The following is a 112,529-nucleotide window of genomic DNA, read 5'->3' as shown; positions in this document are numbered from 1 at the left end:
GCGAGGTCGCGGCGCTGTCGGCCGACGGGATGAGCCTGCCCGCCATCGCCCGGATCATCGAGCTCGAGGACCAGGTGCGGCGGCTGCGCCGCGAGGTCGCCGACCTCGAACAGCGCCTGCGCGACGAGGTCGACCAGCGTCGCGGCGCCCGGGTCTTCGCCGCGGGCGCGAGCGGCAGCGTCGTGACCCTGCGCCACGGCACGCGCGTGCGCCGCGCGACCGAGGTCGTGCTCTGGCAGCCCCGCGCCCCCCGCGACTGAGGCCACTGACCGGCGCGCCGCCGAGCCGAACGGCGGAGATCGCGTGCGATCCGCCGCGGCGGGTGGCATCCGGGGCCGTGTGGGCGATGATCTCCGCCGTTGCGTCCTGTGGCCGAGCCGACCGGGGTAGCGTCGGACGCAGACGAGGAGGTCGACATGCAGATCATCGGTGCAGTCCTGGAGACGTCGGGCGCGGACGCGCCCTTCGCGCGATCGCGGCCGTTCCGCGTCGGGCCGCTCGAGCTCGATGCACCGGAAGCCGGCGAGCTGCTCGTCCGGATAGAGGCCGCCGGCGTCTGCCACTCCGACCTCAGCGTCGTCGACGGCAACCGGCGTCGCCCCACACCGATGCTCCTCGGTCATGAGGCCGCCGGAATCGTCGAGCGCACGGGGCCGGGCGTCACCGACGTCGCCGTGGGCGACCGGGTCGTCATGACTTTCCTGCCGCGATGCGGGGAGTGCGCCGGCTGCCGCACCGACGGGCGACTGCCCTGCGAGGTGGGCACCGCAGCCAACAATGCCGGCACACTCGTGGGCGGCGGCATCCGCCTGCACCGCGGAGCGGAGGCCGTGCACCACCATCTCGGCGTCAGCGGGTTCGCGACCCACGCCGTCGTCAGCCGCACCTCGGTCGTACCGGTCCCGGCCGATGTGCCGGGCGAGATCGCGGCACTGCTCGGCTGCGCGGTCCTCACCGGAGGCGGCGCGGTGATGAACGCGGCCCGTCCGGCTCCCGGCTCCACGATCGCCATCGTCGGGCTCGGGGGCGTCGGGATGGCCGCGCTGCTGGTCGCCGTCGCGCTCGGGGTCGAGGTGATCGGCATCGATGCCGTTCCCGCCAAGCTCGATCTCGCCCGCGAGCTCGGCGCCGCGGAGGCACTGTGCCCGGCCGATGCGATCGACCTCGGCCTCCGCGTCCCCGCCGTCGTCGAGGCCGCCGGCAACGCCCGGGCCTTCGAGACCGCCGTCGCCGTGACCGCCCCCGGCGGCACGACCGTCACGGTCGGACTCCCGGCCCCGGACGCGCGGGCAGCGGTGTCGCCGCTGCTGCTGACCGCCGAAGCCCGGACGATCATCGGCAGCTACCTCGGCTCGGCGGTACCGAGCCGCGACATCCCGCAGTATGTCGACCTCTGGCGCGCCGGAAAGCTGCCCCTGGAGAAGCTCGTCTCCAGCCGCATAGGACTCGACGACATCGACGCGGCCATGGACCGGCTCGCGGCCGGCGGAGAGCTGCGTCAGCTCATCGCATTGTGATCAGCTCGGGTCGAGTCGCAGCACGTCGGGAGACTCGCCGACGGGCAGGTCGTCCACGAGCCGCAGTGAGCGGGCCACCTCGTCGACGGCGCCGAGTGCCGTCCCGAACCGCTCCCGGTCGGCGCTGACGGCCGTCAGCGTCACGAGGTGGGTGCCGGTGTCCCACGTGTACGTCGCGAACGGGGGCGTGCGCGGGTCGGGCGGCAGATCCATCACGAGCTTCTCGCCGACCCCCAGGTAGGTGCCGCGGAACGACTCCGTGTCGTCGTACTCGATCGGCATCATCGCCCGCGCGGCGCGCACCTGCGGCGTCGCCTGCTGCACCTGCGCGAGCGCGACGAGGAGCTCGGGATCGTCCTTCCACACCCACGCGAGCACCCGCCCGTCGGCGCGGCGCATGAGCAGCGGCGCCGCCTGGCTCATCGCCCACGCCGCGACCCGGCTGCCGGGCCGCTCCGCACGCCCGACCGCAGCGTTCGCCTGCGCCAGCAGCATCCCGATCGCGCGCTTGCGCGCGCGCCGGCCGCGGAGGCCCAGCGATCCGGTGACGGGCACCCAGCGGCGGGGGTCGGCGTCTGCCTGCAGTCGAGCCATGACACCCAGCGTACGGTCGGGACCGTCGATGCAGGCCGCCGAGAGGCCGCCGAGATGCCGCCGAGATGCGCCGCGCGCGGCACGGCTCCGGGCTCGGCGGGACCGCCCGACTAGACTCGGATCCGGCGCAGACGCGAACCGCGGCGCGCGCCAGCCGCACAGATTGGCCCGTACCCCGTGACCGACTCCGCGACACCTCTCAGCGAACCCGTCGCTGACCGACGTCCGCTGACCATCGTGATGGCCGCCGACACCTTCGGCCCCGACGTCAACGGCGCCGCCCGTTTCGCCGAGCGTCTGTCCGCCGGCCTCGCCGCCCGTGGTCACGACGTCCATGTCGTGACGCCCAGCGTCACGCACGCCCGGCACGGCACGTTCACCGAGGTTTTCGAAGAGCAGTCCATCACGGTGCACCGGCTGCCGGGATGGCGCTGGTACCCGCACGACTGGCTGCGCTTCGTGCTGCCCTGGATGGCGAAGCACTACGCGCGCCGCATCCTCGACGACGTCAAGCCCGACGTCGTGCACAGCCAGTCGCACATCGTCATCGGTCGCGGCATGACGCGCATCGCGCGCCAGCGCGGCATCCCGGTCATCGCGACGAACCACGTGATGGCCGAGAACATCATCGACTTCACGACGCTCCCGCCGGTCCTCGACAAGGTCGTGATCAAGCTCGCGTGGGACGACGCGAAGCGCACCTTCGGCATGTCGCGGGCGGTCACGACGCCCACGCGCCGGGCCGCCGAGTTCCTCGAGCGGACCATCGACATCGACGGTGTCATCGCGATCAGCTGCGGCATCGACAAGGGCAACTACACGCCCGATCTCACGCCGCGACCGCACCGCCGGGTGCTGTTCGTCGGACGCCTCACGACCGAGAAGCACGTCGAGGTGACACTCGAGGCCATCGCGAAGCTCGTGCCCGAACTCGACGTCGTCTTCGACATCGTCGGCGGCGGGGACCAGCGGCGGAACCTCGAGCAGACGGCGCACCGTCTGGGCATCGACGACCGCGTCGTCTTCTACGGCCGCACCTCGGAGGAGGACCTCCGGGCCGCGTACACGCGGGCCGACGTGTTCGCGATCGCCTCGATCGCCGAGCTGCAGTCGATCGCGACGATGGAGGCCATGGCATCCGGCCTCCCGATCGTCGCCGCCGATGCCGTCGCCCTGCCGCACCTCGTGCACGACGGCGAGAACGGCTACCTCTTCGAACCGGGCAACTCCGACGACCTCGCCGACAAGCTGCGCCGCGTCCTGACGGCATCCCCGGAGGAGTACCTGCGGATGCAGCAGGCATCGCTCACGGCGGTCGAGGCGCACGACATCAACAAGACGCTGGACACGTTCGAGAAGCTGTACCGCGGGGAACCGCTCTGACGATGCGGCTGTTCTTCGACGCCCGGTACATCCGCACGGATTTCCACGACGGCATCAGCCGCTACTCGGCCGAGCTCGCCGCCGCCGTCGCGGACGCCGCCGCGGAGCGCGGCGTCGAGGTCACCTACCTGATCGCCGACGAGGGGCAGCGCGCTTATCTCCCGGCCGGCGCCACGACGCGCCGCATCCACCCCCCCACGTCGTGGCGGGAGCCGTTCACGGCGCTGCGGCTGAACCGTGACCGACCCGACGTCGTGTTCTCGCCGATGCAGACGATGGGCTCACTCGGCCGGCGCTTCCGCCTCATCCTCACGCTGCACGACACCATCTACTACCGCCACCGCACGCCGCCGCGCGACCTGCCCGCCCCGATCCGCGTCGGGTGGCGCCTGTTCCACCTCAGCTACGTGCCGCAGCGGCTCACCCTCAACGCCGCCGACGTCGTCGCGACGGTGAGCGAGACGAGCAGGCGGCAGTTCGCCGCGGCGCGGCTCACGAAGCGTCCCGTCGTCGTGATCCCCAACGCGCCGCAGAAGCTGGCCGGGATGCTGCCGCCGGGCGTCGTCGTGACACCGGGCACGCGGAACCTCATCTACATGGGCTCGTTCATGCCCTACAAGAACGTCGAGACGCTCGTGCGCGCGATGGCGTCGCTTCCGGGGCGCACGCTGCACCTGCTCTCGCGCATCACGCCCGCCCGGCGGGCCGAGCTCGAAGCGCTCGCGCCCGAGGGTGCGGCGGTCGTGTTCCACGGCGGCGTCACCGACGCGGAGTATGCGGCTCTGCTGGCCGACCAGGCCGTGCTGGTGAGCGCGAGCCTCGACGAGGGGTACGGACTCCCGCTCGCCGAGGCTCTCGCGCTCGGAGTCCCGGCCGTCGTGACCGACATGCCGATCTTCCGCGAGGTCGCCGGCGACGGCGCCCGCTACGCCGCCGGAACGGATCCGGCAGCGTTCGGCGCCGCCGTCCGCGCTCTCGACGACCCCGCCGAGCACGCCCGCACGGTCGCGGCGGGCACGGCGCACATCGCGCGGTTCTCGTGGATGCGGTCGGCCGGCGTCCTGCTCGACACGGTGGTCGACCTGGCGCGCTGAGCCGGCAGAAGAGACGCGACGGGCGACGGGGTGGCGTCGCGCCGCGCGTGTGAGCCTCAGGGGAGGCGAGACGGGTCGGTGGGCACGGCGCGGTAGCCGTCGGTGGCGAGGGCTCGCACTGTGCCGACCAGACCGACGGTGGCAACGGCCACCAGGAGGATCGTGATCATCATGGCTGAAAAGCTACGCGGGAACAGATACTGCCACTAGTGGCAGAGCAGCCGCTGTTGGTAGGATTCCTGCCATGAAGACCGTCGCGTGCGTCGTGCAGCCTGGGTTCGCCCCGTTCGAGTTCGGCCTCGCGTGCGAGGCGTTCGGACTGGACCGCAGCGACGACGGCATCCCGAACTTCGACTTCCGCATCGTCACGCCCGACCCGGGCGCCGTGCCGGCCAACATCGGGTTCTCCCTCAACGTCGACGCCGACCTGGCCTTCGCCGACGAAGCCGATCTCGTCGTCATCACCCCCATCCCGCGCGACGCGTGGGATCACGTCGACGAGCGCGTCACCGCGGTCGTCCGCCGCGCCGTCGAGCGGGGCGCCTGGGTGCTGACGGTCTGCAGCGGCGCCTTCGTCGTCGCGGCCGCCGGCGTGCTCGACGGGCGGCGTGCGACGACGCACTGGCGCTACGCCGACACGATGAAGCGCATGTACCCGGCCATCGACGTCGACCCGCACGTCCTCTATGTGCAGGACGGGCGCATCATCACGAGCGCCGGCACGGCGGCGGGCCTCGACGCGTGCCTGCACCTGCTGCGCATCGAGCTCGGCGCCGAGATGACCAACAAGATCGCCCGCCGCATGGTCGTCCCGCCGCAGCGGGACGGCGGACAGGCGCAGTTCATCGACCGTCCGCTGCCGGTGTCGACGTCGCTCTCCCTCACGCCGGTCACCGACTGGATGCTGGAGAACCTCCGCCTCGACCTGTCCGTCGACCAGCTCGCGTCGCGCGCGCACATGTCGCCGCGCACCTTCGCGCGCCGGTTCAAGGCCGACTACGGCACGACCCCGGCGGCGTGGCTCGCCCGGCAGCGCATCATCCAGGCGCAGCGCCTGCTCGAGCAGACCGACCTGGGCCTCGACAAGATCGCCTGGGAGTGCGGGTTCGGGTCGGCGGCCGTGCTGCGGCAGAACTTCGCCCGGACGCTCGGCACGACGCCCACGGCGTACCGGGCGCGCTTCACGTGCACGGAGTCGATGGCCTCCTGACCCAGCGAGCGGGAGCCTCTCGTGATAAACTTGAGTCCATAAGGCTCAAGTTTGGGATGCGAGGGGAAACATGAACGCACAGCCGACACCCGGCCAGGAAGACCAGCAGAGCGCCCTGGAGCAGTTCGGCATCAACCTCACCGAGCGCGCGCGGCAGGGCAAGCTCGACCCGGTCATCGGCCGGGACAGCGAGATCCGGCGCGTCAGCCAGGTGCTCACCCGGCGCACGAAGAACAACCCCGTCCTGATCGGCGAGCCCGGCGTCGGCAAGACCGCCGTCGTGGAGGGTCTCGCCCAGCGCATCGTCGCGGGCGACGTCGCCGAGTCGCTGAAGAACAAGGAGCTCATCACCCTCGACATCTCCGCGCTCGTCGCCGGAGCGATGTACCGCGGGCAGTTCGAGGAGCGTCTGAAGAGCGTCCTCAAGGAGATCACCGAGTCCGAGGGCCGTGTCATCACCTTCATCGACGAGCTGCACGTCCTGATGGGCGCGGGCGGTGGCGAGGGATCGGTCGCGGCATCCAACATGCTCAAGCCGATGCTCGCGCGGGGAGAGCTGCGGCTCATCGGGGCGACGACGCTCAACGAGTACCGCGAGTTCATCGAGAAGGATGCCGCACTGGAGCGCCGCTTCCAGCAGGTCTACGTCGGCGAGCCGAGCGTCGAGGACACCGTCGCGATCCTCCGCGGGCTCAAGGGACGCTACGAGGCCCACCACGGTGTCACGATCAGCGACGGCGCCCTCGTCGCCGCGGCGGCGCTCAGCAACCGGTACATCCCGTCGCGCCAGCTGCCGGACAAGGCGATCGACCTCATCGACGAGGCCATGAGCCGGCTGAAGATGGAGATCGACTCGAGCCCCGTCGAGATCGACGAGCTGCGCCGCCAGGTGGACCGCATGCGCCTGGAGGAGCTCGCCCTCAAGCGCGAGAAGGACGACGCGTCGAAGGAGCGCCTCGCGAAGCTCCGCGAGCAGATGGGTCAGGCGGAGGCGCAGCTGACGGCGCTCGAGGCCCGGTGGGAGCGGGAACGCGCCGGCCTGAACCGCGTCGGCGAGCTCAAGAAGCAGTACGACGAGGCCGTCACGGCGCGCGACCGTGCGCTGCGGGAGGCCGACTACGCGCGCGCCTCGAAGCTCGAGTACGAGACCATCAAGCGCCTCCAGCAGGAGATCGCCGACGCCGAGCGCGCCGATGCGAATCCCACCGAGGAGCGCATGGTCAACGAGCAGGTGACCGACGAGGACATCGCCGCCGTCATCGCCGCGTGGACCGGAATCCCGGTCGGCCGCCTGCTGCAGGGCGAGTCCGAGCGGCTCGTGCACCTGGAGAACGAGCTCGGCAAGCGGCTCATCGGGCAGAAGCAGGCCGTCAAGGCGGTCGCCGACGCCGTGCGTCGCTCCCGGGCGGGCATCAGCGACCCGAACCGGCCCACCGGCTCGTTCCTCTTCCTCGGCCCGACCGGTGTCGGCAAGACCGAGCTCGCCAAGGCGCTCGCCGACTTCCTCTTCGACGACGAGCACGCCATGGTCCGCATCGACATGAGCGAGTACGGCGAGAAGCACTCCGTCGCCCGGCTCGTCGGCGCCCCTCCGGGATACATCGGCTTCGAGCAGGGCGGTCAGCTGACCGAGGCCGTGCGGCGTCGGCCGTACTCCGTCATCCTGCTCGACGAGGTCGAGAAGGCGCACCCCGAGGTCTTCGACATCCTGCTGCAGGTTCTCGACGACGGACGCCTCACCGACGGGCAGGGGCGCACGGTCGACTTCACGAACACGATCCTGATCCTCACCTCGAACCTCGGCTCGCCGATCCTCATCGACCCGACGCTCGCCATCGAGGTCAAGCGCGACCAGGTCATGGCGCTCGTCCGGCAGGCGTTCCGCCCGGAGTTCCTGAACCGGCTCGATGACATCGTGATGTTCCAGGCCCTCAGCGAGGACGACCTCGCGCAGATCGTCGAGCTGTCCGTCGACGCGCTGCAGCGGCGCCTCAAGGACCGTCGCCTGACGCTCGCCGTGACGCCGGATGCCCGCGCCTGGCTGGCCGAACGCGGCTACGACCCGCTCTTCGGCGCGCGGCCGCTGCGCCGGCTGATCCAGTCCGAGATCCAGGACCGACTCGCCATGGCGCTGCTGTCCGGCGGCGTCCGGGACGGCGAGGTCGTGCGCGTCGACGTCGCGGCGGACGGGTCGCAGCTCGTCCTCACGAGCGACGGCACCCCGCCGCCGGTCGAGGACGACGAGGTGATCGAGGCGGAGCTGCTCGACGACTGAGTCCGGTGGTCACGGCGCGCGTGAGAGCATCGAGCCGTGACCACGCTCCGCGCCCTGTGGGGCTCCACCCACCCCGGGCCCTCCGTCGTCGTGACGGTGCTCGCGGTGGCCCTCGGGATCGCGTCGGGGGTCGAGCCGTGGCGCGTGGCGCTGCTCGGCGTCGCCGTCCTGTGCGGGCAGCTCTCCGTCGGCATCTCCAACGACGTCATCGACCGCGACCGCGACACGGCGGTGGGGCGCACGGACAAGCCGCTCGTGCGGGGCGACGTCTCGGCGCGGACCGCGTCGATCGCGGCCGTCGGCGCGCTCGTCCTGTCGCTCCTCCTGTCCGCCGCGATCGGGTGGGGGATGCTGGCGGCGCACGCCGTCGCGCTCGCCGCGGCCTGGTCCTACAACGCGGCCCTCAAGTCCACGGCCCTCTCGATCGCGCCGTTCCTCGTGAGCTTCGGGATCTTCCCGTCCCTCGCGACCCTCTCCGCGGTGCCGTCGCAGCTCGCGCCTCCGTGGGCGTGGATCGCGGGCGCCGCACTCGGCGCCGCCGTGCACCTCACGAACGTGCTGCCCGATCTCGACGACGACGACCGCACGGGTGTGCGCGGGCTGCCGCACCGGCTCGGCCCCCGCGTCTCCGTCGTGATCGCCGCCGCGGCGATCACGGCCGGCGCCGTCGCCGTGCTGTCGGGGGCCGCTGCCGCCGGGGCACTCGGAGCCGTGTCGTGGGTCCTGTTCGCGGGCGTGGTGGCACTCGCGGCCGCGACCGTCGTCCGCGTGCTCGTCCGGCGGCCCGAACGGGTCGTCTTCCGCCTCGTCATGGCGTCGGCGCTGGTGCTGGCGGCGCTGCTCGTCGCCTCACCCGGCGCACTGCGCTGATCCTGGGTGCGACGCCGCGGTCAGCGGGCCGCGGCGTCGAAGCCCATCGCGTACCCGCGCGCCGCGATCGGGCCGGCCGCACCGAGTGCGACACGCAGGGCCGCCTCGCGCACGACGTGCCCGACGGGCCCCTTCGCTCGACCGAGCCCCGTGTTGAGCGCGGCCAGGCGCGCGGCCCACGCGGCCGAGCGCACCCGTTCCCGCTCCCAGGCGGCCAGTTCGGCCTCCGGTTCCCGCCCCGTCCGCAGCCACCGGGCGAGGAGCGGCGCGAGGCTTGCGGCATCCAGAAGGCCGAGGTTCATCCCCTGCCCGCCGATGGGGCTCACCTCGTGGGCCGCGTCGCCGATCACGAGGATGCGGGCCCGCCGCAGCCGCGGCGCGACGACGCGGCGGACGCCGAACGAGGTCGCGGACCCCACGGCGTCGGCGGCTCCCGGCTCCCCGCGATCGGTGAGGGCCGTGCGCAGCCGCGCGAGCCGGGCGGCGTCGTCGTCCGCGCCCCCGCCGTCCCATGCGACGAACCGGCGCCGACCGCCGGGCAGCGGGAACGACTCGAGCACCCCGGACGGTGCCAGGTGCACCACCGCGACCTCCGCATCCGGCCGCCCCGGCACGTCGGCATCCGTCATGAGGTAGCGGTCGGGGTACGCGGTCTGCCGGAGCGCGCCCGGCCGGTAGACGAGCCCGCGTGCGGCGGCGCCTCCCGCGACGACGACGAGGGGCGCCGACAGCTCGGTCTCGCCGGTGCCGGCGGCGGTCACCCGGACCAGGTCCCCGTCGGCGCGGATGGCGGTCACGACGACGCCCCGCCGCGGGGCGGGCGCGCCGACGGCCAGCGCGGCCTCGGTCTCGGCCTGCGGCAGCGTCGCGACGAACGGATGCCGCGCGCTCAGCCGATCGAACCGCACGACGCCGAGCAGCCGCCCGCCGCTGCGCGCTTCGCCGCGGCGCACGCGGACGGCCCGCTCCAGGATGCGGTCGGTCGCGCCCCCGTCCTCGAGCGCCGCGAGGACCGGCGCATGCAGCCCGATCGCGCGCGTCCCCGTGCCGGCCTCGGTGCGCCGCTCGAGCAGGACCACCTCGACGCCGCGGCGGGTGAGCTCGGCCGCGAGCAGCGTGCCGACCGGGCCGGCTCCGATGACGACGACGTCAGGCATGGCCGACGCTCCGCGCCAGGAGGCGGAACGGCGCCGGGCGATCGATCCGCCACGGACTCGGGGCATCCGCGGGGTCTCTGACCTCGCCCGCCGCGATCGCCGCCGCGAGCTCCTCGGCCCGGAAGCTGCGCCGGATCGAGCGCAGGCCGTCGGTGCGGAGGAACGTGCCCCCCGCGAACGGTGTGATCCCGACCGTGTACAGCGCGTACGCGAGCCGGCCGCGCTCGATGTCGGAGTGCAGCACCGGTCCCGTCGACAGCGCCCGGGAGGCGGCGGCGAAGGCCGGCAGTTCGGCGCCCAGGTGGTGCAGGACATGGTTGGAGACGACCGCGTCGAACCGCTCGCCCTCCGCGACGAGGACCGCGGCGTCCACCGCGCGGAAGCGGATGCCGGGGGCCGCCCACCGTGCCGCGACCTCGTGCGCCCGCGGGTCGGGGTCGACGCCGGTCCACTCGACGTCCAGGCCGTCCGCGCGCGCCAGCCCCGCGAGCCGGGCGACGAGGTCGCCGCCGCCGCAGCCGAGATCGAGGACGCGCGCCGGGCGGCCGAGCCCGACCAGGTGCGGCCGGAGCGCCGAGCGGTAGACGCGGCCCCAGCCGGAGACGAGACGGTTCACGACGGCGAACCGGTGCAGCGTCGCGGCGAGCCGCTCGGGATCGCAGTCCGGGTCGTCCATGAGCTCGCGGAGCTCCTCGTCCCGCGTGGCGAGGCTCACCCGCGCTCCGCCGTACGCCGTGTGAGGAGGGCCGACTCGACGGTGAGACCGGGGCCGAAGGCGAGCGCCGCGATCCGCTGATCCGGCGCAGCCCCCGCGTCCCCGTCCCCGCCGGCGGCCCCCTCGAGGAGACGGCGGAGGATGAAGAGGATCGTGGCGCTGGACATGTTGCCGTAGTCGCGGAGCACCTCCCGGGAGAGGGTGAGGGCGTCCGGCGCGAGCGCGAGGCCGGTCTCCACGCGGTCCAGGACGCTGCGCCCGCCCGGATGGACGGCCCACGCGTCGACCGTCTCGTCGCCGAGGAACCGGTCGACCGCGCCCCGGATCTCCCGGCCCACGATGCGGGGGACCTCGGCGGAGAGGACCATCTCGAACCCGGCGTCGCCGACCGTCCACACCATGTCCGTCTCGCCCTCGTCGGTGAGGGCGGTGCCGAACCGCTCCAGCTCCAGCCAGTGCGCGCCGCGCAGCGAGGTGTCGGCGGTCACGACGGCGGCGGCGGCGCCGTCGGCGAAGACGGAGGACGCGACGATCTGCTGCGGGTCCGCGGAGGAGCGGAAGTGCAGCGTGCACAGTTCGGCGCACACCACGAGGACGACGGCGTCCGGCTGGGCGGCGCAGATGCGCGCGGCCGTGCGGAGCGCGGGGATGCCCGCCGCGCAGCCGACGAAGCCGAGGTGATAGCGCTCCACGGTCGTCGGCAGGCCGAGGTCGCGGACGAGCCGGTAGTCGGGACCGGGCGCCACGAGGCCCGTGCAGGACACCGTGACGACGTGCGTGACCTGCGCCGGGTCTACGGTGGCGGAGCCCAGCGCCGATCGCGCCGCACCCGCGAACAGGTCCGGAGAGTGCCGGATGAACTCGGTGTTGCGAGCCCCCGTGCTCGGTCGCAGCAGCGCCCCCGCGGCATCCACGACGGCCATCGCCGTGTCGTCATCGGGTGCCTCGCCGTAGAGGCCGGCCAGCACGGTGTGGCGGTGCTCGATCGCCGCCGCATCGAAGGCGGCATGGATGAGCCGTTGCGTGCGGCGGTCGAGGCCGGGCTGCGCGGCGAAGAGGTCGCGCACCTGCCTCTGCGTCAGCCGCGTGGAGGGGACCGCGGTGCCGATGGACAGGACGCTCGTGGTCATGGTCCACCCTAACCAGCTCCGGGTGCCGCAGGGCCGGGGGTGGTGCCCCGGTTCCCCGCCGTCTACAGTGCAGTGCCGGGCCGTCAGTCGCCCGGCGTCGGCAGCTCCCGCATCCGCCAGAACGGGCCGGTGACGACGAAGAGCGCGGATGCCAGGGCGCCCGCCGCGGCGATCCACATCGTCGTGGGGACGCCGAGCCACGTGCCCAGCGCGCCGGCGAGGAGCGCCGCGATCGGCATGACGCCCCACACGCAGAACCGGATCGACGCGTTCATCCGGCCGAGCAGCCGGGGCGGCGTGATCCGCTGGCGGAAGGTGACCTGCGTGATGTTGTAGAGCAGGACGCTGAAGGTTCCGAGGAAGCTCTGCACGAGCAGCAGCGGGAAGGCGATCGCGGGGACGGCGACGGCGGCCGGGAGCAGCAGGGCGATGAGCGAGAAGACGATGGCGCTGGCCGGGATGGTGCGCGCCTCCCCGAGGCGGCGGAGGATGCGGGGCGTGACGAGGGCGCCGACGAAGCCGCCGACCGCGCCCACGGCGAAGATGACCCCCATCTGGGCCGGCGAGAGGCCGAGCGTGCGCAGCAGGAAGATCGGCAGCAGCGTGAAGGTGATCGTGCTGAAGAAGTTCGACACCCCGGTCGTTCCGACGATGCGCCGCAGGTGCACGTTGCCGAACACCCAGCGCAGGCCCTCGCGGATCGAGGCGACGAGCGGATCGTGGTCGTGCCGCGCGGCGACCAGCTCGGAGTCGCGGGTGCGCAGCAGCGCACCGGCGGACAGCAGGTAGGTGACGGCGGTGACGAGCACCGCGAAGGGGGCCGTGATCACGCCGATGAGCCACCCGCCGGCGGCGGGACCGGCGATGCCGGCCAGCTGGGCGGTGGACTCGAGCTTGCCGTTCGCTTCGGCGATGTGGTCCGCGGGGACGAGTGAGGGCACGACGCTCTGGTAGGAGACGTCGAAGAAGACGGTCGCGACGCCCATCACGAGGGCGACGAGGACCATGTGCCAGATCTGCAGCAGACCCGCCCACCACAGCAGGGGCAGCGCCGCGAGGGCGACGGCGCGGATGACGTCGGCGACGATCATGACGTGGCGCTTGCGGAGCCGGTCGATCCACGCTCCGGCGGGCAGTCCGACGAGCAGGAACGCGGCCGTTCCGGCGGCCCCCAGCAGGCCGACGTCGAACTCCGTGGCCTGGAGCAGCAGCACGGCGAGGACGGGGAGGGCGAGTTCGGTGATCTGCGCCCCGAACTGGCTCAGCGCCTGACCGCTCCACATCGTGAGGAAATTGCCGTCGCGCCACAGCGAGCGGTGCGGCGTCAGCGCCGCCTCCAACTCGACTGGTTGGGACATGTCGATCAGTCTGCGCCGACCTGTTGGGTTCTGTCAATCACCCCGCTACGCTCGCTGCATGACCCACGAGGCGAACGGCTCCGACAAGGCGGCGGTCGCGCTCGCGCGGGCCCTGAGCTCGCCGCTGCGGCTGCGCGTGCTGCGCCTGTGCGCGTTCGACGCCCGCACCAACAAGGAGCTCGCGGAACTGCTCGAGGTCAACCCCGGCACGATGCTCCACCACGTCCGCACCCTCGTCGACACCGGGCTGCTGGCCGCCGAGCCGGCGCGCACCGGCACCCGCGGCGCGCGCGAGGTGCCGTACCGGGCGACGGGGCGGTCGTGGCATGCCCCGCAGGGGCCGAACTTCTCCGTCATCCTGCTGGAGACGATGCGGCAGCAGCTGCAGGAGGTCGACCCGCAGCTCGTCGAGACGAGCTGGCTCGGGCTCCGGCTGAACGCCGAGCACCTCGACGAACTGCAGCAGCGGCTCTACGGCCTGCTGCAGGAGTTCAAAGAACGGGGCCCGGATGCCGGCGGCGACTCGTACTCGCTCGTGATCGTCCTGCACCCGGACCGCAACCCGCCGGCCGAGCGGCCGGCAGGCTGAGCGGCGCTCACGCCCCGACGAGCGAGTCCTTGACGCTGCGGCGCGTGCGCGGGGCGAGCTCGCGCTCGCGCAGCGGCTCGGGGGCAGCCGATACGTCGCCGAGGGTGCCGACGGCCATGACGGTCAGCGGCGTGACGCCTGCATCGAGAGCGAACGTCGCGGCGACGGCGGCGCGGTCGAAGCCGCCCATCTGGTGGGTGTGGAGGCCGGAGGCGTGCGCCTGCACCGTGAAGTGCGCGGCGGCCTGGCCGGTGTCGTAGGTCGCGAAGTGCTGCGGCTCGCCGTCGATCTCGGTCGTCGCGGCGAAGACGACGAGCGCGGCGGCGTCCGCGGCCCACGCCTGGTTGAAGCCCGTGAGGGCGGCGACGACGGCGGCGTGCGCCTCGGTGCCGCGCCGGGCGACGATGAAGCGCCACGGCTGCGTGTTGTTCGCGGACGGGGCCCAGCGGGCCGCCTCGAGCGCGCTCGCGAGGGCGGCCTCGTCCAGCGGTGCGGCCGGGTCGAAGATGCGGGTGCTCCAGCGCTCCGCGAGGACATCGAGGATGGGGGCGTCGGTGGCGGCCGTGCGGTCGAGCGTGAGGCTCATGTCGTCTCCTGGTGGTGCGGGGGAGGGACATCGTCGGCCCGTGATCACTTCGATTCAATTGTATGCAATACGGCTTTGTTCCCGCTGTGAGCGCCGGGGGCAATAGCGTGGGCGCATGACGATCGCGACGGCCGACCTCTTCGACGAGCGCGGTGAGGCGCTCGACTCGCTCGCCCTGCAGCTGCACGACCTCGGCGGGCAGGTGGCGTTCGACGGCGCCATCCGCACGGTCCGCTGCCATCGCGACAACGCGCTGGTCAAGGAGATCCTGGCGACGCCGGGCGACGGGGCGGTGCTCGTCGTCGACGGCGGCGGTTCGCTGGAGTCCGCACTCGTCGGCGACCTCATCGCAGCATCCGCTGTCCGCAACGGCTGGGCCGGGATCATCGTGCACGGCGCCGTCCGCGACCGCGCCGCTCTCGCGACCCTGCCGCTCGGCGTCAAGGCGCTCGGCTCGAACCCGCGGAAGAGCGCGAAGGACGGCCGCGGCGAGGTCGACGTCACGGTGGTGATCGCCGGGGTGTCCTTCCGGCCGGGGGCGCACGTGTGGGCCGACGCCGACGGCATCCTCGTCGAGCGCTGAGGGCCTTCCCTCGCAGCGCCGGGCGGTCGATACTGTCCTCGACACCGCCCTGGATGAGCCCGAGGAGCATCATGATCCGTTCCGCCGCGTCGTTCGCCGGATTCTCGGTGGACGACATCCCCGCCGCCGAGGCGTTCTACCGTGACGTGCTGGGCCTGCAGGTCGAGACCAATGGCATGGGGATCCTCGAGATCACGATGCCGGGGGGATGGCGCGCGATCGCCTATCCGAAGGCCGACCATGTGCCGGCGAGCTTCACCATCCTGAATCTGCTCGTCGACGACATCGACGCCGCCGTCGATCAGCTGAACGCGCAGGGCGTCGCGACGAAGATCTACGACGACCCCGACTTCGGCACCGACGAGCGCGGCATCGCCCGCGGCAACGGCGGACCCGACATCGCCTGGTTCCGCGATCCCGCCGGGAACGTCCTCTCCGTGCTCGTGGGTGCCGGGTAGGCCGATCAGGCCTTGAGGGCGTCGGCGAGCGAGACGCGGGCGCCCATCCGCAGCAGCGAGTTCTCGTAGATCTTCGCGCCCACGAGGATCGCCGCGACGCACGTGGCCAGCAGCACCGCCAGCGAGAGCAGCGGCTCCCACCACAGCGCCTCGCCGAGGAAGACCCGCACCGGCATGCCGACGGGGGCCGAGAACGGCACGTACGACATGACCGTCAGGACGACCGGGTTGTCGTTGAAGAACACCACGAGGAAGTACGGCGCCATCACAAGGAAGGTCAGGGGCGTCGTCGTCGACCCGATGTCCTCCTGGCGCGACACCATCGCCGCGGCGGCCGCGAACAGCGACGCCAACAGGATGAAGCCGAACAGGAAGAACACCGCGAACCACACCAGCGGCGCGCCGAGGCCGCCGAGCAGGGCGCTCTGCCCCGTGACGGTGAGGCCCACGACCGTGATGGCTGCGAGGCCGATCACCTGCCCCATCGCGAGGATCGTGTTGCCGATGACCTTTCCGGCCAGGAGCGCGCGGGTCGGGATGGCCGAGATGAGCAGTTCGACGACGCGGGTCTGCTTCTCCTCCACGACGCTCTGCGCGATCGTCGAGCCGAAGGTGAGGGCGGCCATGAAGAAGATCAGACCGAACCCGAGCGAGACGAAGTAGCGGAGGATCTCATCCGTGCCGCCGGTCGTCAGCAGTTCGATCTCGGGGGACACGCTGAGCAGCGACGTGAGGGCGGATGGCGCCGACTCGTCGGCCACGATCGTGTACCCGAACGGCTCGGCGCCGCCCGGGACGAGGGCCGCGTCGACGTCGCCGGAGCGCACCAGGTCGCGCGCCTCGTCGGCCGAGCCGACCTCGGTGACCTCGACGGCATCCTTCGCGCCGTCCAGTGCCGACGCGGTCTCCGAGGTCACCGCGACGGGGATGCGGTTCTCCGCCTGCGCGGCGAACCCGCCCCAGAGGACGCCCGCGAGGGCGATGGCGAAGAGGATGGCGGTCGAGATGACGAACGCCTTGCTGCGCAGCTTGGAGCCGACCTCGCGCTCGGTGACGAGCCACACGCTCTGTGCGAACGAGGGGGCGACGGCGGGGGTGGTCACTGGATGACCTCCTTGAAGATCTGGGCGAGGGAGGGATGCCGGGGGGAGAAGCTCGCGACGTCGCCGGACTCCACCGCGCGGCGGAGGACCCGCTGCGCCGTCTCGTCGCTGTCCGCGTCGAACAGGGCGTAGCCGCCGTCGAACTCGAGCACATCGACCCCGGGCTCGGACCGCAGCCATCCGGCGTCGCCGCCGGAGATCAGCTCGAACCGCCGCATCGCGTGCTGCGCGCGGAGCTCGCTGCGGCTGCCGGCGGCGCGGATCGTGCCCCCGGCGATGATCACGAGGTCGTCGCACAGGCGCTCGACGACGTCGAGCTGGTGCGAGGAGAACAGCACGGCGGCGCCCGCCGCGGCGCGGGCCTGGAGCACGGCGGCGACGACGTCGACGGCGAGGGGGTCCAGCCCGGAGAACGGCTCGTCGAGGATCAGCACCTGCGGGTCGTGCACGAGCGCCGCGGCGATCTGCGCGCGCTGCTGGTTGCCGAGCGAGAGGGTCTCGACGTTGTCGCCGAGGCGCTCGCCGAGCCCCAGCTCCTCGAGGAGGGCCGTGGCACGCGTCGTGGCATCCGCCTTGCTGAAGCCGTGGAGCCGGGCGAGGTAGACGACGTGCTCCAGCACCCGCATCTTGGGGTACAGGCCGCGCTCTTCCGGCATGTAGCCGAACCGGCGCCGGTCGGCGGCCGTCACGGGGCTGCCGCCGAGGGTCACGGTGCCGGCATCGCGGGAGAGGACGCCCAGGATGATGCGCATCGTCGTGGTCTTTCCCGCTCCGTTACCGCCGACGAAGCCCGTCAGGCGGCCCTCGGTCACGGTGAACCCGACGTCGTCGAGCACCCGGCGCGCGCCGTAGGTCTTGGTGATCCCGCTCAGTTCGAGCATCGTGCCTCCTCGGTCATCGTGCCTCCGACGCTACGGAGCCGCGGGGCGCGCCGCCTCCCCCCTGCGGGGGATTCGGCCGCGGTACTTCATGCGCTGGAATAGATATTCGCGGCGGACGGTTGGACCAGGGGTCACGGCGCGGCTCGCCGCGCACCCCGTCTCCCTTGGAGGAATCACACTCATGACCGACCGGACCATCGGCTACATCGTCGGCAGCCTCTCGTCGACCTCGATCAACCGCCGCCTCGCGAAGGCGCTGGAACGCCTCGCCCCCGCCGGGACGACGCTCGTGGAGATCCCGATCGCCGGCCTCCCGTTCTACTCGATGGACCTCGAGGCGGACTTCCCGCAGGCCGCGCGCGACTTCAAGGACGCGATCGCCGGCGTCGACGGCGTCATCATCGTGACCCCCGAGTACAGCCGCTCGATTCCCGGCGTCCTGAAGAACGCGCTGGACTGGTCTGCGCGCCCGTACGGCCAGGCGTCCTTCGACGGCAAGCCGACCGCCGTCATCGGCACCTCGGGCGGCGGCATCGCGACGGCGGCCGCGCAGCAGCACCTCAAGGCGATCCTCAGCCACCTCAACGCACCGACGCTCGGCCAGCCCGAGGGCTACGTCCAGTCCCTCCCCGGCCTGTTCACCGAGGACGGCGAGGTCACGAACGATGAGACCGCCGCGTTCCTCGTCGCGTACCTCGACGCGTTCGGCGCCCTGATCGAGCGCTACGCGCGGGTCTCCGTCGCGGCCTGAGGCAGACGCTCGGCTGGGTGTCCCAGCCGAGCGTTCTGCGTGGGTGGCGCCGCGGCGATCTGCAGGATGCCGTGTGGCTCATGGGGCGCGTGAGCCCCATGCGCCCCATCCGTCACGCCCGGTCCTGCAGTTCGCTGCGCGGGCCGGGCCGCGCGGGCCGCGGTGTCGGTGATCGTGGCCGGGAGAGACGCTCTGGTCCAGCCGGAGGTCAGGCGAGGCCGTGCCGGTGCGCCCAGACGACCGCGGCGACGCGGTCGCGGACCCCGAGCTTCTGCAGCACGTTCGACACGTGCGTCTTCACCGTCGCCTCGCCGATGAACAGGCGCTCGCCGATCTCGGCGTTGCTGAGCGCCTGCGCGACGAGGCGCAGCACCTCCCGCTCGCGCTCGGTCAGGTCGACGGGCAGCGCGGCCGGCGCGACCGGGACCTCCGCCGGCCGGTGCGCGAAGCGCTCGATGACCCGGCGGGTCACGGCCGGTGCGAGCAGGGCATCGCCGGCGGCTGCGACCCGGACCGCGGCGGTGAGCTCCTCGGGCCCCGCGTTCTTCAGCAGGAAGCCGCTCGCCCCGGCATCCAATGCCTGGAAGAGGTAGTCGTCGCGGTCGAACGTCGTGACGACGACGACCGCCGCCCGGTTGCCGAGGTCGGCAACGATCCGCCGGGTCGCCTCGAGGCCGTCCATGCCGGGCATCTGCACGTCCATGCAGACGACGTCCGGTTGCAGGGCGGATGCCGCAGCCACGGCGGCCGCGCCGTCTGCCGCCTCACCCACGATCTCGATGTCGCCCGCCGCCTCGAGGATCATCCGGAACCCCGCGCGCATGACGGCGTGGTCGTCGACCAGCAGCACGCGGATCACGCGGGCACCGCCGCGACCGCGGGGACGCGCGCGCGCACGACGAAGCCGCCGCGGGCACGCGGCCCCGCCTCGAACGTGCCGCCGGACGCGGCGGCGCGCTCGCGCATCCCGACGAGACCGAGACCCGGCCGCGTGCCCGGCGTGACGCGGCCGCTGTTGGCGATCTCGAGCTCGATGGCGCCGTCGTCGTAGCGGAGCCGCACATCTGCGACGGCATCCGGGCCGCCGTGCCGGCGCGCATTCGTCAGGGCCTCCTGGGCGATGCGGTAGAGGTTCACCTGGACGAGTTCGGACGCCTCGACGGGTTCGCCCACGACGGTCAGCGTCGTCGGCAGGCCGTTTCCGCGCGCGTGGTCGACGAGGTCGCCGAGCGCGTCCAGCCGCAGCGTCGATGCGCCGGGGCCGTCGGCGTCGGGGGTGCGCAGCGTCTCGAGCAGCTGGCGCAGTTCGTCCAGGGCATCCCGGGCCGATGACTCGATGGCGCTCAGCGCGCCGCGCGCGGCGGCCGGGTCGCGGTCGAGCACGGCCCGCGCCGCGCCCGCCTGCACCCCCATCGCCGATACGTGATGCGCCACGACGTCGTGCAGCTCGCGCGCGATGCGCACACGATCCAGCGCCACCGCCTGCGCCGCGGTGAGCTCCCGCTCGCGCTCCAGGTCGGCCGTCCGCTCCTCCAGGGCTGCGCGCGCCTGCCGCTGCGCGTACGCGCGCTCGCCGAAGAAGAAGGCGCCGCCGAAGAACGCCGCGTTGACGAGGAACTGCATGAGGATGAACGCGGCGAACGGGGAGAAGAGCCCCGCGCGCGACAGCCCGTCCTCGGCGTCCCCGACCGCGGACTGGAATGTCGTGACGATGAGCCAGACGAACATCCCCACGATGACGAGGATGCGCACCGTCGTCGCGCGACGACGATCCTCCGCCCACGCGCCGACGGTGTACATCGCGATGAACAGGGCGATGTTGCCGACGTAGATCTCCGGAACGCGGAACGAGACGCCGACGAAGAACACGACCGCGATCGCGACGAGGACGAGGTCGGGATGCCGGCGGCGCACCGCGAGCGGAGCCGTCAGGCCCAGCGCATACACGACGCCCCAGCCGAGCGGCGGCCCGTCGTCGCCGTAGACGCCGGCGACCTGGCCGAGGCCCGTGCTCAGGATGCCGGCGACGAGCATGAGCCCGGCGAGCCAGAGGTCGCCGGGGATCAGGCGGGAGCGGGGCGAGGGCGGAGCCGTCATCCCTCCAACGTAGGGCGGAGGCCGCGTCGTGGGATCCGCCGAGCGGGGGAGATCGCACGATTCACTTGCTCTTGACAAGCGAGCTTGTTATTTGCAAGTATCGCCTCAGCCCCGTCACCGACGCCGGGGCCCATCCTCTGGAGGACGCGATGACCGACATCTTCGTCAACCTGCCGACCGCCGACCTCGAGCGCAGCAAGGCGTTCTACACGGCCCTCGGCTGCGAACTGAACCCGCTCTTCACCGACGAGAACGCCGCGTGTGTCGTGTGGGACGAGAACATCTACTTCATGGTGCTGACGCGCGAGTTCTTCGCGACGTTCACCGACAAGGAGGTGGCCGACCCGCGGACGACCGCGCAGGCGCTCACCGCGCTGAGCCGACCGTCGCGCGACGAGGTCGACGCCGTGCTGGCCGCCGGCATCGCGGCGGGCGGCGTGGAGCCGCGTCCCGCGCAGGACTACGGCTTCATGTACTCCCGCGACCTGGAGGACCCGGACGGCAACGTCCTGGAGTTCCTCTACATGGATCCGCAGGCCGCCACGCAGGGGCCCGAGGCGTACCTGGCGGAGCAGGCACAGCAGTAGTGGCGCCCCGGAGCTATGGCCAGTACTGCGGCGTCACGACGGCCGTCGAGCTGATCGGGGAGCGTTGGGCGCTGCTCATCGTCCGCGATCTGCTCGTCGGGCCGCGCCGCTACACCGATCTCAAGCAGGGGCTGCCGCGCATTCCCACGAACATCCTCTCCACGCGGCTCAAGGAGCTGCAGGAGGGCGGGGTCGTGCGCCGCGTGCCGCTCATGAACTGCGGCCTCGTCTACGAGCTGACCGACTACGGGCGCGAGCTCGAGCCGATCGTGATGGCGCTCGGACGGTGGGGGTTCCAGGCGATGGGCGACCCCGGCCCGGGCGACGTCGTGACGGCGGATTCGCTGACGATGGCCCTTCGGACCGCGTTTCGGCCGGACGTCGCCGTCGCCATGCCCGCCACGGCATACGAGGTGCAGGTCGGCGATGTCGCGCTGCGCGCCGACGTGGCGCCGGAGGGGCTGCGCGTCGCGCAGCTCGCGCCCCCCTCGCCCCCGATCGGCGGTCGTCTGCCCGCCGACGATCCGGACGTCGTCTTCGCCGCGGGTCCCGGCATCCGCCACGTCATCTCGGGAGCGCTCACGCCGGCCGCGGCCCTCGACGACGGGGTGGTGCGCGTCGTCTCGGGCGACGAGACTCTGCTCGAGCGCTTCGCGGCGACCTTCCACCTCGGGAGCACACCATGACCGGACGCATCGTCATCGACATCTTCATGACGCTCGACGGGGTCGCCCAGGCGCCGGGCGGGCCGGATGAGGACCCGAGCGGCGGGTTCCCCTTCGGCGGCTGGCAGGCGCCGTTCGCGGACCGGGCGAGCGGTGAGCAGATCGTGGAGAACATCACCCGCATCGACGCTCTCCTCCTCGGCCGCCGCACGTACGACATCTTCGCGGGCTACTGGCCGGCCCATGCGGGCCGGGGGTCGGTCATCGCCGACGTCCTCAACGGGGTGCCCAAGTACGTCGCATCACGCGGCGAGCCGACCCTGGCGTGGGCGGGCTCGACGCTCCTCGGCGCCGATCTGGAGGCCGAGATCCAGGCGCTGCGGGCGCGCCACGCCGAGACGCACGTCATCGGCAGCATCGACTTCGCGCACAGCCTCCTCGACGCCGGCCTCTTCGACGAGCTCAACCTCTGGGTGTACCCGCTCGTGCTGGGCCGCGGCAAGAAGGTCTTCCCGGACGGCGCCGTGCCGGCCACCCTGCGCCTGCTCGACCCGCCGTTCGGGTCGGAGACGGGGGCCGTGCGGCTGCGCTACGCACCGGCCGGACCGGTCGCCACCGGCGCCATGGGGCCCGACGGCACCGACGCCTGAGCGGTCGCCGCCGACGAGGTCAGCCGAAGATCATCGGCACGTCGTCGTCGGCGGGACCGGTGAGATCGAGGTCGACGACGACGGGCACGTGGTCGCTCGGGGCGTCGCCCTTGCGCTCGTTGCGGTGGATCGCGGCGCCGGCCACGGCGTTCGCGAAGGCGTGCGAGCCGAGGATGAAGTCGATCCGCAGGCCCTGGTTGCGGGGGAACCGGAGCTGCTTGTAGTCCCAGTACGTGTAGCCCTCCGGCACGAGCGGGCGGACGGTGTCGGTGAGGCCCGCGTCCAGGAGCGCCTGGAACGCGGCCCGCTCGGGCGGTGACACGTGGGTCGTGACGCCCTCGACGACCGTCGGGTCGCCGTTGTCGGCGTCGGTCGGAGCGATGTTGAAGTCGCCGGTGAGGGCCAGGGCCAGGTCGGGCTGGGCGGCGAGGGTCTCCTGCGTGTAGCCGCGCAGCGCCTCGAGCCAGTCCAGCTTGTAGAGGTAGTGCGGGTCATCGAGCGAGCGTCCGTTCGGGACGTACAGGCTCCACACGCGCACGCCGCCCACGGTCGCGCCCATGGCGCGCGCCTCTTGTGCGGCGCCGGGGCCGTTATGGCCCTTCTCGAATCCCGGCATCCCGGGGAACGCGGTCACGACGTCTTCGAGCGGCTCCCGGCTGGCGATCGCGACGCCGTTCCACTGGCTGAGGCCGTGCGCCTCGACGGTGTACCCGGCAGCCTCGAACTCGGCGTACGGGAACTGCTCGGGCTTGCACTTGATCTCCTGCATCGCGAGCACGTCGACGTCCTCGCGGACGGCGAAGTCGACGATCCGTCCGACACGGGCGCGGATCGAGTTGACGTTCCAGGTGGCAAGCCGCATGACATCCAGCCTATTCACCGCCGGCGACCTCGACGCAGACTGCCCCCTTGATCCCATCCCGTTCCGGTGCGATGCTCAGCGCACCTGCGAAGAAGGAGGAGAAATGCGCACACCCGCGTTCGGAGTGGCGGTCGCCGCCGCTCTGCTGCTCATCTCGGTGGCCTCGCCCGCACAGGCGATCACCGATGGCATGCCCGACGGTGACGACCATCCACAGGTCGGGCTCATGGTCGCGTTCGACGAGGAGGGCCCCGCGTGGCGCTGCAGCGGCACGCTCATCTCCCCGACGGTCTATCTCACGGCCGGCCACTGCACCTATGGGGCCACCCGCGTCGAGATCTGGTTCGATGACGACCTCCGTGACGCCGCCGCCGTCGGCTACCCGAACGAGGGCGATGTGAGCGGCACCCCGTACACGCATCCGCAGTACGACGACGCCGCGTTCTACCTGTACGACGTCGGGGTGGTCGTCCTCGACGAGCCCGTCATCCTGCCCGAGTACGGCACGCTCCCGACACTCGACCAGCTCGACCCTCTCGCGGCGAAGAGCGGCAAGAAGGACGTCACGTTCACGTCGGTCGGCTACGGGCTCCAGAAGTCCTTCCCCGACGCGGCCTCGTGGAAGAACCAGGCCGAGCGCCTGCGCATGGTCTCGCACCCCAAGCTCATCCAGATCAACACGGGCTTCACGGGCGACGCCTCGCTCCTGCTGTCGAACAACGCCCACACCGGCGGCACGTGCTACGGCGACTCCGGGGGGCCGAACTTCCTCGGTGACTCGCTCGTGGTCGCCGGGGTCACCTCGTTCGGGCTGAACAGCGCGTGCGGCGGCACGGGCGGGGTGTACCGCATCGACCGGGCGGACGACCTGGCCTTCATCGGCTCGTTCCTGGACTGAGCCGCACCCGCGGCGACACCGGCCGCCGGACCGAGGGAGCGGGTCAGAGGACGCGGAGGATGTCCTCGACCCGCTCCTTCGCGTCGCCGAACAGCATCTGCGTGTTCTCGCGCCAGAACAGGGGGTTCGCGACGCCGGCGTAGCCGGATGCCATCGACCGCTTGAAGACGATGACGTGCTCGGCCTCCCACACGCGCAGCACCGGCATCCCGGCGATGGGGCTGCCCGGGTCCTCCGCCGCGGCGGGGTTGACGGTGTCGTTCGCGCCGATGACGAGCACGACCGACGTGCGGGCGAAGTCGTCGTTCACCTCGTCCATCTCGAGCACGACGTCGTACGGCACACGGGCTTCGGCCAGCAGCACGTTCATGTGCCCGGGGAGGCGGCCGGCGACCGGGTGGATGCCGAATCGCACGTCGACGCCACGGTCGCGCAGACGCTGCGTGAGCTCGGCGACCGGGTACTGCGCCTGTGCGACGGCCATCCCGTAGCCGGGGGTGATGATGACCGACGCGGCGGATGCCAGCAGCTCGGCGGCGCTCTCCGCGTCGATCTCGCGGTGCTCGCCCGTCTCGGCGTCGCCGCTCTGCGGAGCTTCGATCCCGAAGCCGCCCGCGATGACGGAGAGGAACGAGCGGTTCATCGCCTTGCACATGATGTACGAAAGGTACGCACCGGAGGAGCCCACCAGCGCGCCGGTGACGATCAGCAGGTCGTTGTCCAGGAGGAATCCGGCCGCGGCCGCAGCCCACCCGGAGTAGCTGTTGAGCATCGAGACGACGACCGGCATGTCGCCGCCGCCGATGGATGCCACCAGGTGCCAGCCGAGGGCGAGGGCGATCAGCGTCACCGCGATGAGCAGCCCCAGCGACGGCGTCACGACATACCAGACGGTGAGAGCAACGAAGATGACGAGGGCGCCGACGTTGAGCGCGTTCTTGCCCGGCAGCACGAGCGGCTTCGCGCTGATCCGTCCAGAGAGCTTGAGGAATGCCACGATCGACCCGGTGAAGGTCACCGCGCCGATGAAGACACCGATGAAGACCTCGGCGTGGTGGATGTCGCGCAGCGCGCCCGTGAGCCCGTGGTCGTACAGGTGGCCGTTCCAGCCGACGAGCACGGCGGCGAGGCCGACGAAGGAGTGCAGCAGGGCGATGAGCTCGGGCATCCCGGTCATCTCCACCACCCGGGCACGCCACAGGCCCACCGCACCGCCGACCAGCACGGCGACACCCAGCAGCGTCAAGCCGAGCATCGCCTGGGGCTGACCCCAGGCATCGGCGGCGGTGAGACATACCGTCGCGGCCAGGGCGATGGTCATGCCGGCAACGCCGTAGGCCACCCCGCGCCGGCTGGTGTCGTGCCTGCTGAGCCCGGCCAGGCTCAGGATGAACAGAAGCGCGGCGACGACATATGCGGCAGTGGCTATGGCGCCGGCGACGGATGCGGCCGCGCTCACGTGCGGTCCCCCTTCGAGAACATGGCGAGCATTCGCCGGGTCACAGCGAACCCGCCGAAGACGTTGATGGAGGCGACCAGCACCGCGACGGCCGCCAGGATCTGCACGACCAGGACGTCCGCGGTGATCTGGACCATCGCTCCGACGACGATGATGCCGCTGATCGCGTTGGTCACGCTCATGAGCGGGGTGTGCAGCGCGTGGGCGACCTTGCCGATGACGTAGAAGCCGACCACGACCGACAGGGTCAGGACGAGGAAGTGCTGCGGCAGCGGCGCCGGGGCGAACGCGCACACGGCGAACAGCGCGGCCACGCCGGCGGCGATCAACCCGGTCTTCGCGGCAGGGGGCAGGGTGTGCCGGGGTGTGACCACCGCGGCGGGGGCGGATGCCGCCGCCGGCGGGGCGGCGGAGACCTGCACGGGCGGCGGCGGCCAGGTCACCTCGCCGCCGCGGACGACGGTCACCGAGCGCTGCACGATGTCGTCGAAGTCGAGGACGAGCGCGCCGTCCTTGCCGGGAGTGAGCAGTTTCAGCAGGTTCAGGACGTTCGTGCCGTAGAGCTGAGACGCCTGTTGCGGGAGCCGTCCAGCCAGATCGGTGTACCCGAGGATCGTGACACCGTTCTCGGTGACCACGCGCTGTCCCGCCGCGGAGCCTTCGACGTTCCCGCCGAACCCTGCGGCCATGTCGACGATGACGCTGCCCGGCTTCATGCTCGCGACATCCGTGGCGGTGATCAGGCGCGGGGCGGGTCGACCCGGGATCAGGGCGGTCGTGATGATGATGTCCACGTCGGCGGCCTGCTCGGAATACAGCTCGGCGGCGCGCCGGTCGTACGCCTGGCTGGTCGCCTTCGCGTAGCCGTCGGCTGAGATCTCCTTCTGCTCGTCCGGGACGATGACCTCCAGGTACTCGCCGCCGATCGAACGCACCTGGTCGGCGACCTCGGGCCGCGGATCGGTCGCCCGGACGATGGCGCCCAGGCTCGAGGCCGCCCCGATGGCAGCTAGGCCCGCCACACCCGCACCCGCGACGAGCACCTTGGCGGGCGGCACCTTGCCCGCGGCGGTGACCTGCCCGGTGAAGAAGCGGCCGAACTCGCCGGCCGCCTCCACGACCGCGCGGTATCCGGAGATGTTGGCCATGGAGCTCAGCACATCCATCGACTGCGCGCGGGATATGCGGGGAACGGCATCCATCGCGAGCGCCGTCACGCCGCGTTCCGACAGTTGCTGGAGCAACTCGGGGCGCAATGCCGGCGAGAGCACGCCGATCACGGTGGCTCCCGGGCTGAGCAGCGAGATCTCCTCCGGCATCGGAGCCGTGACCTTCAGCACCACATCCGCCGCCCAGGCCTCCGCGCGCGAGACGATCGTGGCACCCGCGGCGGCGTATGCCGAGTCGGGGAAGGACGAATGGGCCCCGGCATCCGTCTGGACGAGGACGTCGTAGCCGAGGCCACGGAGGTGCTGGGCGGTGGCCGGGGACGCCGCGACCCGATTCTCTCCGGCGGGTTCTGCGACGATGCCGATGCGACTCATGGAACTCCTCGAGATGCGGCCGGTCCGCGTGAGGGACCTGCCCCCCGACTATAGGGTGTGGCTCCGCCCGCAGATCGGCTCCCGCCCGGAGATAATCCCCCGGCGTAGAATCGGGCCATGTCCGTCGCCTCCACACCAGAGCTCGAAGCCGACCGCCAGTACCTCATCGCGCTCATCGAGGACGAGGCGGTGTTCCACGGGGACTTCACGCTGTCCAGCGGGCAGCAGGCGTCCTACTACGTCGACATGCGCAAGCTGACCCTCGACCATCGGGCAGCGCCCGCGATCGGGCGGATCATGCTGGACCTGATCCGCGACGTCGAGGATGTCGTCGCGGTCGGCGGGCTCACCCTCGGCGCGGATCCGATCGCCAACGCGATCATGCACGAGTCGGCGCGCACGCACCGGCCGCTGGACGCGTTCGTGGTGCGCAAGGAGGCCAAGGACCACGGCCGCGGCCGTCAGGTCGAGGGCGCGGATGTCGCCGGACAGCGCGTGGTCGTGGTCGAGGACACCTCGACCACCGGGCAGTCCGCACTCAAGGCGGTCGACGCGCTGCGCAGGGAGGGTGCCGAACCGATCGCGGTGGCCGTCATCGTCGACCGCGGGACCGGCGCGCAGGCGGCGGTGGAAGCCGAGGGACTGCGATGGCTCGCCGCGGTCGACCTCGACGACCTGGGACTCGACCCGCAGTGACCCGGCTGCGGTATCGCGCAGGCGATCTGCGGGAGGTGGCGCGCGCGGTCATCGAGGCTTTCGGGAGCAGCGCCGACGAAGCGGCCGTGGTCGCCGATCACATGGTCGGAGCGAACCTCAAGGGCCATGACTCGCACGGTGTCGGCCTGCTCGCCTCCTACGACGCCGATCTGGCCGCCGGTTCCCTCGTCCCGAACGCGCGCCCGCAGACGCTGCTCGACGCGGGGCCCCTGCTGCAGATCGACGCGCGGTTCGGCTTCGGTCAGCGGGTGGGACGCGAGGCGGTGGACGCGGCGATCTCGCGCGCCCGCGCGCACGGGGTGGCCCTGCTGACCCTTCGTCACGCGCACCACCTCGGGCGCATCGGGACGTACGGCGAGCAGGCCGCCGCGGCCGGCCTCGTCTCCGTCCACTTCGTGAACGTGCTGGGCGTCACGCCCCTGGTGGCGCCCTTCGGCGGTGCGCAGGCCCGGTTCGGCACCGATCCGGTGTGCATCGCGCTGCCCGGCGAACACGGCACCGCCCCGGTCGTGATGGACTGGGCGACCAGCATGGTCGCCTACGGCAAGGCGCGGGTCGCGTACCACGACGGCAGCGTGTTCCCCGAGCCGGTGCTGGTCTCCGCCGACGGCGTGCCGACCGCCGACCCGTCGGTCATGTTCACCGACCCGCCCGGCGCCCTCCTCCCGTTCGGCTCCCATAAGGGCGGTGGGATGCTGTTCGTCACGGAGCTGCTGGCCGGCATCCTCTCCGGTGGCGGCACCCTCGCCGACGACGACGTTCCGCGCGGTCTGGTGAACAACATGGTCTCGATCGTGATCGATCCGCGCACCCTCGGGGACGCGGGGTGGCAGAGCGCGCAGCTGCGCGACATGATCGCGTATGCCACGTCGGCGCGGCCCGCTGTCGCCGGCCGGCCGATCCTCGTCCCCGGGGAGATCGAGCGGCAGCGCGAGTCGGATCGGCTCGCCCGCGGAATCGAGATCGGCGACGAGGAGTGGGCGGGCATCCGCGACGCGGGACGTGCGCACGGCGTGCCGGAGAGCGTGTTCGACGTCGCCGGGGAGCACGCCACGGCCTGACCGCGCTCCGCGCGCCGTGTCAGCGGAAGGCGGGCAGCTGCGAGGCCAGCGCGAGCACGAGCCCGACGAAGGTCATCAGCATGAGTGCGCGGCCGTTGGGCAGGGGAGTGCCTTGCGGGGCGTCCCTCCGCGCGCGCAGGAAGAGGACGAGGGTCACCACCAGCACCGCGAGCGCCGACAGCGCGAGGAACAGCGCCATTAGCGGTCGTCACCGCGGTCGCGCAGGAACCGCACGACGAACACGACCAGGGTCCCCAGCAGCACGACGCCGGTCGAGGCGAACAGAAGCGTCTGCTCGACCGCGTTCACAGCCCCTCCGGCAGCTCGGACTCGACCGGCTCGGCGCTGACGAGGTCGGCGACCGAGTCGAGGATCTCGTCGGGCCGGAACGGGTAGCGTCCGATCTCGGCGTCGTCGGCGATGCCGGTGCGCACCAGCACGGTGTGCAGGCCCGCCTCGATCCCGGCGACGACGTCCGTGTCCATGCGGTCGCCGATCATGCCCGTGTTCTCCGAGTGCGCGCCGATCCGGTTCATGGCCGAACGGAACATCATCGGGTTCGGCTTGCCGACCACATACGGCGCCCGTCCGGTCGCGTGGGTGATGAGGGCGGCGAACGAGCCGGTGGCGGGAACCACGCCGGAGGGGGTGGGGCCGGTGGCATCCGGGTTGGTGATGATGAACCGCGCCCCTGCGTTGATGAAGCGGATGGCCTTGGTGATCGCCTCGAACGAGTACTGGCGGGTCTCGCCCACCACGACGTAGTCCGGCTGGGTCTCGGTCATGATGTACCCGACCTCGTACAGGGCGGTCGTCAGGCCCGCCTCGCCGATCACGAAGGCGGTGCCCCCGGGAAGCTGCGAGCGGAGGAACTGCGCAGTGGCCAGGGCGGAGGTCCAGATGCGGTCCTCCGGCACGTCCAGTCCCGAACGGCGCAGTCTCGCGCTGAGGTCACGGGGCGTGAAGATCGGGTTGTTCGTCAGCACCAGGAAGGGCGTGCCCGCATCGCGCCACTGCGCGAGGAGCTCCGCCGCGCCGGGGATCGGCTTGTTCTCGTGGACGAGCACGCCGTCCATGTCCGTCAGCCAGCACTCGATATCGGCGCGTGTCCGCATGTGGCCAAGCCTAGTCGGCGCCGCAGCCGTAGTCTCGATGCGTGGCGCGAGACGAGTGGGACCCCGAGCACCTCCCGGCTCTGACCGGCAGGCGCTATCTCGTGACCGGTTCGACGGCCGGGCTCGGCTTCTTCTCCTGCCTGCAGCTGGCCGGGGCGGGCGCGCACGTGGTGATGACCGGGCGCAACCCCAACCGCCTGGCCACGGCGCGCGAGGCGGTGCGACGGCAGCACCCGGATGCCGAAGTCGAGACGCTGCTGCTGGATACCAGCAACCTCGGCTCGGTACGGGCCGCGGCGGCCACCGCGCGCGGTCGCACGGGCCTGGACGGACTGCTGCTGAACGCCGGCATCGTGCATCCGCCCGAGCGGCGGGAGACGACGCCCGACAACCACGAGCTCGTCTTCGCCACCAACGTGCTCGGTCACTTCGCGCTCGCCGGCGAGCTCCTGCCTGCGCTGGCATCCGCGCGCGGCCGGATGGTGTGGGTGGGGTCGATGTCGACCTCGATGTGGCAGTACGACCCGATCGACCCGGAGCTGGAGAACGGCTACACCCCGTGGCGCGCGTATGTGCAGTCCAAGGTCGCGACCACCGCGCTGGGCTTCGAGGCCGACCGGCGGCTGCGCGACGAGAGCGTGCCGGTGCTGAGCGTCGTGGCGCACCCCGGCTACTCGACCAGCGGACGGACCCGCGGCATCCTCGGGATCAACGAACCCAGCAAGACGTCCCGTTTCGTCGACAACCTCCAGGCCGCCGTCACCCAGTCCAAGGAGCACGGCGCGTGGCCGCTGGTGCGCGCGCTGACCGACCCGGCCGTCGAAGGCGGGCAGTTCTGGGGGCCCTCCCGCACGTTCGCCGGGGCGCCGCGGGTGAAGGCCGCGTCGCGGATCACCCGCGACCCCGAGATCGCCGCCCGCCTGTGGAACTACTGCGCCCATGCCACGCGCGCGCCGTGGCCCTACGAGCGGGCGCGCAAAGCGCGACGGCGGTGACCCTCGGCGACCCACCTCGCGACCCGCCACGATTCATGCGAGCCGCCACGATCCGGGCCGCACGAATCGTGGCGGCTCGACCGGAGCTTGGCGGCTCGGCGGACGAGGGGGAGGGGGAGAAGGGGAGGGGGAGGGGGAGGGGGTCAGACGGCGGCAGCGGCGGCGGGGGGAAGCTCGACGGTGGTGCCGCCATCGACACGCACCGTCTCGCGGCCGGTGACCGTCACGGTGTGGCCGACGTCGATGCCTCTGGACTCCAGCGCCCGCAGCAGGCCGGGGTCGCGGTCGGAGACGCGCAGCACCCGTCCGGTGTGATCCACGCGCGCGTCGCCCAGCAGCACGAACGGCTCCCGATGCACGTGCCCGTCGGCGTCCGGGATCGCGTCGCCGTGCGGGTCGTAACGGGGATGCCCGAGCCGCTCGTCGATGCCCGCCAGCAGGCGGTCGCTGATGGTGTGCTCGAGCACCTCGGCCTCGTCGTGCACCTCATCCCACGCGTAGCCGAACTCGCGGACCAGCCACGTCTCGATGAGGCGGTGGCGCCGGATGATCTCCGCCGCGCGCTTCTCCCCGGCTGGAGTGAGCGATACCGGACCGTAGGGCCGGTGCGACACGAGCCCCTGCGCGGCGAGCTTCTGGACCATCTCGGTGACCGTCGACGGGGCCAGCGCGAGTTCCGCGGCCAACTGCGACGAGGTCATCGCGACGGGCTGCCACTCGGTGTGGTGGTAGATGGTCTTGAGATAGTCGTCGACCGCTGCGGAAGGCACACCTCAGGCTACCGAGACGGTATCGCGGGTGCGACGACGCCGGGTGCGCCACCGGCGGAGCACCCCCTGCTTCGGGGCGAACAGGTAGACCACGGCGAACACGGCACCCTGGACGACGACGACGAGCCCGCCCGAGGACGCGTCGAGCCAGTAGCTCAGGTAGATCCCGACGATCGAAGCCGCGGCCGACAGCGCCGGGGCGATCACCAGCATCCGCGAGAAGCGATCGGTGAGCAGGTACGCGGTGGCGCCGGGGATGATCAGCATCGCCACCACCAGGATCACCCCGACCACCTGCAGGGCCACCACCGCGGTGAGGGCGAGGACGCCCAGCAGCAGAGCTCCCAGCAGCCGCGGGGACAGGCCGATGGCGAATGCGTGGGTGGGATCGAACGCGTAGAGGGTGAGGTCACGCCGCTTGACGACCAGCACCGCGAAGGCGACCGCCGCCAGCACCCCGATCTGGATCAGGTCGGCGGTGGATACCCCGAGGATGTTCCCGAACACGATGTGATTGAGGTCGGTCTGGCTCGGGGTCACCGAGATCAGCACGAGACCGACGGCGAACAACGTCGTGAAGACGATGCCGATCGCGGCGTCCTCCTTGATCCGGCTGGTGTCACGGATGATCCCGATGAGGGCGACGGCGAGGAACCCGAACACGAGCGCCCCGATCGCGAAGGGCGCGCCCAGGGTGTATGCGATCACGACGCCGGGAAGAACGGCGTGCGACACCGCGTCGCCCATCAGCGACCAGCCGATCAGCACGAGCCAGCACGAGAGCACCGCGCACACGATGGCGGCCACCACCGTGGTTGCCAGGGCCCGGATCATGAAGTCGTATCCGAGCGGTTCGAGGAGCAGGTCGTTGAGGTTCATGCGGCGTCCGTCCGGCGTTCCGGGCCATCCGGACGCGGCTCGCCCGAATCCAGACCGAACGCGCGCGCGAGGTTCTCGGGGCGCAGCGCCTCGTCGACCGCGCCCTGGAAGAGCACCCGCCGCATCAGCAGCACCGCGTCGTCGGCCAGCTCGGGAAGCGCGTGCAGGTCGTGCGTGGACACCAGGATCGTCCGCCCCGCGGCCGCCAGCTCACGCAGCAGCCGTACGATCGTGGCCTCGGATCGCTTGTCGACCCCGGCGAAGGGCTCGTCCAGCAGCAGGATGCCGGCCTGCTGCGCGATCCCGCGCGCGACGAACGCGCGTTTGCGCTGGCCGCCGGACAGACGCCCGATCTGACGGTCGGCGAACCCTTCCAGCTCCACCCGGGCGATGGCCTTCTCGACAGCGGCCCGGTCACGGGGGCTCGCCCGGCGCAGCGTGCCCTGGTGACCGTACCGGCCCATCATGACGACATCGCGCACCGAGACGGGGAAGGTCCAGTCGACGTCCTCGCTCTGCGGCACGTACCCCACGGCGCCCCGGCGGCGGGCGGCCGCCGGGGACACCCCGTCCAGAAGCACGGAGCCGTGCTGCGGGCGGATGAGCCCGACCATCGCCTTGAACAGCGTCGACTTCCCCGACCCGTTCATCCCGATCAATCCGGTAACCCGGCCCGCGGGGACGGACAGGGTCACATCGTCGAGCGCGCGCACGTCGCCGTAGTGGACGGTGACGTGCTGCACCTCGATGGCGGCGGTCATGCGTCCCGTCCGGCCAGCGCGTCGATGATCGTGCGCGCGTCGTAGCGGATGAGGTCGAGATAGGTGGGCACGGGACCATCCTGCTCCGACAGCGAATCGACGTACAGGACGCCGCCGAACGCGGCGCCGGTGGCGGCGACGACCTGCTGCATGGGCCTGTCCGACACGGTCGATTCGCAGAACACCGCGGGCACCTGGTTCTGCTCGACGAACTGGATCGCGCCGGCGATCTGCTGGGGCGTGGCCTGCTGCTCGGCGTTGACCGGCCAGATGTACCGCTCGGTGAGGCCCGCGTCGCGGGCGAGGTAGGAGAACGCGCCCTCGCAGGTCACGAGCGCCCGCTCGTTCTCGGGCAGCGCCGCCAGATCGTCGACCAGGTCGTTCTGGACCTCCTGCAGCTCGGCGGTGTACGCCGCCCCGTTCGCTGCGAAGTCCGCGGCATGCTCCGGATCGAGATCGCTGAAGGCCTCGACCATGTTCCCGACGTAGATCTGGACGTTCAGCGGGCTCATCCACGCGTGCGGGTTGGGCTTTCCGGCATACGCGTCCTCGGTGATGTCGATGGGATCCACGCCGTCGGAGACGACCACGTGCGGGACGTCGGCGGACTCGACGAACTGCGCGAACCAGACCTCGAGATTCAGGCCGTTGTCGAGGATCAGGTCGGCATCGGATGCTTTCCGGATATCGCCGGGCGTCGGTTCGTATCCGTGGATCTCGGCCCCGACCTTCGTGATCGACTCGACCCTCAGATGGTCGCCGGCGACGTTCCGGGCGATATCGGCGAGCACGGTGAAAGTGGTCAGCACGGTGGGGCGGTCGTCGAGAGGCCCCGCTCCGCCGTTGGCGTCGGAAGCGCATCCGGCGACGACCAGCGCGAGCGCTGCGGCGGCGGCGGCGAGCGGGAGTGAACGACGGAATTTCGGCATACCGAAAACCCTACCGGAGATCTTTCGGCCAGCCGAAACCGCGCGGCTCCGGGTGCGCGGCAAGAGCGCTAGCCTGGCCGAGTGACCGAGACGCCGCCCGAACCCGAGCTTTCCGTGGGCGTGGGGCCCTGGCCCACGGGCGCCTCCGACTGGCCGGACGATCCGCGCTACGACCGGGAGCTGCTCGCACACGGCGATCGCCGCAATGTCCTCGATCACTATCGGTACTGGACCGTGGCGGCCATCGTCGCGGACCTCGACGAGCATCGCCACCGCTTCCACGTCGCCATCGAGAACTGGCAGCACGACATGAACATCGGCTCGATCGTGCGCTCCGCCAACGCCTTCGGCGCCGCCGAGGTGCACATCATCGGCAAGCGCCGCTGGAACCGGCGAGGAGCGATGGTCACCGACCGCTATCAGCACGTCCGCCACCACCCTGACGTCGCCTCGTTCGCCGACTGGGCCGCCGCCGCGGCCATCCCGATCCTCGCCATCGACAACGTGCCCGGATCGGTGCCGGTGGACCGCGCCGAGCTGCCCGAGCGGTGCGTGCTGCTGTTCGGTCAGGAGGGGCCGGGCCTGTCGGCCGAGGCGCTCGCCGCGGCCAGCGGGGTGGCCGAGATCACCCAGTACGGATCCACCCGCTCCATCAACGCGAGCGCTGCCGCGGCGGTGGTCATGTACGAGTGGTGCCGCCGCTGGGCGTGATCGCCGTCGCTGAGCGTCAGCTCCCTGCGGTGAGCCACGCGGGCTGCCGGACGCGCCAGCCGAGGGTCCCGAGCCGAGCGAGCATGTAGACCCCGAAGAAGCACGCGGACAGCCATGCGAGGCCGGCGGCGCCCACCGGCCGCACGAGCCAGAGCACGACGAGGGAGGGGACGTACGGCACGAGGTTCAGCCCCCCGGCGATGGCGAGGTACCGCACATCCCCGGCGCCCATGAGGACGCCGTCGAGGACGAACACGATCCCGCACACGGGCTGCGCCACCGCCAGCACCAGCAGCGTCGGCTGGATGAGCGCGGCCAGCGCCGGATCCCCGGTGAACAGCAGCCCGATCACGCCCGATCCCGCCGCGATCCCCGCACCCACGATCACGCCGAACCAAGCCCCCCACGCGACCGTGCGGCCGAGGACCCGCCGTACGAAGGGCTGATCTCCGGCGCCCAGGCCCCTCCCGATCAACGCCTGCGCCGCGATCGCCAGAGCGTCCAGCGCGAACGCCGCGGTGGAGAAGATCGTGAAGGCCACCTGCCACCCGGCCAGTTCGGGTGTTCCGAGGGAGGTGGCCACCACCACCGTGGCCAGGAACGCCAGCCGCAGCGAGACGGTGCGCAGGAACAGCCAGCCTCCGGATCGCGCCGAGCCGCGCACTCCCTCACGGCGGAAGCCGATGGATGCCGCGTGGGTGCGCGCCAGGCGGGCGATCACCCACGCGTACGCACCGACCATCGCCCATTGCGCGACGACGGTTCCTGCCGCCGATCCGGCGATACCCCACCCGAACCCGTAGATGAACAGCCAGTTCAGCAGGGCGTTCAGCGCGAAACCGATTCCGGCGATCCACAACGGCGTGACGGTGTCCTGCATCCCGCGCAGCAGACCCGTGGCCGCGAAGACGATGAGCATCGCCGGAAGGCCCCACATCGACAGGCGCAGATAGGTCTCCGCCTGCTCGGCCACCACCGACTCGGCGCCGAACAGTGCGACCAGCGGCTCGGTCAGCAGCGAACCCGCGATCGCCAGCACAGCGCCCAGGCCCAGCGCGAGCCACAGGCCGTCGATGCCGGCGCTCACCGCGCTCGAGGAGTCGCCCGCGCCGAAGCGGCGCGCGACGGCCGGGGTGGTGGAGTAGGCGAGGAACACCATCAGGCCGACGATGGTCTGCAGCACCGCGGCGGCGATTCCCAGGCCGGCCAGTGGCGCGACCCCCAGGTGGCCGACGAGCGCGGCATCGACGATGAGGAACAGCGGCTCGGCGATGAGCGCGCCCAGGGCCGGAACGGCCAGTCGCAGGATGTCCCGGTTGAGGGTCTGGGCGGCCATGGCCACGAGCCTACTGAGCCGCGCGAGGCCGGCCGGACACAGCGGGAAAGCAGGAGTGGCCGGCGGGGAGAACCCCGCCGGCCACCGTGTGTGGTGCCTGTTACTTCAGCAGGTCCAGTCGCGACGGGTCGTTCGCGAAGACCTCCTTGACGTTGGCCTTGGTGACCACGACCGGGTCGAGCAGGTAGACGTCGACGTCCTTGCGACCGTTGTCGGCCGTCTCGTCGGCCGCCGGCAGTCCGTCACCGGACTGCAGGGACTTGATCAGCTCGACGGTCTTGGCGACCAGCTGGTCGGTCGGCTTGGCGACCGTGGCGTACTGCTTGCCCTCCCAGATCGAGACGACCGACTCGTTCTCGGCGTCGAGACCGGAGACGACCGGCAGCTCCTGGCCGGCCTGCTCCGACGCGGTCAGGATCGCGCGGGCGATGCCGTCGTTCGGCGAGAGCACACCGTCGATCTGCTTGTCGCTGTAGAACCCGGACAGCAGCGAGTCCATGCGGGACTGCGCCTTGGCGTTGTCCCAGTCCTGGGTCGCGACCTGCGTGAACTCGGTCTGACCCGAGACCACGGTCAGCGTGCCGTCGTCGATCTTGGGCTGCAGGATCGACATCGCGCCCTCGAAGAAGGCGGGCGCGTTCGGGTCGGCAGGGCCGCCACCGAACAGCTCGATGTTGTAGGGACCGTCGCCCTTACGCTCGGCGAGACCGTCCAGCAGGGACTGGCCCTGCAGCTCGCCGGTGCGGAAGCTGCCGAACTGGACGACCGCGTCCACGGCATCCGTGTTCTCGATGAGACGGTCGTAGCCGATGATGGTGACGCCGGCGTCGTGTGCGGTCTCAAGCACGGTGCCGAGCTGAGTGCCGTCGACCGGGCCGACGACGATGACCTTCGCGCCCTGCTCGATCATGGCCTCGATCTGCTGCTGCTGCTGCGGCACCTTGTTGTCGGCGGCCTGCACGAGCGGGGTGAACCCGGCCGAGCTGAGCTCCTCGGTGAAGAACTCCTCCGCCTCCTTCCAGTTCTGCGTGCCGAGCCAGGGCAGGGACACGCCGATGGTCGCATCCGCGGCGAAGCCGGCTTCGGCTGCGCCGGTGGCGTCGGTGTCGCCGGCTCCGCCGCGGCCGCCGCCGCTGCACGCGGTCAGCGCGAGCGCGCCGGCCGCGAGCACCGCGGCGAAACCGAGAGTCGTTCTTTTCAGCTTCATGGTGATCTTCCTTACTTGATGGTGGTCGTGCGGGTGTTCGTGCGCGCGCTCGACCGCGCCCCCGGTGCGAGGGCTCGGGACGGCGGGCGGACGGCTGGGGTCAGGAGCGGGGGCCGACGCCCTCCGGCTCCTTCTTGTCGGTGGGAGCTTGGTCGCGCAGACCCGCCGAGACCGCGACGGGCGTCTCGGGCGCTGATGCACCGCCGACGCTGCCGGGCTGCTTGCTCGCGAACAGGCGGCCGGTGATCGAGGGCCGTCCCTGCTGCTTGTTGTAGACGTCGAAGGCCACGGCGGCCAGGAGCACGAGGCCCTTGATGATCTGGGTCTTGTCGGCGCCGACGCCCATGAGCATGAGGCCCGAGTTGAGCACCGCCATCACGAGGCCACCGACCATGGAGCCGATCACAGTGCCGATGCCGCCGGAGACGGCCGCGCCGCCGATGAACACCGCGGCGATCGCGTCGAGCTCCCACATCGTGCCGTCGGAGGGCCCGGCCGAGGTCGAGCGGCCGACGAACAGGAGGCCGGCCAGGGCGGCGAGGAAGGACATGTTCATCATCACGAGGAAGTAGGTGCGCTTCGTGTTGACACCCGACAGCGCGGCGGCGGACTTGTTGCCGCCCACGGCGTAGATGTGGCGACCGAACACGGTGCGCTGGGTGATGATGTGGTAGATGATGATCAGCACGACCAGGATCAGCCCCGGCACCGGGAACGACGTGCCCGGCCGTCCGGATCCGAAGATCCAGGTGAGGTAGCCCAGCACCAGCGCGATGAGCGCGAAGCGGGTCGCGCTCACCCAGAGCGCCGGGACCTCCGCCCCGGCCCGTGACAGGGCGCGGCGGCGGCGCAGCTCCGACCACGCGAAGAAGGCGATGGCGAGGATGCCGAGCAGGAGCGTCGAGTTGTTCATGCCGGTGAACGTCGGACCCCACTCGGGCAGGTAGCCGGCGCCGAAGTAGCGGAACTCGTCCGGGACGGGGACGCTGATGGAGTCGCTCATCCAGATCACGGCGCCGCGGAAGATCATCATGCCGGCCAGGGTCGTGATGAAACCCGGGATGCCGAGCTTGGAGAGCCAGAAGCCCTGCCATGCGCCGATCGCGGCGCCGATGAGGAGGCCGAACAGCAGTGCCATCCACCAGGTGAAGCCGAGGTCCCGCGCGGACAGGGCGGCACTCATGCCGACCACGCCGGCCACGGAGCCGACGGACAGGTCGATCTGGCCGATCACGATCACCATGACCATGCCGATCGCGAGGATCAGCACGTAGGCGTTTCCGGAGAGCAGGTTCTGGAAGTTGGAGGACGTGAGCATGCGCCCCCCCGACCAGACGTTGAACGCGAGCAGCAGCGCGATCAACGCAAAGACCATCGTGTACTGGCGGAGGTCGCCGCCCAGCACCTGCTTGATTGACTTCATCGTCCTTGTCCTTCGTTCTTCTTCGGGAGCCGGTTGTTGGTGGCGGGCCGCGCTACGCGGCATCCGCCGAGGTTGTCGTCATGAGGCGCATCAGGCGTTCCTGATCGGCGTCCTCGCGCGCGAGTTCGCCGGTGATCCGACCCTCGCAGATCGTGTAGATGCGATCGCTCATCCCGAGCAGTTCGGGAAGCTCGGACGAGATGACGATCACGGCCTTGCCCTGATCGGCGAGCTGCTGGATGAGCTTGTAGATCTCGTACTTCGCGCCCACGTCGATACCGCGCGTGGGCTCGTCCAGGATGAGCACATCCGGGTCGGGGTACATCCACTTCGCCAGCACGACCTTCTGCTGGTTCCCGCCGGACAGCGTGGACACGCCCACGTTCACCGACGGCGACTTGATGCGCAGCGAGGTGCGGTATCCGCTGGCGACCTGGAACTCCTCGTCGGGGTCGATCAGGCCGCCGTGGACGATCGCACCGAGGTTCGCGGAGACGATGGTGGACTTGATCGTGTCGAGCAGGTTGAGGCCGAGGGTCTTGCGGTCCTCGGGCACATAGGCAAGACCCGCGCGGATCGCCTGGCGCACGCTGGTGGCGTGGACCTCCTTGCCGGCGAGGAACATCTTCCCCGATCGGTACAGGCCGTACGTGCGTCCGAACAGCGAGCGGGCGAGTTCGGTGCGCCCGGCGCCCATGAGCCCGGCGAACCCGACGATCTCGCCGCGGCGGACGGTGAAGCTGGAGTTCTTGCAGATGTACCTGCCGGGAACCTGGGGGTGCTCGACCAGCCAGTCCCGCACCTCGAAGAGCACCTCGCCGATGTTCGGGGTGTGGTCGGGGTAGCGGTGGTCCAGGGAGCGGCCGACCATCGCGCGGATGATGCGGTCCTCGTCGACATGACCTGCCTCGACGTCATAGGTCTCGACGGTTCGTCCGTCGCGGATCACGGTGACCGAGTCGGAGACGACGGCGATCTCGTTGAGTTTGTGCGAGATCATGATCTGCGCGATCCCGCGTGCGCGCAGGCCCTTCATGAGGTCCAGCAGGTTCGCGGAGTCCTCCTCATTGAGCGCCGAGGTGGGCTCGTCGAGGATGAGCAGACGCACGTTCTTCGACAGCGCGCGCGCGATCTCCACGAGCTGCTGCTGGCCGACGCCCAGGTTCTTCACCGGGGTGTTCGGATCGGTCTCCAGGCCCACGCGAGCCATCAGCTCCAAGGCCTGCAGGCGGGCGCCGTCCCAGTCGATGATCCCACCCCGGACGATCTCGTTGCCGAGGAAGATGTTCTCGGTGACCGAGAGCTCGGGAATGAGGGCCAGCTCCTGGTGGATGATGACGATGCCGGCGCGCTCGGAGGACTTGATGTCCTTGAACTCGACCTCCTCGCCGTCCAGGAGGATCTCTCCCTCGTAGGTGCCGTGCGGGTAGACGCCAGAGAGGACCTTCATGAGGGTCGACTTACCCGCGCCGTTCTCGCCGCAGATCGAGTGGATCTCGCCCCTGCGTACATGCATGGTTACGTCGTCCAGCGCCCGCACACCGGGGAACTCCTTCACGATGTGGCGCATCTCGAGGATGATCGAATTGTCCGTCATGAGATTCTCTACGTCCTTGTGGATCTTCGGGGTGTCGCTGTCGACATCCCTGACGGTAGGGTCCCACCGTGGCCGGCGCAATCGAGTTTCGTAGGCGATACCAAAATGTTATCTTCGAGACTCGATGCCAACGGATGCCCAACGAGGGCTCCAGTCCCGGAATCTTGCCGAACGGCTCTACCCGACCCGGCTTCGACGGCACAAGTTGCCGGATCTGACCCACGCGGATCGGGCGATGTCTTCGAGAGGCGAACCTATTGACGCGGACCGGTTTCGATAACCGACCCCAGAGCATCGGGGCCCGGCTACGATGCCGACTGTGAGGACGTCGACGCCCCAATTCGGATCTCAGTCGGCGCTGCGAGAGGCCAACAGCCAGCGCATCGTCGACGCGATCCGTCGCCACGGCGCCCTCACCCAAGTCGAGATCGCGGCCACCACCGGACTGTCGCAGGCCACCGTGTCCACGATCGTCAAGCAGCTGCTGAGCCAGGGTCTGGTCGACACCCGCACGACCGTGCGCACGGGCAGGCGCGCACAACTGGTCACCCTCGCCCAGCGCACCGGGCTGGGGGTCGGCATCCACGTCGGACAGCGTGCGCTGCGCGTGCTCATCGGCGACAGCGGTCACGACGAACTCTCCGAGCGGCTGCTGCCGCTGCCGGCCGACCATCGCGCGGACACGACGCTGGATCGTGCCGCGCTGCTGGTCGTCGACCTCGTCGAGGCGCTGGGCGCCGAGCTGTCCGAGGTCGTCGCCGCGGGGGTGGCGCTCCCCGGAGCCGTGGATCCCGGCACCGGGACCATCGGCGGCCGCGGAGTCCTCGAGGGCTGGGAGGACGTCGATGTCGGGGAGGTACTCGGGCGGCGTCTGGGCATCCCCATCGTCGTGGAGAAGGACGCCACGGCCGCGGTCATCGGCGAGACCCGCTTCGGAGCGGGCCGCGGCTGCGCCGACGTCGCCTTCATCCGCGCCTCCTACCTCGTGGGCGCCGGTCTCGTGGTCGATGGACAGGTCCACCGCGGCCGCCGCGGCATCGCCGGCGAGATCGGCCACGTCGAGGTCGACCCCTCCGGGGCGATCTGTCCGTGCGGCAGCCGCGGCTGCCTGAACACCGTCGTCGGGGCGGAGGCCCTGACGGACCTCCTGCGCATGTCGCGGAGCGGCATCACCCTTCGCGCCCTCATCGGCCTGGCCGTAGAGGGAGATCCCGGCTGCCGCCAGGTGATCGCCGACGCCGGCGGCGCCATCGGGTCGGTCGTGGCGGGACTCGCTCTGGCCTTCGATCCGCAGCGCATCGTCGTCGGAGGCGAGCTCGCCGAGACCGGCGAGCTGCTCCTCGGCCCGCTGCGCGACGCGGTCGGGCGACGCGTGCCGCTGACCGGGGACCACGGCGTCGAGGTGGTTCGGGGTGAACTCGGGCCGCGCGCGGAGGTGCGGGGGCTGGTCGCCCTCGCGTTCGACCAGGCAGGATCGGCTGCCACGACGTCGGGAACGGAGGAATCGGCATGAGCCGAGACGACACGCCGGTGCTCGAACTGCGCGGGCTGACCAAGCGATTCCAGGCGGTGGAGGCGCTGGTCGACGCGGATCTCGTCGTCCATCGTCGGGAGGTGGTCGCCCTGGTGGGAGACAACGCCGCGGGCAAGTCGACGCTGGCGCGGATCGTCTCGGGCGTGTACACGCCCGATGCGGGCACCATCCGCCTGGATGGCAGCGTCACGGAGCTGCCGAGCCCCGGCAGCGCCTTCCGGCAGGGAGTGGCCGCGGTCTTCCAGGAGCTCGCCCTCGCCGAGAACCTCGACGTCGTGGCGAACATCTTCCTCGGCCACGAAGTGGTCAGCCGGGGAATCATGGACAACGACGAGATGGATCGGCTGGCCCGCACCTATCTCGATCAGCTCGGCGGGGGAGTTCCGCTGCTGCACGCGCCGGTCGCGGATCTGTCCGCGGGGCAGCGTCAGTGCGTGGCCATCGCCCGCACTTTGGTCGGTTCGCCGCGGCTGGTGGTGCTCGACGAGCCGACGGCGTCGCTGTCGATCGCGCAGACCGCACAGGTGCTCAACTACATCGAGCATCTGCGCGAACTGGGCGTCGGGGTCATCCTCATCAGCCACAGCCTCTCGGACGTTCGCGCCGTTGCGGACCGCATCGAGGTGCTCCGCCACGGCCGCAACAACGGCTCCTTCGACGCGAACTCCTCTCGCTACGAGGACGTGATCGCCGCCATCACCGGCGCCCGGCGCGTGGACCGCGCGCCGGGACAGGTGCAGCCGTGACTGCTCCGGCGGCGGTGCTGTGGGACATGGACGGCACCCTCACCGACACCGAACCGTTCTGGCTGGATGCCGAGCAAAAGCTCGCCGGAGTCTACGGCGCACGATGGGAGCACGAGGACGCTCTGGCCGTGGTCGGTACGCCGCTGCTGAACACGGCCCGGATCATGCACGAGCGCGGCGTGGCCCTCCCGCCCGAGCAGATCGTGCGCACGATGGCGCGCGATGTGGCCGCGCGCTTCGCCGCCGCCGCAGCCGCCGGCGCCGCGCCCTGGCATCGCGGGGCGATCGAGCTGGCCGCCGCGGTGGCTGCGGCCGGCATCCCGCAGGCGCTGGTCACCTCGTCCCCGACCGAGGTCGCCTCGGCGGCCGCACGGGCGGCGGGCGTGTTCTCGGTGGTCGTCTCGGGCGACGATGTCGACCTGCCCAAACCCGATCCGGCGCCCTACCTCCAGGCCGCGGCGGCGCTCGGAGTCGACCTGCGGAATGCCGTCGTGATCGAGGACTCGCCGTCCGGGATCGCGGCGGGAGTCGCCGCCGGTGCCCGGGTGATCGCCGTGGAGACCGCGCTGCCGGTGCGGCGCGAACCCGGCCTGACGGTGGTCGGCTCGCTGAGCGAACTGGGCCTGACCGATCTGGAGCTCGTGCCCTGATCGGCAGCCGGCGGCGCCGCGACGTATTGTTGAGCCATGACCGAGACCGTCCCCCGCTCGGGTATCGAGCTGACCGAGCTGAGCGCCGCCATCCGTCCCCAGGACGACCTGTTCCGCCACGTCAACGGCGCCTGGATCGACCGCACCGAGATCCCGGACGACAAGGCCCGGTGGGGCTCGTTCCACCTCATCGCCGAGCAGGCCGAGAGCGACGTGCGCACGATCATCGAGGAGTCCACGTCGGCGGAGGCGGGCTCCGAGACGCGCAAGATCGGCGACCTGTTCACCAGCTTCATGGACACGGCGCGCATCGAGGCGCTGGGCGCATCCCCCGTCGCGGCACAGCTGGAGCGCGTCGAGGCGATCGGATCGATCCCGGCCTTCCTGCGCACCGTCGGCGAGCTGGAGCGCGAGGGGGTCGCCGGCATCGTGTCGACCTACATCGAACCGGACCCGGGCAATCCTCAGCGCTACGTCGTCTTCTTCGTGCAGGGCGGTCTCTCGCTTCCGGACGAGAGCTACTACCGCCTGGAGAACTTCGACAAGACGCGGGTCGCGTTCCGTGAGTACGCCCGGACGATGCTCTCCCACGCCGGTGTGGTCGATGCCGACGAGCAGGCCGATCGCATCCTGGCGCTGGAGACCGAGCTGGCCGGTCACCACTGGGACAACGTGCGCAGCCGCGACGCGGTGGCCACGTACAACCTCATGACGTGGGATGCCGTCAACGAACTGGTCGGTGCCGACCTCGACCCGTGGCTGGACGGTGTCGCGCCGGGCCACCGCGAGGGGTTCGCCGAGATCAACGTCAACCAGCCCAGCGCCCTGGAGGGTCTGGGGTCGCTGCTGACCGAGGACCGCCTCGATGACTGGAAGGCATGGCTGCGACTGCACGTGGTCCGCTCGTCCGCGCCGTTCCTCTCATCGGACTTCGTGGACGCGAACTTCGCCTTCTACGGCACCGAGCTGACCGGCGTGCCCGTCAACCGCGAACGCTGGAAGCGCGGGGTCAGCTTCGTCGAGGCGGCGATGGGGGAGGCGGTCGGCAAGGTCTACGTCGAGCGCCTCTTCCCCCCGCGCGCGAAGGAGGAGATGGACGAGCTGGTCGGCAACCTCATCGAGGCGTACCGCGAGTCGATCTCGCAGCTGGAGTGGATGACCCCCGCGACCCGCGACCGGGCGCTCGAGAAGCTCGCCGCGTTCACGCCGAAGGTCGGTTTCCCGGTGACGTGGAAGGACTACTCCGCGCTCGAGGTCGACGTCGCCGATCTGATCGGCAACGTCCGCCGCACGAACGCGTGGGAGCACGATCGCCAGCTCGCCAAGCTGGGCGGTCCCATCGACCGGGACGAGTGGTACATGACGCCGCAGACGGTCAATGCGTACTACAACCCGCTGATGAACGAGATCGTCTTTCCCGCCGCCATCCTGCAGTACCCGTTCTTCGACATGGACCGCGATGCCGCCGCGAACTACGGCGGGATCGGCGCGGTGATCGGTCACGAGGTCGGCCACGGCTTCGACGATCAGGGCAGCGCCTTCGACGGAACCGGCGCACTGAATGACTGGTGGACCGACGAGGATCGCGCCGCGTTCCAGGAGCGCACCGGCGCGCTGATCGCCCAGTACGACGCGCTCGTCCCGCAGGGGCTGGCACCCGAGCACCACGTCAACGGTGCGCTCACGATCGGTGAGAACATCGGGGACCTCGGCGGTCTCGGCATCGCCATCAAGGCGTACCGTCTCCACCTGGCCGCGATCGGATCGGAAGAGGCCGACGGCCCGGTCATCGACGGACTCACCGGAATCCAGCGCCTGCTGCTGAGCTGGGCGCAGATCTGGCAGCAGAAGGGACGGGATGCCGAGACCATCCGCCTGCTGACCATCGACCCGCACTCGCCCAACGAGTTCCGCTGCAACCAGATCGTCCGCAACGTGGATGAGTTCTACGCGGCATTCGGGGTGAGCGCCGACGACGCGCTGTGGCTGGATGCCGATCGGCGGGTCACCATCTGGTGACCGCACTGTCCTGAATCGCCCGGGACCCCGTTGGAAGGATGAGCGTGAGCACGGCCGAGCCGTCACGAGACACGGCGTCGCTGCGGGGAACGCGGCGCTCGGGTCGGAGACTGCCGCGTCGCGCGGCGGCCTCGCGCCGGTCGTTCGCGGCGACGATGGCGGCGCTGGATGCGGCAGCGACCGCCGGTGCGCAGGTGTCCGTCCATGTCACCGATCTGGATCGGGGGACCACGGTGGTCACCGGGGACGCCCATCTGACGCTTCCGGTCGCCGGCATCGGCGTCGTGCCGCTGCTGATCGACGTGGCGGCACAGGTGGATGCCGGCACGCTCGACCCGTTCGAGCTGATCGAACGGACCCGCGTGGCGCCGGTCACCGTCGGCGGGCTGTGGCACCGGCTCGCGGCGCCGGCGCTGCCGGTCTGCGACCTCGCGGTCCTCGCCGCCGCGGCGGGTGACGCGGCGGCGGCCAACGCGCTGCTGGCCCGAGTGGGCGTCGAGGCGGTGCGTGCGCGCATCGAGCAGGTGGGGCTCGAGCGCACCGCGCTCATGGACGGATTCCGCGATCGCCGCGGGCCCGATCACGCGCCGCATGTCGCGGTGGCCACGGCCGAGGAGCTCGCCGCGCTGTTCGGCGACCTCGTCAACTCGCGGGTCGTCTCTCCCGCCGTCAGCGCGCAGGTCGCCGAGTGGCTGAGTCTGAACCACGATCTCGCTCTGACGGCAGCGGCAACCGGGCTGGATCCGTTCGCGCACGACGACGACCGGCACGGGCTCCTGTTCCTGAACAAGACGGGTCGCTCGGACGGCGTCCGCGCCGAAGCCGGGGTGATCGCCGGCCCCCGCGCCGGCGTGTCGTACGCCATGATCGTGTGCTTCGACGACCTGTCGATCGCTCATCGCCTGCGCGCCCACGACGCCTTCCGAGTGTTCGGACTGGACCTCATGGAATACGTCTACTGAGGACCTTGACCTTCACACGGTGTCAGGGCGTGGAGTGGGAGCACCATGTTGAGTATCGGAGAGTTCGCCCGGCTGACCGGAGTGTCGGCACGGATGCTGCGTCACTACGACCGGCTCGGTCTGCTGCGCCCGCAGCGCACCGACGAGCGCACCGGGTACCGGTCGTACAGCGCCGCACAGCTGCGCCGCGCCAATCAGCTGATCGCCCTGAAGGACCTCGGGTTCACGCTCGAGCAGGTGGCACGCTCTTGGACGGCGGGCTGAGCCCGGACGGGGTGGCGGAGCTGCTGATCGGGCGTCGCGACCAGCTGCGCGAGCAGCTCGACGCGGATGCACGCCGGCTGCGGTCCGTCGAGGCGAGACTCCGGACGATCGAGAAGGAGAATCCCGTGAACACGTTCACCGAAACCCCCCTGCCCCAGCTGCGTCTGGTCCAGCTGTCGGCGCGCATCGAGGAGATGTCGGAGATCGAAGAGGAGATCGGCGGCATGTTCGGCCGCGTGAACGCCCTCATCGACGCCGCCGGCGTCGATCGCGTCGGACCCGGCATCGCAACCTACACGACCGACGGTGACGGGATGGTCGCCGCCGCGGCGGAGCAGATCGGCGCGGCGCCGGTGCCGGCGGGGCTCGACGCCGCGGTGGTCCCGCCGCAGCAGCGGGCGCTGACGACCCGGTACGTCGGCGACGACCTGTCCGGCATCCAGCAGGCGTGGCAGGCGCTGGTCGCCGAGGTCGAGGCGCGGGGGCTGGTCCCGCAGGGGACCTGCCGGGAGGTCTACGAGCGCACGCCGTTCGACGGGCCCGCCGGCGGATGGGTCGTCGACCTCCAGCAGCCGGTCGCCTGACGAACCGCTCGCGCCCCGGGCAGGGCGGCGGGTCGTCGCCCGACACCCCGCGCCCGCGGCGTCCCGAGCGGCGTGTCGTGGATCGGGTCCGCCGCCTGGCCGGCGCTGAGCCGGTGCGTCAGAACACGATGGTGTGGTTGCCGTGTCGGATGACCCGGTCCTGTGCGTGCCAGAGCACGGCGCGGGAGAGGACCTGGCGCTCCACGTCTGCGCCGCGCCGGGCGAGTTCGTGCACGGTGTCGCCGTGGGTGACGCGGATGGTGTCCTGCTCGATGATCGGGCCCTCGTCGAGGTCGGTGGTGACGTAATGGCTCGTCGCGCCGATGAGCTTGACGCCCCGGTCCTTCGCCTTCTTGTACGGCTCCGCGCCGATGAAGGCGGGCAGGAAGGAGTGGTGGATGTTGATCACCGGCACCCCGAGTTCGGTGAGGAAGTCTTCCGACAGGATCTGCATATAGCGGGCGAGGACCACGAAATCGACGTTTCCGACCAGGAGCCTGAGGATCTCCGCCTCGGATGCGGACTTGTCCGGCCCGGACGCCGAGGGCACGTGGAAGAACGGCACGCCGAACGAGCGCACGTCCTCGGCGGTGGTCGTGTGGTTCGAGATCACCATCGGGATGTTCACCGGCAGGTCGCCGCGGCGGTGGCGCCAGAGCAGGTCGAGCAGGCAGTGGTCCTGCTTGCTGGCCAGGATCGCCATGCGCTGGGGGGTGGACTGGTCGGTCAGCTTCCACTCCAGCTCGAAGTCGGCGAGGGTCTCGGCGACCTCGGCCTCGATCAGCGGCCGGTCGGCGGCGAAGTCGGGGCGGTGGAAGACCACCCGCTGGAAGTACGCGCCGCCGGTCGGGTCATCCGAGTACTGGTCGAACGCGACGATGTTCCCCCCGATGCGGGTGATCATCGCCGAGACGGCCGCGACGATCCCGGGCTGGTCCTTGCCGTGCACGATGAGGCAGGCGTGGGCGGGTGTCAGCGGCGGCACGGACGGAGTCATCCTTCGATTCTGCCGTGCCGCGCGGTCCGTCGCTGACACAGCGCCGACGGTCTCAGGCCACCCGGAAGGCTCGCTGGATCTCGTCCAGCCACCCGCTCACGCTGACGCGCGCCCGGGCGGTGTCCGGGTAGCGGCATCGCAGATGCAGCCCCGACGTGGTGACGATGAACCAGATCATCACGCCGTCGGTGGGGACGACGGCGGACACGTACTGCAGCTCGAGGTCGGGATCCAGCTGCACCGGCAGGCGCCGCGCGTCCAGCCAGGACAGCGCGAACATGCCGGGGGATGCCGGCATCCCGCCGTAGGGCGCGAGGATCGGGCCCAGGGGATGCGAGCCCAGCTCGATCGCCTGACGCACCGCGGCGGCGCAGGCGGCCGGGTCGGTGTCCCCGCACTCCAGGACGGTGTTGGTGATGAACCAGCCGACCGCGTCGTGCCAGCGCGGTTCGGTGCGGCTGTGCACGGGGAACACCGCCCGCAGCGGCGCCGAGGCCGTGCGCGCCATCACGGCGGTGAGGATCGACATCGCCCGGACGATCAGCCGGATGCCGGCGCGAGATGCCTCCTCCTCGATGCGAGCGAGTTCGCCCGCGTCGAGCACGTCGCGGACATCGACGACCTCGTTGCGCACCGAGGAGAGATCGCCCAGCGGGAGCGGGAATCGCGGCATGACGCCGCCGGCGGCATCGAGGATCTCCGCCCAGCGGAGGTGCACCTCGTCCGGCGAGGGCGGCAGGCTCTCGAGCAGGGCGGTGTGCTCGGCGAACGGCGCCGCCGTGCTCAGCGGCGCTGAGCGCCCCGTCCTCTGGTCGGGCAGGGCGGCGAGCAGGTCGCGCACGAGGACCTTCAGCGACCACATGTCGAGGTGGGAGTGGTCGCCGCCGACCACGACGACCGGCCGCCGGTCCGTGACGGTGTCGTCGGGCTCGACGACGCACAGGCGGTGCGACGGTCGCGCGAACGGCCGGCAGGTGCGGTCGAAGACCACACGCACGATCTCGCGCGTCAGCTGGCCGTCCGCGGCCGGATGGTGCCTCCACACGCCCGGTCCGAGCTCGACCGTCTCGAGCGTCATCATGCCGTCGACATGCCGGAACGCCGTCCGCAGGGTCCCGTGCCGGGCGACGACCGCCTTCCAGGCGCGGGCGAGGTCCTCACGCGTGGTGCCCGCCGGGATCCGGGCAGCGATCGCCATCCACGAGCCGGCGCGGTCGCCCTCCCCGACGTGGCGTCGCTGGTCGAAGGAGATCGGCAGCGGTTTGCCGGGCACGCGATCCACGGCAGGGAGCTCGAGGCTGTACACCCTCCCCGCGGGCAACGCCATCTGGGTCACATTCGTCAAGCGCATCGCGCCGTAGTCTAGGTGGCGGAGATTGCGTCGAATGCACGCGGGAGGGTCATGCCGAGGTTTCGGGTCGACGACGCCGCGATCGACTACCGGATCGCCGGCCAGACCGGTCCCCTGGTCGTGCAGCTGCACGGCCTGACTTCCAGTCGTGCGCGCGACGCCGAGATGGGCCTCGACCTGGTGCGCGCCCTGCGCGGTCACCGCGTGCTGAAGTACGACGCGCGCGGCCATGGCAGCTCGACCGGAACCCGCGAACAGGCGTCGTACCGCTGGGATCGGCTCGCGGTAGACCTGCTCGCGCTGCTGGATCACGTCGCCCCCGGCGAGTCGGTGCACGCCATCGGGCCGTCGATGGGCACGGGGACGCTCCTGCACGCGGCGGCCCGCGATCCCGATCGCTTCGCCAGCTTCACCTTCGCCCTCCCGCCGACGGCCTGGGGAACCCGGGAAGCGCAGGCGGAGGGCTACCGGGCCAGCGCCGACCTCATCGAGGAGCACGGGATCGAGGCGTTCATCGAGCAGGGGGGAACCGCCCCCGTCCCTCCCGCCCTCGCCGACGCGCCGATCACCTATCCGGAGGTGTCCGAAGCGTTGCTGCCGACGATCATGCGCGCAGCGGCGGCGTCCGACTTCCCGGATCCCGCCGCGGTCGCCGCCATCCGCATCCCGACGCTGATCCTGGCCTGGACGGGGGATCCGTCCCATCCGCTGCGCACCGCGACTCGGCTGCACGAGCTCATCGGCGGCAGTCGCCTGGTCGTGGCACGCACGCCCTACGGCGTGATGGCGTGGCCCGGCCTGTTCGCCGAGCACGTGATCACCGCGGCCACCTAGGGCGGACGGATCCACATCCGACGCGAAAGACGCCTCCCGGGCGCGATATCCGCGCCCGGGAGGCGTCCCTCATGCGGTCCGAGGCCGCACGGGTGTCAGAACGGCCGGGTATCCGGGGCCGGATCGATCGGATGCACCGTGTTCGCGGGGATGTCTGCGTACTGCCCGAGCCCGTCCGTGCCGTAGGTGCGGTCGACCGTCACCTCGGCGCCGTCGATGTCCACCCGCACCGTCGGGGCGAGGGTCCCGCCGCGGCGGAAGTCGTCCGTGGTCCCGACCGTGTCGATGAACGACTGCACGAGGCCGTCGGGCATGACGTAGTGCGAGTACGCCTGGAACTGACCCGGATGCTGGTCGGGATGCGGAGCGAAAGGCTGACCCGCGGGGAAGTTCAGGTTCGACGGGCTCCCCAGCGCCAGACCGGACCCGCGGTTGACGGGCTCGAAGTCGCTGCGGATCCCGTTGCCCACGAAACCGTAGACGCCCTCGGGTCCATCGATGCCGGCCGCGAACGTGCCGCGGTGCGTGATGGTGAACAGGTAGTACTTCCCGTCCTTGATGTATATCTGAGGCCGCTCGGTCTGATCGTTGACGCAGTTGGCCGACAGGATCGGGGGCAGGAACGTCCAGTGCCGCAGCGCCTTGTCCGTCGCAACCGCCAGACCCACATTGGCCATCTGGAAGTGCGCCCCGGCGTCCATGGCCTCATCGGCCGTCTCGGCGTAGGGATCGCCCTCGCGGTAGCCCATGTCCGCCTCCGTGCAGGCGCGCTCACCTCGATCGACGGCCGTGTTCCCTTCGAACACCATGAAGGTCTTGCCCGGGTGGGCGGGGTCTTCGAAGGTGAACGGGTCGCGGAAGTTGAAGAACTCGTTCTGCTCACCGGTCTGGTAGTACGTTCCGTCGGCCTGCAGCAGTTCGTGCTGGTCGCGGAACCCGGTCAGCCACACGCCGTTCTCGTCCGCGAAGATCCGGCCTTCGCTCTGGACGAGGCGCGGATCGTACGGCTTGCGGTTGCTGCCGTCCGCGTTCCGGTAGAACGCGACATCCGTGTAGAAGATGCGCAGCTTGTTGCCATCGAAGATCCGGGTCGAACCGGACCACTCGGTCTGATGGCTGAAGGACTGGTCCTCGAAGATCGCGCCGGAGGCTCCGTCCGGGAAGACGAGCCCGCCGTAGGTCCATCCGCCGTCGACGGGGCGCTCGGATGCCGGTATGTCGGCCTTCCGGAAGAAGTAGCCCAGGCGCGCGTAGGTGTGCCGATCATCGAAGCCGAGCGTGCGGTCGGCCACGAGGGAGAAGATGACCTCCCAGCCCTTGAAGCTCGGCTGATCGGATCTCCCATCGGTGAGCGTCCAGGTGTCCCACACCCACACCTGCCCGTCGGACATGTCCGGGAAGTCCTGCGGGACGGTGGGCATGGTGTACTCCTCGGGCATGGAGTTCGCCTGCGAGGGCGCGTCCGGGTCGGACATCGCCTTCAGCTGACGCGCGTCGGCGCGGGTCCACCTCGCGGTGAAGTCGGCCTCCGGCGCGTACGCCTCCTGCGTGTGCTCCGTCGGGTCGGGAAAGCCTGGAACGGCCGACCAGGCCGGCGGCGCGACGGCGACGGACGCGATCAGACCTCCCAGGACGATGGCCGTGATCCCTGGAAGTCGGCGTCTGCGTGTGCTGTGGGTGTTGTTCACGATCTCTGCTTTCGTCGGTGGCGACGATTCGCGAGACGTGGCGTGCTCTCTGGGCGCAAACGCTACGCGGCGGCCGTGCAAGGGTCAAGGGCGGATCGAGCGCGGATGAGAAAACTCTCATGTGCGGGGGGTGCCGGCGGTGGACGACCGCGCTACCGTGTGCGGAGATTCGTCTCGTGGTCCGGCTCTCTCCTCAATCTGCGACGAACACCGCACGGTGCCCCGATCGGGTGCGCTCCGGTGACACGCACGAACCACAGGAGAATCATGGACAACCGCTCGCACCGGTCCACACGGATCGCGGTGATCGCACTGGGAACGAGCGCGGCCGCGCTGCTCTTCTCGGCGGTCCCCGCCTACGCCGCCGGCAGCACCCTCTCGCTGCGCGGTGCCGCGATCGCCGATCTGGCCGCCGGGATCGTCGGCGATCACGTCGCCCTGCAGTCCGCATCCGCCGTCGGAGACGACGTCCAGATCGCGTCGTTCGACGGAGTCGACTTCGGCACGGGACCGGAGTCCGGACTGGCTGTGAGCAGCGGCTCGCTCGTGGCGGCCGACCCGGACTCGGAGGAGGACCTCGACTTCAGCATCTCCGCGCTGCTGGGCCCGAACACATCCTTGACGACCACCGGAGATTTCGGCGGTCCGGGTGACGCGGCGCTCACGGATCTGTTCGACACGACGACATACGACGCCGCCGTGGTCACCCTCGAGGTGGTCCCCGAGGCGTCGCCGCTGTCGCTCACGTATCGGCTGGGCAGCGAGGAGTACGCCGGCTGGGCCGCGCGCGAGTACACCGACGCCGTAGCCATCTGGGTGGACGGCGAGCTCTGCTCGGTTCTTCCCGGCGGTGCGCCGGTGGGCGTGGCCACGGTGAACGCGCAGGCCAGTGCGGACCTGTTCCGCGCCAACTTCGACGGTCTGAACCCCACCCAGACCTACGACACCGAGTTCAACGGCTTCACTGTGCCACTGACGTGCACGGCCGAGGTCACGCCCGGCGAGGCGGCAACGGTGACCATCGCCGTGGCGGACACCCTCGACGGTCAGCTGGACACGACGCTGGTCGTCGCCACGGACTCGCTCGTCGCGCCCGCCGGCCCGACCCCCACCCCGACTCCCACCCCCACCCCGACCCCCACGGCAACGCCGACCGACACTCCGACGGCGACACCCACCGCCACGGTGCCGGGACGCCCGGCGGGCGGTGGCGGCCGGCCGCTGCCGTCCACGGGTGGTCAGTTCGATCCCACGGTCGCCCTGGTCGCCGGCGCGCTGGTTGCCGCCGGAGCCGGTGCGGTCGGCGCGGCGGCGTGGCGTCGCCACCGGCTGAACCGCAAGGACGCCGCAGGGCACATGCCAGGATCGGAGTCGTGAGGGCCGGGCGGACGAAGGAAGGTCACCCGCGCAGGACGCTGCTGTGGGTGATCGCGGCGGCGATAGCCCTGATCGCCGCGGTGGTCATCATCGTGACCGTGCAGCGTTCACCCACCGAATCCGCTCCCACGCCCTCCGCGACGGCGACGCCGAGCCCGCCCGCATCCGACCCGTACCGCCCGGCGCTGCACATCACCCCGGAACGGCATTGGATGAACGACCCGCAGCGACCCGTGTTCGCCGACGGACTCTGGCACGCCTACTACCTGTACAACGCCGACTATCCGGAGGGCAACGGCACCGCGTGGTACCACGTGAGCTCGCCCGACCTGGTGGAGTGGACCGACCACGGCATCGCCATCGAGAAGTACCGCAACGGGCTGGGAGACATCCAGAGCGGCAGCGTCGTGGTCGATGAGCGCGACACCGCCGGGTTCGGCGCGGGCGCCTTGGTCGCGCTGGTGACCCAGCAGGATGCCGGAGTCCAGCGGCAGTCGCTCTTCTTCTCCACCGACGGCGGCTTCACCTTCACCCCGTACGACGGCAACCCCGTCCTGGACAATCCGGGGGTCGACGACTTCCGGGATCCGAAGGTGGTGTGGGACGGCCGGCAGTGGGTGATGGCGCTCGCCGAGGGGGACAAGGTGGGCTTCTACGTGTCGCCCGACCTGATCTCGTGGACCTACACCTCCGGCTTCATCCGGGACGATCTCGGCCTGCTCGAATGCCCTGACCTGTTCTCGATGGCGGTCGAATCCGACCCGGACCGTTCGACGTGGGTACTGGGAGTCAGTGCGAACGGCGCTGCCTACGACCGCACCACCGGCTACGCCTACTGGACGGGCCAGTGGGACGGAACCCAGTTCGTTCCCGCGCAGGACGAGCCGCGCTGGCTCGATGACGGATCGGATTTCTACGCCGCGGTCACCTGGCCGGCGACCGATGAGGAAGCCGCCGCGACGACCAGATACGCGCTCGGCTGGGTGAACAACTGGGGCTATGCCCGCGAGCTGCCCACCGAGGCCTGGCAGGGCGGGGCGCAGTCGCTGGTACGTGGGCTCACCCTGGTCGATGACGACGGCGGACTGCGCCTGCGCGCGGTGCCCATCGCCGCCGTCGACGATCACCTCGCGGTTCAGAGCGAGGAGCGCGACCTCACCCTGACCAGCGGCACGGCGGTGCCGCTGGCGGACGCCGCCCGCACCCACCGCGTGCGGCTCGACCTCGAGCGCCACCGGATGGCCGAGGCCGCGATCACGCTGACCATCGGCGGGAACGGCGGTGAGGTGGACGTGCGGATAGACGGCCGCGAGGGCACGGTCACGGTGGACCGGTCGCGCGATGCGGCCGCCGCCGCGCTGCCCGACCCCTACCGGGACCCGCGGTCGACCCCGATCCCCTGGCAGGACGATACGGCGACGGTCGAGGTGATCGTCGATGGACTCACCCTCGAGCTCTTCGTGGGTGACGGAGCCTCCTCGCTCACGTCCCTCGTGTTCGTGCCGGAGGCGGGACTCTCCCTGACGTCAGACGCCGACTCCTCGCTCGCTCGCGTGCAGCTGTCTCGCGTCGGCTGATCGGACGCGGGCCGGGCCGGAGCGCCGAGATCGCCGATCCGGCGGAAACGGACACGGTAGCGTGGCCTCATGAGCGCGCTCGGCGACCTCGCGGACGAGATCCGGATCCTCCCCCTGGCCACGGTCGAGCAGGCTGCAGCGGCTTCGCAGGTGCTGTCCGACGTCTGGGGCGGCGACGACGGCGGAATGCCCGCGAACCTGCTTCGCGCTCTGGCCCACTCCGGCAACTACGTCGTCGGCCTCTACGACGGGGAGCGCATGATCGGCGCATCAGCGGCGTTCTTCGCTCCACCGGCCGAGCGTTCGATGCACTCCCATATCACCGGCGTCCTGCCCGAGTACCAGGGGAGGGGCCTGGGACGCGTGCTGAAGCAGCACCAGCGCGAGTGGGCGTTCGCCCGTTCCGTCGGCCGCATCACGTGGACCTTCGATCCGCTGGTCGCGCGCAACGCGCACTTCAATCTGGCGCTGCTGGGCGCGCGGGTCATCGAGTATCTCGTCGACCACTACGGCGACATGGACGACGCGGTCAACCGCGGGGACGAATCGGACCGCCTCTTCGTGTCCTGGGCCCTGGCCGCTCCGGCCTCGGCGCCGCACGAGGAGGACATCGTCACGACCGTGGAGGTTCCCGCCGACATCGAGAGGATGCGGCGCGAGGCGCCCGCGGACGCCGCCGATTGGCGATACCGCGTGCGCGATGCGTTCCTGGGACTGTTCGCCGACGGGTTCGCCGTCGGCGGATTCGATGGGCGCGGTTACCTCTTCGTGCGTGGATAGCGTGCTCGAGCATCCCGCCCGCCGCCGGGCCCGCGCAGGCCGGAGCCTTCGCCCAAAGGTCTGCCCGTGACGATCCCTGAGCCGGGGATCGAGCACCGCCGAGACGACGGCGAGCTGGTCGGCTGGATCCGTCCGGAGGGCGACCGATGGACCGCTGTGGACATCCTCGGCCGGGTCGTCGCGACGTCGGTCGGCTGGCTCGAGGCGGAGGAGGCGCTCGAGGAACGGGGGCTGGCGTTCCTCGCCGACCCGTGGATGCTGGACGACGGGCCGGACCGGCCGTTGCGCGTTCGGATCGTCGAGGTCACCCCGGCCCGCATCCGCGTCAAGCTCGAGGACTTCGGGGATGCGGGAGCCCCGCTGCAGCTGCTCGAGCTGCCGTGGCCCATCCCCGGCCGGCTGCGCGCAGCGCGCCCGGGTGACCCCGATCCGTACACGCTGTGAGCGCGGGTTCCGCGTCCTCGGAGCCCGCGTAACCTGGGCCCATGCCCATCGCCCGTCCGGTCGCCCCCGTCGCACTCGAAGGATTCGAGCTGCGGGTCCTGCACCTGCCGCTCGTCTCCCCGTTCACCACCTCGTTCGGCACCGAGACCGTCCGCGAGGTGATCGTGGTGCGAGCCCTGACCGCCGAGGGCGAGGGCTGGGGTGAGATCGTCACGCAGCAGTCACCGCTGTACTCGAGCGAGTACACCTACGGCGCATGGGATGTCGCCCAGCGCTTCCTGATCCCCGCGTTGCTGGATCGGCAGACCGTCGCCGCGGAGGACGTCGCCGCAACGCTGGAACCCTTCGTCGGTCACCGCATGGTCAAAGCAGGGCTCGAGCTGGCGGTGCTGGATGCTGCGCTGCGCGCGGAGGGCCGGCCGCTCGGCGAATATCTGGGAGCGGTGCGCGACCGCATCCCGTCGGGTGTGAGCGTGGGCATCCAGCGCGATCCGGCAGCGCTGGTCGACGCGGTGGGCGGCTACCTCGACGAGGGTTACGTGCGCATCAAGATCAAGATCAAACCCGGCCGCGACATCGGCGACACCGCCGCGGTGCGCGACGCGTTCGGGGACATCACCCTCCAGGTCGACGCGAACTCGGCGTACACCCTGGCCGATGCCGACACCCTCGCCGAACTCGATCGCTTCGATCTGCTGCTGATCGAGCAGCCCCTGCAAGAGGATGATCTCGTCGACCATGCGGCGTTGGCAGCCCACCTGCGCACTCCGGTCTGCCTCGACGAATCGATCACGTCGCGCAAGACCGCCGCCGACGCGCTGGCGCTGGGGGCGGCATCGGTCATCAACATCAAGGCCGGCCGGGTGGGCGGCTACCTCGAGGCGGTGGCGATCCACGACCTGTGCCACGGCGCCGGCATCCCGGTGTGGTGCGGCGGCATGCTCGAGACCGGAATCGGTCGCGCCGCCAACGCGGCGCTGGCAGCACTCCCCGGCTTCACGCTGCCCGGAGACGTCTCGGCGTCGAGCCGGTTCTTCACGCGGGACATCGTGACCGAGCCGATCACGCTGGAGGAGGGTCACGTCCGGGTGCCGGATGGAGCGGGCCTGGGCGTCCAGATCGACCCGGTCGCCCTCGACGACGTCACCGTCGAACGGGTCGAACTGCGTCGGTGACCCGGGTCGGAGCGATGAGAGCGTGGCGCGCGGCAGCGGCGGCAGCGGCCGTGCTCGTGCTGGCCGGATGCGCAGCCCCGACCGAACCTGACCCCGACGCTTTGCCCGCAGGCGTCACCGTGTCCCTGACCCAGCAGCGCTCGGATGTCGCTGAGCGCCAGGCTCAGGTGCGCGTGAGCAACGGTTCCGACGCCGTCGTCACGGTCGGTGCGGTATCGGTCTCCGACCCGCGCTGGACGGGTCCTGCCACGCGCGTGGTGCAGCGGCGCTCCACTCTCGCGCCCGGCGCCGAGGTCAATGTGCGGGTCCAGTTGGCGCCGGTCCAGTGCGCGGCAGGGGGCGAGGCCACGGCGGTCGTGTCGCTGGAGTACGAGATGGATGGGCGGGCGGGCACCGCGGTCGCTCCCGTCGAAGAGGTCTTCCCCTTCCTGGCGGCCCTGCACGAGCGAGAGTGCGTCGAGCAGCGAGCCCGCCAGACGGCAGCCATCGGGTTCGCAGGGTTCACCCCGTCGGAGGCCGGTGCCCCCGCGAGCCTCGAACTCGCGATCAGCCCCGTGTCGGAGGCGCACGACCTGGTCGTCGTGGGCATTCGCGAGACGAACCTGCTGACCTTCGAGGGTTACGACCCGGCCGCCGGCTCCTATCCGCTGGGCATCGATCTGACCGGCATGGGGCGATCCGGCGCCGCTGCGTCGCTGCCGCTCATCCCCGCGCGCTGCGACTCGCACGCCGTCCAGGAGGACAAGCGCGGAACCGTGTTCGGTCTTCTGGTCGAGGTGGACGGAGTGGCCGGCCGGTTCGACCTCGTCGCGGATCCCGAGCTGCGCGGGCGCATCCTCAGCTGGGTCGCCCACTGGTGCGGCTACGGCTCGCGCTGAGGCGCCCGGTCCCGCCGGGACGGCCGGCGGGACCGGGCGCGTGGTCTCGCGGCACGCGCCCGGGTCAGACGGACGCGTCCTCGGCGTGGGCGTCGGCGTCGGCCGGAGCCGGACCGCCGGCCGCCCCGCGCTGACGCAGCCCCTCGGCGACGCCGCGTCCGGTGACCTGGCCCTGGATGACGGCGCGAAGGTCGATGCCGGTGGCCGCTTCGACCGCGTCGAAGGTGGCGCGCATGCCCGACGCCGATTCGGCGGCGATGTGCGACGAGGCACCCTGGCCGCCGAGGACCGTGATGGAGCCGACCTTGTCGAAGCCGCGGGCGAACTCGGTCATCATCGGCACGAGCGCCTCCAGCGCGCGCTGGGCCAGTAGGGCCTCCTGGTTCTTGGAGAGCGCCTCCGCCTCGGCCGTGATGGCCTCCGCACGCGCCTCACCGCCGAGGCGGACGGCGTCGGCCTCGGCCTGAGCGCGCAGGCGCGTGGCCTCCGCCTCCTGGGCCGCGATCTGAGCGCGCGCCTCGGCCGCCTTCACCTCGGCGTACGCCTCGGCGTCGGCCCCGCGCTGACGCTGGTACAGGTCGGCGTCGGCCACCTTCTTGATGTCGGCATCCAGCTGCGCCTGCTTGTTCTCGGCCTGCTGCAGAAGCACCGCCTGCTCGCGCTCGGCGCGGGCGAGGGCTTCGGCCTGCTCGGCCTCGGCGCGCGCCCTGCCGACCTCCGCGGAGGCGGCCGCGGAGTTCTTGTCGAACGCGGTCTGCTCGATGAGGTTCGCCTCGTCGGTCGCGATCTGGCGCGCCCGCACCTCGCGCGCCGCGTTGATGCGGGCCACGTCGGCCTCGCGGCGCACGCGCTCGACCTCGGTGGCACCCAGCGCGTCGATGTAGCCGTTCTTGTCGGTGATCCCCTGGATCTGGAACGAGTCGAGAATGAGGCCCTGAGCGAGCAGGTCGCCCTTGATGCCCTCGGCGATCTGGTCCGACAGCTTCTGCCGGTCCTTCATGAGCTGCTCCACGGTCAGCGTCGCCACGACGCCGCGCAGCGCACCCTCGAGCTGCTCGGTGGTGAACTGCTCGATCGCGCCGTCCTGGGAGAGGAACCGCTCGGCGGCTCGGCGCACGAACTCGGGGTCCGAGCCGATCTTCACCAGCGCGACACCGCTGACGTTGACGGTGACACCGTTGGATGCCTGCGCGGTCGGCTCCATCTTGATCTGCCGGGCACGCAGCGAGATCATCTCGGCGCGCTGGGTGAGGGGGTTCACGAGCGCCCCGCCCCCGGTGATGATCGAGATCCGGGACGATTCCCCGCCGATGCCCTTCTGCGTCTTTCCGACGACCACGAGGGCCTGGTCGGCCTTGGCGACCTTGTACCAGGCGCGCACCATGATCAGCGTGAAGATGAGCAGGACCACCACCACGATGGCGGCGATGGCGACGATGACGATGGCGCCTCCGGCGGCGAGGATATCCACGGCACTCCTTTGTCGGTAGGTTGTCGGCGAGGTTGTCGGCGACGGCCGTCGGTCTTCGGGCAGAGAGCCGAGACGGACGTGCCTGGTTCGATCCTATGGCGGGTTCCCTGGCGTCCAGCCGGAGTCGTGCCCGCGCCGGTCTCGGCGGCCCCGTCGGTACGCTCCGGAGGAGGTTTCGGGATATCCCTCTGCGGGCGCGCGTAGGCGGGTCCTAGGCTGGAATCGTGACCATTCCTCCCTCGAACCAGCCTCCCGTCCGGCCGCCGACCCCCTACGCCGCACCGCAGCCGCTGAATCCGTCCGACGAGAAGATGTGGGCGACCCTCGTCCACGTCGGCGGGATCTTCTTCGGCTTCCTGCCCGCGCTGATCGGGTACCTGGTCCTCAAGGACCGCGGACCGTTCGTGCGCGCCCACACCGCCACCGCCCTGAACTTCCAACTGACCCTGCTGATCGCCGAAGTGGTCGGATGGCTCACCTCGTGGCTGATCATCGGCTTCGTCATCGTGCTGGCCGTGTACGTCGTCAAGATCGTGTTCTCGATCATCGCGGCCGTCAAAGCCAACCAGGGACAGTGGTACACCTACCCGCTGGCGATCAGGTTCCTCAGCTGAGGCGAGACTAGAATCGACGGATGCCGCGGCTGGCGGCATCCGTTTCTTCTCGCGTTCGCGACCACGACCATTTGGAGCCACCTGTGGCCGAGCAGTCCCTTCTCGACAAAGTCATCGCCCTCGCCCGTCACCGCGGGTTCGTGTTCCAGGCCGGTGAGATCTACGGCGGATCACGGTCGGCGTGGGACTACGGACCCCTGGGCACCGAGCTGAAGGAGAACATCCGCCGCCAGTGGTGGCAGACGTTCGTCCGCGGGCGCGGGGACATGGTGGGCCTGGACTCCTCCGTCATCCTCCCCAAGCGCGTGTGGGAGGCTTCCGGCCACGTCGCGACCTTCACCGACCCGCTCGTGGAGTGCCTGCAGTGTCACAAGCGGTTCCGCGCCGACAACCTCATCGAGGACTTCGAGGCACGCAAGGGCCGCGCTGCCGAGAACGGGCTCGCCGACATCCCCTGTCCCAACTGCGGCACCAAGGGGCAGTACACCGAGCCGAAGGCCTTCTCGGGCCTCGTGAAGACCTACCTGGGCGTCGTCGATGACGAGTCGGGCCTGTACTACCTGCGCCCCGAGACCGCGCAGGGGATCTTCGTGAACTTCTCGAACGTGCTGACCGCATCGCGCAAGAAGCCGCCGTTCGGCATCGGCCAGGTCGGCAAGGCGTTCCGCAACGAGATCACCCCGGGCAACTTCATCTTCCGCACGCGTGAGTTCGAGCAGATGGAGATCGAGTACTTCACCCCGCCGGCCGAGGCGCAGGAGTGGTTCGAGCACTGGGTCAAGGCGTGCTGGGACTGGTTCCTCGACCTGGGCCTGGACCCGGAGAACATGCGTCAGTTCGACGTGCCCGAGGACGAGCGTGCGCACTACTCGGCCGGCACGATCGACTTCGAGTACCGCTTCGGCTTCCCGGGCAAGGAGTGGGGCGAGCTGATGGGCGTCGCGAACCGCACCGACTTCGACCTGACGAGCCACATCGAGGCGTCCGGTCACAAGCTCAGCTACTTCGACCAGGCCTCCGGGGAGACGTACGTGCCGTACGTCATCGAGCCCTCGTTCGGTCTGACCCGCTCCATGATGGCGTTCCTCGTCGACGCGTACCGCGAGGAGGAGGTGCCCAACGCCAAGGGCGGCACCGACACCCGCACGGTGCTCAAGCTCGACCCGCGTCTCGCACCGGTGAAGGTCGCCGTGCTGCCGCTGAGCCGCAACGAGAAGCTGTCGCCGCTCGCTCGCGAGGTGGCCGACACGCTGCGCACGCAGGGCTGGAACGTCGACTTCGACGACGCCGGGGCGATCGGTCGCCGGTACCGCCGTCAGGACGAGATCGGCACGCCGCTGTGCGTCACGATCGACTTCGATTCGCTCGAGGATGACGCTGTCACGGTCCGCGACCGCGACACGATGGCGCAGGAGCGGGTGCCGCTGGACGCCCTCACCGCCTACCTGGGCGAGCGGCTCCGCGGCGCCTGAGCCTCAGTCGAGGGGTGTGATCTCGATGCCCTCGGAGCCGCCGGCGGCCGCCCACGCGTACGACTCGGCCACGAGTTCGCGCAGGACGTCGAGGTCGACGGCGCTGAGGTCCTTCAGGTAGAGACAGCTGACGCTCGTCGTGTGCGGGCCCAGGCGCGCGAGGGTGTCGGCGTGCTCGGCGAACCCCTCCATGAGGTAGACCGTCATCGACGCCTTGCGCGGGGCGAACGCGGCGAGCGGCATATCCCCCTCGGTGCCGGTGGGATAGCGGTAGTGGCAGGCGCCGAACCCCACGATCCCCGAGGACCACATCTCCGGGCGACGCCCGGTGACCTCGCTGAACAGCTCGACGAGCGTCTCGGCGTCGCGGCGACGGACCGCGGGAGTCACCGCGCTGAGGTGCGCGCCGACGTCGACGCCGGTCCGCTCCACGGCTCAGCCCGCCTTGGCCGCCGCCTTGGCGGCGCGTTTGTGCTCGCGCACCTTCGTCAGGCTCTCCGGCGAGACGATGTCGGCGACGGAGCGGAACGAGCCCTCCTCGCCGTACGCCCCGGCTGCCTCCCGCCATCCGGCGCCCGTGAAGCCGTACTGCTTGCCGAGGAGGGCCAGGAAGATCTTCGCCTTCTGCTCACCGAAGCCGGGCAGGGCCTTCAGCCGTTTCAGGACGGTCGGGCCGTCCGGCGTGCCTTCGGTCCAGATGGCGGCCGCGTCACCGCCCCACTCCGCCACAACGGCCTGGCTGACCGCTTGCACGCGTCCCGCCATCGAACCCGGGAACCGATGCACGGCCGGGGTCTGGGCGAAGACCGCGACAAGCGCCTCCGGGTCGTACGCGGCCAGCGTGGCGGCATCCAGGCCCCCCACGCGCTGCGCGATCTTCAAGGGACCGGCGAACGCCGTCTCCATCGCGACCTGCTGATCCAGAAGCATCCCGATCAGCAGAGCCAGCGGATCGTCGGTCAGCAGCGCGTCGGCCTCGGGGTCGCCGGTGATGTGCAGGCTCATGTTCTCCATGCTCTCACCGTCGGCGCCACGTATGTGAGGATCGACGCGGGAGGCGATGTGACGTCAGCTGGTCTCGCGTGGGCGCGCGCCCGTGCCCGATCCGGTCTGCTCATCGCGCTCGCGGCCACCGTCGCCGTCATCGCCCTCGCCCTCGCCGTCGTGCTCGGCTCACTCGGCACCGCGATGCGTGAAGTCGTGGTCGCCGCCGTCGCCGCCGCGCCCGAGGAGGATCGCGCCGCGGTGCTGAGGGCGCCGACGTCGGCGGACCCCGCCGGACAGCAGGCTGCGGCGGCCGCCTTCCTCCGGGCGCTTCGGCGCGACCCTGCGCGTGGACGCGCAGCAGAACACCGGCGGGGGCAGCAGCCGCTGGGAACTGACGATCGACCCCGACCGGCTCGACCCATGGCAGGTGCCCGCCGTCGCAGACGACCTGGCCTACCTTCAGCGCGATGTGCGCGACGTCGACGGGCTGGCGCCGGAAGGAGCATCGGTCGAGGGCGGCCTTGCCGACACCCTCCAGGGCGCCGCGACGACCATCCGCGCGGTGCTCGCCATCGCGCCTGTGCCGCTCGCGCTCGTCGTCGTCGCGGGCGTCATCGCGGCCCTCCAGCTGGCTCGCCTGCTCGGCGGCTCGCGCGTCGTCGAGTCGGTGCTGCTGCGGGCGCGCGGGCTCTCGCCCCGTGCCGCGCGGCGAGCGGCCATCACCGAGCTCACTCTCACCGCCGCGGTCGGCGCGTTCATCGGGTGGGCGCTCGGCGCGCTCGCCGTCGCGGCGACCACCGCCGCCCTCACGGGCTCGGCGGACGGACTCGTCGCTGCGGCGTCGGCGTCGCTGCGGGCGACGTGGATCATCCCCGTCGCCGCGGCGGCCATCCTGGGCCCCGCGGCGGGCGTCGCCGCGCACCGCGCGTCCGAGGCAGGAGATCCATCGCAAGCGGTGGCGACCCGGGGCTTCGCGACGGCCGTCTCCACAGGTCTCCTTACGCTCGCCGCGGCCCTCTTCGTCTGGCAGCTGCGGGGGCTCGAGGAGGGGACGGGCGGAGCCTGGACGCTCGTCGTCACCGCGGTCGCCCCGGCACTCGCGCTCGGGGCCGCCGCGCTGATCGTCCTGACCGTGTTCCCGCATGTCGCCGCCGCGCTCGCCGCGCTCGCCGCCGCCCGGCCCCGCCTGCTGCCCTCCCTCCCGGCGCGGACGATCGCCCGCAATGCGGGCGCGTTCGGGGCCGTCGTCGCATTGGTCGCACTCGCCGCAGGGGGAGCAGCGCTGGCCGGAGCCTCCACCGCGAGCTGGGCGCAGGCCGGTGACGCGTCGGCGGCGCTGTCCGCGGGCGCAGACGCGCGAGCCGACCTCGGTGCGCCGCGCGTGACGGCCGCCCAGGTCGACGGGGTCGCGCGTTCCGACGGCGTCCGCTCGGCCGCGGCCGGGTTCGCGGTGGACGCGACCGCGGGCGACGCCGGGCTCCAGCTGCAGGCGCTCCCCGCCGCCGCGATCGCGGAAGTCATCGCGCCCGGCGTCGCGGACACGCGAGCACTCGCCGCCGCACTCGAGTCGGGCCCCGTGGGGGTGCCGCTCGCCGCATCCGCCACCACACTCGAGGCCACCTACGACATCGCGGCGACCGGAGACGGCGATGTCTTCCAGGGCTGGGGGCCGGATGGCATGCAGCCCATCTACGGCCCCCCGCCACCGCCCGAGGTCGGGGCTCTCACCGCGCAGGCGTGGCTCCTCGACGCCCGCGGCACGCCGTCCGGCGTCGACCTCCAGCTCACCTCGGACCGGACCGGACCGCGGACCGCGCGACTCACCGCCCGCGGCGAGCTGCCGACGGGCGCAGCGCCCTGGACCCTCCTCGGGGTGAGTGTCGGCTTCGCCGACAGCCCCGGCTCGCAGCCGTACTCGGCCACGCCCATCGCGCTCGCGGCAGACGAGCCGATCGCCTGGCCGTCCACCGACCCCATCGCCCTCTCCGCCGCCGAACCGACGGCCGTGAGCGCCTTCGCTCCCGTGCCATCCGAGCTGCCGGCCGTCGTGACGGCGCCGTTCGCACACCTTCTCGGCCTCGAAGACGGCGACGTCCTGACGGCACGGCTGGCGGGCTCGAGTCGCACGGTCACACTCGCCGTGGCCGGTGTCCTCCCGTCGGTGCCCGGCACGGCGGCAGCGCACGCCGTCCTCGTGGCGCTGGACCCCCTGTCCCTCGCTCTTTTCGCGGAGGGCGTGCCGCTGGCGGCCGACCAGGTGTGGGCGAACGGCCCGGATGCGGTCGCCGCGCTGCGCGCAGCCGTCCCCGGCGCCTCCATCGTGACAGCGGATGCCGCCGTCGAGGCCCGCGTCGCGCTCGGTGCCGTGTGGTGGGTGGCGGCGGGGGCGGGCGCCGTCCTTGCGGCAGTCGCGACCATCGCGGCGGCGATCGCGTCGACCCGCAGCCGTGCCACCGAGGTCTTCGTGCTCCGGGCGCTCGGCGTGACCCCGGCCGCGCAGGCGCGGACCCGGGCGGCCGAGCTGATCGTCGTCACGCTGACGGCGATCGGTGCGGGGCTCGCGCTCGGCACCGTCGTCGCATGGCTGACCGTCCCGGCGCTGACCCGGGCGGCCGTGCCGGGCGTCGCGGCGATGTTCGCCGATGGGATCACCCTCGGCGCGGGTCCGGCGCTCGTGCTCCTCGCGGTCCTGGGCGTCGCCGTGGCGGCCGCATCCGTCATCGTCTCCCGGATCATGGCGGGTCAGGCGCGGGCCGGTCGCGTGCGGGAGGCCCTGTGACCGTCACCGGCCGACGCCGCCTCACGGCGCGACTGCTCCGCACGCATCCGGGCCCGTCCGCGCTGCTCGCCGCGCTGTCGTTCCTGCTCAGCGCCGTCGCGGTGAGCGTGCCGATCGTGCTGAGCGCCCTCGTCGACGCGACGGCCCGCGAGGCGGTCGCCGCGCTTGCGCCGGGTGCCAGGGATCTGGAGGCCGCCGCCCTCGGCCTTCCGTCCGTGGGTGCCGGCGCCGCGGACCTGGAGGGCGACCTGGACGCCGTGTGGGGTCGATGGCAGAGCCGGCTCGCCGACATCCGCGACGGTCTCGACGAGCCGCTGGCCTCGCTCGTGGGGGAGCCTTCCTCCGTCTCACGCATCTCGATGCGCGCCGACGGCGCCGGGGTGGCGCTTTCCGGCGGCGATGGGCGCAACTCCGTCGTGCTCGCCCTGGACCCCCGGTACACCGAGAACGCGGTCCTCGTCGGGGGCGCCTGGCCCGAGCCCACGGCGACCGATGATGCGGCCGACGCGGACGCGCCCCCCATGCAGGTCGCCCTGTCCGAGGAGACGGCCCGTGCTCTGGAGTGGGACATCGGCGAGGTGCAGAGCGACCCGGTGGCCGCCGTCTCGCTCGTGCTCACGGGGACCTTCGAGGCCCGTGCCGGCTCGGAGGAGCACTGGTACCACGTGCCCTCCGTTCTGGTCCCGCAGGTGGAGTACGCCGCCGGCAGCGGCGACCGGATCGTCACGGGCACCGGGTTCCTGGCGCCGGAGATGCTCGCGTCGTGGGCCGGGTCGACCGGGCGGACGCAGGTGTGGTTCCCGTTGCATGCCTCCGCCATGGATGCGGCGGACGCCGGCGCCGTGCTGCAACAGCTGCGGCAGCTGACCGCCCACGCCCACCGCGTCGGCACGCAGGAAGAGGGCATCGGCAGCGTGCTGACTCTCAGCTTCCGCACCACGGCCATCGACGCCATCGAGGGTGCGGTCGCATCCGCCGGCGCGATGAGCGCCGTCATCGCCCTCACGCTGTCCGCGCCCGCCGGGGTGGCGGTAGCAGTCGTGGCCCTCGCCTGCCGGGTCGTCGCACGTACACGGCGCGCGTCACTCGGCCTGCTCGCGACGCGGGGTGCCTCTCCCCTCCTCCTCCGGGGGATGCTCGCCGCGCACGGAGTCGTCCTCGGTCTCCTGCCGGCGCTCCTGGCCGCCGCGACGATCGTCGCCATCGCAGCTGTGGCTCGCCTGCCCGTGCCGACCCCGACGTGGATCGGCGCGGGCGTCGTGGCCGTCCTGCCTGCCATCATCCTCGGGCTCACACCCCTTCCTCCGCCGGGGCTCCGCGACCTCGAGCGCGCGCCGTCCCGCGCCCGGGCGACCCTCCGCGTCGCCGCGGAGGGGGTGGTGGTCGCGCTGGCGGTCATCGCGACGGCGGCCCTGCTCAGCTCGTCCTCGGCCGATGCGGCGGTGGGCTCGTCGGCATCCGAGACCGGCGGCGAGGCAGTCCTCCCCGCGATCGTCCCGCTGCTCTGGGGCCTCGCGGGATGCGTTCTGGCGTTGCGGCTCGTGCCGCTTCCCGTGCGGATGCTGTTCGCGCGCGCCCGCCGTGGTCGCGGCCTCGTCGGCTTCGTCGGTGGGGCGCGTGCGCTGCGGGAGCCGGCGGCGGGCATCGCGCCCGTCCTCGCGCTCGTGATCGGGATGTCATCGGCGGTCGGATCCGGCGTCCTGTACGGATCCCTGCAGCATGAGATCGAGAGCACGGCCAGGCTGACCGTCGGCGCAGATCTCCAGGTCACGCGGGCCGACCTGTCCACCGAGACGCTGGCGGAGCTGCGCGCGGTGCCGGGGATCGAGGCACTCGCGCCCATCGCCGTCATGCCGGCATCCAGCCTGCGCGCCGGGGCGGGAGCATCCGTCGATGTCGCCGTCGTCACGGTGCTCTTCGCCGACCCGGCAGACCTCGCGGCCGCCCAGGATGCCGATTTCGCGCTGCTTCCCGCGGGCGCCGACCTCGAGAGCCCCGGCGACGAGGTGCCGGTCGTGCTGTCCGCCCGTGCATCCGCCGCGATCGACGGCGAGGAGGAGGTGCGCCTCGAAGGCGCCCAGGCCGTCGTCGTCGATGTCTCCCGGGCCGGGGGGCTGGAGAGCGTGTCGGCGAACTGGGCGCTGGCCGCGGCGGCCGATGTGGAGCAGATCGCGGGGCTTCGGGTCCCGGCGAGCTCTGCAGCCCTCTTCCGCCTGAGCCCGGGTGCCGACGTCGCGGCCGTCGCGGCAGCGGTTGCGGAGATCGTCGGGCCCGACGCGGTCGTCACGACGCCTGGGGAGCGGATCGCCGCGCTGTCCGGGCAGACGGGCACCGCAGCGATCCGCGTGGGCCTGCTCGCGGCGACCGTCGGGGTCGCGCTCCTCGGTGCGCTGACGGTCGTCCTGACCCTCGCGCTGGGCTCCCGCGGGCGCGACCGCACACTCGCTCTGCTTCGCGTCCTCGGGGCACCGCCCCGGGTGTCGCGCGGCCTCATCGCGTGGGAACTGTGGCCGGGTGCCGCGTCGGCCGTCGTCATCGGCGTCGGGGTCGGGCTCGCGCTGCCCGCACTGATCCTCGGTGCGGTCGACCTGCGAGCCTTCACGGGGGCGCCATCGAATCCCGCCTATCACCTCGACCCGCTGCTGCTGGGCGGAGCGGTCGTCGGATTCGCCGTCGTCACCGCCGCATTCACCCTCATCGCCCTGGCGGTGTCCCGGCGCGTGCGCGCCACGACGCTGCTGCGCGGAGGACAGGAAGGATGAACCCATGACGCGATCAGAGACGGTGCCGGTGGGTGCCGGTTCGGCGCTTCCGTCGACCGAGCCGGCCATCCTGTGCGCCGACCTCGTCCGCATCTTCACGGCCAAGGGCATCGAGGTGCAGGCGCTGCAGGGACTCAACCTGCGGGTGGAACAGGGCGAGCTCGTGGCCGTTGTGGGGGCCTCCGGGTCCGGCAAGTCGACCCTGCTGTCCATCCTGTCCACCCTCGATGTGCCCACGGCCGGCACCGCTCACGTCGCCGGTCATGACCTGCTCGCGATGACCGATCGCGACCGCGTCGCCTTCCGGCGTCGTGTGGTCGGCTTCGTCTGGCAGCAGACCGCCCGCAACCTGCTGCCGTATCTCACGGCCGCGGAGAACGTCGGTGCCGCGCTCGCCGTCGCCGACGTCGTGCCCAAGGCGCAGCGCAGCACCCGGACGGCGGAGCTGCTTGAGCTGCTCGAGATCGGCCACGGGGCGGCCCGTCGGCCGAGCCAGCTGTCCGGCGGCGAGCAGCAGCGCGTGGCGATCGCGATCGCCCTCGCGAACGGGCCGCAGGTCCTGCTGGCGGATGAGCCGACCGGCGAACTCGACGACGAGACGAGTGCGCACGTCCTGGAGGCGATGCGGTCGGCGAACCGGGAGCTCGGCGTCACGACGCTCATCGTGACGCACGACGCGTCGGTGTCGGAGCACGTCGGCCGCACGGTCCAGATCCGCGACGGCAGGACATCCACCGAGGTCCTGCGCTCCATGGAGATCGACGCGGAGGGGGCCGAGCGTCATGTCGCGGCCGAGTACGCCGTCCTGGACCGTGTCGGCAGACTGCAGCTGCCGGAGGAGTTCGTGACGGCGCTCGAGCTGCGGGACCGCGTCCGACTCGACCTCGAGAACGACTTCGTCGCGGTGCGACCCGGGCAGCCGGCGAGCGGCCCGCCCCGGCATCCCGTGGCGGAGCCTGTGGAGGAGGCCTTTGATGACCGGTGACATCCTGCTGCGCGCCGAACGGCTGTCCCGCACGTTCCTCGGGCCCGCTGGCGAGGTGCACGCGTGCGTCGACGTCGATCTGACGCTGCGGGCCGGGGAGCTCCTCGTGGTCCGCGGTGCCTCGGGCGCAGGGAAGACGACGCTGCTCAATCTCCTCGGAGGCCTCGACACCCCGACGGCGGGGCGGGTCGAGCTGGCCGGTCACGACCTCGCCGACCTCGGGGAGACCGCCCTCGCGGAGCTGCGGCACCGGGAGCTCGGCATCGTCTTCCAATCGTTCGGGCTCCTCCCCGTGCTGACCGCGGCCGAGAACGTGGAGGTGCCACTCCGCATCGCCGGGACCGACCCGCGGGAGCGCGCCGAGCGCGTCGCGGCGGCGCTCGCGGACGTCGGTCTCGCCGACCACGCGGGGCAGCGCCCCGATGAGCTCTCCGGCGGACAGCAGCAGCGCGTCGGAGTCGCGCGGGCGATCGTGTCGGGGCCGCGCGTCCTTATCGCCGACGAGCCGACGGGCCAGCTGGACAGCCGGACGGCGGCATCCGTCATGGATCTCCTCGTCGGCCTCGTGCACGCCCGCGGCCTCGCCGCCGTCGTCGCGACGCATGATCCCCTGCTCGTCGCGCGCGCCGATCGCGTCATCGAGCTGCACGACGGACGCGTGACCACGGCAGACCAGCCCGGCGGGGGCTCCCCGGCACCCGCCGGGGCGCCGGGCGATGGCCCCTCGACGCGCGCCGAGGCCCGCCTGCGACGCCGCGCGGCCGCCGGCTGAGTCGATCACCGAGTGCGAGGATGGACGCCATGACCGACTCTGCCTCCGGCCTCGTGGGGCGCGCCCGTGACGCCCGCATCGTCGTGATCGGCGGCGGCCTCGCCGGCCTCGTGGCCGCGCTCGAGTGCGCCAAAGTCGGGATCGGTGTGACGCTCGTGGATGCCGCAGAGCGCCTGGGCGGCGGGATCGTCGCCGCGGACCTCGGCGGGACCGCCGTCGACGTCGGTGCGGAGGCGTTCGCCCCGCCGGAGGGGGCGTTCGCCGCGCTGCTGGACGACCTCGGCCTGAGCGGAGACATCGTCGAGTCGGCGGCCGGCGCCGTGTGGGTGGCGGGCCTGCCGGGCGGGCTGGCAGCCCTCCCGGAGCAGAGCATCCTCGGCATCCCCGCCAACCCGTTCGCCGACGACGTCCGCCGGCTCATCGGGTGGCGGGGCGCGTGGCGCGCCTACCTCGACCGCCTCCGGCCGCCGCTCACCATCGGCCGCGCGCGCAGCCTCGGCGACCTCGTGCGCACGCGCATGGGCGACCGCGTCGCCGATCGCATGGTCGCGCCGGCCGTCCGCGCACGGTTCGGGGTCGACCCCGACCGGCTCGACGTCGACGCGGCCGTCCCGGGACTCAACGGCGCTCTGACGCGTGCCGGCTCGCTGAGCGGAGCGGTCGCGGAACTGCTCGCGGCGACGCCGGAGCACGTGGCGCGGGCCCGGCGCGCGACGCTCCGCGGCGGCCTGACCCGCCTGACGGAGAGCCTCGAGGAGCGGCTCGCCCTCCTCGAGGTGACGATCCAGCGCGGCGCGCGCGTGCAGACCCTCGCTCGCACCGACACCGGCTGGCTCCTCACCTGCGACCCCGCGGAAAACGGAGCCCCGCTGGAGGTCGCTGCCGACGCGGTGATCGTGGCGACCGGGGAGGCCGAGGCCCGCAGGCTCGTCCACCCGTTCGCGGCCCTGCCCGACCTCCAGGCTTCCACGCCGCCGCGCGAGATCGTCACGCTGCTCGTCCACGCCCCGGCGCTGGCGGACGCGCCGCGCCGCGTCGCCGTGGCCGCGACCGACGGGACGGTCCTCCGCCACGCGACCGCCGAATGGCCCGGGCTGGCCGATGCCCTCGACCGCGGATCCCCCCTCCTGCGAGTGGCGTCCGCGCCCCGCGCCGACGCCGGCGACGATGACGCCGCCATCGACCGCGCCCTCGACGCCGCCGCGGCCCTCACCGGTGTGCCCCTGACCCGCTCCGAGCTGCGCGGCGCGCACGTGTGCCGCGAGGTCTCCGTGACGCCTGCCGAGGTCAGCGGCCACGCCGAGGCGACGGCCGCGATCCGCGGCGCCGCGCACGACGCCGGGCTCGCCCTCACGGGCGGCTGGCTCGTCGGCGGTGACCCCGCGCGGGTCGCCGCGGATGCCGTGGCAGAGGCCGATCTCGTCCGTGGACACGCGCTCTGGGGAACGCCGATGGGGCACATTACGCACTGACGCCGCCCTTGGCAACCCCCGGATGCCGGAACAGGCATACAGGACTACCCTGGTGTCACCAGCACCATCGGCAACGAGCGTGAGGAGAACCCCATGAGGGGCAAGATCGGGATCGTCATCGGATTTGCGGCGGGCTACGTGCTCGGGTCGCGTGCCGGGCGTGAGCGCTACGAGCAGATCAAGGACGGCGTGCAGAAGGTGTGGGACACCCCGCAGGTCCAGAAGCAGGTCGACAAGGCCAAGGAGCTCGGAAAGACCGCGGCCATGGCGCTGCCCAGCGCCCTGTGGGACGGCGCGGTGAAGGTGGGCAAGGCCGCCAGCAAGAACGGGAGCGCCGGCGACCGGCTCGACGCCGCCATCCGTGCCGGCAAGAAGTCCGCCGATGACGTCGTCCGCGCGGGCGAGATGACCGCCGAAGAGGCCAAGGAGGCCGCCGCGAAGGTGGCGAAGGCCGCGGACAGCTGAGATGAGCACCCCCCGCGGATTCCGCGACCGCTCCGACGACAGCCTCTTCACCCTGCTGGGTGAGGTGCCGGAGCTGGTCCGCAACCTCATCGCCGCGGAGATCGACTCCGCGAAGAAATGGCTCAAGAGCGTCGGCAAGGATGCCGGGATGGGCGGCGTCTGGTTCGTCATCGCCCTGTTCTTCCTCTTCTGGGCGATCCCGACGCTCGGGGCGTTCACGATCATCGGACTCGCGTCCTGGATACCGGCATGGCTCGCGGCGCTCATCGTGCTCGTCCTCCTGCTGGTGATCGCGATCGTGTTCGCGCTCCTCGGCATCCTGCGCATCAAGAAGCTGACCCGCACCGACAGCCCCGCGAAGTCGATCAAGGCCGACGCGCGGATCGTGAAGGACGTGACCGATGAGTTCTGAGATCGTTCCCCGCACCGCCGTGGCTCTCGGCATCGCCGACCCCGTGGAGCGCGCCCGCGCCGAGCTGAAAGCGGCGCTGTTCGCCATCGAGGAGAAGGCCAACGTCCCCAAGCGGATCGGCGACGTCGTCGACGAGCAGGTCGTCGCCGCGCGGCGCTTCGCCCGCGCCAACCCCACCGGGGCCGCTGCGGCGGTGGCCGGCGTGGCCGCCGTCGTGGGTCTCGCGGTGTGGGGCATCGTCCGCCTTTACACCCGCTGATCTGGGGTGCAGAGCCCGGCGGACGGGTGCGGGGTATGCTCGAACCTCAGGCAGTGGCGATGAGGCAGATGCTGCCGACGATGCGATCCCGAGCGCGTGGACGTCTGTCCTCGCCCGGTCGCGCTGTCGGTCGCTCGAACGGGCGTCCGGCGAAGGACCACGAGAGTCGAGCATGAACACACAGCCACAGGCCGCCACGGCCGCGAAGCCCCTGAAGGGCTGGCGTGTGCTCGTCCCGCGCGGCGGTCCGTGGGGGGACAGCGTCGCCGCGACGCTGCGCGCCCAGGGCGCCGTCCCCGTGATCGCACCGCTCATCAACTTCGCCCCGTCGACCGACCAGGCGACGCTCGAGAAGGCGCTGGCCGACCTCGCCGCTGGCGCCTTCGACTGGGTGACCCTCACCAGCGCGACGACCGTGGACGTCCTATACGCCTACCGGGCGGTCATCCCCGCGACGACGCGTGTCGCCGCCGTGGGCGAGACGACCGCCGCCGCGCTCAGCGCCGTCGGGTACCGCGTCGACCTCGTGCCCGACGAGGACAACTCGGCCGCGGGCATGGCGGCGCAGCTGATCGCGCTCGAACCGGAGCCGCGCCGCATCCTCACCCTCCGCAGCGAGATCGCCAAGCCCGTGCTGACGCGCCGGCTGACGGAGGCGGGCCACGACGTCCGCAGCGTCGTGGCGTACCGGACCGTCGGGGTCCCCGTCACCGAGCGCATCGCGCACGACGTGCAGAGCGGGCGGATCAACGCCATCCTCGTCACGAGCGGCTCGGTCGCGGAGCAGGTGCGGGAGCAGTTCCCCGAGATCCCGGCCGACACGGTCATCGCGGCGATCGGTCCGCGGACCGCGAAGGACGCCCGCAAGGTCGGGCTCGGCATCCATGTCGTCGCACGGGAGCAGACCGTCGGCGGACTGATCGACGCCGTCTCGCGCTTCCCGCTGCCGCACGCCACGGACGAGTTCACGCTCTGACCACCCGCCCGGGACGCCGCGGACCGGTGACACGCCGCGGATCGTTGCCGGTCCGTGAGCACACGGCACGCCGCGCGCTGGCAGACTGAGGGCATGGTGACTCTCCTGCTCGACTCGACGCAGCTGGAGGTCGTGCTCTCCGCCGCCGAGCGGGCGCTCGCCTTCCGTCGCGGCAGTGTGAAGGTCGCGCGCACGCAGATCCGGAAGGTGCAGCTGACCGACGACGCGTGGACGTGGCTGCGCGGCGTCGCGAGCCCGGGAACGCACGTGCGCGGCGTCGTCGCGATGGGCACGTGGCGGGCGGCGGGCGCGTCGGACTTCGTCGTCGTGCGCGGGCACCGGCCCGCCGTCGTCATCGACATCGAGGGCGAGTCGGAGTTCCAGCGTCTCGTCCTGACGACGCGGCACGCACTCGCGCTCGTGCAGGCGCTGCAGCTGGAGACGGATGCCGAGCCCACCGATGTCGTCGACATCGTCACGGGCGCCATTCCCACCGCGGCCCCGCGGCCGAAGGCGCCCCGCGCGCGGCGGCCGGCGCCGGCGACCGCCTGACGAGGGTCAGCTGACGTCGCGGCGCCAGCTGAGCAGGTGCCCGAGGCCGAGGAAGACGACGGCGTACGCCAGCAGCACGAGGCCGCCGGCCCACCACTCCAGGCTCTGGGTCTCCCCGCCGACCATGCCGGTGTAGATGCTCGCGCCCGCGAGCGCGTCGGAGGCGGCGCCCGGGAGGTACTGCGTGACGGCGTCGAGGCCGTCGACGAGCCCTGCGACGACCCGCAGGATCGGCTCGATGAACTGCGTGAAGGCGATCACGCCGACGACGGCGCCGACCTGACTGCGGACGAGCGTGCCCACCCCGATGCCGATCAGCACCCACAGCGGGAACGCGATCACCATCCGGCCGACCATCGCCCAGGTGTCCGCGTCCTGCAGCTGCGTGTCGACACCGAAGGCGGCCAGGATGCCGGCGCCCGGGACGACGGTCGACACGAGGGCGACGAGCGCGAACAGGAGGCCGACGACGATGCCGGCGACGATCTTGCCGCCGAGCGCCACCCCGCGGCGGGGTGTCGCGAGGAACGTCGGCGTGAGCGTCTGGTGGCGGAACTCCCCGGTGACCAGCAGCGCGCCGATCAGGAGCGGGAAGACGTAGCCGACGGCCGTCGCGAGGCTGTAGACCATGGGCGGGATGAGCTCTGCGGGCAGCTGCGGACCCTGGGCGGCGTCCCCCAGGGCCCCGGACGCGCCGGCCGCGAAGACGGCCGCGAGGCCGGCGGCCGTCGAGCCCACCCAGGCGACGAGGACGAGGGCGAGGACCCACCACAGCGACGTGGAGAACTGCTTGGTGAGCTCGGAGCGGGTCGCGCGGGTCAGGCTCATCGCCGATCCCCCTCTCCGTCGGGGCGGCGCGCATCGTCGTAGCGGGAGAAGAAGTGGTCGGCCTCGACGTCGGACTCCGTCTTCTCCTCCGCCGCCTCCCACGGACGATCGACGGCGATCGCCTCGTCGAGGTCGTCAGGCGCCTCCTCCTCCGCAGGCGGCACGTCGGGCGCCTCCGCCGCCGGGAGGGCCGGGGCAGCGGGCGCGATCGCCGGCGGGGCGGCAGCATCCGGCATGTGCGTGCGGATGCCGTTCACGAGATCGAGGAAGACCTCCTCGAGCGCCGGGCCGCGCCGCTGCAGCGTCGACAGGGCGATGCCCGCAGCCGCCGCGATCGCGCCCACGGCCGCGGGGTCGGCGCCGCGGACGGAGAGGCCCGAGCGCATGACGTCGTACCCGAGGCCCCGCGCGTCGAGGGCGGTGCGCAGCGCAGCCCGGTCGGGCGCATCCACGAGCGTGGCGAACTCGTCCGGCGGGGTGAGCGCCTCCAGCGATCCCTGGAACACGAGCCGGCCGCGCGCGATGACGAGCAGCGAGTCCGCCGACTGCTGGATCTCGGCGAGCATGTGCGAGGAGACCAGCACGGTCCGCCCCTGAGCGGCCAGCTCGCGGAGGAACCCCCGCATCCACTTGATGCCCTCCGGGTCGAGCCCGTTGGCCGGCTCGTCCAGCACCAGCACCCCGGGGTCGCCGAGGAGGGTGTAGGCCAGGCCGAGCCGCTGACGCATGCCGAGGGAGAACCCGCCGACCTTCCGGCCGCCGACGTCGGCGAGACCGACGACGCCCAGCGCCTCGTCCACGCGGGCGTGCGGGATGCCGGCGGCCTGTGCGTACACCTTGAGATGGTTCGCGGCGGTGCGGCCGGGGTGGAAGCTCGACGCCTCCAGCGCCGCACCCACCGTCTGCAGCGGCTGCGCGAGCTCGGCGTAGCGCTGCCCGCCGATCGTCGCGACGCCCGACGTGGCGCGGACGAGGCCCAGCAGGATGCGCAGCGTCGTCGTCTTGCCGGCGCCGTTGGGCCCGAGGAACCCCGTCACGACGCCGGGCTCCACGCGTGCCGTGAACGCGCCGACCGCCGTCACCGGGCCGAACCGCTTGGTCACGCCGGTGAACTCGAGTACGCGTCCTTCAGGCATAGGGGCCCTCTCCTCGTCGCCGGATCCCTTCCATCCTGGCTGAAACGCGCGTCTCGCGCTGTGCGGAACGGCCCCTCCGGGCGCGGGTAACGTTGCCCGGGTGAGCACCACGGAGAGCGATACCGCGACCGGCACCCCGCACACCCGCATCCGCGCCCGGGCGGACGGGAGCGTCGGCCACCTCACACTCGATCGGCCCGAAGCGCTCAACGCGCTCGACCTCGGCATGATCGACGATCTCGCCGCGGCCCTGGACCGCTGGGAGGAGGACCCCGACGTCCAGGTGATCCTGCTCGACGGTGCCGGCGACCGCGGGCTGTGCGCGGGCGGCGACGTCCGCGGCCTGTACGACCAGATCGTCGGGGGCCGTCCGGAGGACACCGGCGCCTTCTTCCGTGCCGAGTACGCACTGAACGCCCGCATCGCCGAGTACCCCAAGCCCGTCGTCGTCTTCGCCGACGGCATCACGATGGGCGGCGGCATCGGCCTGGCCGGCCACGCCGGGGTGCGGGTCGTCACGGAGCGTTCCCGACTGGCGATGCCCGAGACGCGCATCGGCTTCACCCCCGATGTCGGCGGCTCCTGGCTGCTCGGGCGGACGCCCGGCCGCATCGGGGAGTACCTGGGGCTGACGGGCGCCGCGATGGATGCCGCCGACGCGATCTACGCCGGCTTCGCCGACCACTTCGTGCGGAGCGCGCACCTGGGCGATCTGCACGAGGCGCTCGTCACCCGGGCCGATCCGTCGACCCCGAACGAGCTCGTCCTGCTGTTCGATGAGACCGCCGCGCCCTCCCGGCTGGAAGCGGCGCGCCCGTGGATCGACGCGGCGTTCTCCGCCCCCACGGTCGCCGAAATCGTCGACCGGCTGCGGGCACGGCCCGAACCGGAGGCCGTGGAGGCGGCGGCGACCCTCGCCGAGCTCTCGCCGACCGGTCTCGCCGTGACGCTCGACGCGATCCGGGCCGCCCGGGAGCTGCCGGGTCTGCGCGACGCCCTCGCGCAGGAGTACGGCCTGGTCCTGTGGTTCGCCGTGACCCAGCCGGATCTCGTGGAGGGCATCCGGGCGCAGCTCGTCGACAAGGACCGGTCGCCGCGCTGGCAGCCCGCGACCTTCGCCGACCTGGCTCCCGACATCGCGGCGGAGGCGCTCGCCTACCGGCCGGGCACGCCGCTCTGGGGCTGACCGGTGTTCGACAGCCCGCTCTCCGCCTCCGCGTACGACGTCCTGGAGGTCGCCCCCGACGTCGACGAGGAGGGGTTGCGTCGCGCTTACCGCCTGCGGCTGCGGCAGACCCATCCCGACACCGGTGGCGACGCGGTGCAGTTCGTGCAGGTGCAGCGCGCATGGGAGCTCGTGGGGACGCCGGCCGCCCGCGCGGCGTACGACCGCGGGCACGGCTTCGGTGAGACGTCGGTCTCCTTCGCGCCCGCCGGACCGGGCTGGCGCCCGCCGAGCCGACCGGCGGATACCCGGCCCAAGGCCCGCACGCACGGCCAGCCCGGCGGGTGGCGCCGGGAGCGCTACCTCACCCTCATCCGGGAGTGGGCCGGCCGCGGGGTGACGCTCGCCGACCCGTACGACCCGGCCCTCGTCCGCACGGCGCCGCATGAGATCAGGCGCCTGCTCGCCGATGCGCTGGCCGAGGAGGCGACGGCGCGCATCGTCGCGGACCTCGGGATGGGGTACACGGTCTGGCATGACATCGAGGCGCGCGACCGCGGGCCGGAGGCGAAGCTCGACCACATCGTGCTCGGCCCGAGCGGTCTGTACGCCGTGCTGTCCGAGGACTTCGGCGGACCCGTCCGCACCCGGCGCGGGGAGGTGATCGGGGATGCCGTGTCCGGCACGCCGGTCGCGACCCTCGTCGCCGGCGCCCGGACCCTCGGGCGGGCCGCGCGCGTGAAGTTCAGCGGCGCCATCGTCGTCCTGCCCGACGACGATGTGTCGGTCGCGATCGACGAGCTCGGCCGGGTCAAGTCGCTCCCCGTCGCAGTGGTCTCCCGCGCCGCGCTGGCGACCGTCCTCCGCCGGGGCGTCACCGGCGCCCGCGAGATCGGCGGCAACGAGCTGTTCGACGTGCGCACCCGCCTGCAGCAGACCGTCCGCTTCGTCTGACCGCGGCGGCGCTAGTCGACGAGGCCGAACAGCTCGAGCGGGTGTGTGAGGCGCCACCAGCGCGACGGCGGTTCGATGTCTCCCGCGAGCCGGAGCCCCACGGTGTCCCTGTCGAGCGGGCCTTCGAAGCTGAGCCGGCCGACGCTGTCGCCCGCGGCCCGCGCCGCGTCGAGCTCGAATGCCGGTTCGGTGACCGCGAATGCGCCGTTCCAGAGCACGACGGCGCCGGCTTCGTCGGTCACGACCTCCGCGCGTGCGCCCCACGGCGTGGTGACGACGCCGGCGACGGTTCCTGCGGGCAGCACGGCGGGCTGTGCGACTTCGGCCGAGACCGTTTCGAGGAGACGCGCGGTCTCCTCGTCGCGCTCCGCGTCGGTGGGCTGGCCGAGCGCCGTCGCGTACACGCGCACCGTCGTCTCCCCGACGACGACTTCGCGGGCGGCCACGAGGTTGTAGTACTCCTCGAGGCCGCCGGTCTTCACACCGGTGACGGCCGGATCGGCCAGCAGGTCGTTCGTGTTCTCCACCTCGCCGGCGCCGGGCAGCGTGACCGATTCGGTGTCGACGATCTCCGCGATCACGGGGTTGGCCAGGGCGCGGTCGGCGAGGGCGAGCACGGCGGCGGGGGCAGCCAGATTGCCCTCGTCGATGCCGGTCGGCTCGACGACGGTGATGCCGGAGAGGCCGTGCTGCGCGAGCCAGTCCCGCGCAGCGCGCGCGAAGACGGCATCCGAGGGCCAGAACGTCCGCGCCAGGCGTTCGGCGTAGTTCCCTCCCGAGCCGATGAGCATGCCCTGCAGCAGCTGGTACTGCGTGAGAGTGCCGCCGACGGGCACGTCCAGCGCGGACTCTCCGCGGGAGAGGAACTCCCGGTACGTGGCGCGATCGCGCGCCGTGAAGGCGTACTCCGGGCCGGGCTCGCCGACCGTGAGCGGCTGCTGGTCGAGCACCAGCAGCGCCGTCACGAGCTTCGTGATGCTCGCCATCATCGCCGGGTCGGCGGTCGAGGAGACGGTCCCGGCGATGCCGTCGACGCTGACGGCGGCCGCACCCTCCTCCGGCCAGGCCGGCGCCGACAGCGGCGCGGAGACCGCCGAGATCTGGCTGGCGGTGATCACCGGCGGCACGGCGTGCAGGGGCCAGAGCAGCGTCGTGGCGACATACGCCGCGACGAGCAGCAGCATCCCGCCGATCGACACCAGCACGCCCGGGCGGAACGGCGAACGCCGGGGCCGGCGCTCGAGCAGGTCGGGACTGACCATCGCGTAGGGGGCGGTCGCGGTCCGGAGGTCCATGCGCGGCGGGGCCGCCGCCAGCGCGCGCTCATCGACCCATTCCAACGCCCGGCGCTGAGGCGGGGCGGGGGGCCGGGTCATCCCATCAAAGTACCGCGCCGCGAGAGCGGCCTCGAACCGCCGCCGTGAAGAGCAGCTCGGTATACTCGAGCGCACAACCACGGGAGTCCGGTGAGCCGGGCTGAGAGGAAGCGAACCACGCTTCGACCGTCGAACCTGATCCGGATCATGCCGGCGCAGGGAGGAGAGAACATGAGCACATCCACGTCCGTGCCCGCACCCGTCGCCACGCGGAGCCGCTTCCGCTGGAGGGTCGTCGACATCGTCGTCGCCAGCGTCCTCGGGGTCGCATCCGGCCTCATCTTCCTGCTGTGGAACATCGGCTACCTCGGGCCGAAGGCGCTGCTGGACCCCCTGCTGCCCGGCCTGCAGGGCCTGCTCGACGGTCCGTGGCTGTTCGCCGGGGTGCTCGGCGCGCTGGTCATCCGCAAGCCCGGGGCCGCGATCTACACCGAGACCCTCGCCGCCGTCGTCTCGGCGCTGGTCGGCAACCAGTGGGGCGGCTTCCTCACCCTCGAGGCCGGGCTGGTGCAGGGACTGGGCGCTGAGATCGTCTTCCTGATCGTCGCCTACCGGCTGTGGTCGCTGCCCGTCGCGGTGCTGGCCGGTGCGGGGGCCGCCCTCGCCGGCGCGGTCAACAACCTGATCCTCTGGTACGCGGGCTCGGACACCACGTTCACGATCGTCTACCTCGTCTCCTCGGTGCTCTCGGGCGCCGTCATCGCCGGTGGCGGGGCCTGGCTCATCGCCCGGGGCCTCGCGCGGACGGGCGCGCTCGACCGGTTCGGGTCGGGTCGTGCCGCGCGCGAACGCGTCTGACGGATGATCGTCGGCCGCCCGGCAGCCGTTCACGCCCGTGGCTGGGGCTGGCGCCACGCGTCACGGCGCGCCTGGGCGCTGCGCGACGTCTCCTTCGAGATCGGCGCGGGGGAGCGCGTCCTGCTGCTCGGCGCGTCGGGATCGGGGAAGTCCACGCTCCTGCACGGACTGGCCGGCGTGCTCGGCGGCGACGAGGAAGGCGAAGCCGAGGGCGAGCTCCTGCTCGACGGCCGGCCGGCCGCCGACGTGCGCGGACGTGCGGGCCTCGTACTGCAGGACCCGGACTCGCAGGTCATCCTCGCGCGGGTCGGCGACGACGTCGCCTTCGGCTGCGAGAACCTCGGCATCCCCCGAGACGAGACCTGGCGCCGCGTCGACGAGGCGCTGGCCGCGGTCGGCCTCGACGTGCCGAAGGATCGCCCGACCAAGCACCTGTCGGGCGGGCAGAAGCAGCGCCTCGCGCTCGCCGGGGCCCTCGCGATGCGGCCCGGCCTGCTCGTGCTGGACGAGCCCACCGCGAACCTCGACCCCCAGGGCGTCGCCGATGTGCGCGATGCGGTCGCGGGGCTCCTGGACCGCACCGGCACGACCTTCATGGTGGTCGAGCACCGCACCGAGGTCTGGCTGCCGATCGTCGACCGTGTGATCGTGCTGGGCGACGGCGGCGTCGTCGCCGACGGCACCCCGGCCGACGTCCTGGGCTCGAACGGCAGGCGGCTGGCCGAGGCCGGAGTGTGGGTGCCCGGCATCCCGCCGGCCATGCCGGCCCCTCCCGCTCGGCCGCACGGCGATGTGCTGCTGAGCGCACGCGGCCTCGCCGTCGAACGGCTCCGCGGCCTCCCGGTCGCGACGGGGGTCGACCTCGACGTGCACGCCGGCGGGGCCCTCGCGATCACGGGGCCGAACGGCGCCGGCAAGACGACGCTCGGGCTGACCCTCGCCGGGCTGCTGCCCCCTGCGGCGGGGACGCTGCGGGCGACCGAGGCGCTCGCCGCCGGCGCGGGACCCGCGCCCTGGAGCTGGCGGTCGCGTGAGCTGCTCACCCGGATCGGCACGGTGTTCCAGGATCCCGAGCACCAGCTGCTCGCACCCACCGTGCGGGAGGAACTCGAGGTGGGGCCGCGCGCGCTTCGGCTCGGCGAGGCGGAGACGGCGCGGCGGGTCGACGAGCTGCTCGGAAGGCTGCGGCTGTCCTCGCTCGCGCGCGCCAATCCGTACACACTGTCCGGCGGCGAGAAGCGCCGGCTCACGGTCGCAGCGGCCCTGGCCACCCGGCCCCGGGTGCTCGTCCTCGACGAACCGACCTTCGGTCAGGACTCCGTGACATGGGCCGAGCTCGTGGCACTGCTGGCGGGGCTCCGTGACGAGGGCAGCGCCATCGTCACGATCACCCACGATGCCGCCGTCGTCGAGGCGCTGCACGCCCGACGGGTGGAGCTGAGCGGATGACGCAGCTCGACGCCCACGCACGCACCGGCGGCTTCGCCCGGATCAACCCGGTCGCGAAGCTCGCCGCGAGCGGGCTGATCGCGCTGCCGCTGATCCTCACCCTGGACGTCGTCTCCGCCGCCGTCGCGCTGGTGCTCGAGCTGATCCTCTTCCCCTTCGCGGGGGTCGGGTGGCGCGAATTCTGGGTGCGCACCTGGCCCGTCTGGCTCGCCGCGCCGCTGACCGCGCTGACCATCGCGCTGTACGGCGAGGCATCCGGTCAGGTCCATTTCGAGTGGCTGTTCGTCCGGGTCAGCGACGGCTCCCTCGCCCTCGCGGCGGCGACGCTGCTCCGGGTGCTCGCGATCGCGCTCCCCTCGGTCGTGCTCTTCATCACCGTCGACCCCACCGACCTCGCCGACGGCCTCGCCCAGATCGTCCGGCTGCCGGCCCGCTTCGTGCTCGGCGCGCTGGCCGGCCTGCGGATGGTCGGTCTCTTCCTCGACGACTGGCGGGCGCTCGAACTGGCCCGTCGGGCGCGCGGGGTGGCCGACCGCGGCCGCATCCGCCGTTTCGCGGGCATGGCGTTCGCGCTGCTGGTCCTCTCGATCCGCCGCGGGTCGAAGCTCGCCACGGCGATGGAGGCCCGCGGATTCGGAGCGCCGATCTCGCGCACCTGGGCGCGCGCCTCGACGTTCGGGCGGCGGGAGTGGCTGCTCGTCGCGATCGGCGCGGCGATCAGCCTGACCGCGGTGACCGCCGCCGTGCTCACCGGGTCGTGGAACGTCATCCTCGGCTCTTCGTAGGGTTCGGGTCCCCACTCAGCGAGCGTCGAGGGCGCGGACGAGCCGGCGCGGCGCCGTCACCCGGTAGGACGACTCGATGAGCTCCGCGATCTCCTGCCAGTCGGTGCCCCCGTCCAGGTCGAGACCCAGCCAGCCGGAGGGGCCGAGGTACCCCGGCACCCAGAACCGCGGGTCCTGTCGCAGGGCGGGGCCGTCGTCGGGATCGGGCTGCACCATGATCGCCGCGTCGTGTGCGAACCACTCGCCGTCGATGCGCTGCGATCCGCCGAAGTACACGAAGACCTTCTGGGTGAAGAACGCGGGGCGCCCGTGGCTGACCTTCTCGTCCGCCTCCGGGAGCGCGAGCGCGATGCCGCGCACCCGCGCCAGCAGCGGATCGGTCTCGTCGAACATGATCGGATGCTCCACGTCGCGAATTCTCCCACTCGGCATCGGGATCCGCGATGGCACACTGGGCGCATGGCCGACTCCGCTCGTCCGTGGGTGCTGCACGTCGACCTCGACCAGTTCATCGCGGCGGTCGAGGTGCTCCGGCGACCCGAGCTCGCCGGCAAGCCGGTGATCGTGGGTGGCCGCGGCGATCCCACGGAGCGCGCCGTCGTGTCGACGGCGTCCTACGAGGCGCGGGCGTTCGGAGTCGGGTCGGGGATGCCGCTGCGCATCGCCGCCCGCAAGGCGCCCGACGCGATCATCCTGCCGGTCGACGCGCCCGCGTATACCGCCGCGTCGGAGGAGGTCATGGCGACGCTGCGCGCCCAGCCCGGCGCCGTGGTCCAGGTGCTCGGCTGGGACGAGGCCTTCGTCGGCGTCACGACCTCCGACCCCGAGGCCTCCGCGCGGCGCATCCAGGACGAGGTGCTCGAGCGCACCCGCCTGCACTGCAGCGTCGGGATCGGCGACACCCTCATCCGCGCGAAGAATGCGACCGACTTCGGCAAGCCGCGCGGCACCTTCCGGCTCACGGCCGAGAACTGGCTCTCGTTCGTGGGCGAGCGGCCGGTGATCGAGCTCTGGGGTGTCGGCGGCAAGATCTCCAAGCGGCTCGCCGCCCACGGCATCCTCACGGTCGCACAGCTCGCGGCCGCCGACGAAGCGGTGCTCGTCTCGGAGTTCGGGCCCAAGATGGGCCCGTGGTACCGGCAGCTGGGACGCGGTGACGGCTCGGCGGTCGTCGACGACACCCCCTGGGTGGCGCGGGGGCACGGGCGCGAGACCACCTTCCAGCAGGATGTCGCCGCGCGCGCCGACATCGAGCAGGCGGCGCGCGACCTCCTCGCCCAGGTGCTCGAGGATGTCATCGCCGAGGGGCGCCCCGTCGTCGGGGTGGGGCTCAAGGTGCGCTATGCGCCGTTCACCACGAAGACGCTCGTGCACAAGATCGAGCCCACCTTCGACCGGGCCGTGGTGACCGCCGAGATCATGGCGCTCGTCGCCCGGATCGAGCCGGACAGGCCGCTGCGCCTCCTCGGCGTGCGTGCCGAGATGGCGATGCCCGACGACGCACGGGCAGGTCACACGCCCACGCGCAGCGGATGGTGACGGCGCGCGCGGGACGCGGGGCCAGGCCGTGCAGCCGAGAAACCACATCGAGCATGAGAAACCGCGCTGGAACGTGTTTCTCACGCTGATCGTGGTTTGTCAGCGGGGACGAGGGTCGCCTGGCCCGGTAGCCTGTTCGCAGGGATGCGGTCCTGGCACGCAGTCCCGCGTAGTGTGGAACGGAATACCAGTTCGAAGGAGAACGCATGGACATCGCCGGATCCGGCGCCCTCGTCACGGGCGGCGCCAGCGGCCTGGGCCTCGCCACGGCTCGCCGCCTCGCCGCCGCGGGTGCGCTCGTCACGATCGTGGATCTGCCGGGCTCGAACGGCGCGGATGCCGCCGCGGAGTTCGGCGGCCGTTTCGCCCCCGCAGACGTCACCGACGGCGAGCAGGTCGCCGCCGCCGTCGCCGCTGCAGACGTCGCCCCCCTGCGCATCGTCGTCAACTGCGCCGGCGTCGCTCCGCCCGCGAAGGTCCTCGACCGGGACGGCAACCCGTCGCCGCTCGGCGGATTCGAGAAGATCGTCCGCATCAACCTCATCGGCACGTACAACGTGATCGCGCACGCCTCTGCTGCGATGGCGAAGACCGAGCCCACCGCGGGCGGCGACCGCGGCGTCATCGTCAACACCGCATCCGTGGCCGCCTTCGACGGCCAGATCGGGCAGCCGGCCTACGCCGCGAGCAAGGGCGGCGTACACGCGATGACCCTGCCGATCGCACGCGAACTCGCCCGCTACGGCATCCGCGTCTGCACGATCGCGCCCGGCATCATGGAGACGCCCATGCTGGCCTCGCTCCCGCAGGCCGCGCAGGACTCGCTCGGCCAGCAGGTCCCGTACCCGCAGCGTCTCGGTCGGCCCGACGAGTACGCCGCGCTCGTCCAGTCCATCGTCGAGAACGGCTATCTGAACGGCGAGACGATCCGTCTCGACGGCGCGATCCGCATGGCCCCGAAATGAGCGACGGCATGAGTGACACCATCCTCCTCACCCGTGAGGGCGCGCTCGCGCGCATGACCTTCAACCGTCCGGCGTACCTCAACGCGATGGACTTCGAAATGGGCACCCGCTGGCGGGAGGTCGCCCGCGAGCTGACGTCCGATCCGACGGTCGGCGCGATCCTGCTGGATGCCAACGGCCGCGGCTTCTGCGCCGGCGGCGACGTCGTCGCGATGGCCGGATCCGGCGCGGGCGGCGCGGCGGTGACCGAGATGGCCCACACGATCCACGACGGCATCCGTGCGTTCGTGGAATCCGACAAGCCGATCGTCGCGGCCGTCGACGGGCCGGTCGCGGGCGGCGGCCTGGGGCTCATGCTCGTCGCCGACTACATCGTCGCGTCCGAGGGGGCGAAGTTCGTCAGCAAGTACGCGAACATCGGCCTGACTCCCGATCTCGGCGTCTCCACGCTTCTCCCCGCCGCGATCGGCCAGCGCCGGGCCCTGCGGATGCTGCTGCAGGACGTCACGATCGACGCCGAGACGGCCCTGGACTGGGGCCTCGTCACCGAGATCGCCGCCGACCCCGGCGCCCGCGCTGCGGAGGTCGCGCAGTCCTGGCTGGACGGCGCCACCGCGGCGTACGGCCAGGCCAAGCGCCTCATCCGCACCGGCGCGGGGCGCGGCTTCGCGGACAACCTCGACGACGAGGCGCGCTCGATCGGCGCCCGGTTCGACACGGACGAGTCGAAGGCGCGCGTCGCGGCCTTCGCCGCGGCGTCCGCCAAGCGCACGACCAAGGAGCCCTCATGACCGCCACCCTCGCCGGCAAGACCATCCTGATGTCCGGCGGCAGTCGTGGCATCGGCCTCGCCATCGCCCTGCGCGCGGCCCGCGACGGCGCCAACATCGCCCTGCTGGCAAAGACCGACACACCGCATCCCAAGCTCGCCGGCACCGTGCACAGCGCCGCCGAGGAGATCCGCGCGGCGGGGGGACAGGCCCTTCCGATCGTCGGCGACGTCCGCAATGACGACGACATCACCGAGGCCGTGCTGAAGACGCAGGGCGAGTTCGGCGGCATCGACATCGTCGTCAACAACGCCTCCGTCATCGACCTGTCCGGCTCGCTCGACCTGGCCGCCAAGAAGTACGACCTCATGCAGGACGTCAACGTGCGCGGCACCTTCCTGCTCTCCCGCGCAGCGATCCCGATCCTGAAGGAGGCGGAGAACCCGCACATCCTGTCGCTGTCGCCGCCGCTGAACCTCAGCCCGAAGTGGCTGGGCGCGCACACCGGCTACACGATGGCCAAGTACGGCATGTCGATGGCGACCCTGGGGATGGCGGCGGAGTTCGCGAAGGACGGCATCGCCGCCAACACCCTGTGGCCGGCGACGACCATCGCGACCGCCGCCGTGCAGTTCGCGCTCGGCGGCGACCGGATGATGAAGGTCAGCCGCACCCCGGAGATCTACGCGGATGCCGCCTACGAGGTGCTGCGGAAGCCCGCGCGGGACTACACCGGGCAGAGCCTCATCGTGGAGGACGTGCTGCGCGACGCCGGCGTCACCGACTTCGCGCGGTACGCCGCGACGCCCGGCACACCGGATGCCGAGCTCTACCCGGACATCTTCCTCGACTGAGGCGAGGCGGACGGATCAGACGAGGCCGAGGGCGACGAAGGCGTTCCAAACGCCGTCATCCAGCACCCCGGTCGTGACGCGGTCGGCGCGGGCCTGCAGCTCGGGGTCCGCGTTGCCCATGGCGACGGACACGCCGCACACCTCGAACATCTCCACGTCGTTCCAGCTGTCGCCGATGCCGATGGCATCCGCGGGGTCGCGGTCGAGGAGCGCGAGCACCTCGAGGATCGCGGCCCCCTTCGTCGTCCCGAGCATGCTGATCTCGCCGTTGCTGCCGCCCGGCATCGGCATGCTGCCCGGGATGACGTGGAAGGTGTCGCCGAGGTCGGTCTGCGCCCGGTCGAGGCTGTCGGAGCGGTCGCTCACGAACACCGCCTTGGCGATCTCGTCGAGGTCGGCCTCGGACACGTCCGCATACTGGTGCAGCGAGACGTCCGGAAGGTCGTCCTCCGCCACCCCGAGCGTGCGCAGGTCCTCGGCGCGCCGTTCCCGTCGGTGGCGCATGAACTCGTCGACGCGGACGCGGATGCCGGGGCTCGCGAACACCCGCTCGTGCGACTGCAGGAAGTACTCCATCCCGTGCGCCGTGAAGTAGGCCACGAGCCGTTCCACCTCGCGCCGCGGCATGGGGTGGGAGACGATGAGCTCGTCGCCACGCGTCGCGTAGGCGCCGCCGTTCGTGATCGCCCCGTCGAAGCCGATGGCGCGGACGTCGGGGTGCACGTCGCCGTCGGAGCGGCCCGTGCTCAGATACACGAGATGCCCGTTCTTGCGGGCGGTGCGGACGGCGGTGACGGTGGAGGGGGCGATGACCGAGCCGTGCTCGAGGATCGTGCCGTCCACGTCGAGGAAGGCGATGCGCTGCGACGTCATGAGGATGTCCACGCTAGTCGAGCGCCGGCGCGTCAGTGCTGGGGTCCTGTGACGAGGAGGACGCCGCCGAGACCGATCATCATCCCGCCGCCCGTGGCCGTCAGCGTCTCGATCCGCTTCGGGGAGCGCGCGAACCAGGCGCGGGCGGCCGCGGCGGCGAACACCCAGACGCTGTCGGAGATGAGCGCGATGGCCGCGAACACGAGGCCCAGCTCGATCATCTGCAGCGGGACCGGGGCATCCGCGCGGATGTCGACGAACTGCGGCAGGACGGCGACGAAGAACGCGATCGTCTTCGGGTTGGTGATCCCGACGACGAAGCCCTGCCGGAGCTGGGTCGCGGGCGACTGCGGCAGCCGCGCCGCCACGACGTCGGGGGCGCTGTCCTTGCGGTGCCGGATCGCCTGGATGCCGAGATACACGAGGTACAGCGCGCCCAGCACCCGCAGGACCGTGAACAGCACGATCGACTGGGCGATGACGGCGCCGACGCCGAAGGCGACGAGGATGACGATCGGGATGAGTGCGAGCGTGACGCCGAGCACGCTCAGCAGGCCGCCGCGCCGCCCGAGCGCGAGGGTCCGGCCGACCGAGAACAGCACGGCGGGGCCGGGGATGACGATCAGGACGAGTGCCGCGACGGCGAAGGCGGCAAGGGACTCGAGGGAGACCACGGGCGCGGCCGGTTCAGGCCAGCGGCTTGCGCAGGAAGATCTGGTCGCTGCCGTCGCCGGGGACGCGCTCGGTCTCGGCGTAGCCCTCGCGTTCGTAGAGGCGGAGGTTCGCTTCGCTGAGCGAGCCCGTGAACAGCTCCGCCTCGGTCGCGCCGGCATCCCGCCCCCGCTTCTCGACCGCGGCGAGCAGCTGCGAGCCGATGCCGGCCCCCTGCTGATCGGGGGCGATCGCGATCCGGCCGATGAGGAGCAGGTCGCCGTCGCGCTGCGCGCGGACGGCGCCGACGATCCGGGAGCCGTCGAGCGCGACGCAGCCGAGGTTGTCGCGGAGCTCGGCCTGCAGCTCCTCGAGCGTCTGGGTGAGCGGCGGCATGTCGACGCTGCGGTAGATCTGCGCCTCGCTCAGGAACGCGGCGCGCTGGATCGTGAGCACCTCGCCGGCATCGTCGGGGCCGATGTCGCGGATCCGGACGTCATCGCTCATGGCTCCACGTTACCGAACGCTCAGTCTCCGTTCGTCGTGGTGCGCACCACGTAGATCGCCCGCTCGGCAGCGGACCACCAGAACCCCAGGCGCTCGCCGGGCAGCGGACGCCCGCCGCGTCCCGACGCCGCACCCGGCACCGTGACGGCGAGGACCTCATCGTCCTGATCGTCGGCGAGCACGCAGCGCGCCCACGCCTCGTCCTCCCGCTCCGCCGCGAGGCAGTGCTCGGTCCCGCGTTCGCCGTCGGCGCCCGCGATCCACACGGCCCAGCCGTGGCTGTGGGCGACCAGCACGGCCCACTGCATCGTCCCGTCCGTCGGGAACGCCGGAACGTGTTCGCCCTCCGGCAGCGGCACGAGGTCGAAGCCGCTCAGGACCACGATGCGCTGCAGCATGACGGCACCGGCGTCTGCGGCGAGGGCGCGCGCCTCGGCCGCCGGCACCGCGTGGGTGGTGATCGCCGGCGGGCGGCCGAACACGCCGCTGAGCGCCAGGGCCACGACGACGATCACGACCGCCCCGACGGCCGTGGGCACCGTCCGCCGCCAGGCGGGCCTCTCCGCGTCGCGGGCGCGCGGGGGAGTGGCCGTGTACACGGTCGCCGTCTCGGGGGCGACGGTGGTGAGGGCCGGGGCGGCGAACGCCTCGGTCGGCGGCACGTCGCGGTGCATCTCCTCCTCGAGAACGCGCAGCCGGTCCAGCGTCTCGGTGTCGTGCGCGCCCTCCGGTCCGTAGACGCGGCGGCGGAGGTCATTCAGCGCGGCGCGTCGTTTCGCGTCCACGCGCTCACGGTACTCCCGGCGACACGGCGGCGGCAGGGTGTCGCCCGCGCCACGCGGCACTCGCCCAGGTCGCTCCTCTACCCTGGAACGATGACCGAGTCCTCCCCTGTGCGCGCCACGAAGCTGCGCACCGCGCCGCCGCGCCAGGTGCGCCCCGCCACCGAGGGCTGGTCGCAGAAGAAGGACGAGGAGGGGCGCCCCCTCCTCCAGTTCGCGAGCCCGAAGCGCGGCAAGCCGCCCGTGCACCTCGCCGACCTCACCCCCGAGCAGCGGGTGGAGAAGGTGAAGGAGCTCGGGATGCCGGGCTTCCGCGCCAAGCAGCTCGAGAAGCACTACTTCACGCACTTCACCTCCGACCCCGCGCTCATGACCGACCTCCCGGCCGCCGGCCGCGACGAGCTCGTCGCCGGCATGCTGCCGCCGCTGCTCACCGAGGTGCGGCGGCTGGAAACCGATCGCGGCGACACGATCAAGTTCCTGTGGAAGCTGCACGACGGCGCTCTCGTCGAGTCCGTGCTCATGCGCTACCCGGGACGGATCACCCTGTGCGTGTCGAGCCAGGCCGGCTGCGGCATGAACTGCCCGTTCTGCGCGACCGGTCAGGCCGGCCTCACCCGCAACATGTCGGCCGCGGAGATCATCGAGCAGATCGTCCGCGCGAACCGCCTCATCGCCGACGGCGGGCTCGGCGACCCGCGGGGACTCGGCCACGAGGGCGAGCGCGTCACGAACATCGTGTTCATGGGCATGGGTGAGCCGCTCGCGAACTACGCGCGGGTCATGCAGGCCGTGCGGGTCATGGTCGACAAGACGCACGGCATCGGCATGAGCGCGCGCGGCATCACGGTGTCGACGGTCGGCCTCGTGCCGGCGATCCTCAAGCTCGCCGCCGAAGACATCCCGGTGACGTTCGCGCTCTCGCTGCACGCCCCGGACGACCACCTGCGCGACGAGCTCATCCCGGTGAACTCCCGGTGGAAGGTGGACGAGGCGCTCGATGCCGCCCGCACCTACTTCGAGAAGACCGGCCGGCGCGTGTCGATCGAGTACGCGCTCATCAAGGACATGAACGACCACGCCTGGCGCGCGGATCTCCTCGCGGAGAAGCTCAACGCCCGCGGTCGCGGCTGGGTGCACGTCAACCCGATCCCGCTGAACCCGACGCCGGGGTCGATCTGGACGGCATCCGACGTCGACGTCCAGAACGAGTTCGTCCGCCGCCTCAACGAGTCCGGCATCCCGACGACCCTCCGCGACACCCGCGGCAAGGAGATCGACGGGGCGTGCGGCCAGCTCGTCGCCACCGAGGACGATCAGCGCGCCGCGGACGACGTCCCCGTCGCCTGACCGGACGGCGACGACCCGCTGCTCCCGCCCCTGCGCGCTCTCGAGCGAAATGCAGGATCGGGTGTGAAAGCTGTGGCAGGTGTGCTGTCCCACGCCCCACCCGTCACGCTCGCTTCTGCAGTTCGCAGTGCGGACACGGCAGCGGCGGCGGTGCGCGACGTCAGAAAACGTTTCGCCGATCCGGGCCCCGCCCCCGCGCGGCGCCGCTAGCGTGGAGGGATGGTCAACTATCGCTATCTCGGCAACAGCGGATTCAAGGTCTCGGAGATCACCTACGGCAACTGGGTGACGCACGCCTCCCAGGTGGGCAACGACGCGGCGATCGCGACGGTCCACAAGGCGCTCGACCTCGGGATCACGTCGTTCGACACCGCCGACACGTACGCCAACACGGCCGCCGAGGTCGTCCTCGGTGAGGCGCTGAAGGGCCTGGACCGTACGCAGTTCGAGGTCTTCACGAAGGTCTACTGGCCGATCGGCCGCAAGGGTCCGAACGACCAGGGCCTCTCCCGCAAGCACATCTTCGACGGCATCAACGGCTCGCTCTCCCGCCTCGGCGTCGACTACGTCGACCTGTACCAGGCGCACCGGTACGACTACGAGACGCCGCTCGAGGAGACGATGCAGGCCTTCGCCGACGTCGTCCGCCAGGGCAAGGCGCTGTACATCGGCGTGAGCGAGTGGACGGCCGAGCAGCTGCGCGAAGGCGCCGCGCTGGCGAAGGAGCTGAAGTTCCAGCTCGTGTCGAACCAGCCGCAGTACTCCGCGCTCTGGCGCGTCATCGAGGGCAAGGTCGTGCCGGCCTCGGAAGAGCTCGGCATCTCGCAGATCGTCTGGTCGCCGATGGCGCAGGGCGTGCTGTCGGGCAAGTACCTGCCGGGGCAGCCGGTTCCCGAGGGGTCGCGCGCGACGGATGACAAGAGCGGGGCGCACTTCATCCAGCGCTTCATGAACGACGAGGTCCTGACGGCCGTGCAGAAGCTCAAGCCGATCGCGGAGGAGGCGGGTCTGACGATGCCGCAGCTCGCGATCGCGTGGGTGCTGCAGAACCCGAACGTCGCGGCGGCGCTCGTGGGCGCCTCCCGTCCGGAGCAGCTCGAGGACTCCGTCAAGGCGTCCGGCGTGGTGCTCGACGAGGGCACGATGTCGGCCATCGCCGACGCGCTCGCGCCCGTCGCGGTGACCGATGTCGACGAGACGTACACGGTGTCCCCGAAGGGCCGCCCGGCCTGACATGGCGACGACGAGCGCCGGCATCCTGCTCTACCGCCTGGGCGGGACGGGGGAGGTGTCGGTGCTCGTCGCGCACATGGGCGGTCCGTTCTGGGCCGCGAAGGACGAGGGTGCCTGGTCGATCCCGAAGGGCGAGTACGGCGAGGACGAGTCGGCGTTGGATGCCGCGCGGCGGGAGTTCCGCGAGGAGCTCGGAGTCGACGCGCCCGACGTCGCCTACGCCGAACTCGGCACGTTCGCGTACTCCTCCGGTAAGCGGGTGACGGTGTTCGTCGCCGACGGCGCCGCGTTCACGGAGACGGAGTTCGTCTACGGCGAGTTCGAGATGGAGTGGCCGCCGCGGTCGGGACAGACGCAGTCCTTCCCCGAGGTCGACCGCATCGAATGGATGCCGGTGGGCCGGGCGCGAGCGCGTCTGGTCAAGGGCCAGCGCCCCGCCCTCGACCGTCTCGAAGAGCTGCTCGCGGCCGCGCGCTGACCTCCCTTGCGGGTGTCGGGGGGTGGGTCGACACTGGCGGGGAGGAGAGGAGCCGTCATGGCGCATGGAGACATCACGCACACCGAGATCCCGGTGACGGACTTCGCGCGGGCGACCGCGTTCTACGGTGATCTGTTCGGCTGGAAGATCGAGGACACGCCCGGGTTCGACGACTATCCGACGTGGCAGGCACCGGGCGGCTTCGGCGGCGGGGCGCTGACGGTGCGCACCGAGGGCTTCACGCAGCCGCGGTCGATCGTCGAGGTCGACTCGATCGATGAGACGATCGCGAAGGCCACGGCATCGGGCGGCAGCGTGAAGCTGCCGAAGTCCGGCATCACCGAGACCAGCTGGTGGGCGATCATCGTCGACCCGGACGGCAACGACATCGGCCTCTTCGAGGGCTCGATGGACTGAGTCAGCGCTTCTTGGCGGGCGCGGCGGAGACGTCGAGCTTCTCGTGCAGCCCGCCGAGGGACGACCAGGCGCTCGTCTTGCCCTGGGCGCCGTGCTCGGCGCCTCGGACGGCCCGTTCGTCCGCCCACTCGTTGAGCACGTGGCCACGGTGGCCCCGGACGTGCTCGAGGACGACGTCGGGGAGCCCGGCGGCGCGGCGCGCGTCGCGCGCGACGATGAGCTGCTCGAGCAGGTCGCGGTTCTTCGTCGGGGCGCCGGTCGACGTCTTCCAGCCGCGGCGGCGGTGCCCGTCCATCCACTTCTCGTACGTGTCGATGGCGTACTTCGAGTCGGCCTGCACGACGAGGTGGGGGACGTCGGCGTGGTCTTCGATCGCGCGCAGCAGCCCGAGGAGTTCGCCGACGTTGTTCGTGCCCTGGGGGAGGGCGCCGGCGGCCCAGTGCCCGTCCTCGCCGACCCACGCCCACCCCGTCGGCCCCGGGTTGCCCTTGCAGGCGCCGTCGGTGGCAACGATGTAGGGCTGGGGGTCCTCGGTCACCCTTCGACGGTAGTCGATGGTGTGGAGCGCGCCGTCCGGGAGGGATTGGGGACAGCGCCGACATCATCTTTGTATACCCAAAGCGGACCAGGTCGCCTTCGTGACCCTTCACGACGGAATTATGTATACACTGGGGCCTCATGGCAACAGTCGTCGGACACGAGGAGGTGTCGATGCGGGCGAGTGATCGGGCGTACCGGGCCCTCCTCGAGGAGATCCAGTCCGGCGCCCTCCGGCCCGGCAGCGTGCTCGCCGAGGTCGAGCAGGCCGCCCGGCTCGGCGTCAGTCGCACACCGCTGCGCGAAGCCCTCGGGCGCCTCGCCGCCGACGGCCTCGTCGCGCAGGCGTCACCGCGCGTCACGGTGGTCACCGACATCGACGCCGGCGACATCCGCGAGCTCTTCGAGGTGCGCCGCGCGCTCGAGGAGACGGCCGCACGGCTGGCCGCCGCCCGCGGCGACGCCGGCACCTTCGCCGCCCTCGCCGACGAGTTCGCGCGCGTCGAGCCGGCCGCGGAGGCCGACGCCTACTACGGCCTCATCGCGCGGTTCGACGACGCCCTCGACGGCGCCGTCGCCAACGACTACCTCACCGGCGCGCTGCGGAACGTGCGGACGCACCTCGTCCGCGTCCGCCGCCTCGCCCGCGACAACCCGGCGCGGCTCGCGGCATCCGCCCTCGAGCATCGGCTGATCGCGTCCGCGATCGCCGCCCGCGACGCCGACCTCGCGGCGCACGCCACCCACGTCCACCTGCACAACGCCCTCGTCAGCATCCTCGACTCCCTGGAGGCCACCCCATGACCGTCACCCACCACGTCCGCGTCCACCGCAGCGACGAAGACCTCCCGCGCACCGGGCAGCTGGCGTACAAGATCGCCGAGGTCGCCGCCGACCCCGTGGACGTCGACGCCGACGTCGTCGACATGATCATCAACCGCGTCATCGACAACGCCGCGGTCGCCGCCGCCTCGATCACCCGCGCCCCCGTCAGCGCCGCCCGCGCGCAGGCCCTCGACCACCCCGTCTCCCGCGGCGGCGCCGGCTCGACGGTGTTCGGCGTCGCCAACGCGACGCACACGAGCCCGGAGTGGGCGGCGTGGGCGAACGGCGTGGCGGTCCGCGAACTGGACTACCACGACACGTTCCTCGCGGCGGAGTACTCGCACCCCGGCGACAACATCCCCCCGATCCTCGCCGTCGCCCAGCACGTCGGCGCCGACGGCGCCGCGCTCGTCCGCGGCCTCGCGACGGGCTACGAGATCCAGATCGACCTGGTGCGGGCCATCTGCCTGCACAAGCACAAGATCGACCACGTCGCCCACCTCGGCCCGTCCGCCGCCGCCGGCATCGGCACCCTGCTCGGCCTCGACGTCGACACGATCTATCAGGCCGTCGGCCAGGCCCTGCACACGACGACCGCGACCCGTCAGTCCCGCAAGGGCGAGATCTCCACGTGGAAGGCGCACGCCCCCGCCTTCGCGGGGAAGATGGCCGTCGAAGCCGTCGACCGCGCCATGCGTGGCGAGACCAGCCCCAGCCCCATCTACGAGGGCGAGGACGGCGTCATCGCCTGGATGCTCGACGGCAAGGACGCCTCCTACGATGTGCCGCTGCCGGCGGCGGGCGAGCCCAAGCGCGGCATCCTCGACTCGTACACGAAGGAGCACTCCGCGGAGTACCAGGCGCAGGCGTGGATCGACCTCGCCCGCAAGCTCCACGGGGAGCGCCCGGAGCTCGCCGACCCGGCGAACATCGAGCGCGTCGTCCTGCACACGAGCCACCACACGCATTACGTCATCGGCTCCGGCGCGAACGACCCGCAGAAGTACGACCCGGCGGCCTCCCGCGAGACGCTCGACCACTCGATCCCGTACATCTTCGCCGTCGCGCTGCAGGACGGCGGCTGGCACCACGTCGACTCGTACACCCCCGAGCGCGCGGGCCGCCCCGACACCGTGGCCCTCTGGCACAAGATCACGACGGCCGAGGATGCCGAGTGGACGCGCCGCTACCACTCCGAGGACCCGAACGAGAAGGCCTTCGGGGGTCGCGTCGAGATCCGCCTCACGAACGGCGAGACCGTCACCGACGAGATCGCCGTCGCCGACGCGCACCCGCTGGGCGCCCGGCCCTTCGCGCGCGCCGACTACGTCCGCAAGTTCCGCCTCCTCGCCGAGCCCGTCCTCGAGCCCGCCGAGATCGACCGCTTCCTCGCGCTCGCCGAGCGCCTGCCCGCGCTGACGGCCGACGAGGTCCGCGAGCTCAACATCGTCGCGAAGACCGGGATCCTCGACGCCGCGCCGTCCCCGAGAGGCCTCTTCTGATGCTGTACGCCACGACGACCGCGGCCGACAAGCGCCGCATCCTCCGGGAGCGGCTCGCCGCCGGCGAGCTGCTCCGCTTCCCGGGCGCGTTCAACCCGCTCTCCGCACGGCTCATCGAGCAGAAGGGCTTCGACGGGGTGTACATCTCCGGCGCCGTCCTCGCGGCGGACCTCGGCCTCCCCGACATCGGGCTCACGACCCTCACCGAGGTCGCCGGCCGCGGTCAGCAGATGGCGCGGATGACGGAGCTGCCGGCCATCATCGACGCCGACACCGGCTTCGGCGAGCCCATGAACGTCGCCCGGACCATCCAGACCCTCGAGGACGCCGGCATCGCGGGCGCCCACATCGAGGACCAGGTGAACCCCAAGCGCTGCGGGCACCTCGACGGCAAGGCCGTCGTCGACGCCGACACGGCGGTCAAGCGCATCCGTGCCGCCGTCGACGCCCGCCGCGACCCGAATTTCCTCATCATGGCGCGCACCGACATCCGGGCCGTCGAGGGCCTGGGCGCGGCGATCGACCGCGCCCAGGCGCTCGTCGACGCGGGCGCCGACGCGATCTTCCCCGAGGCCATGCGCACCCTCGACGAGTTCGAGGCGATGGCATCCGCCGTGAGCGTGCCGATCCTCGCCAACATGACCGAATTCGGCAAGAGCGAGCTGTTCTCTGTCGACCAGCTGCGCGGCGTCGGCGTCGGGATCGTCATCTGGCCGGTCTCGCTCCTGCGCATCGCGATGGGCGCCGCGGGGCGCGCGCTCGATACGCTGACCGAGGAAGGGCACCTCACCGGGCGCCTGGGAGAGATGCAGCACCGCGCCGACCTGTACGACCTCATCGACTACGAGGCGTACAACCACTTCGACACATCCGTCTTCAACTTCCAGATCACGAAGGAGTGAGCATGGCCGACACCGACATCAAGAAGGGGCTGGCCGGGGTCGTCGCCGACGTCACCGCGATCAGCAAGGTCAATCCCGACACGAACTCGCTGCTCTACCGCGGGTACCCCGTGCAAGAGCTGGCCGCGACGCAGCCGTTCGACGCCGTCGCCTACCTGCTCTGGCACGGGGAGCTGCCCACCGACGAGCAGCTCGCCGCGCAGCGCGCCGAGGGGCGGCAGTACCGCGCGCTCGCCCCCGAGGTGAAGACCGCGATCGACCAGCTGCCGCTGGACTGCCACCCGATGGACGAGCTGCGCACGGCCGTCAGCGCCATCGGCGCGATCGACCTGGCCGGCAAGGGGTCGGTCCTCGACGCCGTCGGCACGGTCGAGGAGAACCGGGCGCGCAGCCTCCACCTGTTCGCCGCGCTGCCCTCGATCGTCGCGTACGGGCAGCGCCGCCGGCAGCACCTCGAGCCCATCGCTCCCCGCGAAGAGCTCGACTACTCGTCGAACTTCCTCTGGATGACCTTCGGCGAGGAGCCCGACCCGGTCGTCGTGGACGCGTTCAACCGCTCGATGATCCTGTACGCCGAGCACTCCTTCAACGCCTCGACGTTCACGGCCCGAGTCATCACGTCGACCCTCAGCGACCTGTACTCCGCGGTCGTCGGCGCCATCGGCGCGCTCAAGGGTCCCCTGCACGGCGGGGCGAACGAGGCCGTGCTGCACATCTTCGACGAGATCGGCTCGGCCGACAACGTCGTGCCCTGGCTCGACGACGCGCTCGCGTCCAAGCGCAAGATCATGGGCTTCGGGCACCGCGTCTACAAGCGCGGCGACTCCCGCGTGCCCACCATGAAGGCGGCGCTGGACACGCTCATCGACTTCTACGACCGCCCTGACGTGCTCGACCTGTACTCGACGCTCGAGGCCGAGTTCGTGGGGCGGAAGGGCATCTACCCGAACTTGGACTACCCGTCCGGGCCGGCCTACAACCTGATGGGCTTCGACACCCTCACCTTCACGCCGCTGTTCGTGGCGGCACGGATCACCGGCTGGACGGCGCACATCCTCGAGCAGCAGGCGTCCAACGCGCTCATCCGCCCGCTGTCGGCCTACGACGGCCCGGACGAGCGGCACATCAACGGCTACCGGCCCGACACCGAGGCGATCGCGATCGCCGAGCGCCCGGAGGAAGCGGCCGACTGACCCGGCGGCGGGCGCGGGCGCGCACAATGGATGCCATGACCCGCACCGCCGTCATCGTCGACGCCGTCCGCACGCCCTCCGGCCGGGGCAAGCCGGGCGGGGCGCTCAGCGGCATCCATCCCGTCGACCTGTCCGCCGCGATCCTCAGCGCCGTGCGGGAGCGCAACGGCCTCGGGCCGGGCGACGTGGACGACGTGCTGTGGGGCTGCGTCAGCCAGGTCGGCGAGCAGAGCGGGAACATCGCGCGCCACGCCGTCCTGGCGGCGGGGTTCGACGAGACGGTTCCGGCGACGACGATCGACCGGCAGTGCGGGTCGAGCCAGCAGGCCGCGCACTTCGCGGCGCAGGGCGTCATGGCGGGGCAGTACGACATCGTGATCGCCGGCGGGGTCGAGTCGATGAGCCGCGTGCCGCTGGGCGTCTCCGCCTCCGTCGCCGGCTCGCCCGTCTCGCCCGCGCTGCGCGCGCGGTACCCGGAGGGACTGGTGAACCAAGGGGTGTCCGCCGAGCTCATCGCGCAGCGCTGGGGTTTCACCCGGCAGGACCTGGACGCCTACGCCGTCGAGTCGCACAGCCGTGCCGCCGAGGCCGCCGCCGAGGCCCGCTTCGACGAGGTGCTCCTTCCGGTCGGCGGGGTCGAGAGGGACGAGACCGTCCGCGCCGGCACGACGATGGCCGCGCTCGGCGCCCTGTCTCCCTCGTTCCGCACCGACGCGCTCGCCGCGCGGTTCCCGGAGATCGACTGGAAGATCACCCCGGGCAACTCGTCGCCGCTGACCGACGGCGCATCCGCCGTGCTCATCATGAGCGAGGAGAAGGCGCAGGAGCTCGGCCTCACGCCGCGCGCCCGTTTCCACGCGTTCGCCGTCACCGGCGACGACCCGCTCATGATGCTCACGGGGCCCATCCCCGCGACGCGCCGGATCCTCGAGCGCAGCAGCCTCACGATCCACGACCTCGACGTCTACGAGGTCAACGAGGCCTTCGCGTCCGTCCCGCTCGCCTGGGCTGCCGAACTCGGTGCGGACGCCGCCAAACTCAACCCGTGGGGCGGCGCGATCGCCCTCGGGCACGCGCTCGGATCCTCCGGCACGCGGCTCCTCGGGACCATGCTGGCCTACCTCGAAGCGACCGGCGGCCGCTACGGGCTGCAGACGATGTGCGAGGGCGGCGGCATGGCCAACGCGACCATCATCGAGCGCCTCTGACACCGCGCCGGTCAGCCCCATCATGAGAGTCCTCTCATGATGAAAGCGCGTGCGGATGCCGGGTGGGTAGCGTCACCCTCGTACCGGGCACATCGGGGTGCCCGCATCGAACTCGGGAGCTCCATGTCCACGACGACCGCCCCGTCCGAACCTTCGCAGCGCCGCCGCGGACGCCGCATCCTCGCCGCCCTGGCGGGTGTCGCCCTCGTCCTGGGCGGAGCGGTTGCGGGCGTCGCGCCGGCGGCGGCCGCCGACCGGACCTTCGCCCTCGTGGGCGATCTGCAGAGCGAGCTCGGCTGTTCCGCCGACTGGCAGCCGGAGTGCGCACAGACCGAGCTCGTCCCCACCGCCACCCCGGGTCTCTACGCCGCCGAGTTCGAGGTTCCGGCGGGTACCTGGCAGTACAAGGTCGCCGTCGATGACACGTGGGACGAGGCGTACGGCCTCAACGGCGGCGCCGACAACATCCCCCTGACGATCGCCGGTCCGGCCACCCTCCGCTTCCTCTTCGACGACGTGCAGCACCGGGTCGGCCTCGAGGTCGTGACCCTCGCGGGCGGCTACACCGCCGCCGACGACGCGCTCGTCGCGGACCCCGTGCGGCAGCCCGGCGACGGCAAGCAGTTCTACTTCGTCATGACCGACCGGTTCGCCAACGGCGACACCGCCAACGACACCGGCGGGCTCTCCGGCGACCGCCTCGCGACCGGGTTCGACCCGACCTCGACCGGTTTCTACAACGGCGGCGACATCGCCGGCCTCCGCTCCCAGCTCGACTACATCGCGGGGCTCGGCACGACCGCGATCTGGCTGACGCCGAGCTTCAAGAACAAGCCCGTGCAGGGCACCGGCGCGGACGTCAGCGCCGGATACCACGGGTACTGGATCACCGACTTCACGCAGATCGACCCGCACCTCGGCACGAACGCCGACCTCGCGGCCTTCATCGACGAGGCGCACGCCGCCGGCATCGACGTGTACTTCGACATCATCACCAACCACACCGCCGACGTCATCTCCTACGCCGAGGGCACGAACGGCTACATCGACCAGGCGACCGAGCCCTACCGGGACGCCGCGGGCACCGTGTTCGACCCCGCCGACTACGCCGGCACCGGCGACTTCCCCGACCTCGACCCCGCGACCTCCTTCCCCTACACCCCGGTCGTCGCGGACGCCGAGAAGGATGTGAAGGTCCCGGCGTGGCTCAACGACGTGACGCTGTACCACAACCGCGGCGACTCCACCTATGCGGGCGAGTCGACGACGTACGGCGACTTCTCCGGCCTCGACGACCTCATGACCGAGCACCCCGACGTCGTGTCCGGCTTCGTCGACGTGTACGCGGACTGGATCGACCTCGGCATCGACGGCTTCCGCATCGACACCGCGAAGCATGTGAACTTCGAGTTCTGGGAGCAGTGGAGCGAGGAGGTGCTCGCCTACGCCGCCGCCCAGGGCAAGGACGACTTCTTCATGTTCGGGGAGGTGTACGACGCCGACCCCGCGCTCCTGGCCCCCTACGTGCGCGACACCGACATGAACTCCGTCCTCGACTTCGCGTTCCAGTCCTCCGCCGTCAGCTACGCCAAGGGCGGGTCGGCGACCAAGACGCTCCAGAGCATGTTCGCGGGCGACGACCGCTACACGACCCCCGACTCCTCGGCGACCGCGCTCCCGACCTTCCTCGGCAACCACGACATGGGCCGCGTCGGCTACTTCCTCAAGAACAGCGACAACGCCGAGCAGCGCGATCGCCTCGCGCACGACCTGCTCTTCCTCAGCCGCGGCCAGCCCGTCGTGTACTACGGCGACGAGCAGGGCTTCACCGGCGCCGACCCCGGAAACGACAAGAGCGCCCGGCAGACCCTCTTCGCCAGCGACGTGCCCGAATACCAGAACCAGCCCCTCATCACGGGCGAGACGGCCGGCTCGGTGGACCGCTACGACGTCGGGGCGCCGATCTACTCGCACGTCGCCGCGCTCTCCCAGCTGCGTGCCGACCATCCGGCGCTCGTGGACGGCGCGCAGATCGAACGGTACGCGGCCGACGGTCCCGGCATCTACGCGTTCTCCCGCGTCGACCGCGACGAGCGCGTCGAGTACCTCGTCGCGGTGAACAACACGGCGGATGCCGCGGGCGCCGCGCTCACGACGCTGACCTCCGGTGCGACCTACACGCCCGTGTACGGCGACGCCGCCCCGGTGTCCTCCGACGCGTCCGCCGCCCTCACGGTCACGGTCCCCGCCTTCTCGTCCGTCGTGCTGCGAGCCGACCGCGAGGTCACGGCGCCGGGATCCGCCGCCCCGCTGACCATCACGGTCCCCGCCGCCGGGGCCGGCGTCTCCGGCTCGACGCCCGTGGCCGCGACGGCCGACGAGTCCTGGCGGGAGACGAGCTTCGCCTGGCGCGTCGTCGGATCCGACGAGTGGCACCCGCTCGGCACCGCGGAGGACACCGACCCGCGCGTCTTCCATGACGTCCGGGTCGACACCGGCACCCTCCTCGAGTACCGGGCCGTCTCCACCGACGCGGCCGGCCAGCGGTCGGCGGCATCCACCTACGCCTCCGCCGGCAACCGGGTGACGCTGGCCGTCGAAGAGGACCCCCAAGACCCCGGCGACCCGACGCCGTACGGCAGCGTCAGCATCCCGGGCAGCCTCAACTCGGAGATGGGCTGCGCCGGCGACTGGGCGCCGGACTGCGACCAGGCGCAGATGCAGCTCGTGGACGGGATCTGGCGGCTCACCGTCGACCTGCCGGCCGGGTCGTACGAGTACAAGGTCGCGACGGAGAAGAGCTGGGACGAGAACTACGGTGCGAACGGCGCCCTGAACGGCCCCAACATCGCGTTCACGCATCCCGGCGGACCCGTCACGTTCTACTTCGACCCGCGCACCAAGATCGTGCAGTCCTCCTCGGAGGGGCCCGTCGTGACGCTGCCCGGGTCGCACCAGAGCGAGCTGGGCTGCGCCGCCGACTGGTCGCCGGATTGCCTCCGCACCCTCATGCTCGACGGGGACCGGGACGGCGTGTACGAGTTCGCCACGAACAAGATCCCCACCGGCACCTACGAGCTCAAGGTCGCGCACGGCCTCAGCTGGGACGAGAACTACGGCGAGGACGGCGCGCCGGGCGGAACCAACATCTCCTTCAGCGCCACCGAGGGATCCTTCGTCGTCTTCACGTATGACTCCGCGACGCACCTGCTCACGATCGAGGCGGCCGATCCGCCGCTCGCCGGCACGGGCGAGGCGCGTGCGCACTGGATCGACGCCGGCACCATCGCCTGGCCCACGACGCTCGGCGGCGCGTTCGCGGGGGGCCAGTGGCAGCTGTACTCCTCCGCGGATGCCGCGCTCGACGTCGCGGACGGCGAGGTCGTCGGGGGGACCGACCCCGTGTCCCTGTCGCCGGTCGTCGGCGGCCTCACCGAGGCGCAGGCCGAGAGGTTCCCCGCACTCGCCGACTACACGGCCCTGCGCGTCGAAGGTGTCGACCGTGCCGCCGTCGCCGAGCTGCTCCGCGGCCAGCTGCGGGTGGCGCGCCGGGACGGCACCGGGGCCCTCACGGCGTTCACGGGCGTGCAGATCCCGGGCGTCCTCGACGACCTCTACGCGGGCGCCGCGGCCGACGACGCCCTGGGCGTCACCTTCCGCGGGGCTAAGCCGACGTTCCGGCTGTGGGCGCCCACGGCGCAGTCCGCGACGCTGCTGACCTGGGATGCCGGTGCGACCGGCACCCCCGCGCGCCACGAGGCGACGTTCGACGCCGACGCCGGCACGTGGAGCGTCGCGGGCAAGAGCGGATTGAAGGGCGACGAGTACCAGTGGGAGGTCGTCGTCTACGCGCCGTCGACGGACGCGATCGAGACGAACGCCGTCACCGATCCGTACTCCCTCGCGCTCACGGAGAACTCGGTGCGCTCGGTCGCGATCGACCTCGACGACAAGACGTGGATGCCGAAGCAGTGGCGCAAGGCGAAAGCCCCCGTCATCGACGATCCCGTCGACCGGACGATCTACGAGCTGCACATCCGCGACTTCTCCATCACCGACGAGACCGTGCCCGCCGAGGAGCGCGGCACCTATCTCGCGTTCACCCGGAAGAGCGCCGGCACCGCTCAGCTGAAGCAGCTCGCCGACGCCGGCATGAACACCGTGCACCTGCTGCCGTCGTTCGACATCGCCACGATCGAGGAGGATCGCGCTGCGCAGGCGACACCGGACTGCGATCTCGCGTCGTTCGGGCCGGCATCCACCGAGCAGCAGGCGTGCGTCGAAGCCGTCGCCGACACCGACGGCTTCAACTGGGGCTACGACCCGTTCCACTTCACCGTGCCGGAGGGCTCGTACGCCGTCGACCCGGACGGCGGGGCCCGCGTCGGCGAGTTCCGCTCCATGGTCGGGGCGTTGCACGGCATGGGTCTGCAGGTCGTCCTCGACCAGGTGTTCAACCACACGGCGCAGTCCGGTCAGGGTGAGAAGTCGGTGCTCGACCGGGTCGTGCCCGGCTACTACCACCGGCTGAACGCGGCCGGCGCGGTGCAGACCTCGACCTGCTGCCAGAACGTCGCGACCGAGCATGAGCTCGCCGAGAAGCTCATGGTCGACTCGGTCGTCACGTGGGCGCGGGACTACAAGGTCGACGGCTTCCGCTTCGACCTCATGGGCCACCACTCCAAGGCCAACATGCTCGCGGTGCGCGACGCGCTCGACGAACTCACCCTGAAGCGCGACGGCGTCGACGGATCGAAGATCTACCTGTACGGCGAGGGGTGGAACTTCGGCGAGGTCGCCGACAACGCGCTGTTCGAGCAGGCTACGCAGGGGCAGCTCGGCGGGACCGGCATCGGGACCTTCAACGACCGCCTGCGCGACGCCGTGCACGGCGGCAGCCCGGTCGACTCCGGGTCCACGTTCCGGCAGGGCTTCGGCACGGGACTGGGTACCGACCCCAACGGCGACCCGATCAACGGGACCACGGAGCAGGCGCTCGCCGACCTCGGTCACCAGATGGATCTCGTGAAGCTCGGCCTCGCCGGCAACCTCCGCGACTACCGCCTGATCGACCACACCGGTGCGGTGACGCTCGGGTCGGAGCTGGATTACAACGGACAGCAGGCCGGATACGCCGACGAACCCGACGAGGTCATCAACTACGTCGACGCGCACGACAACGAGACGCTGTTCGACCTGTCGGTGCTCAAGCTCCCGACCGACACCACGATGGCCGAGCGGGTACGGATGAACACGCTGTCGCTCGCGACGGTGACACTGTCGCAGACGCCGTCGTTCTGGCACGCCGGCACCGAGCTGCTGCGTTCGAAGTCGCTCGACCGCAACAGCTACAACTCGGGCGACTGGTTCAACCGGATCGACTGGACGGGGCAGGAATCGACCTTCGGCTCGGGTCTGCCGCGGGCGGCGGACAACGAGGAGAAGTGGCCGATCATGCGGCCGCTGCTGGAGAACCCCGATCTGAAGCCGGATGCCGCGGCCATGGCGGCGGCGGAGGCCGCCGCGCTGGATCTCCTCCGCGCGCGCTCCGACATCGATCTGCTGCGGCTGGGCTCGGCGGCGCTCATCGAGCAGAAGGTCACGTTCCCGGGCAGCGGTGCGCAGCAGACCCCGGGCGTCATCGTCATGCAGATCGACGACCTCGTTGGGCCCGACGCCGATCGTGACCTCGACGGCGCGCTCGTCGTGTTCAACGCCTCGCCCGAGCCGACGACGCAGACCGTCGCCGATCTCGCCGGGCGCGACTTCGCCCTCACCGCCGCGCAGGCGGAGGGCGCCGATCCTGTCGTCAGGGCGACGACGTGGGACGCCGGCACCGGCACCGTGACGGTCCCGGCCCGGACGGTCGCGGTGCTCGTCGACCAGGCGCCGGTCAAGACGAGCATCGCGGCGGGGCCGGACCGGCTCGTCGCGAAGCACGGCGCCACGGTGAAGGTCGTCGGCGTGGTGCACGCCGCGGACGGCAGCGCGCCGGTCGGCACGGTGACGGTCAGGGACGGATCGACGGTGGTCGCGACGGCGGAGCTGACGGCATCCGACAAGGGTCGTGTCTCCGTCACGCTCCCGCAGCTGAGTCGTGGCCTGCACTTCCTCCGCACGTCGTTCACGGGCGGCCCCGGATACCGCGACGCGAGCAGCCTCGCGCCGGTCCCGCTCCTCATCCGCTGACGCGGGTGGGGCCACCTCGTCGGTGCCGGCTCAGCCGGTCTCGACGGGGCGATCGGCGACCTTCTCGAGGACGAGGTAGTAGAGCCGGTCGCCGTCGGCGGCATCCCGGCCGGTCATGACGCCCAGCACCTCCGTGGGGGAGAGGCAGGTGAAGTGGTCGATGAGGGGCTGGCCGTCGTACGCCATGGCGGCCGTGACGATGCCGTCGTGGCCCGCGGTCAGCAGGCGTGCGCCGCCCCGGGCCAGCCGCTCGTCGATGAAGAGGTCACCGGACGGCCCGGTGCACACCAGCGGCGCGACGTCGTCATCGGAGCGGAAGAGCTTGCCGAACCAGCCGCTGCGCTCGAGGAGGCGGTGCGCGCGATGCGCCGTCGAGAGGCCCCGGCCGTGCCACAGTCCGCGGAGCTCGCCGGGCGCCACGGCCGGCAGCGAGCGCCACAGGGCGGGCAGGTCGGATTCGCGGGCGTCCCGGAGGTGCCTGGTCGTGGCGGCCTCCGGCGCAACGGGTTCGTCGGACATCACCAGGACCGGCTTGATCGTCCGTCCGGCGCGGGCGTCGGCGACCGCGGCGGAGACCTCCGCGAACGGGTACGGCGTCAGGAGGCGCTCCACCGGAAGCCGCCCGATGCGCCACAGGGCGACGAGCAGCGGGATGTCGCGCCGGATGTCGGCGTCGCCCTCGCTGACGCCGGTGAGCGTGCGCCCCCACAGCAGCTGCGACTGCGAGACGGTCACGCGATTCGACCCGGGACGCAGTGCGACGGTCGCGCAGACGCCCCGCGGCGCGAGACTCGACAGGGCCGCGTCGATCGTGCCCTGCGCGCCGACCGTGTCGAGGGCGCGCGAGGCGACGATGCCGCCCGCGTCTTCGGGGGCGATCGCGCGGGTCGCGCCGAGCCGAAGGGCGAGGGCGCGCCGCTCGGCAGACGGGTCGGAGACGACGATGTCGGCGACGCCGCGGTGCCGCGCCGCCATCACCGCGGCAAGCCCGGTCGTCCCCGCGCCGATGACGAGCAGGGTGTCGGCCGAACAGGTCAGTCGGGCAGACGCCGGATGCCATGATGCGCACGAGCAGTTCACCCTCGCCGGGGGCGCGCAGCGTGACGTCCGCGAGCGCGACGGGTCCGCCGCGCTCCCGGACGAGCGCGGCCACAGCGGAGACCATGCCGCTACGCCGGCGAGAGTTCGCGGTCCGCGGCGCGCAGGGCGACCTTGTTGACCTTGCCGGCGGCGTTGCGGGGCAGCGCGGGGAGGACGACGAGCGCCTTGGGCTGCTTGAAGCGGGCGAGCTTGTCGCTCAGCCACTCCTGCAGCTCTTCGATCGTCAGCTCCTGCTCGGGGCGCAGTGCCACGGCCGCCACCTGGACCTCGCCCCAGCGCTCGTCCGCCCGGCCGTAGATCGCCGCCTCGAGGACCTTCGGGTGCCCGGCGAGGACGTTCTCGACCTCCGCGCAGTACACGTTCTCGCCACCGGAGATGATCATGTCCTTCTTGCGGTCCACGACCCACACGAAGCCCTCCTCGTCCTGGCGGACGAGGTCGCCGGAGTGGAACCAGCCGCCCTGGAACGCCTCCGCGGTCTCCTCGGGCTTGCGCCAGTACCCGCTCATCATGTTCGGCCCGCGGCACAGGATCTCGCCCACCTGGCCCGGCTCGACGTCGGTCATGTCGTCGTCCACGACGCGGTACTGGAGGGTCGGGATGGGCTTGCCGACCGAGCCGAGCTTGCGCAGCGAGTCCTCCCCGCGCAGCGCGCACGTGATCGGCGACATCTCGGTCTGGCCGAAGACCGCCACGTTCATCGCGTGCGGGAAGCGGTCGGCCATCGTGTGCAGCAGCGTGTCGGAGGCGGGCGCCGCACCCCAGCTGATGATGCGCAGATGCAGGTCACGCGCCGGGATCGACGGATCGGCGCAGATCACCTGCCACTGCTGGGGGACGTTGAAGACGATCGTGGCCCGCTCCCGCTCCCAGGCGTCGAGCAGCTCGCCCGCGTTGAACGCGCCGAGCGGATGGATGACGGTCGGGATGCCGATGACGAAGTTGGGTGAGATCGACCCGAGGCCGGCGATGTGGAACAGCGGCGCCGTCATGAACGCGACGTCGCTCTCGTCGAAGGTCTCGTTGACCCGCAGCAGCGTGAGCGCCTGCGCGAAGAGGTTGCCGTGGTCGAGCATCGCCCCCTTGGGGCGACCGGTCGTGCCGGAGGTGTACATGATGAGGCAGGTGGTGTCCTCCGGGACGTCCGGGGCCTGGAAGTCGCCGGGGTCCTCCGCGACGAGGTCGGCCCACGACTCCTGGCCTTCGCCGGCGTCGCCGATCACGATGACCCGCCGGATGCGGTCGGTCGCCTGCGCGACGGCGCCGACGAGGGGGGCGAGGGGAGCCTCCACGATGAGGATGTCGGCGTCCGCGTCGTCGACGATGTAGGCGATCTCCGGCGGTGTCAGACGGACGTTGATGGGCACCGCGATCGCGCCGAGCCGGTTGATGCCGAACACCGAGATGACGACCTCGGGACGGTTGAGCGTCAGCAGCAGCACCCGGTCGCCGAACCCGACGCCGCGGCGGGCGAGCGCGGCGGCGAACGCCTCCATCCTGTCGCTCGTCTGCTTCCAGGTGGTCGTCTCGCCGAGGAAGCGGAACACCGGGGCGTCGGGCTTCATCTCGGCGTGCGTCGCGACCCGGTTCATCCAGTGGTTGCGGCGGACGGCGGCGGGGATCACGGTCGGGTCGGACATCGGGCAGTCCCTTCGTACGTCTTCGTAAGGATGCCGCGACTCTGCGGCCTCCGGGGCTGATCAGCAATATGGCAGTGCGTCGCCGTCATGTCACGACTTTTGTTAACCAATATTCACATCCGGGCCGGGTGGAAGTGAACTCCGGTTCACGCATCGACGGCCGGTGTGCGGCGGGTAGGCTGTCGGCATGACGGTGGCCGGCGAACCGATCCGTGCGCGCCCCCGGGACCGGAAGCGGCGCATCGAGGAGGCTGCCGCCCTCGCCTTCGCGGAGCACGGGTATCACGCCGTCGGGATGCAGGACATCGCGGCGGCCGTCGGGATCTCCGCCCCCGCGCTGTATCGGCACTTCCCGAACAAGTACGCACTGTTCGTGCGCACGGCGTTCATGCTCGCCCACCGCCTCATCGAGGCGACCGATGACCTCCACGCCGCACCGATGGAGTCCGTCTCGGATGCGCGCGCCACGCTCGACGCGCTGCTGGATGCCGTCATCGACACGACGATCGATCTGCGCGCGACCGGTGGGATCTACCGTTGGGAGGGGCGCTACCTCGCCAAGCCCGACCGTGAACTTCTGACCGCGGAGTTCCGAGAGCTCCGGGAGCGTTTCGAGCGCGCGCATCGCGTCTACCGGCCGGACGTCGCCGAGGCGGAGCGCCGACTGACGGTGCTGGCGGCGCTGAGCGCGATCGCCAGCATCACCGCGCATCACACCGTGGTCGCGGCACGCACTCTGCGGGTGCTGTTGAAGGATGCCGCGTGGCGCGCCCTCGACGACGAGGCGGCACCGGCGCCGGCCTCGGTACCAGAGCCGGAGCGCGTCGCCGACGCGGTATCGCCGGCCCCGGAGCCAGGCCGACGGGGACAGCTCATCGATTCCGCCATCCGGCTCTTCGCGGCGCGCGGGTACAACGAGGTGACCATCGAGGACCTCGCCGACGAAGTCGGCCTGACCCCCTCCGGCGTGTACCGCCACTTCGAAGGCAAGTCCGCCCTGCTGCTGGCCGCCTGCGAGCGTGCGGCGGTCGCACTGGACCGGGCGGCGCTGCAGGCCCGCGAGTCATCCCCGTCCGCCGAGGAGGCGCTGCGGCGTCTGTGTGCCGGGTATGTGGCGCACACCTTCGCGAACCTGGCCCTCATGCGCGTGTACTTCTCCGAGCTCGGCAACCTGCCGGCGGAGGACCGGCGGCGCCTGCGCTCGCTGCAGCGCGCGCACATCGCAGACTGGGTCGCGCTCCTGCAGTCCGTGCGGCCCGAGCTGGGCGGCCGGGAGGCGACCGTCCTGGTGCACGCGGGACTCAACGTCGTCGCCGACCAGGCGCCGCTGCTGCCCGAGCGCGACCTGGCAGCCGCCGCCCGGCTCACGCGCCTCGCCGAACTCGTGCTGGGGATCTGAGGCGGAGCGTCCGGGCTCCGGAAGAGGCACGGCGGGATACTAGGACATCCATGTAAAATGATCAGTGTGCCCAACCCGGCGCCGACGACGATGTCACCCTGTCTCACGAGGACGTGATCACATGAGCATGACCCTTCCCTCCGCGCTCGGCGCGGACGAGCGCGCCGCCATCCTCGATGCCGTGCGGGCCTTCGCGCAGTCCGCACTCGCGCCGCACGCGCTGGAATGGGATCAGCAGAAGCACTTCCCCCGCGACGTGCTCGAGGCAGCCGGCGAGCTGGGACTCGGTGGCATCTACGTCCGCGAGGATGTCGGCGGCACGGCGCTCGCTCGCGAGGACGCCGCCGCGATCCTCGAGGAGCTCGCGATCGGCGACCCGACGATCGCCGCCTACATCTCGATCCACAACATGGTCGCGTGGATGATCGACGCGTACGGCACCGACGCCCAGCGCACGCAGTGGCTGCCCCGCCTCGTCGCGATGACCGACCTCGGCGCCTACTGCCTCACCGAGCCGGGTGCGGGATCGGATGCCGCCGCCATCACGACGAGCGCGATCGCGGACGGCGAGGAGTTCGTCCTCACCGGCGTCAAGCAGTTCATCTCCGGCGGCGGCGAGGCCGCCGTCTACGTCGTCATGGCGCGGACCGGCGAGCCCGGCGCCCGCGGCATCACGGCGTTCCTTGTGCCCGGCGACGCGGCCGGGCTCTCCTTCGGGCCCAACGAGAAGAAGATGGGCTGGAATGCGCAGCCCACCCGGCAGGTGATCCTGGACGAGGTGCGGGTACCGGCATCCGCGGTTCTCGGGGGGGTAGGCAACGGGTTCAAGCTCGCGATGAGCGGACTCAACGGCGGCCGCATCAACATCGCCGCCTGCTCGCTCGGCGGGGCGCAGTGGGCGCTGGACCGGGCCGTGCAGTACGTGCAGGAGCGCTTCACGTTCGGGGAGCCGCTCGCCGAGAAGCAGTCCGTCGTCTTCACCCTCGCGGACATGGCGACCGAGCTGCACGCGGCGCGCGCGCTCGTCCGCGACGCGGCGCGCGCCGTCGACGAGGGTGCCGAGGATGCCGTCATGCGATGCGCGATGGCGAAGCGGTACGCCACCGACGCGGGGTTCCGGGTCGCGAACGAGGCGCTGCAGCTGCACGGCGGGTATGGCTACCTGCAGGAGTACGGCATCGAGAAGGTCGTCCGCGACCTCCGCGTCCATCAGATCCTGGAGGGCACGAACGAGATCATGTGCGTGATCATCGGCCGTCACCTGTTGAGTGCGCATTCCCGCTCGTGAGTGCGTATTCGGGCTGTCGAGTGCGTATTCGCGATGTCGAGTGCGTGTCCGCGCGGTCGAGCGCGCATCCGATGACGGCGTGACAGCATGAGGGCATGACTGACTTCGAGACGATCCTCGTCGAGACGCGAGGCCGCGTCGGCTGGATCACCCTGAACCGCCCCGAGGCTCTCAACGCCCTGAACTCCCAGGTGATGCGCGATGTCGTCGCGGCCGCCGAGGAGTTCGACGCCGATGACAGCATCGGCGCCATCGTCGTGACCGGCAGCGAGCGCGCGTTCGCCGCCGGCGCGGATATCAAGGAGATGGCGGACAAGACCGGCCTGGAGATGGTCATGGGCGACCACTTCGGTGCATGGGGCCGGTTCGCCGCCGTGCGCACGCCCGTCATCGCCGCCGTCTCGGGCTACGCGCTCGGCGGCGGATGCGAGCTCGCCATGATGTGCGACATCATCCTCGCCGCCGATACGGCGCAGTTCGGTCAGCCCGAGATCAACCTCGCGGTCATCCCCGGCATGGGTGGAACGCAGCGCCTCATCCGCGCCGTCGGGTACTACAAGGCGGCGGAGCTCGTGCTGACGGGGCGGATCATGAAGGCCGACGAAGCCGAGCGCGCGGGGCTCGTCTCGCGCGTCGTGCCGGCATCCGATCTCCTCGACGAGGCGCACAAGACCGCGGAGATCATCGCGGCGAAGTCCCTGCCGTCGGTCTATGCCGCCAAAGCGGCGCTGGATGCCGCGATGGAGACATCGCTCGCCGAGGGGCTGCGCTTCGAGCGCCATGTCTTCGCGTCGCTGTTCGACACCGCCGACCAGAAGGAGGGGATGGCGGCGTTCCGCGAGAAGCGGTCGCCGGACTTCACCCACCGCTGAGCCGCGAATACGCGCTCAACTCCGCGAATACGCGCTCGAGGGCGGCGGGGTCAGCGGCCCTTGCCGTGCAGCATCGGGATCATCTTCGCGACGAGGTGCATGTCGCGCTCGCCGCGCTCCATCGTCAGCAGGTTCAGGGCGGCCTTGCGCGTCTGCCGGGCGACGGACTTCGGGACGCTGAACTCTCGCAGGCCGTCCGCGCCGTGGATGCGGCCGAAACCGGACCCCTTGGCGCCCCCGAAGGGGAGCGCGGGGATGGCGGCGAAGCCGAGCACCGAGTTGATCGTCACGACGCCCGCCTTCAGCCGCCCGGCGACGGACTCGCCGGTCTTCGCGCTGCGCGTGAACACCGCGGCCCCGAGCCCGTAGTCGGTCGCGTTCGCCTTCTCGACGGCCTCGTCGAGGGATGCCACGGCGTTGATGACGACCGTGGGTCCGAACGTCTCGAGGCGGACGGCGTCGGCATCCTCCGGTACGTCGGTGAGCACGATGGGGCCGATCTGCCGGCCGTTCACCGACTCCGGGCCGCCGAAGACCGCGGTCCCGCCCCGGGCGATCGCGTCCGCCACATGCGCTGCGACGACGTCGGGCTGCGTGCCCAGCGTCAT

General features: G+C 71.6%; 108 protein-coding genes and 1 riboswitch (2 of these 109 running past the window's edge). Of the genes, 67 read left to right on the top strand and 41 right to left on the bottom strand.

The genetic code is table 11. From position 1 onward, the window contains the following. Positions 1-260, top strand: partial view of a heat shock protein transcriptional repressor HspR gene (locus tag MSA03_RS04580; protein ID WP_028496313.1) — the 3' portion only. Its footprint begins 175 nt before the window's first position; only the last 260 of its 435 coding nucleotides appear in the window; its start codon lies off the left edge, out of view; it ends in the stop codon at positions 258-260. 156 nt (positions 261-416) lie between these two features. After that, positions 417-1,517 (top strand): alcohol dehydrogenase catalytic domain-containing protein, encoded by a 1,101-nt coding sequence (locus MSA03_RS04575; RefSeq protein ID WP_147049825.1) that lies wholly within the window; start codon positions 417-419, stop codon positions 1,515-1,517. Here MSA03_RS04575 and MSA03_RS04570 read toward each other — a convergent pair whose 3' ends face one another. Beyond that, positions 1,518-2,111 (bottom strand): hypothetical protein, encoded by a 594-nt coding sequence (locus MSA03_RS04570; protein ID WP_028496315.1) that lies wholly within the window; start codon positions 2,109-2,111, stop codon positions 1,518-1,520. 177 nt (positions 2,112-2,288) lie between these two features. On the opposite strand from MSA03_RS04570, the gene MSA03_RS04565 reads away from it, so the two are divergent. The 5 genes from MSA03_RS04565 to MSA03_RS04545 all read left to right on the top strand — a co-directional run bounded on the left by MSA03_RS04565 (position 2,289) and on the right by MSA03_RS04545 (position 8,943). Beyond that, positions 2,289-3,494, top strand: coding sequence for a glycosyltransferase (locus MSA03_RS04565; protein ID WP_028496316.1), 1,206 nt, complete (start codon positions 2,289-2,291; stop codon positions 3,492-3,494). 2 nt (positions 3,495-3,496) lie between these two features. Beyond that, positions 3,497-4,588 carry a glycosyltransferase family 4 protein gene (locus MSA03_RS04560; protein WP_147049824.1) on the top strand — a complete coding sequence of 364 codons (1,092 nt, stop codon included), beginning with the start codon at positions 3,497-3,499 and terminating at the stop codon, positions 4,586-4,588. A gap of 244 nt (positions 4,589-4,832) precedes the next feature. Next, positions 4,833-5,798: a GlxA family transcriptional regulator gene (locus MSA03_RS04555; RefSeq protein WP_147049823.1), complete on the top strand. Its 966-nt coding sequence runs from the start codon at positions 4,833-4,835 to the stop codon at positions 5,796-5,798. A gap of 70 nt (positions 5,799-5,868) precedes the next feature. After that, positions 5,869-8,073, top strand: a complete 2,205-nt coding sequence (locus tag MSA03_RS04550) for an ATP-dependent Clp protease ATP-binding subunit (RefSeq protein ID WP_147049822.1) — start codon at positions 5,869-5,871, stop codon at positions 8,071-8,073. Between the two features lie 36 nt (positions 8,074-8,109). Beyond that, entirely contained in the window at positions 8,110-8,943 is an 834-nt protein-coding gene (locus MSA03_RS04545) for a UbiA family prenyltransferase (protein ID WP_147049821.1), read from the top strand. 20 nt (positions 8,944-8,963) lie between these two features. On the opposite strand, the gene MSA03_RS04540 is transcribed toward MSA03_RS04545, so the two are convergent. The 4 genes from MSA03_RS04540 to MSA03_RS04525 form a co-directional block, all read right to left on the bottom strand. After that, positions 8,964-10,100 carry an FAD-dependent oxidoreductase gene (locus tag MSA03_RS04540; RefSeq protein WP_147049820.1) on the bottom strand — a complete coding sequence of 379 codons (1,137 nt, stop codon included), beginning with the start codon at positions 10,098-10,100 and terminating at the stop codon, positions 8,964-8,966. Next, entirely contained in the window at positions 10,093-10,815 is a 723-nt protein-coding gene (locus MSA03_RS04535) for a methyltransferase domain-containing protein (RefSeq protein ID WP_147049819.1), read from the bottom strand. Before MSA03_RS04535 ends, MSA03_RS04540 begins: the two co-directional genes overlap by 8 nt. Then, positions 10,812-11,945, bottom strand: coding sequence for a type III polyketide synthase (locus MSA03_RS04530; RefSeq protein WP_147049818.1), 1,134 nt, complete (start codon positions 11,943-11,945; stop codon positions 10,812-10,814). Before MSA03_RS04530 ends, MSA03_RS04535 begins: the two co-directional genes overlap by 4 nt. 83 nt (positions 11,946-12,028) lie before the next feature. After that, positions 12,029-13,303, bottom strand: coding sequence for an MFS transporter (locus MSA03_RS04525; protein ID WP_147049817.1), 1,275 nt, complete (start codon positions 13,301-13,303; stop codon positions 12,029-12,031). Between the two features lie 58 nt (positions 13,304-13,361). On the opposite strand from MSA03_RS04525, the gene MSA03_RS04520 reads away from it, so the two are divergent. Continuing rightward, complete coding sequence (locus tag MSA03_RS04520) at positions 13,362-13,892, top strand: ArsR/SmtB family transcription factor (RefSeq protein ID WP_147049816.1); 531 nt, start codon at positions 13,362-13,364, stop codon at positions 13,890-13,892. A 7-nt stretch (positions 13,893-13,899) separates the two neighbouring features. On the opposite strand, the gene MSA03_RS04515 is transcribed toward MSA03_RS04520, so the two are convergent. Further along, a complete protein-coding gene (locus tag MSA03_RS04515) occupies positions 13,900-14,478 on the bottom strand; it encodes a nitroreductase family protein (protein WP_147049815.1) in 579 nt (192 codons plus the stop codon). A 115-nt stretch (positions 14,479-14,593) separates the two neighbouring features. On the opposite strand from MSA03_RS04515, the gene rraA reads away from it, so the two are divergent. Both rraA and MSA03_RS04505 read left to right on the top strand, forming a co-directional pair. Continuing rightward, on the top strand, positions 14,594-15,061 hold the full coding sequence (rraA, locus tag MSA03_RS04510; protein WP_147049814.1) for a ribonuclease E activity regulator RraA: 468 nt from the start codon (positions 14,594-14,596) through the stop codon (positions 15,059-15,061). 71 nt (positions 15,062-15,132) lie between these two features. Then, positions 15,133-15,519, top strand: coding sequence for a VOC family protein (locus MSA03_RS04505; RefSeq protein WP_147049813.1), 387 nt, complete (start codon positions 15,133-15,135; stop codon positions 15,517-15,519). A 5-nt stretch (positions 15,520-15,524) separates the two neighbouring features. Here the strand turns inward: MSA03_RS04505 and MSA03_RS04500 are convergent, their stop codons facing one another. Together MSA03_RS04500 and MSA03_RS04495 are read right to left on the bottom strand one after the other, a co-directional pair. Further along, complete coding sequence (locus tag MSA03_RS04500; RefSeq protein WP_147049812.1) at positions 15,525-16,622, bottom strand: ABC transporter permease; 1,098 nt, start codon at positions 16,620-16,622, stop codon at positions 15,525-15,527. Then, positions 16,619-17,503, bottom strand: a complete 885-nt coding sequence (locus tag MSA03_RS04495) for an ABC transporter ATP-binding protein (RefSeq protein WP_147049811.1) — start codon at positions 17,501-17,503, stop codon at positions 16,619-16,621. The genes MSA03_RS04500 and MSA03_RS04495 overlap by 4 nt, the downstream gene beginning before the upstream one ends. A gap of 181 nt (positions 17,504-17,684) precedes the next feature. Here MSA03_RS04495 and MSA03_RS04490 point away from each other — a divergent pair, with 181 nt between their 5' ends. Next, positions 17,685-18,254 (top strand): NADPH-dependent FMN reductase, encoded by a 570-nt coding sequence (locus MSA03_RS04490; RefSeq protein ID WP_028496330.1) that lies wholly within the window; start codon positions 17,685-17,687, stop codon positions 18,252-18,254. Between the two features lie 208 nt (positions 18,255-18,462). Here the strand turns inward: MSA03_RS04490 and MSA03_RS04485 are convergent, their stop codons facing one another. Then, complete coding sequence (locus tag MSA03_RS04485; protein ID WP_147049810.1) at positions 18,463-19,113, bottom strand: response regulator; 651 nt, start codon at positions 19,111-19,113, stop codon at positions 18,463-18,465. After that, positions 19,110-20,351, bottom strand: a complete 1,242-nt coding sequence (locus MSA03_RS04480) for a sensor histidine kinase (RefSeq protein ID WP_147049809.1) — start codon at positions 20,349-20,351, stop codon at positions 19,110-19,112. Before MSA03_RS04480 ends, MSA03_RS04485 begins: the two co-directional genes overlap by 4 nt. Positions 20,352-20,500: 149 nt before the next feature. Here MSA03_RS04480 and MSA03_RS04475 point away from each other — a divergent pair, with 149 nt between their 5' ends. From MSA03_RS04475 to MSA03_RS04465, 3 genes are read left to right on the top strand one after another with little or no spacing between them, the layout of a single operon-like run. Further along, the gene (locus tag MSA03_RS04475) at positions 20,501-20,938 is read left to right on the top strand and encodes a VOC family protein (RefSeq protein ID WP_147049808.1); all 438 of its coding nucleotides are present in this window, start codon (positions 20,501-20,503) and stop codon (positions 20,936-20,938) included. Continuing rightward, on the top strand, positions 20,938-21,624 hold the full coding sequence (locus MSA03_RS04470) for a winged helix-turn-helix transcriptional regulator (RefSeq protein WP_147049807.1): 687 nt from the start codon (positions 20,938-20,940) through the stop codon (positions 21,622-21,624). Before MSA03_RS04475 ends, MSA03_RS04470 begins: the two co-directional genes overlap by 1 nt. Then, positions 21,621-22,253: a dihydrofolate reductase family protein gene (locus MSA03_RS04465; RefSeq protein WP_147049806.1), complete on the top strand. Its 633-nt coding sequence runs from the start codon at positions 21,621-21,623 to the stop codon at positions 22,251-22,253. Before MSA03_RS04470 ends, MSA03_RS04465 begins: the two co-directional genes overlap by 4 nt. A gap of 19 nt (positions 22,254-22,272) precedes the next feature. Here MSA03_RS04465 and MSA03_RS04460 read toward each other — a convergent pair whose 3' ends face one another. After that, entirely contained in the window at positions 22,273-23,115 is an 843-nt protein-coding gene (locus MSA03_RS04460) for an exodeoxyribonuclease III (RefSeq protein WP_147049805.1), read from the bottom strand. A 103-nt stretch (positions 23,116-23,218) separates the two neighbouring features. Here MSA03_RS04460 and MSA03_RS04455 point away from each other — a divergent pair, with 103 nt between their 5' ends. After that, entirely contained in the window at positions 23,219-24,013 is a 795-nt protein-coding gene (locus tag MSA03_RS04455) for a S1 family peptidase (RefSeq protein ID WP_147049804.1), read from the top strand. A gap of 43 nt (positions 24,014-24,056) precedes the next feature. Here MSA03_RS04455 and pntB read toward each other — a convergent pair whose 3' ends face one another. Together pntB and MSA03_RS04445 are read right to left on the bottom strand one after the other, a co-directional pair. Continuing rightward, the gene (gene pntB / locus MSA03_RS04450) at positions 24,057-25,472 is read right to left on the bottom strand and encodes a Re/Si-specific NAD(P)(+) transhydrogenase subunit beta (protein WP_147049803.1); all 1,416 of its coding nucleotides are present in this window, start codon (positions 25,470-25,472) and stop codon (positions 24,057-24,059) included. Further along, positions 25,469-27,016 carry a Re/Si-specific NAD(P)(+) transhydrogenase subunit alpha gene (locus tag MSA03_RS04445; protein WP_147049802.1) on the bottom strand — a complete coding sequence of 516 codons (1,548 nt, stop codon included), beginning with the start codon at positions 27,014-27,016 and terminating at the stop codon, positions 25,469-25,471. The genes pntB and MSA03_RS04445 overlap by 4 nt, the downstream gene beginning before the upstream one ends. Positions 27,017-27,133: 117 nt before the next feature. Here MSA03_RS04445 and pyrE point away from each other — a divergent pair, with 117 nt between their 5' ends. Together pyrE and MSA03_RS04435 are read left to right on the top strand one after the other, a co-directional pair. Further along, positions 27,134-27,712: an orotate phosphoribosyltransferase gene (pyrE, locus tag MSA03_RS04440; protein WP_147049801.1), complete on the top strand. Its 579-nt coding sequence runs from the start codon at positions 27,134-27,136 to the stop codon at positions 27,710-27,712. Beyond that, positions 27,664-28,794: a malate/lactate/ureidoglycolate dehydrogenase gene (locus MSA03_RS04435; protein WP_147049800.1), complete on the top strand. Its 1,131-nt coding sequence runs from the start codon at positions 27,664-27,666 to the stop codon at positions 28,792-28,794. Before pyrE ends, MSA03_RS04435 begins: the two co-directional genes overlap by 49 nt. Positions 28,795-28,813: 19 nt before the next feature. Here the strand turns inward: MSA03_RS04435 and MSA03_RS04430 are convergent, their stop codons facing one another. Then, complete coding sequence (locus MSA03_RS04430; RefSeq protein WP_147049799.1) at positions 28,814-28,993, bottom strand: hypothetical protein; 180 nt, start codon at positions 28,991-28,993, stop codon at positions 28,814-28,816. A gap of 106 nt (positions 28,994-29,099) precedes the next feature. Beyond that, positions 29,100-29,909, bottom strand: a complete 810-nt coding sequence (locus tag MSA03_RS04425) for an HAD-IIA family hydrolase (RefSeq protein WP_147049798.1) — start codon at positions 29,907-29,909, stop codon at positions 29,100-29,102. Between the two features lie 41 nt (positions 29,910-29,950). Here MSA03_RS04425 and MSA03_RS04420 point away from each other — a divergent pair, with 41 nt between their 5' ends. After that, entirely contained in the window at positions 29,951-30,904 is a 954-nt protein-coding gene (locus MSA03_RS04420) for an SDR family NAD(P)-dependent oxidoreductase (RefSeq protein WP_147049797.1), read from the top strand. Between the two features lie 143 nt (positions 30,905-31,047). Here the strand turns inward: MSA03_RS04420 and MSA03_RS04415 are convergent, their stop codons facing one another. The 4 genes from MSA03_RS04415 to MSA03_RS04400 are packed head-to-tail and all read right to left on the bottom strand — an operon-like array spanning position 31,048 to position 34,243. After that, on the bottom strand, positions 31,048-31,674 hold the full coding sequence (locus MSA03_RS04415; RefSeq protein WP_147049796.1) for a metal-dependent transcriptional regulator: 627 nt from the start codon (positions 31,672-31,674) through the stop codon (positions 31,048-31,050). 3 nt (positions 31,675-31,677) lie between these two features. Then, positions 31,678-32,553, bottom strand: coding sequence for a metal ABC transporter permease (locus tag MSA03_RS04410; protein ID WP_147049795.1), 876 nt, complete (start codon positions 32,551-32,553; stop codon positions 31,678-31,680). Next, complete coding sequence (locus MSA03_RS04405; protein ID WP_147049794.1) at positions 32,550-33,314, bottom strand: metal ABC transporter ATP-binding protein; 765 nt, start codon at positions 33,312-33,314, stop codon at positions 32,550-32,552. The genes MSA03_RS04410 and MSA03_RS04405 overlap by 4 nt, the downstream gene beginning before the upstream one ends. After that, entirely contained in the window at positions 33,311-34,243 is a 933-nt protein-coding gene (locus tag MSA03_RS04400; RefSeq protein WP_147049793.1) for a metal ABC transporter substrate-binding protein, read from the bottom strand. Before MSA03_RS04400 ends, MSA03_RS04405 begins: the two co-directional genes overlap by 4 nt. Positions 34,244-34,324: 81 nt before the next feature. Here MSA03_RS04400 and MSA03_RS04395 point away from each other — a divergent pair, with 81 nt between their 5' ends. Then, positions 34,325-34,954, top strand: a complete 630-nt coding sequence (locus MSA03_RS04395) for a TrmH family RNA methyltransferase (protein WP_147049792.1) — start codon at positions 34,325-34,327, stop codon at positions 34,952-34,954. A gap of 16 nt (positions 34,955-34,970) precedes the next feature. Here MSA03_RS04395 and MSA03_RS04390 read toward each other — a convergent pair whose 3' ends face one another. From MSA03_RS04390 to mmsA, 4 genes are all read right to left on the bottom strand, one after another. Continuing rightward, a complete protein-coding gene (locus MSA03_RS04390; RefSeq protein ID WP_147049791.1) occupies positions 34,971-36,290 on the bottom strand; it encodes an MATE family efflux transporter in 1,320 nt (439 codons plus the stop codon). Between the two features lie 100 nt (positions 36,291-36,390). Then, a complete protein-coding gene (locus MSA03_RS04385; protein WP_147049790.1) occupies positions 36,391-37,497 on the bottom strand; it encodes a substrate-binding domain-containing protein in 1,107 nt (368 codons plus the stop codon). 100 nt (positions 37,498-37,597) lie between these two features. Then, complete coding sequence (locus MSA03_RS04380) at positions 37,598-38,920, bottom strand: sugar ABC transporter permease (RefSeq protein ID WP_147049789.1); 1,323 nt, start codon at positions 38,918-38,920, stop codon at positions 37,598-37,600. 52 nt (positions 38,921-38,972) lie between these two features. Continuing rightward, the gene (mmsA, locus tag MSA03_RS04375; RefSeq protein ID WP_147049788.1) at positions 38,973-40,517 is read right to left on the bottom strand and encodes a multiple monosaccharide ABC transporter ATP-binding protein; all 1,545 of its coding nucleotides are present in this window, start codon (positions 40,515-40,517) and stop codon (positions 38,973-38,975) included. A 319-nt stretch (positions 40,518-40,836) separates the two neighbouring features. Here mmsA and MSA03_RS04370 point away from each other — a divergent pair, with 319 nt between their 5' ends. From MSA03_RS04370 to MSA03_RS04340, 7 genes are read left to right on the top strand one after another with little or no spacing between them, the layout of a single operon-like run. Continuing rightward, entirely contained in the window at positions 40,837-42,030 is a 1,194-nt protein-coding gene (locus tag MSA03_RS04370; protein WP_244946317.1) for an ROK family transcriptional regulator, read from the top strand. Continuing rightward, complete coding sequence (locus tag MSA03_RS04365; RefSeq protein ID WP_147049786.1) at positions 42,027-42,797, top strand: ATP-binding cassette domain-containing protein; 771 nt, start codon at positions 42,027-42,029, stop codon at positions 42,795-42,797. Before MSA03_RS04370 ends, MSA03_RS04365 begins: the two co-directional genes overlap by 4 nt. Then, on the top strand, positions 42,794-43,447 hold the full coding sequence (locus tag MSA03_RS04360) for an HAD family hydrolase (protein WP_244946316.1): 654 nt from the start codon (positions 42,794-42,796) through the stop codon (positions 43,445-43,447). The genes MSA03_RS04365 and MSA03_RS04360 overlap by 4 nt, the downstream gene beginning before the upstream one ends. 36 nt (positions 43,448-43,483) lie before the next feature. Beyond that, positions 43,484-45,466, top strand: a complete 1,983-nt coding sequence (locus tag MSA03_RS04355; protein ID WP_147049785.1) for a M13 family metallopeptidase — start codon at positions 43,484-43,486, stop codon at positions 45,464-45,466. Between the two features lie 44 nt (positions 45,467-45,510). Next, entirely contained in the window at positions 45,511-46,428 is a 918-nt protein-coding gene (locus MSA03_RS04350) for a serine hydrolase (protein ID WP_244946315.1), read from the top strand. A gap of 45 nt (positions 46,429-46,473) precedes the next feature. Next, complete coding sequence (locus MSA03_RS04345) at positions 46,474-46,692, top strand: MerR family transcriptional regulator (protein ID WP_147049783.1); 219 nt, start codon at positions 46,474-46,476, stop codon at positions 46,690-46,692. A gap of 11 nt (positions 46,693-46,703) precedes the next feature. After that, entirely contained in the window at positions 46,704-47,276 is a 573-nt protein-coding gene (locus MSA03_RS04340) for a GyrI-like domain-containing protein (protein WP_147049782.1), read from the top strand. 118 nt (positions 47,277-47,394) lie between these two features. On the opposite strand, the gene purU is transcribed toward MSA03_RS04340, so the two are convergent. Next, positions 47,395-48,273, bottom strand: coding sequence for a formyltetrahydrofolate deformylase (gene purU / locus MSA03_RS04335; RefSeq protein WP_147049781.1), 879 nt, complete (start codon positions 48,271-48,273; stop codon positions 47,395-47,397). Positions 48,274-48,325: 52 nt separating this feature from the next. Continuing rightward, positions 48,326-49,624: a condensation domain-containing protein gene (locus MSA03_RS04330; protein WP_147049780.1), complete on the bottom strand. Its 1,299-nt coding sequence runs from the start codon at positions 49,622-49,624 to the stop codon at positions 48,326-48,328. 51 nt (positions 49,625-49,675) lie between these two features. Here MSA03_RS04330 and MSA03_RS04325 point away from each other — a divergent pair, with 51 nt between their 5' ends. Next, on the top strand, positions 49,676-50,458 hold the full coding sequence (locus MSA03_RS04325; RefSeq protein ID WP_147049779.1) for an alpha/beta fold hydrolase: 783 nt from the start codon (positions 49,676-49,678) through the stop codon (positions 50,456-50,458). A 95-nt stretch (positions 50,459-50,553) separates the two neighbouring features. Here MSA03_RS04325 and MSA03_RS04320 read toward each other — a convergent pair whose 3' ends face one another. After that, positions 50,554-52,146, bottom strand: a complete 1,593-nt coding sequence (locus tag MSA03_RS04320; RefSeq protein WP_147049778.1) for a glycoside hydrolase family 68 protein — start codon at positions 52,144-52,146, stop codon at positions 50,554-50,556. 267 nt (positions 52,147-52,413) lie between these two features. On the opposite strand from MSA03_RS04320, the gene MSA03_RS14310 reads away from it, so the two are divergent. From MSA03_RS14310 to MSA03_RS04290, 6 genes are all read left to right on the top strand, one after another. Then, positions 52,414-53,523: a choice-of-anchor L domain-containing protein gene (locus tag MSA03_RS14310; RefSeq protein WP_170245448.1), complete on the top strand. Its 1,110-nt coding sequence runs from the start codon at positions 52,414-52,416 to the stop codon at positions 53,521-53,523. After that, positions 53,520-55,100: a glycoside hydrolase family 32 protein gene (locus tag MSA03_RS04310; protein WP_147049777.1), complete on the top strand. Its 1,581-nt coding sequence runs from the start codon at positions 53,520-53,522 to the stop codon at positions 55,098-55,100. Before MSA03_RS14310 ends, MSA03_RS04310 begins: the two co-directional genes overlap by 4 nt. Before the next feature lie 69 nt (positions 55,101-55,169). Further along, on the top strand, positions 55,170-55,880 hold the full coding sequence (locus MSA03_RS04305) for a GNAT family N-acetyltransferase (RefSeq protein WP_147049776.1): 711 nt from the start codon (positions 55,170-55,172) through the stop codon (positions 55,878-55,880). A 66-nt stretch (positions 55,881-55,946) separates the two neighbouring features. Continuing rightward, entirely contained in the window at positions 55,947-56,324 is a 378-nt protein-coding gene (locus tag MSA03_RS04300; protein WP_371863068.1) for a hypothetical protein, read from the top strand. A gap of 41 nt (positions 56,325-56,365) precedes the next feature. Further along, positions 56,366-57,499 (top strand): o-succinylbenzoate synthase, encoded by a 1,134-nt coding sequence (gene menC / locus MSA03_RS04295; protein ID WP_147049774.1) that lies wholly within the window; start codon positions 56,366-56,368, stop codon positions 57,497-57,499. Between the two features lie 173 nt (positions 57,500-57,672). Beyond that, a complete protein-coding gene (locus MSA03_RS04290; protein WP_244946314.1) occupies positions 57,673-58,377 on the top strand; it encodes a hypothetical protein in 705 nt (234 codons plus the stop codon). Positions 58,378-58,441: 64 nt separating this feature from the next. On the opposite strand, the gene MSA03_RS04285 is transcribed toward MSA03_RS04290, so the two are convergent. Continuing rightward, positions 58,442-59,848, bottom strand: coding sequence for an SPFH domain-containing protein (locus MSA03_RS04285; RefSeq protein ID WP_147049772.1), 1,407 nt, complete (start codon positions 59,846-59,848; stop codon positions 58,442-58,444). Positions 59,849-60,138: 290 nt separating this feature from the next. Between MSA03_RS04285 and MSA03_RS04280 the strand changes: the two genes are divergently transcribed. Both MSA03_RS04280 and MSA03_RS04275 read left to right on the top strand, forming a co-directional pair. After that, positions 60,139-60,462 carry a DUF4870 domain-containing protein gene (locus tag MSA03_RS04280; protein ID WP_276523370.1) on the top strand — a complete coding sequence of 108 codons (324 nt, stop codon included), beginning with the start codon at positions 60,139-60,141 and terminating at the stop codon, positions 60,460-60,462. A gap of 83 nt (positions 60,463-60,545) precedes the next feature. After that, on the top strand, positions 60,546-61,934 hold the full coding sequence (locus tag MSA03_RS04275; protein ID WP_147049771.1) for a glycine--tRNA ligase: 1,389 nt from the start codon (positions 60,546-60,548) through the stop codon (positions 61,932-61,934). Between the two features lie 3 nt (positions 61,935-61,937). Here the strand turns inward: MSA03_RS04275 and MSA03_RS04270 are convergent, their stop codons facing one another. Together MSA03_RS04270 and MSA03_RS04265 are read right to left on the bottom strand one after the other, a co-directional pair. Beyond that, a complete protein-coding gene (locus MSA03_RS04270; RefSeq protein WP_028496363.1) occupies positions 61,938-62,366 on the bottom strand; it encodes a DUF1801 domain-containing protein in 429 nt (142 codons plus the stop codon). A 3-nt stretch (positions 62,367-62,369) separates the two neighbouring features. Beyond that, complete coding sequence (locus MSA03_RS04265) at positions 62,370-62,939, bottom strand: HhH-GPD-type base excision DNA repair protein (RefSeq protein ID WP_028496364.1); 570 nt, start codon at positions 62,937-62,939, stop codon at positions 62,370-62,372. A gap of 328 nt (positions 62,940-63,267) precedes the next feature. Here MSA03_RS04265 and MSA03_RS04260 point away from each other — a divergent pair, with 328 nt between their 5' ends. The 10 genes from MSA03_RS04260 to MSA03_RS04215 all read left to right on the top strand — a co-directional run bounded on the left by MSA03_RS04260 (position 63,268) and on the right by MSA03_RS04215 (position 74,355). Then, positions 63,268-65,700 carry an FtsX-like permease family protein gene (locus MSA03_RS04260; protein ID WP_147049770.1) on the top strand — a complete coding sequence of 811 codons (2,433 nt, stop codon included), beginning with the start codon at positions 63,268-63,270 and terminating at the stop codon, positions 65,698-65,700. After that, complete coding sequence (locus MSA03_RS04255) at positions 65,697-68,462, top strand: FtsX-like permease family protein (RefSeq protein WP_147049769.1); 2,766 nt, start codon at positions 65,697-65,699, stop codon at positions 68,460-68,462. Before MSA03_RS04260 ends, MSA03_RS04255 begins: the two co-directional genes overlap by 4 nt. 4 nt (positions 68,463-68,466) lie before the next feature. Continuing rightward, entirely contained in the window at positions 68,467-69,447 is a 981-nt protein-coding gene (locus MSA03_RS04250) for an ABC transporter ATP-binding protein (protein ID WP_147049768.1), read from the top strand. After that, positions 69,437-70,219, top strand: a complete 783-nt coding sequence (locus tag MSA03_RS04245; protein WP_147049767.1) for an ABC transporter ATP-binding protein — start codon at positions 69,437-69,439, stop codon at positions 70,217-70,219. Before MSA03_RS04250 ends, MSA03_RS04245 begins: the two co-directional genes overlap by 11 nt. 29 nt (positions 70,220-70,248) lie before the next feature. After that, positions 70,249-71,691 (top strand): protoporphyrinogen/coproporphyrinogen oxidase, encoded by a 1,443-nt coding sequence (locus tag MSA03_RS04240; protein WP_147049766.1) that lies wholly within the window; start codon positions 70,249-70,251, stop codon positions 71,689-71,691. Between the two features lie 93 nt (positions 71,692-71,784). After that, positions 71,785-72,156 (top strand): hypothetical protein, encoded by a 372-nt coding sequence (locus tag MSA03_RS04235; RefSeq protein WP_028496366.1) that lies wholly within the window; start codon positions 71,785-71,787, stop codon positions 72,154-72,156. A gap of 1 nt (position 72,157) precedes the next feature. Beyond that, positions 72,158-72,568, top strand: a complete 411-nt coding sequence (locus MSA03_RS04230; protein ID WP_028496367.1) for a phage holin family protein — start codon at positions 72,158-72,160, stop codon at positions 72,566-72,568. After that, a complete protein-coding gene (locus tag MSA03_RS04225; RefSeq protein WP_028496368.1) occupies positions 72,558-72,827 on the top strand; it encodes a hypothetical protein in 270 nt (89 codons plus the stop codon). The genes MSA03_RS04230 and MSA03_RS04225 overlap by 11 nt, the downstream gene beginning before the upstream one ends. Before the next feature lie 172 nt (positions 72,828-72,999). Further along, positions 73,000-73,803 carry a uroporphyrinogen-III synthase gene (locus tag MSA03_RS04220; protein ID WP_028496369.1) on the top strand — a complete coding sequence of 268 codons (804 nt, stop codon included), beginning with the start codon at positions 73,000-73,002 and terminating at the stop codon, positions 73,801-73,803. A 93-nt stretch (positions 73,804-73,896) separates the two neighbouring features. Then, on the top strand, positions 73,897-74,355 hold the full coding sequence (locus MSA03_RS04215) for a hypothetical protein (RefSeq protein ID WP_028496370.1): 459 nt from the start codon (positions 73,897-73,899) through the stop codon (positions 74,353-74,355). 6 nt (positions 74,356-74,361) lie between these two features. Here the strand turns inward: MSA03_RS04215 and MSA03_RS04210 are convergent, their stop codons facing one another. Together MSA03_RS04210 and MSA03_RS04205 are read right to left on the bottom strand one after the other, a co-directional pair. Next, positions 74,362-75,183: an ABC-2 transporter permease gene (locus tag MSA03_RS04210; protein WP_028496371.1), complete on the bottom strand. Its 822-nt coding sequence runs from the start codon at positions 75,181-75,183 to the stop codon at positions 74,362-74,364. Next, positions 75,180-76,319, bottom strand: a complete 1,140-nt coding sequence (locus MSA03_RS04205; protein WP_147049765.1) for an ATP-binding cassette domain-containing protein — start codon at positions 76,317-76,319, stop codon at positions 75,180-75,182. Before MSA03_RS04205 ends, MSA03_RS04210 begins: the two co-directional genes overlap by 4 nt. A gap of 100 nt (positions 76,320-76,419) precedes the next feature. Between MSA03_RS04205 and MSA03_RS04200 the strand changes: the two genes are divergently transcribed. Both MSA03_RS04200 and MSA03_RS04195 read left to right on the top strand, forming a co-directional pair. Next, positions 76,420-77,505: an enoyl-CoA hydratase/isomerase family protein gene (locus tag MSA03_RS04200; protein WP_261798685.1), complete on the top strand. Its 1,086-nt coding sequence runs from the start codon at positions 76,420-76,422 to the stop codon at positions 77,503-77,505. Between the two features lie 3 nt (positions 77,506-77,508). Next, positions 77,509-78,438, top strand: a complete 930-nt coding sequence (locus tag MSA03_RS04195; RefSeq protein WP_147049764.1) for a nuclease-related domain-containing protein — start codon at positions 77,509-77,511, stop codon at positions 78,436-78,438. 11 nt (positions 78,439-78,449) lie between these two features. Here the strand turns inward: MSA03_RS04195 and MSA03_RS04190 are convergent, their stop codons facing one another. Further along, positions 78,450-79,814, bottom strand: coding sequence for a D-alanyl-D-alanine carboxypeptidase family protein (locus MSA03_RS04190; protein ID WP_147049763.1), 1,365 nt, complete (start codon positions 79,812-79,814; stop codon positions 78,450-78,452). Positions 79,815-79,883: 69 nt separating this feature from the next. Then, positions 79,884-79,993: riboswitch (TPP riboswitch) on the top strand. Here MSA03_RS04190 and MSA03_RS04185 point away from each other — a divergent pair. The 3 genes from MSA03_RS04185 (at position 79,986) to MSA03_RS04175 (ending at position 82,846) form a co-directional block, all read left to right on the top strand. Then, a complete protein-coding gene (locus MSA03_RS04185) occupies positions 79,986-80,612 on the top strand; it encodes an ECF transporter S component (protein WP_028496374.1) in 627 nt (208 codons plus the stop codon). Its footprint overlaps the riboswitch before it by 8 nt. 3 nt (positions 80,613-80,615) lie before the next feature. Then, on the top strand, positions 80,616-82,061 hold the full coding sequence (locus tag MSA03_RS04180; RefSeq protein WP_174799844.1) for an ABC transporter ATP-binding protein: 1,446 nt from the start codon (positions 80,616-80,618) through the stop codon (positions 82,059-82,061). Then, positions 82,058-82,846 (top strand): energy-coupling factor transporter transmembrane component T family protein, encoded by a 789-nt coding sequence (locus MSA03_RS04175; protein WP_147049762.1) that lies wholly within the window; start codon positions 82,058-82,060, stop codon positions 82,844-82,846. Before MSA03_RS04180 ends, MSA03_RS04175 begins: the two co-directional genes overlap by 4 nt. Before the next feature lie 15 nt (positions 82,847-82,861). On the opposite strand, the gene MSA03_RS04170 is transcribed toward MSA03_RS04175, so the two are convergent. Further along, a complete protein-coding gene (locus tag MSA03_RS04170) occupies positions 82,862-83,254 on the bottom strand; it encodes an MmcQ/YjbR family DNA-binding protein (RefSeq protein WP_244946313.1) in 393 nt (130 codons plus the stop codon). 51 nt (positions 83,255-83,305) lie between these two features. Here MSA03_RS04170 and MSA03_RS04165 point away from each other — a divergent pair, with 51 nt between their 5' ends. From MSA03_RS04165 to MSA03_RS04150, 4 genes are all read left to right on the top strand, one after another. Next, a complete protein-coding gene (locus MSA03_RS04165) occupies positions 83,306-84,385 on the top strand; it encodes a DNA polymerase IV (RefSeq protein ID WP_174799843.1) in 1,080 nt (359 codons plus the stop codon). A 206-nt stretch (positions 84,386-84,591) separates the two neighbouring features. Further along, on the top strand, positions 84,592-85,350 hold the full coding sequence (locus MSA03_RS04160; protein WP_147049761.1) for an SDR family NAD(P)-dependent oxidoreductase: 759 nt from the start codon (positions 84,592-84,594) through the stop codon (positions 85,348-85,350). Between the two features lie 8 nt (positions 85,351-85,358). Then, positions 85,359-86,141, top strand: a complete 783-nt coding sequence (locus MSA03_RS04155) for an enoyl-CoA hydratase/isomerase family protein (protein WP_147049760.1) — start codon at positions 85,359-85,361, stop codon at positions 86,139-86,141. Further along, positions 86,138-86,974: an SDR family oxidoreductase gene (locus MSA03_RS04150; protein WP_147049759.1), complete on the top strand. Its 837-nt coding sequence runs from the start codon at positions 86,138-86,140 to the stop codon at positions 86,972-86,974. Before MSA03_RS04155 ends, MSA03_RS04150 begins: the two co-directional genes overlap by 4 nt. Positions 86,975-86,989: 15 nt before the next feature. On the opposite strand, the gene MSA03_RS04145 is transcribed toward MSA03_RS04150, so the two are convergent. Genes MSA03_RS04145 through MSA03_RS04130 form a run of 4 tightly spaced genes read right to left on the bottom strand, consistent with a single transcriptional unit; the run spans position 86,990 to position 89,790 of the window. Further along, positions 86,990-87,847: a Cof-type HAD-IIB family hydrolase gene (locus MSA03_RS04145; RefSeq protein WP_147049758.1), complete on the bottom strand. Its 858-nt coding sequence runs from the start codon at positions 87,845-87,847 to the stop codon at positions 86,990-86,992. Positions 87,848-87,879: 32 nt separating this feature from the next. Beyond that, positions 87,880-88,521 carry a LysE family translocator gene (locus MSA03_RS04140; RefSeq protein WP_147049757.1) on the bottom strand — a complete coding sequence of 214 codons (642 nt, stop codon included), beginning with the start codon at positions 88,519-88,521 and terminating at the stop codon, positions 87,880-87,882. A gap of 13 nt (positions 88,522-88,534) precedes the next feature. Continuing rightward, the gene (locus tag MSA03_RS04135) at positions 88,535-89,005 is read right to left on the bottom strand and encodes a GNAT family N-acetyltransferase (RefSeq protein ID WP_028496389.1); all 471 of its coding nucleotides are present in this window, start codon (positions 89,003-89,005) and stop codon (positions 88,535-88,537) included. Between the two features lie 20 nt (positions 89,006-89,025). Then, complete coding sequence (locus MSA03_RS04130; protein WP_147049756.1) at positions 89,026-89,790, bottom strand: hypothetical protein; 765 nt, start codon at positions 89,788-89,790, stop codon at positions 89,026-89,028. Between the two features lie 90 nt (positions 89,791-89,880). On the opposite strand from MSA03_RS04130, the gene rlmN reads away from it, so the two are divergent. The 4 genes from rlmN to MSA03_RS04110 all read left to right on the top strand — a co-directional run bounded on the left by rlmN (position 89,881) and on the right by MSA03_RS04110 (position 93,265). Further along, positions 89,881-91,137 (top strand): dual-specificity RNA methyltransferase RlmN, encoded by a 1,257-nt coding sequence (gene rlmN / locus MSA03_RS04125; RefSeq protein ID WP_147049755.1) that lies wholly within the window; start codon positions 89,881-89,883, stop codon positions 91,135-91,137. 219 nt (positions 91,138-91,356) lie between these two features. Further along, positions 91,357-92,370 carry an aldo/keto reductase family protein gene (locus MSA03_RS04120; protein WP_147049754.1) on the top strand — a complete coding sequence of 338 codons (1,014 nt, stop codon included), beginning with the start codon at positions 91,357-91,359 and terminating at the stop codon, positions 92,368-92,370. Position 92,371: 1 nt separating this feature from the next. Then, on the top strand, positions 92,372-92,848 hold the full coding sequence (locus MSA03_RS04115; protein ID WP_147049753.1) for an NUDIX hydrolase: 477 nt from the start codon (positions 92,372-92,374) through the stop codon (positions 92,846-92,848). 57 nt (positions 92,849-92,905) lie between these two features. Next, positions 92,906-93,265 carry a VOC family protein gene (locus MSA03_RS04110; protein WP_028496394.1) on the top strand — a complete coding sequence of 120 codons (360 nt, stop codon included), beginning with the start codon at positions 92,906-92,908 and terminating at the stop codon, positions 93,263-93,265. A gap of 1 nt (position 93,266) precedes the next feature. On the opposite strand, the gene MSA03_RS04105 is transcribed toward MSA03_RS04110, so the two are convergent. Further along, entirely contained in the window at positions 93,267-93,803 is a 537-nt protein-coding gene (locus MSA03_RS04105; RefSeq protein WP_028496395.1) for a ribonuclease H family protein, read from the bottom strand. Between the two features lie 173 nt (positions 93,804-93,976). Between MSA03_RS04105 and MSA03_RS04100 the strand changes: the two genes are divergently transcribed. The 6 genes from MSA03_RS04100 (at position 93,977) to pulA (ending at position 105,621) form a co-directional block, all read left to right on the top strand. Beyond that, positions 93,977-94,606: a GntR family transcriptional regulator gene (locus tag MSA03_RS04100; protein ID WP_147049952.1), complete on the top strand. Its 630-nt coding sequence runs from the start codon at positions 93,977-93,979 to the stop codon at positions 94,604-94,606. After that, complete coding sequence (locus MSA03_RS04095; RefSeq protein ID WP_147049752.1) at positions 94,603-96,129, top strand: MmgE/PrpD family protein; 1,527 nt, start codon at positions 94,603-94,605, stop codon at positions 96,127-96,129. The genes MSA03_RS04100 and MSA03_RS04095 overlap by 4 nt, the downstream gene beginning before the upstream one ends. Next, positions 96,129-97,031, top strand: a complete 903-nt coding sequence (gene prpB / locus MSA03_RS04090; RefSeq protein WP_147049751.1) for a methylisocitrate lyase — start codon at positions 96,129-96,131, stop codon at positions 97,029-97,031. The genes MSA03_RS04095 and prpB overlap by 1 nt, the downstream gene beginning before the upstream one ends. 2 nt (positions 97,032-97,033) lie before the next feature. After that, positions 97,034-98,224 carry a bifunctional 2-methylcitrate synthase/citrate synthase gene (locus tag MSA03_RS04085; RefSeq protein ID WP_147049750.1) on the top strand — a complete coding sequence of 397 codons (1,191 nt, stop codon included), beginning with the start codon at positions 97,034-97,036 and terminating at the stop codon, positions 98,222-98,224. A gap of 35 nt (positions 98,225-98,259) precedes the next feature. Then, positions 98,260-99,432 carry a thiolase family protein gene (locus tag MSA03_RS04080; RefSeq protein ID WP_147049749.1) on the top strand — a complete coding sequence of 391 codons (1,173 nt, stop codon included), beginning with the start codon at positions 98,260-98,262 and terminating at the stop codon, positions 99,430-99,432. A gap of 123 nt (positions 99,433-99,555) precedes the next feature. After that, entirely contained in the window at positions 99,556-105,621 is a 6,066-nt protein-coding gene (gene pulA, locus MSA03_RS04075) for a pullulanase-type alpha-1,6-glucosidase (protein WP_147049748.1), read from the top strand. Between the two features lie 30 nt (positions 105,622-105,651). Here pulA and MSA03_RS04070 read toward each other — a convergent pair whose 3' ends face one another. Together MSA03_RS04070 and MSA03_RS04065 are read right to left on the bottom strand one after the other, a co-directional pair. After that, positions 105,652-106,701, bottom strand: coding sequence for a GXWXG domain-containing protein (locus tag MSA03_RS04070; protein WP_147049747.1), 1,050 nt, complete (start codon positions 106,699-106,701; stop codon positions 105,652-105,654). An 89-nt stretch (positions 106,702-106,790) separates the two neighbouring features. Further along, positions 106,791-108,362: a long-chain-fatty-acid--CoA ligase gene (locus MSA03_RS04065; RefSeq protein ID WP_147049746.1), complete on the bottom strand. Its 1,572-nt coding sequence runs from the start codon at positions 108,360-108,362 to the stop codon at positions 106,791-106,793. 187 nt (positions 108,363-108,549) lie between these two features. Here MSA03_RS04065 and MSA03_RS04060 point away from each other — a divergent pair, with 187 nt between their 5' ends. The 3 genes from MSA03_RS04060 to MSA03_RS04050 all read left to right on the top strand — a co-directional run bounded on the left by MSA03_RS04060 (position 108,550) and on the right by MSA03_RS04050 (position 111,921). After that, positions 108,550-109,761, top strand: a complete 1,212-nt coding sequence (locus MSA03_RS04060) for a TetR/AcrR family transcriptional regulator (RefSeq protein ID WP_147049745.1) — start codon at positions 108,550-108,552, stop codon at positions 109,759-109,761. Positions 109,762-109,882: 121 nt separating this feature from the next. Continuing rightward, on the top strand, positions 109,883-111,049 hold the full coding sequence (locus MSA03_RS04055; RefSeq protein ID WP_147049744.1) for an acyl-CoA dehydrogenase family protein: 1,167 nt from the start codon (positions 109,883-109,885) through the stop codon (positions 111,047-111,049). Positions 111,050-111,144: 95 nt separating this feature from the next. After that, positions 111,145-111,921: an enoyl-CoA hydratase gene (locus MSA03_RS04050; protein ID WP_147049743.1), complete on the top strand. Its 777-nt coding sequence runs from the start codon at positions 111,145-111,147 to the stop codon at positions 111,919-111,921. Between the two features lie 50 nt (positions 111,922-111,971). Here the strand turns inward: MSA03_RS04050 and MSA03_RS04045 are convergent, their stop codons facing one another. Then, a protein-coding gene (locus MSA03_RS04045; protein WP_218028798.1) for an aldehyde dehydrogenase family protein crosses the window boundary here: on the bottom strand, positions 111,972-112,529 show its 3' portion. It continues 171 nt past the right edge of the window; the window shows 558 of its 729 coding nt (coding positions 172-729); the start codon falls outside the window, past its right edge; its stop codon occupies positions 111,972-111,974.

This window comes from Microbacterium saccharophilum, assembly GCF_007992455.1.
GTDB classification, from domain to species: domain Bacteria; phylum Actinomycetota; class Actinomycetes; order Actinomycetales; family Microbacteriaceae; genus Microbacterium; species Microbacterium saccharophilum.
Note: the sequence above shows the minus strand (reverse complement) of the source record. Positions and strands in the feature narration are given on the sequence as shown.

What these genes read in the sequence shown, in the direction of transcription:
- MSA03_RS04575 (WP_147049825.1), top strand. Translation starts at nt 417, where the DNA reads ATGCAGATCATCGGTGCAGTCCTGGAGACGTCGGGCGCGGACGCGCCC.
- MSA03_RS04570 (WP_028496315.1), bottom strand. Translation starts at nt 2,111, where the DNA reads ATGGCTCGACTGCAGGCAGACGCCGACCCCCGCCGCTGGGTGCCCGTC.
- MSA03_RS04560 (WP_147049824.1), top strand. Translation starts at nt 3,497, where the DNA reads ATGCGGCTGTTCTTCGACGCCCGGTACATCCGCACGGATTTCCACGAC.
- MSA03_RS04555 (WP_147049823.1), top strand. Translation starts at nt 4,833, where the DNA reads ATGAAGACCGTCGCGTGCGTCGTGCAGCCTGGGTTCGCCCCGTTCGAG.
- MSA03_RS04550 (WP_147049822.1), top strand. Translation starts at nt 5,869, where the DNA reads ATGAACGCACAGCCGACACCCGGCCAGGAAGACCAGCAGAGCGCCCTG.
- MSA03_RS04540 (WP_147049820.1), bottom strand. Translation starts at nt 10,100, where the DNA reads ATGCCTGACGTCGTCGTCATCGGAGCCGGCCCGGTCGGCACGCTGCTC.
- MSA03_RS04530 (WP_147049818.1), bottom strand. Translation starts at nt 11,945, where the DNA reads ATGACCACGAGCGTCCTGTCCATCGGCACCGCGGTCCCCTCCACGCGG.
- MSA03_RS04525 (WP_147049817.1), bottom strand. Translation starts at nt 13,303, where the DNA reads ATGTCCCAACCAGTCGAGTTGGAGGCGGCGCTGACGCCGCACCGCTCG.
- MSA03_RS04520 (WP_147049816.1), top strand. Translation starts at nt 13,362, where the DNA reads ATGACCCACGAGGCGAACGGCTCCGACAAGGCGGCGGTCGCGCTCGCG.
- MSA03_RS04515 (WP_147049815.1), bottom strand. Translation starts at nt 14,478, where the DNA reads ATGAGCCTCACGCTCGACCGCACGGCCGCCACCGACGCCCCCATCCTC.
- rraA (WP_147049814.1), top strand. Translation starts at nt 14,594, where the DNA reads ATGACGATCGCGACGGCCGACCTCTTCGACGAGCGCGGTGAGGCGCTC.
- MSA03_RS04505 (WP_147049813.1), top strand. Translation starts at nt 15,133, where the DNA reads ATGATCCGTTCCGCCGCGTCGTTCGCCGGATTCTCGGTGGACGACATC.
- MSA03_RS04495 (WP_147049811.1), bottom strand. Translation starts at nt 17,503, where the DNA reads ATGCTCGAACTGAGCGGGATCACCAAGACCTACGGCGCGCGCCGGGTG.
- MSA03_RS04490 (WP_028496330.1), top strand. Translation starts at nt 17,685, where the DNA reads ATGACCGACCGGACCATCGGCTACATCGTCGGCAGCCTCTCGTCGACC.
- MSA03_RS04480 (WP_147049809.1), bottom strand. Translation starts at nt 20,351, where the DNA reads ATGACGGCTCCGCCCTCGCCCCGCTCCCGCCTGATCCCCGGCGACCTC.
- MSA03_RS04475 (WP_147049808.1), top strand. Translation starts at nt 20,501, where the DNA reads ATGACCGACATCTTCGTCAACCTGCCGACCGCCGACCTCGAGCGCAGC.
- MSA03_RS04465 (WP_147049806.1), top strand. Translation starts at nt 21,621, where the DNA reads ATGACCGGACGCATCGTCATCGACATCTTCATGACGCTCGACGGGGTC.
- MSA03_RS04460 (WP_147049805.1), bottom strand. Translation starts at nt 23,115, where the DNA reads ATGCGGCTTGCCACCTGGAACGTCAACTCGATCCGCGCCCGTGTCGGA.
- MSA03_RS04455 (WP_147049804.1), top strand. Translation starts at nt 23,219, where the DNA reads ATGCGCACACCCGCGTTCGGAGTGGCGGTCGCCGCCGCTCTGCTGCTC.
- MSA03_RS04445 (WP_147049802.1), bottom strand. Translation starts at nt 27,016, where the DNA reads ATGAGTCGCATCGGCATCGTCGCAGAACCCGCCGGAGAGAATCGGGTC.
- pyrE (WP_147049801.1), top strand. Translation starts at nt 27,134, where the DNA reads ATGTCCGTCGCCTCCACACCAGAGCTCGAAGCCGACCGCCAGTACCTC.
- MSA03_RS04435 (WP_147049800.1), top strand. Translation starts at nt 27,664, where the DNA reads ATGGCTCGCCGCGGTCGACCTCGACGACCTGGGACTCGACCCGCAGTG.
- MSA03_RS04430 (WP_147049799.1), bottom strand. Translation starts at nt 28,993, where the DNA reads ATGGCGCTGTTCCTCGCGCTGTCGGCGCTCGCGGTGCTGGTGGTGACC.
- MSA03_RS04425 (WP_147049798.1), bottom strand. Translation starts at nt 29,909, where the DNA reads ATGCGGACACGCGCCGATATCGAGTGCTGGCTGACGGACATGGACGGC.
- MSA03_RS04410 (WP_147049795.1), bottom strand. Translation starts at nt 32,553, where the DNA reads ATGAACCTCAACGACCTGCTCCTCGAACCGCTCGGATACGACTTCATG.
- MSA03_RS04405 (WP_147049794.1), bottom strand. Translation starts at nt 33,314, where the DNA reads ATGACCGCCGCCATCGAGGTGCAGCACGTCACCGTCCACTACGGCGAC.
- MSA03_RS04400 (WP_147049793.1), bottom strand. Translation starts at nt 34,243, where the DNA reads ATGCCGAAATTCCGTCGTTCACTCCCGCTCGCCGCCGCCGCCGCAGCG.
- MSA03_RS04390 (WP_147049791.1), bottom strand. Translation starts at nt 36,290, where the DNA reads ATGGCCGCCCAGACCCTCAACCGGGACATCCTGCGACTGGCCGTTCCG.
- MSA03_RS04385 (WP_147049790.1), bottom strand. Translation starts at nt 37,497, where the DNA reads ATGAAGCTGAAAAGAACGACTCTCGGTTTCGCCGCGGTGCTCGCGGCC.
- MSA03_RS04380 (WP_147049789.1), bottom strand. Translation starts at nt 38,920, where the DNA reads ATGAAGTCAATCAAGCAGGTGCTGGGCGGCGACCTCCGCCAGTACACG.
- mmsA (WP_147049788.1), bottom strand. Translation starts at nt 40,517, where the DNA reads ATGACGGACAATTCGATCATCCTCGAGATGCGCCACATCGTGAAGGAG.
- MSA03_RS04365 (WP_147049786.1), top strand. Translation starts at nt 42,027, where the DNA reads ATGAGCCGAGACGACACGCCGGTGCTCGAACTGCGCGGGCTGACCAAG.
- MSA03_RS04355 (WP_147049785.1), top strand. Translation starts at nt 43,484, where the DNA reads ATGACCGAGACCGTCCCCCGCTCGGGTATCGAGCTGACCGAGCTGAGC.
- MSA03_RS04345 (WP_147049783.1), top strand. Translation starts at nt 46,474, where the DNA reads ATGTTGAGTATCGGAGAGTTCGCCCGGCTGACCGGAGTGTCGGCACGG.
- purU (WP_147049781.1), bottom strand. Translation starts at nt 48,273, where the DNA reads ATGACTCCGTCCGTGCCGCCGCTGACACCCGCCCACGCCTGCCTCATC.
- MSA03_RS04330 (WP_147049780.1), bottom strand. Translation starts at nt 49,624, where the DNA reads ATGCGCTTGACGAATGTGACCCAGATGGCGTTGCCCGCGGGGAGGGTG.
- MSA03_RS04325 (WP_147049779.1), top strand. Translation starts at nt 49,676, where the DNA reads ATGCCGAGGTTTCGGGTCGACGACGCCGCGATCGACTACCGGATCGCC.
- MSA03_RS14310 (WP_170245448.1), top strand. Translation starts at nt 52,414, where the DNA reads ATGGACAACCGCTCGCACCGGTCCACACGGATCGCGGTGATCGCACTG.
- MSA03_RS04305 (WP_147049776.1), top strand. Translation starts at nt 55,170, where the DNA reads ATGAGCGCGCTCGGCGACCTCGCGGACGAGATCCGGATCCTCCCCCTG.
- menC (WP_147049774.1), top strand. Translation starts at nt 56,366, where the DNA reads ATGCCCATCGCCCGTCCGGTCGCCCCCGTCGCACTCGAAGGATTCGAG.
- MSA03_RS04265 (WP_028496364.1), bottom strand. Translation starts at nt 62,939, where the DNA reads ATGAGCCTGCACATCACCGGCGACCCCGAGGCCGACGCGCTGCTGACC.
- MSA03_RS04250 (WP_147049768.1), top strand. Translation starts at nt 68,467, where the DNA reads ATGACGCGATCAGAGACGGTGCCGGTGGGTGCCGGTTCGGCGCTTCCG.
- MSA03_RS04245 (WP_147049767.1), top strand. Translation starts at nt 69,437, where the DNA reads ATGACCGGTGACATCCTGCTGCGCGCCGAACGGCTGTCCCGCACGTTC.
- MSA03_RS04240 (WP_147049766.1), top strand. Translation starts at nt 70,249, where the DNA reads ATGACCGACTCTGCCTCCGGCCTCGTGGGGCGCGCCCGTGACGCCCGC.
- MSA03_RS04235 (WP_028496366.1), top strand. Translation starts at nt 71,785, where the DNA reads ATGAGGGGCAAGATCGGGATCGTCATCGGATTTGCGGCGGGCTACGTG.
- MSA03_RS04230 (WP_028496367.1), top strand. Translation starts at nt 72,158, where the DNA reads ATGAGCACCCCCCGCGGATTCCGCGACCGCTCCGACGACAGCCTCTTC.
- MSA03_RS04225 (WP_028496368.1), top strand. Translation starts at nt 72,558, where the DNA reads ATGAGTTCTGAGATCGTTCCCCGCACCGCCGTGGCTCTCGGCATCGCC.
- MSA03_RS04220 (WP_028496369.1), top strand. Translation starts at nt 73,000, where the DNA reads ATGAACACACAGCCACAGGCCGCCACGGCCGCGAAGCCCCTGAAGGGC.
- MSA03_RS04215 (WP_028496370.1), top strand. Translation starts at nt 73,897, where the DNA reads ATGGTGACTCTCCTGCTCGACTCGACGCAGCTGGAGGTCGTGCTCTCC.
- MSA03_RS04210 (WP_028496371.1), bottom strand. Translation starts at nt 75,183, where the DNA reads ATGAGCCTGACCCGCGCGACCCGCTCCGAGCTCACCAAGCAGTTCTCC.
- MSA03_RS04205 (WP_147049765.1), bottom strand. Translation starts at nt 76,319, where the DNA reads ATGCCTGAAGGACGCGTACTCGAGTTCACCGGCGTGACCAAGCGGTTC.
- MSA03_RS04190 (WP_147049763.1), bottom strand. Translation starts at nt 79,814, where the DNA reads ATGACCCGGCCCCCCGCCCCGCCTCAGCGCCGGGCGTTGGAATGGGTC.
- MSA03_RS04185 (WP_028496374.1), top strand. Translation starts at nt 79,986, where the DNA reads ATGAGCACATCCACGTCCGTGCCCGCACCCGTCGCCACGCGGAGCCGC.
- MSA03_RS04180 (WP_174799844.1), top strand. Translation starts at nt 80,616, where the DNA reads ATGATCGTCGGCCGCCCGGCAGCCGTTCACGCCCGTGGCTGGGGCTGG.
- MSA03_RS04175 (WP_147049762.1), top strand. Translation starts at nt 82,058, where the DNA reads ATGACGCAGCTCGACGCCCACGCACGCACCGGCGGCTTCGCCCGGATC.
- MSA03_RS04165 (WP_174799843.1), top strand. Translation starts at nt 83,306, where the DNA reads ATGGCCGACTCCGCTCGTCCGTGGGTGCTGCACGTCGACCTCGACCAG.
- MSA03_RS04160 (WP_147049761.1), top strand. Translation starts at nt 84,592, where the DNA reads ATGGACATCGCCGGATCCGGCGCCCTCGTCACGGGCGGCGCCAGCGGC.
- MSA03_RS04155 (WP_147049760.1), top strand. Translation starts at nt 85,359, where the DNA reads ATGAGTGACACCATCCTCCTCACCCGTGAGGGCGCGCTCGCGCGCATG.
- MSA03_RS04150 (WP_147049759.1), top strand. Translation starts at nt 86,138, where the DNA reads ATGACCGCCACCCTCGCCGGCAAGACCATCCTGATGTCCGGCGGCAGT.
- MSA03_RS04145 (WP_147049758.1), bottom strand. Translation starts at nt 87,847, where the DNA reads ATGACGTCGCAGCGCATCGCCTTCCTCGACGTGGACGGCACGATCCTC.
- MSA03_RS04135 (WP_028496389.1), bottom strand. Translation starts at nt 89,005, where the DNA reads ATGAGCGATGACGTCCGGATCCGCGACATCGGCCCCGACGATGCCGGC.
- rlmN (WP_147049755.1), top strand. Translation starts at nt 89,881, where the DNA reads ATGACCGAGTCCTCCCCTGTGCGCGCCACGAAGCTGCGCACCGCGCCG.
- MSA03_RS04120 (WP_147049754.1), top strand. Translation starts at nt 91,357, where the DNA reads ATGGTCAACTATCGCTATCTCGGCAACAGCGGATTCAAGGTCTCGGAG.
- MSA03_RS04115 (WP_147049753.1), top strand. Translation starts at nt 92,372, where the DNA reads ATGGCGACGACGAGCGCCGGCATCCTGCTCTACCGCCTGGGCGGGACG.
- MSA03_RS04110 (WP_028496394.1), top strand. Translation starts at nt 92,906, where the DNA reads ATGGCGCATGGAGACATCACGCACACCGAGATCCCGGTGACGGACTTC.
- MSA03_RS04100 (WP_147049952.1), top strand. Translation starts at nt 93,977, where the DNA reads ATGCGGGCGAGTGATCGGGCGTACCGGGCCCTCCTCGAGGAGATCCAG.
- MSA03_RS04095 (WP_147049752.1), top strand. Translation starts at nt 94,603, where the DNA reads ATGACCGTCACCCACCACGTCCGCGTCCACCGCAGCGACGAAGACCTC.
- prpB (WP_147049751.1), top strand. Translation starts at nt 96,129, where the DNA reads ATGCTGTACGCCACGACGACCGCGGCCGACAAGCGCCGCATCCTCCGG.
- MSA03_RS04085 (WP_147049750.1), top strand. Translation starts at nt 97,034, where the DNA reads ATGGCCGACACCGACATCAAGAAGGGGCTGGCCGGGGTCGTCGCCGAC.
- MSA03_RS04080 (WP_147049749.1), top strand. Translation starts at nt 98,260, where the DNA reads ATGACCCGCACCGCCGTCATCGTCGACGCCGTCCGCACGCCCTCCGGC.
- pulA (WP_147049748.1), top strand. Translation starts at nt 99,556, where the DNA reads ATGTCCACGACGACCGCCCCGTCCGAACCTTCGCAGCGCCGCCGCGGA.
- MSA03_RS04065 (WP_147049746.1), bottom strand. Translation starts at nt 108,362, where the DNA reads ATGTCCGACCCGACCGTGATCCCCGCCGCCGTCCGCCGCAACCACTGG.
- MSA03_RS04060 (WP_147049745.1), top strand. Translation starts at nt 108,550, where the DNA reads ATGACGGTGGCCGGCGAACCGATCCGTGCGCGCCCCCGGGACCGGAAG.
- MSA03_RS04055 (WP_147049744.1), top strand. Translation starts at nt 109,883, where the DNA reads ATGAGCATGACCCTTCCCTCCGCGCTCGGCGCGGACGAGCGCGCCGCC.
- MSA03_RS04050 (WP_147049743.1), top strand. Translation starts at nt 111,145, where the DNA reads ATGACTGACTTCGAGACGATCCTCGTCGAGACGCGAGGCCGCGTCGGC.